Here is a 110383-nt window from a genome sequence, read left to right on the forward strand (position 1 = left end):
AAATGACAATCCGGGTGTTGGCGACCCCCGCTCGGGCTACGCCCTCACGGCGCTCGCCAACACCCGGATCAAGTGGCCTGGTTTTACTCCGCCTAATGGACGACTTTTACTCCGCCGTTGACATCCTGGACCCGATCGAAATCGTCGACCTGCGGATCGCGGTCCTCACCGGCGAAGACGCCAACCCGCCGGCGATCGCGGTCGCGTGTGACAGCCTCGGACAGCTGGATCTCGGCTGGATCGAAACCGGCGAGGCGCCCACCCCCTGGCGTGCCGCGGCCTATGCGGCGCTCGGCGAAACCCTCGGCACCGCGCTCCCGATCTTCGGCTACCAGGACCTCTTCGACGAAATCTCCATGTATTACTGGGACGGGGAGATCGACGACGAGGGCGCGCGCCAGAGCCTGATCGCCTATCACGGCCTCAGCGCCGAGGAACTCGAAGAGCAGACCATGCCTTCGGAGATGAACGCGCGCCGGCCTGACTGGATGATCGGCGCGAACGCGGCGAAACCGGCCGCCCTTCCGAAGGGCCTGCGCGAGGCGCTCTGCCAGCTTCGCGACGCGCACAAGGCGCTCAAGCGGCTGCCATCGGACCGCAACGCCTGGCACTTCGATACCGACATTCTCTACGAATATGTGCCGGGGATCGAGGAATGCTCGTCCCTGCCGCCGTTGACGCTCGTGCCTTTCGATGAGTTCGCGCGCGAGCTCGACGATGTCGCCCGCCACGGCATGGAAATGGGCTTCATGGACGTCTGCGGCATCTGCCCGCTGCCCGATGTCAGCCGGATCGACGACTGGTTCGCAAGCCTGCGCCTCGGCGTCCAGTTCCTGCTCGCCGCCCAGGACCTCGTCCGCTTCGACCCACCCAATCCGTGAGGCCGTCATGTCCGATCACAGCAGCCACTTCGAAACCACTGGCGGCGGTCTCGTCCTGACCAACGCCGTTCTGCTCTATCAGGCGGGAACGCCCCGCACGCCCAGCCCTTATGGCGCTCCAAGGCCGGATGCGGCGGCCTTCGCCAGCATGCATGCCGTCGAGCACGATGCGGACGGGCGTCCGACGATCGCCGCCGGCGTGCCCCTGTCGCGGGCACAGCTGCGCCAATGGACAGAGGCGCTGGGCCGGACCGCGGTTCCAGAGATCCTGCCGGCCAATGTGCTTGTCTCCCACCCGGACGTCCTCGCCTGGTGGGTGCCGGAGCAGGTGCGCCAAGCCTATTTTGCGCTGTCGTCGCCCCCCGATGGCCTTCGGGCGCTCGCACGGCGCACTACCGTCGCGGTGCCATACCCGGCCCATCTGTTCGTCGCCACGCGCTCCGGCCTCGGCGTTTACGCGCTTGCCGCAAGCGAGCGCCCTGCCGCCGACACGCCGGTGCTCCATTCGCCGATCCTCAACGTCTTCATCCAAGGCCGGCTGTGCTGGGGCAACATCCCGAGGCCGAAAACACTGGGCGTTGCCGCCATCTCGGAATTCGAGCGCGCGGTGTTCGACAGCTGGTCAACTCACCCCAACCCCGGCCAGGAGCGGACGGTCACGGGGAAGGGCGGCCTGGTCAGGCTCTGGGACGATCTTGCCGCGCGCGGCGCGCGTCGTTTTCCGGTGAAGCGGCTCCGATCCTTCCATCCTGCCGCCGGCCAGCGGCAAGTCCGTCCCGCCGCTGATGCGGTCACGGTCGGTATGCTCGTTGCCGCAGCGGCAGGGAGATGATCATGATCGCCGAAGATCCGACCGCGGCGGCACTGCTCGCTGTCGTGCCCTGCTATCCGGTGCCATCGAGCGGTGGCTCGCCGGCACTCGACGCGCTTCGCGGCAGCCGTGCCGGCCACGGCCTTGCGGTGGGCAAGGATGGCGTAATGCTCATCCTGCGCCGGCCATGGCTTGCTCTCGATGCGCCGGTGACGCCGCCGATCGCCGCCTATCTTCCTTATGGCAGCATCGGGTCACCCAAGGCCGACCTGCGCTGCGGACTGATCCCTGGCGAGCATCTGGCTGCGATCCTCGATCACTTCCGGGCGGCTCTGCCCAACGAGGCTGCGGCCTTCATCCTCTGGAACGAGACGACCAACACGTTCGCGGTCGATTTTCCGGCAATCGACGACGCCACGCCGACACGCCTCGTCTATCGCCCCCCGGTCTGCGAGCCGGGCTGGCACATGGTCTGCGACATCCACAGCCACGGGCGGGGGCCCGCCTATTTCAGCGCGACCGACGATGCGGACGACGCCCACGCTACGAAAATTTCGCTCGTCATCGGCCGGCTCCACGATCCCGCTGGCCCGGTCATGGCAGCGCGGCTCTGCGCGGGCGGCATGTTCCTGGCCGTACCGCGCAGTCCATTTTCCGGAGACAATCCATGCAGCCTGAGAGCCCCAAGCGCCACTATCTTCCCGCCGCCTTCGACAACAGCGCTGTCCGAATCCTGCTCGTGGGATGCGGTGGAAACGGAGCGCAAATGCTGATGGGGCTCGCCTCGCTCGATACCGCATTGCGCGCAATTTCCTCACGCTCGCTCGAGGTCACCGTGGTCGACGAAGACATCGTCACCGAGGCGAATCTCGGCCGCCAGCCCTTCTACCGCTGCGATCTCGGCAATTCGAAGGCGAGGACGCTGACCGAACGGATCAACCTTGCCCATGGTCTGGCCTGGAAGGCGGTCCACGGCCGCGCACCCGGAGCGATCGGCGTCGACAACAGCCATGTGCTCATCAGCTGCGTCGACACGGCCTCGGCCCGCCGCGCGCTGGGCGCGGCGCTGCAGGATGCGCGGAACCCGCCCATCTATTGGTTGGACCTCGGCAACCGCGCCAGCGACGGCCAATATCTGATCGGATGCCCGGGCCGTGGAACCGGCCGCGACGATAATCGCCTTCCAACGGTGCTCGAGGCTTTTCCCGAACTCGCCGACGAGGGCCTGGCCGAAGACGATGCGCCCTCCTGTTCGGTCGCCGAGGCGCTCGAGCGCCAGTCGCTCTTCGTCAACCGGGTGCTTGCGAGCCACGCGCTGGCGCTCCTGTTCGATCTGCTCGGACGCGGGTCGATTGGCCACGCCGGCGCCTTCGTGAATCTTGCCACCGGGTACAGCGTTCCGATCCCGCTACCTATGAAGGTCGTTTCCCTGTGCTAAAGCAGGTGGCTCGCCACCCCTGTGAACGGTGATGGTCCGGTTGCGTCACCGCGCTCGGACCATAGCATTATTCTGCCGAGGCCGTTTCAGCAGGAGCGATTTCGACCGGTGCTGTCGGCGGGGTGTCAGCTTTCGTCGCACGGCTGCGCTTTGGCTTTGCAGGCTCGACAGCCGCTGCCGGTTTCCCTTTGCCGATGGCGGCCTTGGCGTTCGACGTTTTTGGCGAGGCCTTTGCAGGGGCTGCCTTCGCGCGCGGCCCGCGAGCGGGCGTCGCCTTCACTTGCGCAGCTTCGCTGGCAGTCGCTTCGGGCGTTGGGGCCGGCTCGCCTGCCGGCGCCGCAACGGTCTCGGCGACAGCGCTGGGCTTGCCCTTCCCGGCTACGGCATTGGGCTTCGCCTTAGTTGCCGGGGCAGAGGCATTCACTCGAGCCTTGCGCACCGGCGCGGGCACTTCCGCGACCACTTCCGCAGGCGCCACTTCGGCTGCCGGGGCTTCGCTGCCCGCCTCGGCTAGCGCCGGATTAGCGGCGACGTCCTTCCGCTTGCCGCCAAGACCAAGTTTCAGGGCGGCCTCCCGGCGCGCGGCGGAATAACCGGGTGCGACCATGGGATAGTCCGCGGGCAGATCATAGCGCGCGCGATATTCTGCGGGCGTCAGGCCGTGAGTCGAGAGATGGCGTTTCAGGGACTTATAAGGCTTGCCGTCGATCAGGCTCAGTATCTGATCGGGCGACGCAAGGCTTGCATCTACCGTCACCGCTGGCTTGAACTCGGGGGCTGGTGTCGGCGGCACAGCCGCTGGTTCAACTGACACCGGCGCGGACACTGTCTCTTCAGGGGCTGGCGACACCACTGGTGCATCGCCCAACAAGGCTTTTCGAGTTCCCTCGACCAGCGCGGGCAGTTCGCTGCTCGGCACGGTGTTGTTCGCAAAATAGGCGCTGAGCAGCGCCACGGTCAGAGACATCACGTCCGACTGTTCGGCCTCGGCCATGCAGGTTCCTTCTTTTGTTTGGATAGACTGGTCTTGACCCATGCGTGATTGCGCAAGCGTAAACAGATACGTGCCGTCATTCGGCGTGCAAGTCAAAGGGAGGGAGAAAGAAACTCATGGATGGCGTGGCGATTGGGCCGCGCAACTGTCTCATCGAGAAAATTTATGGCGGACAGCTTCGTTGAGGGGCTCTTTCTCCTTCACCTGCTCAAGCAAATGAAGCTGCATTGAGTGAAGAGCCTCTCACCAACGAAATCGAGGCGTCTCTTCCGGGCGCCTGACATTCTCCGCCCGCGAACGGCGGAAAACCAATCATCCGAGGAAATATGTAATGACCGACACCACTTCGTCGGGCGCGCCCGCGCGCCTCTATAGCCAGACCCCATATGACGATCGAGGCAACTTCCATTATCAGGGCGATCTCTATCGTCCCAGTGATAATCTTGCGACCCTCGCTGGCCGCATCGAACCGCATCTGGCGCGGTGCTTTCCGAACGCGTCCTTTGCGATCCAGACCCAGAAATTCGCGGGAGGACGCAAGATCACCGCTGAGATCCTCGACTGGCCCGAGGATCTGACCGGGCGTGACGCTCAGGAGGCCGCGCAGGTCGCGATCCGCGACCAGATGGAGCGGTTCGGAACTACCCGCACCAACCCTCTACAGGACTTCTGGTCCTGCTCCTTCTACTGCGAAGCGCGCATTGGACAGGTTTATTGGTCGGCGCTCGCGAAACGCAACGGACTGAAGAATCCGGTCGACGCGATCGTATCGCTGGCCGCCTTCAAGAAGCGCGTAAAAGCGGGCGACGCCCTCAAACTGGTCGATGCGCCGGCAGGGCATCGCGCAATTGGGACCACGCGGACGATCACCAAGGTGCGCTCGGGCGATCTGATCCTCGAAGGCAAATCCTATCTCGGTTTCCCGCGGGCGTCGGCTTTCGCGTGCGATGGCAAGTTCGTTCGCATCTCGATCGGATCGGAATATGAGCCGGACGCCCATCTGCTGTACGAGTGGATAGTGCAAAAGGCCGCGTGAGACATGGCCCTCATCGTCAAGGGCGGCGCCGTCTGCCAGAGCCCTCCGCGTCGGCGCCGACCATTCCGTATCGTGCAGAAGGGCTATCCCGACATCTGGGCGGCTGACTGGGCTGACGCCTCGCGCCTTTACTGCGATCGGCGGGACATGAACGGCCTGGGCGCAAGTATGTTCCCTGAAGCCACCCTGCTCCTCGAACACATGCCTGTCGGCCGCATCAGCTACAACGGCCGTATCTGGCTTCCAGGCGAGTGGCGTCCGGACGACCGGCCACTGTACGATAACCAGATCGCGTCCGGCACCTGACCGCGCGCTCTGGTCCTCCCATCCGAAATCGCCGTCCCGAGGAAACTCCATATCCGCAAGCGGCGTCCGAACGGCGAGCGCTACGTCCACATCGAGACCGAGGCCGAGACCAGCGCCGCTGTGCCTGATCGGTTGCGAAAGGGGAGAAGGGGAGGGCCGGGGGAGCAGGTCCGCTCTTGTCCAGGAGACCCCGATGCCCCTTCCCACCGTCATCCACAGCCAGGTCGATCCCGCCGCGATCACCAAGGTGACGCGCCTCTTCAACAACACGCTGGTCGACACCCTGGCTGAGCTCATCCAGAATTCGCGCAGAGCCGGCGCGACGGTCATCGATCTCGATGTTGCCGAGGCCGACGGGCAGAGCTGGCTTGTCATCGCGGATGACGGCGCGGGTATCGCCGATCCCGCCGTGATCCTGGCGCTCGGGCGCTCGGGCTGGGACGACAACATCGCGCGGCGCGAAGACCCTGCCGGCATGGGCGTCTTCAGCCTTGCCGGTCGCCATGTCGAAATCCGCTCCTGCCCGCGCGGTCCGGGCGAGGGCTGGGCTATCACCATCGGACCAGACCATTGGGAATCGGGCGCACCGATAGCTGTCGCCCCCTGCGATCATGGCTTCGGAACTGCAATCCGTCTTCTGCTCGACGACGATTGCACTAGGAATCTCGAAGCAGTGGCCAGCGGCGCGGCGCGCTATTGTCCCACACCGATCCGTTTCAACGGCGTACCCCTTACGCAAGCCGACTGGCTCGCCGGGGCCGATGTGGTCGAGGAGGTCGATGGCGTGCGGATCGGCCTGTTCACCGACGGGCGCACGACGCCCCATCAACCGCGCATCAATTTTCACGGCCTCACGGTTCCTTGCGTCCTGCCGTCAGTCGACGAGAAGGATCGCCATTGGTGGGCCCGGGTCGATATCGTCGATGCGCCGGCCCTGCAGCTCGTCCTGCCGGCCCGCAAGGAGATGGTCGAAAACGCCGCCCTCGAAGCGCTTCGCAATAGGGTGCTCAAGACGATCTACCGGCACATCGCCTCGCTCGGCAGCCATCGACTGTCTCATGCGCAGTGGACCGAGGCCGCCCAGCTTGGCGTCGATCTGCCCGAGGCGACGCCGCTCTTGCGGGCATGGATCCCGGCGACTGCCGACCAGAACAGCGGGCGCGAGAGTCAGGGGCTCATCCCCGCCGATAACCTGATGCTCGTCGATGACTTCGGTCCGCCACTCGAACAATGCGCGGCGTTCGCGCTTGCCCGCGATGGCCGTCTGAGAGGACGCTTGGCTGACCCCGACACTGCCATGGCCGGATATAGCTGGTACGACGCACTGCAGCGCATCGCCGCGCTCCGCTTCGAGATCGAGCGCGATGGCCGCGCCCATGTCTTCGACTGCACCGAGCTACCCGGTCTCGAAAGCGGCCCGGTCGAACGGCTCGACCTCGTGCTTGAAATCACAGGTCCGCAGCCCGAAACGATTACCGTCCCGGCACCTGTCGTCATCGAATATGACGATGGCCTGTTCTGGACCTTCGAAGATGCGAATATCCTGCTGGGCTCTCGCGACGCCGTCTCGCCCGAGGAGCTGGTTGATCTGCTGGAAGCCGCTTGCTTCTGCGCGAGCGACGATCGCGACGCTGATAGCTGGGAGACCCAAAACGACCGCTTCCTTCTCGACGCCAGGGAAATGGCTACCCGCCTTCTGCTCGGCGACGATGCCGCGCTCGTCGAGCGCCTGCGGGCGATCATCGCTTATCGCGCCCAATGGTTCGTGCCCGAAGGCCGGCAGTTCTCGGCGGTGATCGGCCGCGACGCGATCGCCATCGAGCTCCAGCCCACCAACCAGGTGGCGGCATCCTGACGGCATAATTGGAGGACCAAGCCATGCGATCCATCAAACGAGCGGCGCCGGCCGATCGCGCCGCCGTGGCGGAGGCGATTGACCATCTGCGCGCCGCGCGTAACCTTCTCGCCAGGAGCGGCGCCCCGCGTGCCGCCAGGGCCGTTCGCAAGGCACTGCGCAGCGCCGAAGGCGCGGCCCGGCACGTCAACCATCGTATCCGCAGGAGCCAGACATGAGCCGCTACGAACTGAAGCCGAGGCCCGGAAACGGTGTCATCAAGGCGGTGATCGGATGGGATCGCCCGCTGCAGAGCTTCTTCGCGCAAGTCTTCACGCCCACCGAAGACGAGCCCGACGAGGGCGAAGCAACGATCTGGCTCGGCACGGAGCCGGGGGAACTGCCGACCCCCGAGGCCGCGATCCGCGTCGTCGAAGCCTATGCGGACATTCCCGAAACGCTGGCGGCGTCCCTCGCCGCCGACCGGCACGCGACCATCGGGATGGTGGACGGCGTCCACCAGACGCGAGCCAAATTGAGTCTCTTCGGCACTCGCTCCTAAACCCCCCGAGGCCGCTGAAGCGGGCCTCGGAAATGGCGCTTGCGCGCCTGCTCGGCCGAACGGCCGAGGAGGGGAGTGGGGAAGGAGGAAGTTGGCTCGGACACAGTGTTCGAGACCGGCTTTCAGGAGACTTTCCCATGAATATCGGTTCGATCAAGCAGAATGACGCCGGCATTTTCGTCGGCAAGATCGCGACGCTGGCGATCGCGATGACGATTGCGCTGCGCGAGGTGCACTCGGCCAATCCGAAGGCGCCGAAGTACGAGGTGCTGGCGCTGTCGGCATCGCGGGCGTGGGTGCAGGTGGGTGCTCTGTTCGAGCTTGCCTCCAACAGCACCGGCGAGGCGTTCCTCAACGGCAAGATCGAGGATCCGAGCCTGGCCGCGCCGCTCTACGTGTCGGCGTTCCGTCAGGAGGACGGCAGCTACAACGTCGTGTGGTCGCGCCCGACGCGCCGCCGCGACCTCGCCTCGGAGATGGCGCCCAAGGCCGACGAGGGCCTGCCGCCGCTGCCCGGTGCCGACGAGACCGCCGGCCCCGCCACACAGGGCACCGAAGCCGGCCTCGGACAGTCCTCCGCAAGCCATGCCTTCGCTGGCTGATCGCACACGCCAAGTCACGAAAGGCCCTCGCTCTTCGCGGAGCGGGGGCTTTTCGCAATTTCCCCGGCCGTGCGGCCGCAGAGGAGAGGGGGCTTGGGCTGGTTGCTCACCGAATTGGAGAAGGCCATGTCCGACATCATCGATCTGGGCGGCGCGCCAGCGAACGAGGATTGCGCCCAGCTCGGGCACACATCCGACTTCGAGCGATTGAACCGCCTTGAGGTCGCCACCTACCGCGCGGCAATCATCGCCCGTTTCGGTCCGCCGCCTGACGGCTGCGCGCTGCTCACATTGACCAACCGGCACGATTTCGGCGTCTATTACACGCTCGGTCTCAAGGTCGATGCAAGCGCCACGCGGCGCGATTCCACCGTCGCCACCTATGCGGAGACCGTCGAGAACGGCCTTGGCAGCTGGATCGAGGCCGGCTTCGCCGCGCCGGTCTGCTATGAGGACGGGGAGGCCCCCAAGGTCGAGCGAAGCTCGATCGACGACATCGTCATGGGGGCGCTCCTCGCCACGCGGCCCGGCCCCGACGGACACTTCCCGGTCGCCGACTTCGCGATACTCCACCGCAATCTGGCTGCAGGCTATCCCCGCAGCGCCGAGGCCGCACAGCGCCTCCCCGAGGAGATTTGACCATGACCGCGACAGATCAATCTGCCGATGCCGCCATCACCGATCCGATCGAGGCCGAGTTGCAGGCGGCCCTGTCCGCCGTGCGGACAGTCGAGGCGCGCTGCAAGGATGCCTTCCTCCCGCATCTGCTCGATCATGGCATTGTCCGTGTCGAAATCCACTACGATGGCGGCGGCGACCAAGGCAGCGTCGGTGATGTCAATGCCTACACGCTGGAAGGCGAGATCGCGCTGCCGCGCATCCTCTGCGATCACCATAGCCTCGCCTATAGCGGCGAAGTGTCGACCCGCACGATCGACCTCGAGGATGCTCTGAGCGCCTTCGTCGACAACGCCATCTGCGCGCGGCACGCCGGCTGGGAGGACGGGGAGGGCGCTTATGGCACCATCGCCATAGACGTCGCCAGCGGCGCGGTGACCCTCACGCACAACAGCCGGTTCATCGACTATGACACGACCGAGGCGGAGCTATAGGCGATGTCGCACTGCTATTATCACGCGCTCAGCTCCGTGAAGCGCTGGGGCGGCGAGGCCGAGGACTATCTGCCCCTCCACCAATGGTTCGACGAGTCGAAGAAGATCGTCGCGGACCCCCGCCACCGTTCCTTGCGCCACCATGCAGAGGGCATATTCATGCTCGAGACGGTCTTCGGCGTGACGATCCGAAACGCTGATGGACGGGATATCCCGGTGCGGTTGATCGGGGAACAGCACGTCCAAGAGGATCTTGGCCGTATTCCCTCCTTCGCTGACTGGGCGCGGCTCATCCAGCCGATGCCGTGGATTCTTCGGGGCAACCCGGCCGGGTCACCGGGATTGGATCCAGATGTTGAAAACATGTGCCGGGTTGCTCCAGCGACGCAATTGTAGTAACATGGCTACATGCCCAAGTGCGAGGCTCTTATGAACATGACAACCATTTCAAGTCGTGACTTCAACCAAGGTGCGAGCCGGGCAAAGAAAGCTGCCCGCAAGGGCCCTGTCTATATCACCGAACGGGGCAGGCCCACCCATGTGCTCATGACGATCGAGGATTATCATCGACGGCAGGGCAAGAAGCCCCGCAGCTTGCTCGCGACCTTGGCGCAAGCCGGCGACGATGCTGACTTTGACTTCGAACCCAGCAAGCTGGATCATATCGTCCGACCGGCGGATCTGGATTGATGTTTCTCCTAGATACGAACGTCATCTCCGCGCTTCGCAGACCTGAACGGCTGCCTCCCGAGGTGACATCCTGGGCGGACGAAGCCGATGTCGACCAGTGCTACATTTCGGTCATATCGGTCCTCGAAATTGAACTAGGCATTTTAGCCAAGGAGCGCGTCGATGCTTCTACCGGCCGCATTTTGCGGACATGGTTTCAAACCGACGTGCTGGCGGCGTTCGATGATCGCATCATCCCGATCGACACCGAAGTCGCGATGCGGTGCGCCGCATTGCATGTGCCGGATCCCCAACCGGAGCGGGATGGTCTGATCGCCGCGACGGCGGTTGTGCATTCGATGACGCTTGTTACCCGCAACGTTGCGGATTTCGAGCGCACGCCGGCCAACCTCCTAAATCCCTGGCATTGAACTGGCGCTGAGCCGAAGTTGATTTGAGGTGACAGACCATGAAGTCTCGGCACAAAGATCCGAAAGCAGGCGACACATCCAGGCGGGAAGTGCTGCGCCTCCCCGACTTCAATGCAGATGATCGCAAAAATGTTGCAGCTGCTCGTCCTCCGGTAGCAGCGGACGCTTTCAATGAAGAAACGCGGCCGGCGTGACCGCGGCACCCTTCGGCAAGGCCGCTGCGGGAAAAGCTCTCGATCGCCTGATCGATCTTGCCCGGTCCGACACGGGCCAGGCGCGCCGCGCCGCCAACTTCCTGCTCGCCTGGTGGAATGGCGAGGATTGCGGTCATTTTCCCATCGCCGATCTCTTCGGTGTCGATGCGACGATCGCGACCCATATCACGACCATCATTGGATTTCTTGGCCAGCATGAAGGTGCGATCTACCCCGATGCCTTCGGTCGCAAGGCCGAGATGATCGAACTGGTCGGGCGCTGGCGCGACTTCGCCGACGAGGATGGCTGAGCGCTCGCATCGGGACGCTATCGGCGCTATTGTCGAGTCCCATGGCCGAGCTTGATCCCCACACGCTGCGCGTCGCCGCTTCGCTCGTTCGCTCGCGGATCGAGACCATAAAGCTCGACGGGCGCATGGACGGGCTCCAGCGGTTGGGTGCGCACCGTACGCTCACCCAGCTCGCGGTGGATCTCGAAGTGTCGGCCGACCATGTCGGGCCTCCCCGCCGGCGCAAGCGTACGAGCTGAACGCGCCAACCCGGCGGTGACGCCGGCCGGGCCTTCCGACCATCGCTGACCGAGGCCGAGAAGCTTCTCCGCACGTCTTCTGCCGTCCGCGCTCCGCGCACGGGGAGGGAAGGGGGGAAGAGGATGGCGGCCGGGCCTGTCTCCGAGGCCGGGGACCGGCCTTGCGCCGCACGCCCTTCCTGAGGAGCCATTATGGCCAACCATTTTACCAAGGCGAGCTTCACCTTCGCTGTCACCGATGCCGAGGCCGAAATCTTCCGGCATGTCGGCGAGGCTGCCGAGATCGTTGGCGATTCCCGCCTCGCACCCGATCAGCGCGCTGCAGCCTATGCCGACCTTGGCGCGGGCTTCGCCGCCTGTTTTCCCCCGATCGACTCCGATCCCTTCGGCGGCTTCCTCGCGATCTTGAGCGATCCCGATTATCCACGGCTCGGCTTCTCCGTCCAGGTCGATCCGTCGGATGGGACAGGGCGGTGCAAGGTCTGGCTCCATGGCGATCAGTTCGACGTAGAAACCGCCGCGCAACTGATCCAGAAGGTCGCGAAATCCGCGCTGCCGGCCGGCTTCGAATATTGCCTCGATTGCGACCGCCTGCGCCCTGGCGAATTCGGCGGCGGCTATGTCGTGATCCGCGAGGATCGCTTCGAATTCGCCTCATCGGCCCAGCTCCTCGAGCGGGCGCTTTCGCGCGAGCACCGTGAAGGCGCCGACGGCTACGTCCTCACCACGCGAGATGCTGAAGAGGGTCTGCTGTTCTGGAACAATGACACGGGCTTTGGCGAGCTAAGCACCGCAACCGTGTTCTCCGAAGCCGAGGCCGGCCGTTTCGACGTTCCCATCGCCCATGATCAGCCGGAATGGCTGGCCATGCCGGCGCCGATCTCCTGAAGGAGCCCGCCCATGCGCTTCATCATCGCTCTCTACGAGATCGACCGCGCCTATGGTGGGCCTGAAGAAGGTGCCTGGTGGTACGATACCGGCGAACTGGCTCGATTGCTGGCGCTCGCGCCCACCGAGACCCGCGCCGTCCAGCTTGCCGATCGCGCCAATCGCCTGCTCGAGCGGTTACAGCGCCACCGCCGCCGCGTCGATTCCGTCCTCTACGACGGTGGGCGCTATGCCGCCATCGTCTTCGAATGGACGGCGCCGCCGGCATTTCCCGAAGTCCGGCCGCAATACGCCTGACCACGCACGCGCAGGCAACCGGTCCGCGCCTGCTCCCTCCTGACCCCCCAGACCGACCATCCCAAGGAGGATTCTCCATGTCGACCTATCATGTCGCCTTCACGGCGCGTGTCCCTCACTGGATTCTCGAGCACGCCGAGGCCGGGAACACGGACCGTGCGCGCAGCTGGATCCTCTTGCAAGGCTGGTATGAGCGCCGCAGGCTCGAATGGAACGCCACGCTTACGGTGGAACCGGACAAGGCCCACTCCCCGATACGCCATGAGGTCATTCTCGATCTCGATTGTCCCGAAACCGACAGGCCCAGCGCCGCCTCGTTCGCGTTCACCGTCAAGGTAGGCGTTCGCCATGGCGAGGATCCGATCCACAAAGCGCGCCGCGTGCTCGATCTGTCCCGCCGCCGTGACTCGCTGTGCCGCAAGGCCGACCGCTGGGACGTTCTGGACCGCGGCTCGTTTCGCGCCGTGCGCGGCAGTTCGCTGATTGGACCGATGCCGCCGCAGTGGCCCATCGACCGGACGCTGACCGCCTTTTCGAGCCATCTGGGGAGCTATGGACAAGGCGGGGTCGGCCTCGCGGGCTGGCAATGCAACGGGGGATCATGGATGGTGCTGCCGCTGACCTACTCCGACGGATGGATCTGGCTCACGCGCGAGGAGATACGGCCAGCGCCGGACCATCGGTCACTTGCGATCGCTGTCGATCAGCGAATCCTCGGTGTGCATCCCGATCAGCTCGCGGACTTCCCGCCCTGGGAGCATCGCTATGCCGGTCAACATCAGATCCTCGACATGCCTGACTTCGGAGCCGAAAGGCCCACAATCCTGCGGTTCGACGCGAGCGAGACCGGCTTCATCCTCGAGGCCGCCAACGGTCCGACCCGCTGGCGCTTCGCCATGGGCGACGACCTACCGCGCCCTGTCTGGGGCGGTTCGCGGAAACCGCGGCTGCTGTGCGAGGGCGAATCCGTCGCCGAGGCCTTCTGCCTCGCCCATGATTGCTATCTTGAAGTCTGACCGGGGTCACGCACGTAGCACTCGCCCACGCGCTACCGCGATCGTTGCTGTGACCGCATGCCATCGGTCGCGGCCCGCTGACCTACCGCTTCCGACATGGAGGATCACATGATCGTAATTTCAGGCCTGCGATGGAAGGTCCTGGCAGCCAGCGCCCCAGCCTGCTGCGACCCGGCAGATGTATGCCGCGAGGCCGTCGAACACTGCAACGCCTTGAGGGTCGGCATCGACGTCAGCTTCCGCGACAACATCATCGAAGCCCGGCCCGGCAGCGATCCCGCGCAGCTCGCCGACATCTTCGAGCGCCGCGCGGCCGAGCTGGCCAAGCCGGTCGGCTCTCCCTCGTCCGACCACGTTCAGTCCCAAGGGGAACGACCATGACCACCATCGTCCTGAGCAACGGCCATTTGCGCACAGAGACCGCCGACGCGGCGATCGACGCGCTGATCGAGATCCTGCGCGATCATCCGCTCAACCGTCTGTTCGAAAAATATGGCGACTTTGTCGAACGCGACGCCCGCAATCTGCGCGGCGAATGGCTGGAAGGCGTCGAGAATGCCGTCAGCTTCTTCGGCAACTTCTTCGATCGCTCTCATATCTTCAGCATCGTCTCGAACGATCCGGATCATGTCGACCGGCTCTGCACGGCGATCGCGGCCAACAGGCAGCGCGCCGACTATCTGCGTCAGCCGCCGCCTTATGATTCCGACAAGCTGGTCATCGAGCGCAAGCGTTTCAGCGTCACCCAAGGCGAAGTGCTGCTGACCTATAACGGCCAGCGGATCGAGCAATATGGCGACACGATCCGGCTCAATGGTCGCGGCGACTATGACGGCCATGACGACCATTACTGGCACGGCATCGCAAAGCGCGACCTCGCCCGTCGCCATGTCGAGGCCTTCGACCGCAGCAGGACCGCGAGCGAGCGGCCTGCTTCCTTGTAGCTGTCATCGCCCAGCCAGTACCGGCGGCCCGGGGCGGCCTGACCGCTTTAAGGCGATCAGCGGCATCCCCTCACAGATCCATTTTCGCCCCGAGGCCGCGGAAGCGGGCCTCGGATGTGGCGCTTGCGCGCCTGCTCGGCCGAACGGCCGAGGAGGGGAGTGGGGAAGGAGGAAGTTGGCTCGGACACAGTGTTCGAGACCGGCTTTCAGGAGACTTTCCCATGAATATCGGTTCGATCAAGCAGAATGACGCCGGCATTTTCGTCGGCAAGATCGCGACGCTGACGATTGCCATGACGATCGCGCTGCGCGAGGTGCACTCGGCCAATCCGAAGGCGCCGAAGTACGAGGTGCTGGCGCTGTCGGCATCGCGGGCGTGGGTGCAGGTGGGTGCGCTGTTCGAGCTTTTCTCTAACGGCACGGGCGAGGCGTTCCTCAACGGCAAGATCGAGGATCCGAGCCTGGCCGCGCCGCTCTACGTGTCGGCGTTCCGTCAGGAGGACGGCAGCTACAACGTCGTGTGGTCGCGCCCGACGCGCCGCCGCGACCTCGCCTCGGAGATGGCGCCCAAGGCCGACGAGGGCCTGCCGCCGCTGCCCGGCGCCGACGAGACCGCCGGCCCCGCCACACAGGGCACCGAAGCCGGCCTCGGACAGTCCTCCGCAAGCCATGCCTTCGGCTGCGAGCCGCAGCAGGAACAGCAGCAGGAAGGCGGACGCCGGCAGCGTCGTCAGCGCGCGCCGGAGCAGGCGGAGGAGCCCGAAACCGTCTGAACCTCCCCGTGCCCGGTCCCACACCTCCAGGCCGGGCACACCCTCCCGCTGGGCTCGCTTCGCTTCTCGCGAAGCGGGCCCTGTTTTCATTTACCCGGCAGCCCGCACGTCTGCATTCCGGCTTCAGTCTCCCTCTTGCGGAACCCGTCGTCGTGCCATGGCCAGCAGCGCAGCGACGACGCATCCCGCGACGATCCCGAAGGTCAGGTCCTTGACCAGGGTCAGCCCAAAGGTCGCCAGGAGCACCAAGGCCGTGGGCCAGCTGCGGATCAGGCGCAGAAACTCCGCCTTCTCGGCCATGTTCCAGCACACCACCAGAAGGACGCCGGCGAGCGCGGAGAGCGGAACGTACCGTGCGAGCGGTGCCGCGACGAGCATGAAGAGCAGGACGAACAGCGCGTGCATCATGCCCGACAGCGGACTGATCGCGCCGGCCCGAATGTTGGTTGCTGTGCGTGCGATCGTGCCGGTGACGCTGATCCCTCCGAACAAGGCGGACACGATATTGGCAAGCCCCTGCGCAACAAGCTCCATGTTGGAGCGATGCTTGCGCCCGGACATGCTGTCGGCGACCTTCGCTGACAGCAGACTTTCGACGCCGCCGAGCAGCGTAAACGACAGGGCCGACGGCAGCAGCTGGAGAACCAGCGCCCACGACAGCTGCGGCGCCTGCGGCGTCGGAAGCCCACGCGGGATCTCTCCGAAACGGCTGCCGATCGTCTCTGCCGGAAGCTGCAGCCAGGCGGCAGCTATCGAAGCCAGGACGACCGCGATCAGCATACCGGGCCAGTTCGGCCGGAACCGGCGCACCACGAAAATCAGCGCGGCGCATCCCAGGCCGAGCACCGCGGCCGCGGGCGTCACCGTCGAAGCCGCGTTGCCCAGCCCCACCAGCTTGGGGATGAGGGGGCCAGGTTCCGCTCCGTCGAGATGAAGACCGAAGAGGTCCCGGATTTCTCCGGAGAAGATCGTCACCGCAATGCCGCAGGTGAAGCCCACCGTCACCGGATGGGGAATATGGCGGATCAATGAGCCCAGCCGCGAAAGTCCAATCAGCGTCAGCAGGGCCCCGGACAGCATCACGGTGACGAGGAGGCCGTTCAGACCGAATTTCGTCGTGGTCGCCGCGACCAGAACAATGAAAGCCCCGGCGGGACCCCCAATCTGATAGCGGCTACCGCCCAAGGCCGAAACGAGGAATCCGCCGATGATCGCGGTATAGAGCCCTCGCTCGGGCGACACCCCCGAAGCCACGGCGATCGCCATCGACAGCGGCAGAGCGACGATCGCGACCGTCACGGCGGCCAGCACGTCCTTGCGAAACGACGAGAAGGAGTAGCCCTCGCTCAGGACCGTGAGCAGCTTCGGCCGGAAGAGATGCGATGTCGCCGTTCCGTCAGGCATCGCTATGACGCCGACGCATTGTCCGGCGTGCGCCGCACGGGCTCGCGCAGGGTCGGGCTGGTGGGATCGCGCAGCCGGACGCCACGCCCGCCACTCGTGCTAACGCTGTTTTCCCGGATGAGTTCGATGCCCTCGCGTTCGAGCGCGTCGACCACCTTGGTCAAGGTGTCGACGACGCCCCGGACATAGCCATCGCTCGCCGCTTCCATCCGCTGGATCGTGGGAAGCGATACGCCGGCGCGCTCGGCGAGCGTGCGCTGGTCGATTCCGAGAAGCGCGCGCGCCGCGCGAAGCTGGGCCGGAGTGAGCATCGGCATGATGTAAAATACATCAGAAATGACGTCAAGGATCGCTTAAAAGCGTTGTAGAGTATCTATCATGCTATCCTAAACTTGCTTTCAGCGCCATCAAACTGCTAACGCTCAGGCACCCAAACCACCTTTTTAACCGCGCGCGCTCGACGCGACGCCCAGGTATTCGGAGAGTTTCGATGTCGGACGCCCTTATCGCTGAAACGCTGGCCGCCCCGACTCGCCATCGTCGCCTCGCCGCCTGGGTGGACGAGATCGCCGCCCTTACCAAACCGGACCGGGTCCACTGGTGCGATGGCTCCGAGGCCGAGTGGGACGCGCTTACCGCGCAGCTCGTCGCCGCCGGAACCCTGCGCCGCCTCGATCCCGCGAAGCGTCCCAACTCCTTCTGGGCCGCATCCGATCCACGCGACGTCGCGCGCGTCGAAAGCCGCACCTTCATCTGCGCCGAGGACGAGGCCGACGCCGGCCCTACCAACAATTGGCGCGCACCGCATGAGATGCGCGATACGCTCCACGGCCTATTCGACGGCTGCATGCGCGGACGCACCATGTATGTCGTGCCCTTCTCCATGGGGCCGATCGGCTCGCCCATCAGCGCGCTCGGCGTGGAGATCACCGACAGTACCTATGTGGTGCTCTCGATGCGCGTGATGACGAGGATGGGCGCACCGGCGCTGGCAGCCCTGGGCGATGACGGCGAATTCGTTCCCGCGGTCCACTCGGTCGGCGCTCCGCTGGCGCCCGGCCAGGCCGACGTCGCCTGGCCCTGCAACGAGACCAAATATATCGTCCATTTCCCTGAAACGCGCGAGATCTGGTCCTATGGATCGGGCTATGGCGGCAACGCCCTGCTAGGCAAGAAATGCTATGCGCTGCGCATCGCCTCGGTCATGGCCCGCGACGACGGCTGGCTTGCTGAGCATATGCTGATCCTCAAGCTGACCTCGCCCGAAGGCGGCGTGCATTATGTCGCCGCCGCTTTTCCCTCGGCCTGCGGCAAGACCAACCTCGCCATGCTGCAGCCAACCATTCCAGGCTGGAAGGCCGAAACGATCGGCGACGACATCGCCTGGATGCGCTTTGGCGACGATGGCCGGCTCTATGCCATCAATCCCGAGGCCGGATTCTTCGGCGTCGCACCCGGGACGAGCGCAACGACCAACGCCAATGCCCTGGCCAGCCTCAACGCCAACACGATCTTCACCAACACCGCGCTCACCGCCGACGGTGATGTCTGGTGGGAGGGCCTGACGAAGGAGCCGCCCGACGGGCTTACGGACTGGCGCGGCCAGGCCTGGTCTCCCGATCTCGGGACGCCGGCCGCCCATCCCAACGCGCGCTTCGCCTGTCCCGCCGGCCAGTGCCCGGCCATCGCACCCGAATGGGAGCATCCCAAGGGCGTCCCGATCTCGGCGATCCTGTTCGGCGGCCGGCGCGCGACGACCGCTCCGCTCGTCACCGAGGCCTTCGACTGGCAGCACGGTGTGTTCCTGGCCTCGAATGTCGCCTCCGAAGGTACGGCTGCGGCCGAGACCAAGATCGGGGATGTCCGCCGCGACCCCTTCGCGATGCTGCCCTTCTGCGGCTACAATATGGGCGACTACTTCGCGCATTGGCTCAAGCTGGGAGCAGAAGCAGCGGATCCAGCCAAGCTGCCACGCATCTTCTACGTCAACTGGTTCCGCAAGGATGCCCATGGCCGCTTTCTCTGGCCCGGCTTCGGCGACAACGCCCGCGTCCTCAAATGGATCGCGGACCGGCTCGACGGGTGCGTCGAGGCGGAAGACAAGGCCATCGGCCGCCTTCCCAATAGGCACGACCTCGATCTGCAGGGGCTCGATCTGTCGGATGACGCGGTCACCGCCTTGCTCGCCGTCGATGACGATGAATGGCGCGCCGAGGCCGAGCGCATCCGCCGTGACTATGCGCGCTTCGGCGACCGCCTGCCCGCCGCCTTGACCGCCGAACTCGGCGCGCTCGAAGCCCGTCTGGCGTGAAGGGCGCCATCGATCGTGACCGACGCAAACGACGACTATGTCTATGACGAAGCCTCTGGCGACTGGATCACCGCTGCCGAAGCAGCCGTGAATGCCCGGACCGCCGAGACGATCGAGGTCCGCGATGCCGTTGGCAACGTCCTCGCCGATGGCGACAGCATCATCACGATCAAGGACCTCAAAGTGAAGGGGGCGGGGCAGACCCTGCGCAAGGGTACCGTGATCAAGGCGATAAGGCTGACCGGCGACGCTCAGGAAATCGACTGCCGCTACGAAGGCATCAAGGGCTTGGTCCTGCGCGCGGAATTCGTCCGCAAGCACTGACATGGCTGGCGAGGCTTCGCCGACCGCTCCAAGGACGAAGCAGGCCGGTGCCCCGCGGCCCGATGGTCATGGAGCCTGACCGAGTTGCGTGGACGGCGTCAGAACCTGCGCCCATCGCCGTCCACGCGGCCGGTGATCATGCCCGACCACTTGGCGCCGCGCCCTTCTCGTGTCTGGCGCTAGCCGAGCGCCGCCCGGCATGACCTGACGGCGTAACGCCGCCGTGGAAGGCGCGCCGATGTCAAGCTGCGACGCAGGCCGTCCCCGACCATTTGGGCACCGATGAATGTCTGACGCGCGCTGCAGTCGTGCTGCCGGCGTGTCTCGCCGTGGCGGGTCCGTGTGAAGACCGTCCATGCCGCGCGCCTTGCCGATATCACCGCGGGGCCATCCGCTTGTCTGGATGAACGCTACGCCCGTGCGGGATCCCCGCAACCCGCCATTTTCCGACCGTGTTGAGGCCTGACGGCCTCTGCCCGCACCACTCGAAAAATGGGGGTTTCCCCGCGCTGAAGCGCAGGTGCGGTGCCCCCTCGATCACGGGCCTTCGCGATTGTTCATCCCAGCGGGATCGGCCCGCTGGCGTGAAACGCGAAAGGCATCAGGCCATGAACAAGGTTTTTCTCTCGGGCCGCATCACCTCGGACATCACCCGCTTCGGCACGGACAGCAAGGGCGGCGTCAGCTTCAGCCTCGTCACCTCGAAGCCGGTGATCAAGGACGGCCAGGTCCAGAAGGACGACAACGGCTACACCGAAACCTACGACGAGTTCCATCAGGTCAAGGCCTTCAACGGCCTCGGCAAGTCGGTCGCCAACAACAAGAAGAAGGGCGACAAGCTCCTGGTGGTCGGCGAGATCCGCTACAGCCGCAACGAGCGCGACGGGCGCACCTACTACAACACCGACATCGTCGCCGAGGAAATCGAGTTCCTCTGACCGTCTCCCGGGCGGTCGCTCGCGGCCGCCCTCCACCTTCCTTCAGATGGAGAGCAAGATGTTCACTCTCACCAGCTTCGACGACATCGCCGGAATCGCCCAGGGCGTCGAGATCACCAACCCCAACATGGTCGAGCGCATCCGCCGCGCGGCAGACAGCCTTAACCGCCACGAGATCGCCGCGCACCTCGGCCAGGCGATCACCGAGGCGACCGACGCCGCGCATGTCCGCGACTTCGAGGAAGTGCAGTTCGGCGAGGCGAGCGCCGATGCGATCGTCGATTGCGAATATTACGAAGATCTCGCCGCAGCCTGGTCGCTGATCGCCAGCGAGCATCAGCTGACCATTCCCCATTCCATCTTCGCGCACGACGGGTCGGTCCACTGACCCGTCACACGCCTTTCGAACGGAGTACCGTCATGATCAAACCTGCCCCTTCGAACACCGCCGCCGCCCATTGCTACGGCATCGTCCTTCACCATCGGCTCGCCTGGTGGCTGGTCGAATTTCCCGAACTCGACGCGGCGCCGACCGCCGCGCGCAAGCTTTCGGGCAAGCTCACGCCGGGCATGGCCGACTGGCTCCGCTCCGAGACCGGCGATGCCGGTCTCGCGGCCGACGTCGCTGCGCTCCATCCCCAGAGCCGGTGCTGGTCCGGCGAATTCTCCTACCTCCCCGCGGCCGGCGCCGCCGACCAGATCGACATCGATGCCCATCCCTGGGGCAGCGAAGCCGGTGAACTCGAGACCCGGCTCGCGCGCACGATGATCGATGCGACACTGCATCCGGTTCCCGCGGGCTTCATCTCAGTCTTCACGGGCCTACCGCCGGAGAACCAGCCCGTGCTCGCGATCAGGTTGAGCGGCTACACCTGTTCGACCTTCGAACTGCTCACCGCCCGGCATATGCCGACCTATCGGCCGCGGTCGCCCTGGCGCGACATCTCGGCCGATGCGGTCAGCGATAGCGGCAGCGACATCATCGGCTGGCAGCCGGCGGCCGACTGGATCAGGCCTATCTGATCCGTGCGGCGAAGCCGGCGAGTGTCGTTGGCTTCGCCCTGCCTTTCGCTCGAGCCTGACTATCATCTGCCCGCGCGAGCGCACAGCCGGGCGCCACCACCGCTGGTGGCGTTTTCCACTTGCCGTGCCCACCTCCCGGTGAAATCCGGACGCCGGCGGCTCCTGTCGTGACCCGGCTCTCATGCGTGCCGCAGGTTGTGCCGCGCCTTGTGCCGCGTGAGGTTCATCGCCCTGCCGCGAGCCGCGTTCACTGCGCCCGGGCCCTATCGCTCAGCCCCGTTCGGACATGCGGGCGCGAGCGTGTCAGCCGGCGATCGAACTGCCTCGCAGCCAGCTCCTCAATCCAGGTGATCGATACCGTGACGCCCCAGGACGTCAGGCACCGGGGAGGTTTGCGGTGACCATCCAGTGCCGGGCGGGCCGGCGAGGTTTTGCCCGGACAAGAAGAAGAGAAGAGGGTTTCGGCGCATCCCGCCCAACGCTTCGCGCCGGGCGGGACCGGGGCTCTATTCGCTAAGCCGCCGCCCGCGCGTACCGCACGTGCCCCGGCCAAGCTCACGGAGCCAGGCCTTCGGCCCGTCTCCGCCCATTCGGGTGACGAACCCGCTTGCGGGATTCCCCCGGTGAGGTTTGAAATCCCTATTCCTCTCTTGTGTCTGCCTAGTTTGGCATGCGGGGTTGGCAGTCCGTCGAGGATGAGCGGTCCCCCCAATTTTTTCGTGCGGCCGCTGCCGCGCCCACCCGAAAAAAATCGGTTCCCCCGCTCCCCGCTGGTGCGGCGTCAACCGGGGTCCGGCCGCGGCCGGCTTCCCGGTTAACGTCCCCGACCTCCCTGACCGCCGCATGTCCTGAACAAGGCCTCATCGCGTGGATGAGACATCCAAAAGCCACGGAGGCCAACATGTCCAAGTCCTTCTCGAACTTCGCCGATTTCGCCAGCTTCATCGCCAGCGAGACGGGAACCGACCAGCGTAGCCCGCTCTACGAAGCCGCCTTCATCGAGCATGACGAGCGCGCCAAGCTTTCGCCTGTCGACGAGAGCGAGCAACTGGAAATGCCCGATCCGGAACAGAGCCGAGCCGCCGTCGAAATGGTGATGGCGACGCTCTTCGATGTGTTCCGCGACACCCGCCTCGAACCCTTCGCGAGCGATCTCGCCTGGGGCTTCGTCAACAGCTTCCATGTGGTGGCGAAGCGCATCAGCGACCGCGAGGACGATGCGGCCAAGGAGCTTGGCGAACTCGCGCGCAGCTTCGATCCCAGCGAAATCTACGCATCGCAGATCGAGGAGGCGCAGCTGCTCTGCCAGACGCTGCAGGGGTGCCGGGATGCCATGGAATGCATGCGCGACCACGCCGCCGACGTCTACCGGGTCGAGACCGGACGGCCCTATTCGCCGACGCGCGGCAGCCGGGTCTCGAAGGGCGTCACCGCCTCGATGATCGACGCCCGAGACTATCTCGCCGCCCGGATGCGGGAACGCCGTGAGCAGTTCGCTCCGGAAGGTCCGGTCGTTGCCTTCTCGGGCGGTCAGGTCTGGGAGGATCATGACATGCTCTGGAAGGGTCTGGACTCGATCCTGGCCCGCATCCCGGAGATGATCCTCGCCACGACAGCACAGACCAAGGGCTGCGATGCCATCGCGCAGGCATGGGCAGCAGCACGCGGCGTGAAGGTCATCATGTTCCGCCTCGACCGCCGGCTGGGGGCCAAGGCCGCCTTCGTCCGCAACGATCGGCTGCTCGCCCTCAAGCCGGTCGAAGCTGTCGTCTGCGAAGGCTCCGGCATCCAGATGAACCTCGCCCAGAAGCTGCGGCAGGCAGGCGTTCCCCTCCACATCGTGAAGCTCGAACCGTCAGCCAAGCCGCAGCCCGCCCAGCCCACCGGCAGAACCGCAAAGTCGCGGGACGAATTCGATCCCTGGACCCAGGACGACTATTACGCCGCCATGGTGAACGGCGGTGGTCGCCGTCGTCGGTGACGCGTCCGGGAGAGGCTCCGGCAATCGCCGGGGCCTCTCCTGCTTTTTCGCTGCGAGGATGCGGTGCGCGGGGGCATCGAACCCCCGCGCACCGCCGGGCGCTGGCGCGCGCCGCACGGACAATACCCGAAAGGGCCAAGGAAAGAGGGGAGAGGCGAGGCGCTTTCAGCCGAGGAGACCAAGCCCGTGTCCATCCTGTTCCGCATCACCGAGCCGGCCGACGATACAGCCTCGCCCAGCGCCATCATCACAGCCCGCAAGCTTGCGGCTTTCCGCCGGTTCCTCCGTTCCGAAGGAGATCGTATCGGCATCGCGCTGCTCGAACCCGACGAATATCTTGGCGACAGCTTCGAGGCGCGCGTCTGTCCACTCGCGCTCGCCGCGATCACGGGCATTTTCGACCACGAGGCCACTGTCATCGCAGTCGTCGAGGAGGCCCAGTTCAGAGGCAAGCGCATCGCGATCCATCACTGCCCGAGCAGCGCCGAGATCATCCTGCGCGTCGCCCTCACGTCCGATCAGGGCGTCGAACTCGATCTCGCCTACGGCAATGCCTACGCGCTGCTCGAAGCGCTCGCGATCGAGCCTGACAGCGTCGGTGACATCCCCATCGATCTCCTACGCGCCCGGCTGTCCGATCCGGCCACGCCGAGCCGCGCGGCGCTGCGCGGTGTCGGTCATTACCTGCCCCGACTAGAGCGTCTCGTCGCGAGCGCGCAGGAGCGCGAGGCTGCCCGCTTCGCATGGGCCTGACATGCGTTAGTCCCGGCAATTCTTCTCCGGCGGGATCCTGTCGGTCCTTCGACGCATGAGGCTGTCGATCGCCGCCTGTAAATGACAGGTCGCCATCTGCTCGCCAGCTTGCTCGAGCGCCGCCATCGCCTCACGCATCAGCACGACTGCGAGGGCCCGGCGGACGTTTGAATCGATTCCCTGCGGATCATATATGTCGATTGATTCCGGCGTGCGCGGTGCGGCTTTCGCGCGGCGGGGAACAATCTCTCGTCCCGAATTGGTCATCCCCAGGCTCCCCGCAATGCGCAAAGGTCGAACCCTTGCTCAAAACTCCCGCGCACGAGGCGCGGGAGCCGGGGCTGGTAACACGTCGAGACATGCGCCTACGCTTTTAGCACCAAGGCACCTGGACATATGCGCAGGCACCCCGGCGTGAGATCACACCGAGCTGCCTTTCTCGACGGGATTACCAGTCCCGGCGCCACGGCCTTCGCGGCGCAAACAGCCACCTATCACAGACATGGGAAGACACCAAGGTGGGTCGTCTGAACAGCGAGCCACAGTGCCTTGCCGGCAGGCACGGACACGTGCCTAAGATGGGAGACGGGACCCAAGCTCTCTCACATCTCGGCATCAGACGAGGCTTCATCGCCAAAGCATGACGCTGGGTGTCGATCGGCCGTCAAGGATCAGCGGTCCCCCCAATTTTGCCGGCCGGCGCGCTGCGCTTCCCGGCGACAAAATCGGCTCCCCCCGCTGCCCGCTCACGCGGCGGCCATGCCGTCCCTGACCGCCTCAACACCGCGTCCAGATGAGCCCATCCTCATCGATGCGAGATGGGGAGCGCACCATCATCAACGGAGGCTTCGATGGACAATCTTCACCACTCCCTGCGCACGCTGTTCAGCACCCCATTCTGTCCAAACTGCACGACCCTCTTCGACGCCGAGCAATATGATCATGTCGACGAACGCGCGCGCTGCTCGCACTGCGGAACCGTCTATCGGATCCCCGACGACCATGTGCCGGACAATCCGGATGACGACATCGACGACGTCCGGCCGGATACCGCCCATATTGTCCAACCGCACGAGCCGGGCTACTGGCCAGCGCAAGCGACTGGCTTCCGGCTCATTCGCCTGCTCGAAAGATATCTCGCACTTACCCAGACCTGCGGGCGCTTAGTCAGCGTTGCCCAAACCTCCACCGAACGGGATTTCTTCAGGGCCGAGCATGACCGGCTCTACCGCCTAACTTGCCGCATCGCACGCCAGGTCGCCCGATCGAACGGCTACGCGATCCTTCGAGCACTCTCGGACGATAGCCCGGCCTATCGCGTGGTGATCCAGAACCAGCCTATCGCTCTATCCGGGGGTTCGTGCATCAAGGAGACGCCGCAGTTTCTGACCCTCGAACAGTTGCGTGCCGACGCGGAACGGCTCGCCGAAGCGGAGATGCGGGCCACCGCCGGCGCGACGTACGAACTCTACGCCCGCCAGTTCTCCACGGCCTGTGCACGCGCCATCAACAAGCTTGATCCGGACCTGCGCCGCTACGCCGTCAAGATCGCCAATGACCACGGCTACATCGCGGGCGAGGACGAGCGATATGCCGACTTCGGACCCGGCCTATGCTCCCTGACCGGCATCGACGAACACTATTGCCATTGCGGCCGTCACCCCTGACGGCAGCCGGGACCGGGCCACGCGCTCGGTCCCGTTCTTTCGACGAGATGGCTCGATGCCCCGGCTCGCTCGCGTGCCATGCGGACCCTTCGGTCCGCACGTCGCTACGCCTCGGCCGAGGTCTCCCGACGAGAGGGAACATCTCTCACAGTCTTCCCATTCTGTCAGACGTCCGAGGCCGCCTCAAGGACGGCGGGGCCCCACGATTTTCTTCGGCGGATCGAGGGGAGGCGCTCGTCCTTCGGCGTGGTGGCCGCCGAAGAAAATCGTGACCCCCACCGCCGCTTCGCGGCCCGCTTCGCGGGTCCTTGACCCGGCCTCGGCCGCCTGACGCGCCGCTCCTGTCATTCAAGACAGACAGGAGCGAATCCATGCAGATGATCTCGACCAGCGCCGCCGCCGACAACGCCGCCTTCTTCGCAGCCATCGCGAACGCCGAACGCCGCGCGCTTCACAGCTACTTCGACCAGCACGTCGTGGCGGACGACGAGGCGGGCTACATCACCATCGACGAGGGCGATTACGGCGCGCTGCCGATGACGATCATCGACCGGATCGTCCACAGCGTGCCGGGCGGACTGCTCGACGAATATTGAGGCAAGACGGGGAGGGGCGCGCACGCGCCTCTCCCTTTTTTTGTGTGGCGATGTTACGGGCATGGGGGGCATCGAACCCCCCATGCCCGTGCCGCGACAAGGGTCGCGGCGGGGGCTGTTCAGGCCGTGAGGCGCTTTTCCACTTCGTCGATGCCGAGCGACCGGATACGGGCAACGAGCCCACCCAATCGCTTGCCGTCGAGCTTCAGCAGGCCGGTCTTCTCAAGAGCCTGGATCGCGGCCTCGCGTTCCTTCTCTTCCAGCCGTTGCCGTCGCTCCTCGAGCTTGCGGCCTTCCTCTTCTATCGCTGCTCTTTCCTGTTCCAATGTGCGTGCCATGAAGGGCCTCTCGGTTCACGCTGATCGGGCTATGAACAGGCCCACTATAAGCGCTCACCGGCCATGCCGGAAGCACGGAATGCGCGCCCGCCAAGCGGTTGGTCAACTGCCGCAACCATGGCTTTCCTTCCGTCCACCGGACGGCCTGGCGTCCCGCCGGAGGCGCTTCCCCATGCCATTTGATCGCGTCACAAGACGCCCCGGGGAGTGGATCAGCCCTGGTGCAGAGAAGCACACCGAACGCACCTCGGTGCATTGGGTTCTGGAACAATTCCAGCGACTTATGGCGGTCTTGGTGCGTGTGCGGCTGTGGGACAGGATTTCGCTGCCCACAAAACACACGAAAATCGGCCATTTCAGCGTGTTACACGAGAACACGCTCCGCGCCGCGCATGCGATTTTCTTGCTCCACCGACACGATTGCGCTATAAGTCGGATCGGTTTCTGAGACCCCACCAGCCTCCCTGCTAGGAGGCTCGGTTTGACCATTCCCTACAAGCATTGCTCGGTCCGGCTCGACCGGAGCAAATATGATCGCCTCGTAGCGCTCGCCGCGGAGCGCGGATGCACGCCGTCCGACCTGCTGCGCGCGGCCGTCGATGCCTTCCTGGGATCCGGCCAGCTCTTGACCTCAAGCCACCGTCGGATCGCCCGCATCAGCGAGTTCCAGCATCTCGCGCTCGACATCATCATCCGCGAACAATTCCCCGAATATCGCGACCGCATCATCGCGGAAACCGACAAACGTCTGGAGCAATATCATGGCGCGTGAGGACATCCGCACGGACGGGCGTCCCGTCCCGCTCACCCATCATTCGGCGCGCGGCCGCGTGCAGCGCAATGCCGGCAATTTCACCCGCGGCAGCCAGCTACTCACCCATGAGATGCTGATGTGGTTCTCGGGCGCCAAGCTGCCCTTCATCCTCTGGTTCTTCGCCTTTCTCGCCGCCTGGTTCATCATCATGTCGCTCAAGCTCGACGAGCATGGTTTCCAGCTCGTCTGCATGAAGGTCTATGCGACCCTCTGGAACTGGATCGACCTCAATCCGAACAAGCGCGTCAACGTCACGCTGCCGAACGGCGACCTCATGCGCACCGTGATGAAAGCGGTGCCCTATATTCCCGAGGTCATCACAGCCTGGGCCGTCGCGATGCGGGGCCTCATCGGCGCTTTCCTGATCTCGGTCTTCATCACCATTCCGGCCGCCATCTGGTTCGTCGACATCTCGCATCGGCGCGGCCGTTCGATCCTTCAGGAACGGCATGAACGCGGCGCCATGCTGGTTGATCGCAGCGTGCTTCTGGTGGAGATCAACGAGCATAACCGGGTGAAGTTCGAAGAGGAGGCGGCCGACCTCTTCCCCGGCCTGTCCTCGCGGCAGGTTCTCGCGCTCCCGTTCCGAGCGCGCAAGGAAGCCGGCATCCATCATCCCTACACGCTCGCGGGCATCCCCTTTCCGCACCGCACCGAACAATCCCATGCGATGCTCATCGGCACCACCGGATCAGGCAAGACGACCGAGCTCAGAAGCCTCGTCACCCAGATGCGCGAGCGCCAGGACACGGCCGTCATCTTCGATCTCACCGGCGCCTATGTCGAAGCCTTCTACGATCCCACACGCGACACGATCCTCAATCCCATGGACGCGCGCTGCCCGGCCTGGTCGATCTTCAACGATTGCCGCACCCACAGCGAATTCACGGCCGCCGCGGCGGCGCTAATCCCTTCGGATGGCGGTTCGTCCGAACCCTTCTGGGCGCTCGCAGCGCGCACCCTCTTCATCGAGATGTGCATTCGCCTGATGGAGCGGGGGCAGACCAGCAATCTGGCGCTGTCCGAGAACCTGATGACGGCCGACCTGAAGCGCGTCCACCGCTTCCTCGCCAACACCATCGCCGACCCGCTCACTGCCCCCGAAGCGGCCCGCATGGCGGAATCGATCCGCGCCGTCTTCAACACCAATGCGCAGGTCCTTCGCTTCCTTCCCGACGAGGGCGAATCCTTCTCGATCCGCGACTGGATCACGCGGGACAAGAAGCCCGGATCGATCCTGTTCGTGACGTCGAACTATGTCGATCTGCCGATGAACCGGGCGCTGCTCACGCTGTGGATGGATCTCGCGATCAACCGGCTGATGACGCTGCCGCGCACCCGCAGCTTGCGCACCTGGTTCATGTTCGACGAGCTTGGCGCACTGCATCGCCTTCCGGCGATCGAGAATGGTCTCCAGACGGCGCGCGCGTTTGGCGGCGCGATGATCCTGGGCATCCACAGCTTCGAGAAGCTGGTCGAAGTCTATGGCGAGCAAGGGGCACGCAATCTCGCCTCGCTCGCCCGCTCCAAGCTCATCCTCGCGACGGCCGATCTCGACACGGCCGAGCAGTGCGCGCGCTACATCGGCAACCGCGAGGTTCGCCAGATGGATGAGGCCTATAGCTACGGCTACAATAACACCCGCGACGCTTCGACCCTGACCCCGCGCAAGCAGGTCGAACCACTCGTCATCGCCGATGACATCACCAACCTGCCCTCGATGCACGGCTTCGTGAAATTCCCCGACGGCTTCCCCGCCGCGCGCATCCTGCTCGAGTGGAAGGACTATCCCCAGGTCGCCCAGGGCTTCGTCCAACGGCCCGATGTCGGGCCGGTACGCTCAAGGCGCGGAGAGGAGGTGTTCGAGGAAGACGGGGCAGGGGAGGCGGGCGGGCGCGACGGCTCGTTGCAGGTCGTGGAGGAAGTGGCCGAGATCACCAATCTCGCCCGCGATCTCGCCGCACGGATCCTGTCGGCCGAGGTCGAGGAGGAGGACGATGCCGCCCGCCGCGCGGCGCAGCGGGCGGACGACCGGGACGAACAGGCGACGCCTGGCACGCATAGCGCGGACAGGGCGCAGGCGGCGCGCGCCAGCGGCGAGGAACAGCCGGTTTCCGCGCGCGACCGGGACGATCGTCGTGATGGCCACCGGCACGGGGAGACGAGCCCACAGGTCGAGGACCAGACCCTGATCGAGCTGCGCCACGACTTCTCCACCGGCCGCGAGGATGACGGCATGGACATGGGCATCTGATGCTCTCGGTCGCCGGCGTCCGCTCCGCTTCCGGTGCCGCGAACTATTTCGCGAAGGACGACTATTACACGGTCGAGGGCTCGTCCGAGATCAGCGCCTGGGGAGGGGAGGGCGCCGAGGCGATCGGCCTGTCCGGAGAAGTCTCGAAGGACGCCTTCGAGGGCGTGCTGAACGGTATCCTCCCAAGCGGCGAAGCGGTCGCCCAGGTCGAGAACCGGCGCGCCGGCTACGACCTCACCTTCTCCATGCCGAAGTCGGCTTCGGTCATGGCCTATGTCGCCGGCGACAAGCGCGTGCTTGACGCCAATATGGCCGCGGTCAAGGCGACCATGGCCTGGGTCGAGAAGAACCTCGCGGAAGGGCGTCGCGACATCGAGGGGCGCAAGGTCCCGGTCCAGACGGGCAATCTCGTCTACGCGCTCTTCCAGCACGACACGAGCCGGGCGCTCGATCCGCAGGCCCACATCCACGCCGTCATCGCCAACCTCACCCGCATGCCCGATGGCAAATGGCAGGCACTCCACGCCGACAAACTCTGGAGCCACAACAGCATCATCGGCTCGATCTACCATGCTTTCCTGCGCGCCGGGCTCGAGCGGATCGGCTATCAGGTGGACCTCAAGGGCAAGCATGGCACCTTTGAGATTGCCGGCGTTCCCAAGGCGGTCATCGGCGAATTCAGCCAGCGCCGCGAGGAGATCCTCGATCACGCAACGCGGCTCGGCATCAAGTCGCCGGAGGGCCTGCGCGAAATCACCAAACGCTCGCGCGATCCCAAGCTCGACGTCGAGGACCGCGCCGCGCTGAAGCAGGGCTGGATCGACCAGGCCGCTGCCCACGGCTTCGACGGCAAGGACCTGCGGGCAGCAGCCGAGGCGCGCGCCGGGATGGCGTCTTCGGAAAATGCTCTCGAGCGCGGCTACCGCGCCATTGTCGATGCCGTAACTGGTGCCCGCCAGACGCTGGGTGCGCTGCTCCGCCCCCAGGACCCTTTAGTGGACAATGCGCTCGCCCGCGCGGTCAAGTCGCCAGCGGAAGCGCGCGCGCAGCTCGCGGTCGCGTCCGCCGTCCGGATCCTCTCCGAACGTGAGGCCGCATGGCCCGTCAATCTGCTCGGCAAGACCGCGCTCGATCTCGGTCTCAAGGGCGTCACCGTCGACCTGATCGAGAGGCGGATCGACCGGCTCGTGCAGAACCGTCAGCTCATCCCGGGCGTCGCGACAGCCGCGGACCGGACTGGCCGCATGGTGACCACGCAGGAGGCGCTGCGGACCGAAGAGAAGATTCTTGCCGCCGTCGAGGAGGGGAAAGGGAAGTCCGAGCCAATTGTGGCGGCCGCCGATGCGCCGCAGCGATTGCAGGATGCCGCCGAACGGCCGCTCAATCCTGGGCAGCTCGCCGCCGCGACGATGATCCTGTCATCCGCCGATCGTACCGTCTCGGTGCAGGGCGCCGCCGGCACGGGCAAGTCCACCATGCTCCAGGCGGTCGCGCGGGTCGCCGAGGAGGAGGGCGCCCGGATCACCGGACTTGCCTTCCAGAACAAGATGGTCGCGGACCTCGCCGAAGGGGCGGGCATCAAGGCCCAGACGATCGCTTCCTTCGTGCTCGCCAACGAGCGGTTCGTGACCGAGCGTGACACGCTGGGATATGAGGCTGCGCGCGAGAAGCTCGCCGGTACCATGCTTCTCGTCGACGAAACCTCGATGGTGTCGTCGAACGAAATGCTCAAGCTCCACCAGATCACAGCAGCCTTGGGCGTCGACAAGCTCGTTCTGGTCGGTGACCGGCAGCAGCTCTCTTCGATCGACGCGGGCAAGGCCTTCGCCATGATCCAGGCGGGCGGCGGCACGATGGCGCGGATGGATCAGAATATCCGCCAACGCACCGACCAACTGCGCACCGTCGCGGCGCTCGCCAATATCGGCAAGGCCGGCGCGGCGCTGAAAGTGCTGGGGGACCGTGTCGTCGAGGCGGGGGAGCCGGCCGCCGCTGCGGCCGACATGTGGCTCGAGCTCTCCCCTGGCGAACGGGAGGCGACCGCTGTCTTCGCTTCGGGCCGCGACGCGCGCGCCGTCATCAACCAGCGCATCCAAGATGGCCTGATCGCGGAAGGGAGCGTCAAGGGCCAGGCGATCCATCTCACTGTCTTTGAGCGGGTCAACACCACGCGCGAGGAGCTGCGCTATGCCTCGACCTACCGTCAGGGCCAGACGCTCGAGGTCGGCCGCGGCGGCGCGCAGGACGTCGGGATCAAGGCGGGACGCTACGACGTCCTCAAGGTCCACGCCAACGGGAAGGTCGAACTGTCGGACGGTCGGCGCAGGATACGCTTCGATCCCCAGAAGCTGTCGCCGACCGAGCAGCGCGATCGCCTGCAGCTTTCTGAAAAGAAGGACCTTCAGCTGCGCGAAGGGGACCGCATCCGCTGGACGGCCAACGACAAGCAGCGCGGCCTGCACAATGCCGCGCTTGCGCGCGTTGTGGGCGTCGATGCCGATGGCGTGAAGGTTGAGACTGCGGACAAGGTGCTCCTCACGCTCAGCCTCGGTGACCCGATGCTATCTCGGCTCGACCTTGCTTATAGCCTTAATATGCACATGGCCCAGGGGATCACCACCGACAAGGCGATCACCGTCATGTCGTCGCATGAGCGCAACCTCTCGAACCAGCGCCTCTTCAACGTCGGGGTCACGCGCGTGCGCGACGAGCTGACAATGGTCGTGGACGACAAGGAGAAGCTCGCGCGGCAGCTCGACATGAATCCCGGCAACAAGACCTCCTCGCTCGAGACGCTCGGCCGCCTCGATATCGACGGCAGGAAGGGGCCGGGCGCGCAACCCCGCGAGAAGTTCGATCCCGGTCCGATCGACGGCGTCAACCTGTCCGATCTTGCTCCCGTTCCAAGCGATCTGCCGCCTCTGCCCGATGGCGCGGCATCTGCGCCGGCCGCGAAGGCCCCACAAGCGCCGCCCGATCTGAAACCCGATCGCGGCGATCCGCTGCCACCGCTGCCCGAGCGCAGCCTCGGGCTCGACTTGTGAATGGAGAAGTCGCCGGCGTGGTGCCTGCGGCGAAGAGAAGGAGACGAACGATGGGTTGGGAATTCGATGAGGCTGGCAAGTTCGGGAGCGAACGGGCAGCCGAAGACTATGCGAAGCGCAACAACATCGATCCGCGTGATGTCCAGCTGACCCGCAAGGGTGAGGAGGTCGAACTCAACATCCGCCGGTCGGCCCTCGATGGCCGTAAGCTGCGCGACAATGGCGAAGGTCGCCGGGACGGCTGGGGCTGAACGGAGGGCTACAATGAGCACATTTGAATTTCTCGCCTCGCTTCTGCTGGTGGGCGTCATCGTCGCGCTTGGCTGGTCGAAAATGTCCCGAGGCTTCACTCCACAGAAACCGCTCGACCCAGTGGCGCGGCCATTCATGACGCAGCGCGAGCAAGCCATGCTGGCCGCGCTCGAGCACATCCTGCCCATGTACCGCCTCCATGCCCAGGTCTCGATGGGAGCCCTCCTCAAGGTTCCATCGGTGCCGGGCCGGCGGCCGACCCCAGCGGACTGGAATCGCTTCCAGCGAAAGATCATCGACTTTGTGGTCGAGGATCCCACGACGGGAAGGGTGGTCGCCTTGATCGAGATCGACGATCGTTCGCACGATCCCGGCAAGGATCGGGAGCGTGACGCGATGACCGCCCGGGCCGGCTATCACACATTGCGGATCCCCGCTGGTGCAAGCCCCACGGTACAGACGGTGCTCGGTTTCGTGGGTGACCTTCGCGACGGTGCGGCGAGCGCCGCATATCAGGGATAACCGGCATGGGGCTCAAAGATCGCGACTATATGCGCGAGCGCTATCGCGCGCGCGCGAAGGGAACCCGATGGAACGATCGGGCCGGGCGCGTCGAGGGCGCCTGGTTCGATCCCGTCAACCGCGGTTTCGATTATCAGCGCGGCCGGTTGAGGGGATCGCGCGGTAATGCCGGCGGGATGCTGCGCTGGATGTCGCTCGCGTTGAGCCTGTTTCTCATCGCTATCCCGGTGTGGCATTCGCTGAAGCGGGAAGGCTGGCTGGCGGATAGTGAACCCGGATTACCCTTCCCCGAAACGGGCAGCGTGACGGTCAACCCCGCATTGGATCCGGCCGGGGCGACATCGCGGATGGCAGTCACGACCTCCGATGCGAACGCCGTCGTTCAGCTCTTCGACCCTCAAAGCGGGCGGCATGTGATCTCGGTCTATGTCCGCAAGAACGATCGGGCGATAATCGCGGTTCCACCTGGAACCTATCGGATGAAAGTGGCGGAAGGGCAGCGTTGGCACGGCCCGGTGGACTTTTTCGGTTCGTCAACGACCTATGACGCCGTCGTGCCGCTGATGGTGTTCACCAGACAACGGGGCAATGGCATCGACCTGCACAGGCGTCCGAACGGCACATTGCCGACACGGCCCAACTGGCGCGGTCCAGCGCCCCTGTAACGAACGATCATGCGGAAGCGCGGCCGAAGACCCGGTCCTATCGAGCGGCGGGCGCCGATACCTCTTCGGTTTTCAGCGCATGGGCAATTTCGAAGATATGAAGAATGATCGGGTCCTTCTCAGCAGATCGGATCGCTGCCTGCAACAGAATAGGAGGCGGTGACTGATCGAAAACGCGAACGATCTCGCCACTAGATATCTTCTCTCCCACCATGTTGAGAGGAAACAAGCTTACGCCGCCGCTGGACACGATGATATCGATCAGAGAATGCAGGTCGTTGCAGGTGTTTATCTTCCCGTCATGATATCCCAGTCCACCCAAGGCATCATGCATGATCGCATGCATGGGGGAGCTTCGTGCCAATGACCAGAACAGCAGGTCTTTTGGGGGCACGAGTCGCTGCTCCAGCATGTTCGCGAGGCTGGGAGACGCGAGCCATATCAACTCGACCTCGCCGATCCGCCGCGTCTTGATGCCGGGCATTTCAACGGGACCGATCGCGAAAACCAGATCGGCCGCGCCACTTAGAAGTCCATCGATCAGTTTCGATGTCAGGTCGATTTCGATCTCCAGTGAAAGCCCTGGCATCTCCTGACGGATCGCATTCACGAAAGCGGACAGGCAACTGGCGGCCGCAATTTCACCCGATCCGATACGGACGATGCCGGCCACGCTGCTGAGGTCCACCGGATTGAGCAGGGCCTGTTGAAGCGACGGCCACACCTGCTCGCATCGGCGCACCAGTTCACGGCCCTGGACAGACAGGATCATGTTACGCCCTTGTCGCGCGAACAACGGAATTCCCAGGTGATTCTCAAGTTCGCGTATTCGCGCGGAAATGCCCGGTTGCGTGGTGTTGAGGCGATTCGCTGCCGCGCTGAACGAGCCAAGGCGGTTGATCCAAAGCAGGGTTTCCAGATGGTAGAGCGCGATCCGATTCATCACCATTGGTTATACATACATCGAATGAACTATGATTTGAACTGATGTGACATTTATCTCATGGCCAGACCCCGAAAGCGCAGCAGGCAGGGGAAGGGAAGGGTTCGTGGCCAAAGAGCAGCATGTGAAGGCAGAGAGCCGAGCCGGGCCGGCAAGGCGGGCTTCGGTTTCATCTGGATCCGCCTCCAATCGCGAACGTCCGGCCGAGCCCGTCCGCTATCAGGCGACCAATGCGGAGATGCTGGAACTCTACCGCCAGATGCTGCTGATCCGCCGTTTCGAGGAAAAGGCCGGCCAGCTTTACGGCTTCGGCATGATCGGCGGCTTCTGCCATCTTTATATCGGGCAGGAGGCCGTCGCCGTCGGCCTGCAATCGGCTATGAGGGTGGGCAAGGACAGCGTCATCACCGGCTATCGCGACCACGGCCACATGCTGGCCTACGGGATCGATCCCAAGGTCATCATGGCAGAGCTGACCGGCCGCGCTGCGGGCATTTCACGCGGCAAGGGCGGGTCGATGCACATGTTCTCGGTCGATCATGGCTTCTATGGCGGCCACGGCATCGTCGGCGCGCAGGTGGGGCTGGGCACGGGCCTAGCCTTCAAGCATAAATATGCGGATGATGGCGGCGTCTGCCTCACCTATTTCGGCGACGGCGCGGCCAATCAGGGACAGGTCTACGAAAGCTTCAACATGGCGGAGCTGTGGAAGCTGCCGGTGATTTTCGTGATCGAGAACAACCAGTACGCCATGGGAACCAGCGTCAACCGCGCGTCGGCCGAGGACCAACTCTATCGGCGCGGCGAGAGCTTCCGCATCCCCGGCATCCAGGTGGACGGCATGGACGTGCTCGCTGTCCGTGGCGCTGCTGAGGAAGCCCGGCAGTGGGTGCTGTCCGGCAAGGGGCCGATCCTCCTGGAATTGAAGACCTACCGCTATCGGGGCCATTCCATGTCCGATCCGGCCAAGTACCGCTCGCGCGAGGAAGTGCAGGCGGTCCGCGACAAGTCCGATGCCATCGAGCATCTCAAGCAGGAGTTGGAGGCGGCCGGCGTCACCGAGGATGAGTTGAAGGCGCTGGAGAAGGAGATCCGCCAGATCGTTCAGGAAGCCGCCGACTTCGCCGAGCAGGCCCCGGAGCCCGAGCTTGCCGAACTCTATACCGATGTGCTGGTGGGGCAATATTGATGGCGATTGAACTGAAGATGCCGGCGCTTTCTCCCACCATGGAGGAGGGTACGCTCGCAAAGTGGCTCGTCAAGGAAGGCGATGCGGTGAAATCCGGCGACATCCTCGCGGAGATCGAGACCGACAAGGCGACGATGGAATTCGAGGCAGTGGACGAGGGCATCATCGCCAAGATCGTCATTCCTGAAGGCACCGACGGCGTGAAAGTGGGCGCGGTGATCGCGCTGATCGCTGGCGAGGGTGAAAGCGCCGTGACGGTCCAAGCCGCCGCCCCCGCTCCCAAGGTCGAGGCACCCGCGCCCAAGGCGGCGGAGCCGGCCCCGCAGCCGGTTGCGGCGCCTGCGCCCCGCGCGGCGGTTGCCGATCCCGATATTCCCGCCGGCACCGAGATCGTGAAGACCACGGTGCGCGAGGCGTTGCGCGACGCCATGGCCGAGGAGATGCGCGCCGACGACCGCGTCTTCGTGATGGGCGAGGAAGTGGCGCAATATCAGGGCGCCTACAAGGTGACGCAGGGCCTGCTGGAAGAGTTCGGCGATCGCCGCGTCATCGACACCCCGATCACCGAGTATGGTTTTGCCGGCATAGGCACAGGCGCGGCGATGGGCGGCTTGAAGCCGATCGTCGAGTTTATGACCTTCAACTTCGCCATGCAGGCGATCGACCACATCATCAACTCGGCGGCCAAGACCAACTATATGTCCGGCGGCCAGATGCGCTGCCCGGTGGTGTTCCGCGGCCCCAACGGCGCCGCCAGCCGCGTCGGCGCCCAGCACAGCCAGAATTACGGGCCCTGGTATGCTGCCGTTCCTGGCCTGATCGTGATCGCGCCTTACTCGGCCGCCGACGCCAAGGGGCTGCTGAAGGCCGCGATCCGCTCGCCCGATCCGGTCGTGTTCCTGGAAAACGAGTTGCTCTACGGCCAGAGCTTCGACGTGCCGAAGCTGGACGATCATGTCCTGCCGATTGGCAAGGCCCGCATCGCCCGCGCGGGGCGTGACGTGACCCTGGTGAGCTACTCCATTGGTGTCGGTGTCGCGCTGGAAGCCGCCGACAAGCTGGCAGATGAAGGTGTTGACGCGGAGGTGATCGACCTGCGCACGCTCCGCCCGCTCGATAAGGAAACCGTGCTGAAGTCGCTCGCCAAGACCAACAGGATGGTGGTGGTGGAGGAAGGCTGGCCGGTCTGCTCCATCTCCTCGGAGATCATCGCCATCGCCATGCAGGAAGGCTTCGACGACCTCGACGCCCCGGTGCTCCGCGTCACCAACAAGGACGTGCCGCTGCCGTATGCCGCGAATCTGGAAAAGGCCGCGCTCATCAAGGCGGATGACGTGGTCGCGGCGGTCAAGCGCGTCCGTTATCGCTGACGCCTGCGGAGTTTCGAAAATGCCGATTGAACTCAAGATGCCCGCGTTGTCTCCCACGATGGAGGAGGGTTCGCTCGCCAAATGGCTGGTGAAGGAGGGCGATGTGGTGAAGTCTGGCGACCTGCTGGCCGAAATCGAAACCGACAAGGCGACGATGGAATTCGAGGCGGTGGACGAAGGCATTATCGCGAAAATCCTCATCCCCGAAGGTACAGAAGGCGTGAAGGTCGGGACCGTCGTCGCCATGCTTGCCGCCGAAGGCGAGGATATCACCGCTATCGGGGAAGGGGCTGTTCCCGCGCTTCTGCCGGCCCCCGAGATTGCCGACAAGGTCGCTACATCCATTCCCGCCGCTGTTCCTGTCGCGTCGTCAGCCGCACCCGCAATTGGTGCCAGCCGTATCAAGGCCAGCCCGCTTGCCCGTCGTCTGGCGGAGGCAAGCGCCATCGATCTTTCTACGATAAGAGGCTCCGGGCCTAATGGCCGCATCGTCAAGGTTGACATTGATGGCGCGACGCCTGCCTCGATGCCGGCCGTCGCTCCGGGGGTCCCCGCGGCGTTTGCCGCCGCAGTACCGTCGATCGAACCCGACATTCCACACGAAGTCGTCAAGCTGTCAAACATGCGGAAAGTCATTGCCCGACGGCTCACCGAATCGAAGCAGCAGGTTCCGCACATCTACCTCACGGCCGATATCCACCTCGATCCATTGCTGAAGCTTCGGGCCGATCTCAACGACGGGCTTGCCGAACGCGGTGTCAAGCTCTCGGTCAACGATCTGCTGGTCAAGGCCTTGGCGGCCGCCCTTATCGAAGTGCCCAGCTGCAATGTGCAGTTTGCCGGCGACAATCTGCTGCGGTTCAGCCGCGTCGATATTTCGGTGGCGGTATCGATCCCCGGCGGCCTGATCACGCCGATCATCGCGGGCGCGAACGCCAAGGGCGTTGCCGCAATCTCCAGCGAGATGAAGGATAGGGCGGAGCGCGCGCGCAACGGTAAATTGCAGCCGCATGAATATCAGGGCGGCACCGCCAGCCTGTCGAACATGGGCATGTTCGGCATCAAGCAGTTCGAGGCTGTCATTAACCCGCCCCAGGCCATGATCATGGCGATCGGCGCGGGCGAAAAGCGGCCTTATGTAGTGAACAATGCGCTGACCGTTGCCACGGTGATGTCGGTAACCGGCAGCTTCGATCACCGCGCGATCGATGGGGCGGACGGTGCGCAACTGATGGCCGCTTTCAAGCGCATCGTTGAGAAGCCGCTGACACTGTTGGCCTGAATCTCAAGGAATTTCCGAACATGGCTGATAGTTACGACGTGATTGTCCTTGGCTCAGGCCCCGGCGGCTATGTCGCCGCGATCCGCGCCGCTCAGCTCAAGTTGAACACGGCGATTGTCGAGCGCGAGAATCTAGGCGGTGTCTGCCTCAACTGGGGTTGCATACCCACCAAGGCGTTGCTGCGCTCGGCGGAGGTTTTTCGCTACATGCGGCATGCCAAGGATTATGGCCTGGTCGCGGAGAAGATAACCGCCGATCTGGATGCAGTGGTGAAGCGCTCACGCGGCGTTGCCAGGCAGCTTAATCAGGGTGTCTCGCACCTGATGAAGAAGAACGGGATCGCCGTTTATATGGGTGAGGGGAAGCTCACCGGCAAAGGGAGGCTTTCTGTCACAGCGCCGGATGGTAAGACCAGTGAGTTGACCGCGAAGAATATTATCATCGCCACGGGCGCGCGTGCTCGCGATCTGCCGTTCCCGAAAGCCGATGGAAAGCGCGTCTGGACCTATCGCCACGCGATGAACCCGCCGGAAATGCCGAACAAGCTGCTTGTTATCGGCTCGGGCGCGATCGGCATCGAGTTCGCCAGCTTTTACAACGACATGGGCGCGGAAGTGACAGTCGTCGAGATGCTGGACAGGATCGTTCCGGTCGAGGATGCAGATGTCTCGACCTTCCTGGAAAAAGCGTTGGTGAAGCAGGGCATGAAGATCTTGACGGGTGCAGGTGTCCAAAAGCTCGATATCGGTGCCACCGGCGTAACAGTCGCGATCAAAGCCCGGGATGGCAAACTTGTTTCGGACGAATACAGCCATGTCATCGTGGCAATCGGGATCGTCCCAAACACCGAAACCGTTGGGCTTGAGGCACTGGGTGTGAAAACGGAGCGTGGCCACATTGTTACCGATGGCGCATGCCGCACCAATGTCGAGGGAATCTGGGCGATCGGAGACGCCACGGCGCCGCCTTGGCTAGCGCACAAGGCCAGCCATGAAGGTGTTATCGCGGCAGAAACCATAGCGGGTCAGCATCCGCACGCAATGGACCCCAGGAACATTCCCGGCTGCACCTATTGCCACCCGCAGATCGCTAGTGTCGGCCTCACCGAAACAAATGCGAGGGAAGCAGGTCACGAAGTGAGGATTGGCACCTTTCCCTTCATCGGCAATGGCAAGGCTATCGCGCTCGGCGAGCCAGAAGGCTTCGTCAAGACGGTATTTGATGCCCAAACTGGCGAGCTGCTGGGCGCACACATGGTCGGCCCGGAGGTGACCGAAATGATCCACGGCTTCACCATCGGTCGTACACTGGAAACAACCGAGGCGGAGCTGATGGAAACGGTTTTTCCGCATCCGACCATTTCCGAAACGATGCATGAAAGCGTGCTTGCTGCCTTCGGGCGCGCAGTCCATATTTAGGCTATCTTCCATATTTGGGAGAGATCATGCCTCCTTCTGCTGCCGAACCACGAGCGGCGAGGCGTCAAGGTCAGCTACGTACTCTTGAAAGAACCCGTGCGGCGACATTGCTTCGCACCGCGAGCTTTCTACCGTAACGTAGCGCGGTTGTCGGTGAACTCCATCGCAGCGCCTGCGCAATGCCGGCTCCGTCCTCTCCGGCGGCGAAGAGGTCCTGGGTCAGGCCAACGCGCAGCGAATGTGTGGACAGCGCCTGAACCGCATCGGCCAGCTTGCTGGCGCTCAGGTTGACCAGCCCCATTTCGTAGGCGGCACTCGCCACGCGCCTGTAGATCCCATTGACCCCCTGCCGACTGAGGGCCTCCTTGCCGATGGTGTAGGTCGTTCGGGCCAGTGCCGTTTCCGGATCGGAGCCGCGCGCGCGCCGGCGATAGACACCAACCCTGCGAAACAGCAGCCCGTCCTCGATCGCGCTTTCGGCCTGCCACAAGGCGACCCTGCGCATCGTCTCGGCCGACAGCCACGCCCACGCGCCTTCCTGCTCCTGGTCGGTTTTGGAGAAGGGGATGAACAAGGTCGCCGAGCCGTCGTCCTGCGCATCGATATGCGTGGCTTCAACCCTAGTGAGCTCGCTGACCCGGAGCCCTGCGTCATAGCCGAGCGAAAGCAACGCCGCGTCCCGTAACCCCTGAAGATCGCCGCCACACGCTTCGAGTAGCGCAGCCAGGGTGAAGCCTTTGGCGGCGTGGTGATCCAGCGCCTTGCCTAACCGCAGAGGCGCAGCCTGACGCTGAAGTGCGCCTCTCTGCCGGCGGATGGCCTTCAGCGCGGCGCGAACCATCGGGGCGTCGGTCGGCGCGGCGGGCGAGGCCAAGCCCAGCATGCGGTGGACCGAGGCGATGCTGGCGATGCGCCGCGCCAGCGTCGCGGGCTTCCTGCCTTTGGCGTCCAGCGCGTTTACATAGCGCACCATATCTTCGGGATCGGCTGGCAATGGCCTGCGGCCTTCTTCACCGCACCAGTCGCGCCAGCAGTCGAGATCGGCGGCTATCGCCGCCTTCGTCGCGTCGGCCATCGCCGCCAGGGTCGTCTCGAGACCGAGCTGACTGATCGGCGGTAGATCGGTCGGAATGATTTCCCCGATCGTGCGCAGCAGCCGCACATCGACGGATTCGGCGTCTGTCTTGCGCGATCGTGTCGGCAGAGCAGTGTCGTTCGTCCTGACGACGATGATTTCCATGGGGGAGGATTTGGTGGAACTCTCGGTCATCGTTCGCTATATGTCTTCCCGGAGGATATGATGCAGCTCAACTCGGCAAAAGCTCTGGCCCTTGGCCGGGAGGTCCGCGAAACCTTCGGCAGCTGGAAGAAGGCACGCGAGGCGGCCGTCCAGCGCGATGGCGTCTATGTCATCGATCGGGCGAAGATTCGTGCTGAAAAGGCCAAGAAGCTCGCCAAGACGGCCTGATCTCGAATGACATTCGGCTACGCGCTGCTTGGCGCTCTGGTTCTTCTGCTTCCCGGGTTTGCGGGTTATTTCGGTCTTCGTATTGGCGAGGCGAGTGATTTTGTGTCGCCGCGGCCCGACCGGCCCAATTCCAATCTCACCATTTTCCTGATTGTGCTGCTGGCGCTCGCTGCGCACACCGCCGGGGCGGGAATTTTTGCCTTCAACGAAGCGATAGCGGCGTGGAAGCCGCTGATCTCGCTTCCCTATGATCCCAATCCCTACAAGGCACTTCTGTCCGGCCAGGTCCCATCGGGGCTTTCCGCGCTCGCAATCGAACTGGAACTGCTGTTCTGCCTGGCGCTTTCCTTTGGGACCGGCTGGGTCTGCGAGAGAATGGCGCGCGCCAAGCCGATTACGACCCGAACCGCGCCCTTGCGCTTCGGATGGCTCCTGCCGATCGTCGAGAAGGTCGAGGCCGGTGGCCATGTCGCGGTCGGTTATGTGCGCACGACGAGCGGCCACAACGGTGCCTGGGTCGCCTATGAAGGCAGCATCCGGCGCCTGACGCTCGACGATGACGACGGAATCCGCATGGTGGTGCTCGAGCAGTGCGATCGCTTCATTGTCCGGATGACGGACGACAAGATCGAGCGGGTCGACATGGACAGCGCGCCGATCGCCATGATGCATCTTGCCGCCGACCAGATCGCCGATTTCGCAATCGAACTGTTCGAGGTTCCCGAGATCGGCGCTGACTGAGGCGAGCGGCGGCGTTCTGCTCAAAACATGCGGCACAAGGCGCGACACATCTGTGCCGCATGGTTTTTCCCCGTTCGTCATCATCCGCAAAATTTGCCCTTCCCTGCCGTTCCAGCAGCCCTGTACTTACCATAATCTCCCATTATGGTAAGTGAGAAAATCACGCGGGGAGGGCGGTTTACGCGGAGAATCGGCCTTGCACATCCCGCCTGGCCGGATAGCGGATTGGCGCCGTTCTTGTTTTGATAACGCCGAAGCGCTATATGCGCTGAACGATCCACGAGATCATGGTACAGGTTAGAAATGGCAAAGGCGGTAAGCTTGGTGTTGGCGACGGTGAACGCTCCTTATGGGGCGAACCTTTCCGCGCATCAACTCGCTGCGCTGATCGCCGACCCAAAGAGCGCGAGCGATTTCAACGCGCCCGTGTTTTCCTTCTTCTCGGAAGTAAGCCCGGCTCTGCAGCTGCAGTTCGTCGAGGAAATGGGTGTCGACGCCGACAAGGTCTGCGCGGTCGCCGACCAGTTCTCCCACCTCTCGGGCTACGCGCTCCCGCTGGCGGCGTAACGCATGGTCGAGCGCGGCCCAAGCCAGTGGCCGGTCCTGTTCGATCTTGCGATGGAAATCTTCGCCCAATTCGAGGAGAACGTCGGCTTCGTGCCCTCGTGGAGCTTCGGCGGCGGGACGGCGCTCATGCTCCAGATCGATCATCGTGAAAGCCACGACATCGATATCTTCCTTGATGATCCGCAAATCCTGCCTTTTCTCAATCCAGAGATCCAGGATTTCGCAATGACCCGTCGGCCGGACGAATATAAGAGCGACGGGACGCAGGCGCTCAAACTCGCCTTTGACGAACTGGGTGAGATCGACTTCATTTGTTCGTCCGCCATCCTCGATGTTTCCAGTGAGCGCCACGATGTGAGGGGGCGGACGGTCGACCTTGAAACTCCGGCCGAGATTGCAGCGAAGAAAGTTTACTTCCGGGGCTGGAACTTGCAGCCACGCGACATGTTCGATCTTGCTGCCATCGCCGAGCACCATGGTGACGACTATGTCGTGTCAGCATTGCGTGAATGCGGCCATGAGCGATGCCGCAAGGCGCTGGAAGTCGTCGAGAAGGTCAACCCGAAGGCTGTCGAGACGGTGATTGGCCAGCTGCTGTACAGGGAAAAGAACAGCCATCTGGTCGCAGAGGCGCAGGCGATTACGCACCGAATTTTAGGGGCTTCACTTTCCGATTAAGACGGTCGCAGCACGGGCGCGAGGAGCCGTTCGGCACGAGCCGAACCGTATTCCTTCACCGCACGCGCGAGCTGCGCGCTATTCATCTCCCCTGCCTTGGCAAGCGCACGCGGCAGGATGGCCACCTTGTCCTCGGGCAGCCTGTCGATGTTATGGAGGAGGTCGACAAGCAGGACTTCCTTGGACAGCCGCCTGGGCACCGACGGCCGCATCCGGAAATCGTACATCCGGCCATCCAGTTTGAACCGGCCATGGCGTTTGCGATTATAGACCACGGGCTCGTTGTGGAGCTGGGTCGTGCACACGCCAAGCCCATTGAATGCGCTTGGAGAGACCAGCAGGAACCGATCGTCGCCGAGAAATGTGAAGCTGCGATCCTACCGCGCCGCAGCCGCTCGAGGCTGAGCGTGTGCGCCTCGTACATAAGGCTGCCGCCGGTTTTCGCTGGTCACGATGCTCGGCTGAAGCGCGGCGCGGACCGCATCCGTGACCGTATAGACCGCATGACGCTGCGCACCGCGGTTCTCATGGTCCACGAAAAAGCCCTGGTAATGCCGTCTGATCAGTCCTGCCTTCACCAACTCCGACACCGCCCGGCTGATCGCCGTCATGCCGGTTTCGCGGATGCGCTCGCTGAGTTCCGCGTCGACGCGGCGCGCGGCCTCCACCGGATCGCCCGGCAATTCTCCTTTGGCTGCGAGCGCAGCCCGGACCTTATCGGCGGTGGCCCGGCGCTGGTGGTGACGCGCGCCGCTCGGCGCAATCGCCGCGGCCAGCCATTCGCGGATGGGCACCAGAACCTCGCCTTCTCGAACCAGAGGCCCCGCCTCCCCGTTCGTCCGGGCGGCCCTGGCGATGAGATCGAGCACCATGAAGGTGTAGCGCGGCCGACCCGAGTGCTCCGCGATGATGCGCACGATATCCGGCAGGCCAACTACTGGTGCTGGCGCCGGGGTTGGGATCGATGGCGCGAAGAGATCGAACTGAAGCATGGAACGAATCAAGCACAAAGCACGACTCTTGTGAATCCCCCAATCGCTCACAGAAACGACCGAAAGACGTTTTGCCATCCGTGTCACTTTACCCGACCGGTACCTGAAGGGTAAAGTGACGCAGCCGTCATTGATCGATGCATCTGCCCCGTGGCCACAATCATTGACATTTTGTGGCCACGCCCTATAACCATCGTCATTGGCAGCGAAGGTTGGTTGGTATGGACGTGCAGCTTCTAGCCGGAATCGAGAGGATCTGCTCCCTTCCAGAGCATCAGCTAGAGGTTGAACTCGGCAAACTGCTCGAAGGTCGGGCTCCGATGGCCACTATCACCATTCGCGCCGCGCGTGACAGCTTCACCAAGCTGCTTGCGCGTGCGCGTGACGGATCGGTTCAGCTTGTCGGCAAAGACAAGGGAGAGCAGACCGTGATCCTCTCGGTTGCGGCTTTGGCGAATGTCATTAAGGCAGCCGCTGGCGGTATTTCCGCCGGAGAATTTCTTGCCGCCACGCAGTTCCAGCCGTCACGCGGAAAGCTCGTCCATGTCGAGAGCGACGACGACAGCAGCCAGGAATTCACTGTCCGATCCGGAGAAGCTTCCTGGCAGCAGGCCAGCGCCTAAGCGGCCATGTATCTTCTTTCGACCCAATGCCTGCTTGACCGGATCACGGGTCAGGCGCCGGCCTCGATCGATGCGCTGCCTGCCCGAGAGATCCACCTGAGCGCGGTTTCCCTCGGGCAGGCGCTGCTGGCCATCGAGCAAAGCCCGGCGGGTGAACGCCAAGGCCACCGCGATGCGCTGCGCGGCTATGTCGGCATGGTGCGCAGCTTCGATAATATCGTGCCGTTCGACGAAAAGGCCGCCATGCTGTGGCCTGGTCTGCGGGCTCAGAAGCTGATCGCCACCAACCCGGCCGGTGCCGTGATCCCGGTCAGCGAGGCGACGACGATGGTCGTTGCCTCGGCTCTCGCTACCAATCTTGTCTTCGTCGACTATCCGCAGCCCTACCATAGCGGCGTCAGCGGGCTGACGGTGGTGAACCCTTGATATGACCGAGAGCGACGTCGGGATCAGGGAAGGTGCGCGCGCGCAGCCGGCCAAACGGTTCCGCATTCTGGCGCTGACCGGAGGTGGGTATCGTGGCCTCTTTACCGTTCGGATCCTCGAACAGATCGAGCGGACGATCGGAAAGCCGATCAAAGACCATTTCGATATCATCGCCGGCACTTCGATCGGCGGCATCGTGGCCATCGGCCTGGCCCAAGGCATTCGCCCAGCCGTGATCGGCGCCGCGTTTGAGAAGCACGGCCAGGCGATCTTCCCGAAGCGGGGTTTACTCGGTCGCTGGGGGCTGGCGCGCTCGCGCTATGACGCGGCTGGCCTCGCGCAGACGATCGACGCCGTTCTTGGCGAAGCGGGAAAGACGCCCCTGTCCGGCCTGAAGACACCCCTGATCGTGACCGCGGTCGATTTCGGCGCCTGGGCGCCGGCAATATACGAAACCACTGGCATGTCACCGAAGCTCGAAGGAACCTCGCTACGGGACATTGCCCTCGCCACCTCCGCGGCGCCAACCTATTTCCCCGACCATGTGATCGACGGGCATTCCTATGTCGACGGCGGACTGATCGCGAACGCTCCGGATAGTATCGCCCTGATGCGGGCGCTTGGGCGCTATGGGCGCACGCCCCAGGAAATCGACCTCATCAGCGTCGGGACCGCAGGAGAGCTGCGATGGGATGTGCCGCGTGCGCCCAGGCGCCGCGGCGGTGTGATGCTGATCGCAAAAGACGAGCTCGTGTCGAGGACGATGAAGGCGCAGGAGAGCCTGTCGCTCGACCTCGTGCAGTCCGTCCTGGGCTCGAGCTACGTCCGCATCGATAGGGTGCCTTCGCTCCAGCAGCAGAAGGAACTTGCGCTCGATCGGGCAACCGACAAAGCGGCCGAGATCCTGGGACAGCTCGCGCGCGACGCCTATGCGGGAGCCTCGGCGAGCAGCACGTTCAAAGCGATGCTTCGATAGGGGACGGGTGGCGGACTGACCAAGCCTTACGTTCCAGAAAATGCTGCCTGTCCGTCAAGCATCTGCCCAACATGACCTCAACACGGATCTACTCTGACGATGGCGAAGAAAACGACCAAAAGAACGCCGAAGGTCTTCCTGGATGCGAACATCGTCATCAGTGCCGGCAAACCACCAGGCGGGCCTGAAATCGCCCGTGTCGTCGATCTTGTCGATGCCGGTCTGATAACGGTGTTGACCACCGATCTCACCATCACCGAGGTTGCCAAAAAGTACATCCAGAGTGATTTCGACGCGATCAAGGAGATCAGCCAGCCGCATTTCCGGAAGATTGTCGAGGGAGCGACCGGCGTTGCGCTTCCCGCGCTCAAGCGGCCGGAGCTTCGCGCAAAGCTGAAATCGATCTACGATGAGTCGACTACGCAGATGTTCGATGCGCTGGAGGCCAAGACGCTCCAGATCGACGAGGTGAAGCCGTCGGCAGTGTTCAGCGCCTATGCGGCAGGGGAAGGTTTCTTCTCAGGCGACGGCAAGAAGGACCAGTTCCCCGACGCCTTTGCCTTCGAGTGCCTCAAGAAGGAGGCGTCGAGAAATAGCCCGGTGATCATCGTTTCGAACGATGGCGACTTTGATGGCCCGGTCGGGTCTGCGAAGCATATTTCGCTGGTGAAGTCGTTGCCCGAACTGTTCGCGGCGCTTGGCCTCGAGATGGCCGCGCCGCAACTCGATCCCTTCCTGGAGACGCAGGAGGAACAGATCGTCGACCTCGTCAGTCAGGAACTTACGAATTGGGGACTGCACAGTAGCGACGTCATGGATGCGGAGATCGACGAGATCACCGTCAATTCGGTCGAAGTGAAAAAACTCACCGCCTTCAAACCAAGTGAGGCAGGTAAATCAATCCTTGTGGTCGGCACGATCGAGGTCGCAGCATTGGTGTCTTTCACTCATCCCAACTGGGATGAAGCGATGTATGATTCCGAGGACAAGGTGCTTATCCCGTTCGAGGATGAGAGCGGGGAGACCGAGATCGAGCTTACCATCGACGTCGCCATGTCGATCGCGGTCGACGAGGCAGGCAATCCCGAGGAGATTGAAGCCTTGCGGTTTCGCAACAGCGATTTTCAGTATGTGACGCTCTATCCACCCGACATGTACAAATAGGGTCCGTGGATGAGACGATTCGAGGTCGAGAAGCAGTTCTGCGACATGGTCAGCCGGATCACATCGTTCAGGTCGAGTCGGCGACTCTGTTTCGGGTAGAAAAAAGCCGCCCACAAGGAGGCGGCTTGATAGTTGGGAGAGGATGCCTGAAAGGCCCGTCTCTTGTGCATTGCATCATAGAATATTGCAACTGCGAAATTCGCAACTATGGACACGCCTGATACCGGCGTTTGCCACTAGGTGCCGGCAAAAACTATCGCTCATGGCCTGTCCGGCCAATAAGCCGGAATCCTTCAATAAGGTCGAGCATTGAGATAGCGCCGCACGCTCCTCGCCACTATTAGAGGAATCCCGAAAAATTGCAGAAGGAACAGCATGATGAACAATAGCGACCTTGCCGATCATCTCGCCGGTGCGACCGGGGCCACCAAGGCTGATGCCCGCAAGGCGGTCGATCTCGTCTTCGCCGCAATAGCTGACGCCGCCGCCAAAGGCGAAGAGGTGAGCCTCAACGGCTTCGGCAAGTTCAAGGTCAAGGACGTTCTCGCCCGCGAAGGCCGGAACCCGGCCACCGGCGAAACCATCAAGATCGCAGCGTCGAAAAAACTCTCCTTCAGCGTGGCGAAGGCCGTCAAGGACCGGCTCAACAGCTAAAGCGGGCTTGACGCCTCGATACCAAGAGATCGAGGCGTCCCCCTTCCCCGCAAGAGGCTTCCCGCAAGACCGCCACTCGCGGCTTTAATGATCGAACGACGCGATAATCTCCGGGAAGAACATTGCAACGGCCTGTATCGGCGAACGGCGTGACCTGCCTGGACCTGCTGACACGACAGATCGCCATCCATGTTCCAGCATTGCAGGATTGGTCGTTCGTAGCGGTCGATGTCGAGCTGGCGGTACATGACATTGCCCCTCGCGAGCAAGGTACGCAAATTCTCGCGGCTATCGTAGGGATTGTCCCGCACGCAGAGCAAGTGCTGAATTCGGGCACGTCGATACCGTAAAGCCGGGAGTGACCAAACGCCTCGCACCGGATTATAGTCGCCGTCGTAGATGTAGGGGCGGATGCACGGCACGGGCTTGGTCTGCGCGGTCGAGAAATGACCACATCCTGAGTCCTGAAGTAGTTTGCCGGTGCTCTAGCACCGACATTTGGTAACGAGTCTTTGCAATGACTGTTGACAAAACACGTCCTCTATCTGTTGGCGCCATCGCGCAACGTAGCGGAGTCGCGGTTTCGACGATCCATTTCTACGAGGCGAAAGGCCTCATCAAGGGCGAGCGCACAGCCGGCAATCAAAGGCGGTATCCTCGATCCGTATTGAGACGGATCGCCATTATCAGAACCGCCCAATATGTCGGGCTTTCGCTCTCCGAACTAAAGGATTTTCTTGACCGGATTCCAGAGGGGCCGGTTACGTCAACGGATTGGCGTCGGCTCAGTGCCGAGTGGAGTACGCTATTGAACGAGCGGATAGCTAGTCTCATGAGGCTGCGTGACCGCCTCGAAACCTGCATTGGATGCGGCTGTATGTCCCTCACCGACTGCCCCTTGCGAAACCCCGAAGACAGGTTGGGCGCAGTTGGGTCAGGCCCTCAGCTCCTCTTGGTGAATTTCGCTCGTGAACCTCGTGATGATGAAGATAGCCCCGTTCATTTTCGCACCAAACGTCGCTCCTTGGCGGCGGTCAAATCCACTCTTGACGTTAACCAAGACACAAAAGGGAACGATGACTCATAGCTTGGTGCCCTTCCCCGGTCGTTCGGGGCGGTGCTTCAAAAATCATCCTTCCGGCATCACTCTTCGCATGAATGCATCGAACAGGGGCACGGTGAACGCTGTATCTCCATGCGCGGGACTATAGAGCATTCCTTTCGCGATCAGGCTGTTTCGCGTCGGCGCCACGCTTGAAACCTTCACGTGCAAGGCATCGGCAACATCTCCCGACCTGTGCGGTCCAGTGCCCAAAGTGGCCATGGCGCGCAGATAGCGCTTCTCGGCAGGGGTCAGACGATCGAACCGAACGCGGAAAAAGCTGGCGTCAAGTTCCGCGAGCGCGCTACGCGTTGCCGCCGCAACATCGTCTTGGGTGATCGGCGACGCCTCAGCTGCATCCCAGCTATGCTTTCCCCACTCCTGGAGGAAATAAGGGTAACCTTGGGTCTGCTCGCAGATCGCGTCCAACGCCGCATCATCGACAGCTTCGCCTTCCCGCTCGATTGGAAGCCGAATGGCATCGCGCGCGGCGTGATCATCGAGCGGTCCGACGGAGACGAACTCGAAAAGTCGCTCCGCATAGGACTTGGCCCGGCCCATCTGCCCAACGAGTTGCGGCAAGCCAGCGGCGATCATTGTAATGGGAAGCTGCTTCTGGCTGGCCCGGTGGAGCGCACTGATCAATGCGGCCAATTGCTCTTCAGGCACATATTGGAGCTCGTCGATGACGAGTACCACAGCTGACCCCTTCTCTCGCGCCGCCTCGCCGATTGCAACCAACAGATCGGCGAGATCAGCTTCAAGGTCGCCGCTGTCGGCCAGGCCCGGCTCGACGTCGAAATCGAGTCCCACTTCGAGATCGTCATATTTGACCTTGAGCTTTGCGAACCCGGCCAGCGCGCGAAGCGCGCGCTTAACGCCGTCCGAAGCTTGCTTCATGCGATCGAGCCTCAGCAGCGTCGCCCGAAGGGCAGGCACGAGGATGCCGGGGAGCGAACGGTTCTCGGGAGCCTCGATGGCGACGATAGCCATGCCCTCCCCCTCGGCTGCGTCACGCATCGTCGTGAGCAGAACGGTCTTGCCTACACCGCGCAGTCCATAGAGGACGCTCGGGCGTGCCGCGCGCCCCGCGCGGATTCGGTCGAGCGCGACCGCGTTGCGTTCAAGCAACGCATCTCGCCCCGCCAACTCTGGAGGGCGAGTGCCGGCGCCAGGCGCGAAGGGGTTACGACGAGCATCCATAGCGAGGTTATGGTGGTTTATCGTTTTTTTGTAAACTTGATAATCTCGCTATAAGTCGCGTCTCAAGGGTTGCGGAAAAGCGCCCCAACCGCTATTCTCCGTCACAGGAGAAAGCATGCGCTTCCCAAAATTCGACCTCGACACATATAATCGAACGAAGGATTTGTCCGGCGGTCCCATCTACGCGATTGTCGAGGAAGAGATTCCTGAGATCGAAATGATCACCGACGAAAACGGGAACCCCACTCGTGGCGGTCTAATAGGCTACGCCCTCGCCTACGTTTGCATGGCCGGCCTCGTGGGAGCGATGTTCTACATCCTCTAAGCTCTATTCGCGAAGCTTGGGGTCTTGGAAGAATCCGCGATCGTGGTCGCGGTTCACCTCCTGCTCAAGATCAGCGGCCCCTTGAACCCGCTGCCCTCGCATCGTCTGCGCCGCAGCGCGGTCGCCCCCCAGCTCTGCCTTGCCGGCCTCGATGATCGCAGCGGCGCCGACATCCCCGCCGCCGCCAGGACCGGCGGGCAGCCGCCCAGGACCATGCGGCCGGTAGGAGGCCCTGACATCCGCCTCGTTCCCCACGCTCGGCCGATTGACATCGACCAGGTCCGGATCGTGGAGGCGCCCCGCAATCTCCGCCCGGATGCCATCCTGCTTGTCATGCATCCAGCGCGTGATCATCTCCTGGCGCACAAGCCGCTGCTGGTCTGTGAGATCGGTTGCCCAAAGCTCGGGCGCGTCAAGCCCCGGATTTTCGACCTGTTGGCGGCGATACCATTGCGCAAGATCCTGGCTCAGATTCTCGCTGAGCTGCATGCCATGCGTCTCGGCATAGCTGGCGTCGCGTGACAGCTGCTGGGAAAGCTCCTCAAGGCGCCGGGCCGTCTCAGAGTACGACTTTGCCAGCGCCAGAGAATCCTCCGTACTCGCCGACGCCGATGATGTGGCGGATGCCCGGCTGAAGCTACCGCTGCGCGAATAGGTCCCATCGGACATCGAGGCGCCGCTTCCGCTCGAATGTTCGTCACGCACGCCACTCGAGGATGTGTTGGCGCTGTCGCTGCCGCGGGTTTCGTCAGTCGCATGCCTTAGCGCATCTGTCTGAGACCCTGATTTCGATACGCTGCCGCCAATGCCGGGAAGGCGGCCCAAAATTCCTCCGCGACCGCCCGACCCTCCAGCCGTCTGCCGTCCCGTTCCTGCGGACACCACCCCGGAGATCTGGTCGCTCGTCTGCGCCTGACGATCATGGCCCTGAGATATTCGCTGACCTTGAGAGATCGTATCCCGTTCCTCCAGACCCTGCGTGCTGCTCCCGGTCCGCCGGTCGAATTGATCGACGGACGTGTTCGCCTGCCGGCCGCTGCTCGAATCCCAGCCGGACGACCGCTCGGTCGAGGTGCCGAATGCACTGCGGTTGGCATGCGTAGCGGTCAGGACCTCGGCCGCGGCATTCTCATAAGCCTGCGACTGTCGGTGCGCCTCGCTCGCCATCTCCCGCCATTCCGCGACCGACCCGGTCGTCATGGTAGGGGTGAAGCCGAGGCGCGAAATGGCCCCCGACGTGTCGAAGACGTCCTGACCATTGCCAAAGCCGTTGATCATCGCGCCATTATCCTGGCGCCAGCCCATGCTCGGGGCGCCGCTCATATAGCTCGGCGCCGTGGTCCACTGATCGGCCTGCCGCATATTCGAAGTCGAGTTCGCCCAGCTCACATTGCCATAGGAGTAGTTTCCGGTGGTCTGCTCGAGCGCGGCGGCCTCCGCCGCGTTCTGCGCCGGCGCCAGCATCGACATGGACTGGCCAGCAATCGACATCGCGCCGCGAGCAAGACCGGCCGCGAGGAAAGGCACGCTCATCAGCATGAAGCCGGCGATCGTCGCCGTCTCGCCGTTGACCGCGCCGATGCCGGCATAACTTCCAAGCGTCACGCCTCCCCCGGCCACGCCGTTCGCCGCGGATTCCGCCCTTGTCATGCAGATCATGTGGAGGATGACATAGAGCGGGCCCCAGGCAGCCAGGTAGAAGAAGCCCATGGCATAGCCCTTGAGCGTGCCAACCCCCGTCTGGGGCATGAGGAACAGCGGGAAGATGACTGGGAACATCGCGAAGAAGACGACGGTCAGGACGATGTTGAGGATCGGCACCCAGGCCATCGCCTGCTGGGCAATCGAATTATAGGTGTTGCGCGCCTGGATGTCGGCGCGCGTCTGGGCGAAGGTGTCTATCGCGGCCGCGCCTGCCCCACCAGCCATGCTGTTGCGTGCTTGCATGAAGGCGTTGATCGCTGTGTTCTGCCGCATCGTTTCGGTGAAATTGCTCCCCGATCCGGTGAACGCCGTGTTCGCGATCGGCACGTCATGCTTGAGCTTGTCGGCGGCCAGGGCGTTGCTGAGCCTGGGATAGACCTCCTTACCCCAGATCGGAGCATTGGCCTCGATCATCGGCGCCCATTGCGCGTCGAGCGCCTGGTAGGCCTGGCGGCAGGTGATGATGAAGTTCTGAACGGTGCCGTCGCCCTGGCGCTCCAGCCATTCCTGCGAGCGCGCTTCCGAGCCCGGCCCGATCGCGGCCCACAGGTCGGGCGCCTTGGCGAGGTTCGTGAGCGACTTCTGATAGAGCATCACGTCGCCGAACACGCAGTTCTTGAAATGGTTTTCGAGGTTGGTCGAGAACTCCGCGTCGCGAACAACGAAATTGCGGGTCGCGTCGAACAGGCGCGCGCCATAGACCATGCCATTGCTCGAATAATTGAGCTCGCTGGGCATGACGAACACCGTCTCGGCCGTCCGCGTCAGCCAATCCCCGACCTGCGTCGTAAAGCTCGCCAGCACACCCAGGCCCATCGGCACATTGTCGATAGTCGATGGCGCGAGGCTCGGGTTGATCCGGTCGGTCACCTTGATGCTCACCGTGGGCACCATCAGGCAAAGATAGATCGCCGTCGCCTGGAGGAACCAGTTCATCCACGCCTTGTAGTTAAGCGTGAAGGCGACAACGAGCAGCGAGTAGATGAGGCCCATCACCATCACGACCCGCAGGAGCGAGCGGTAGCCCCCTCCCCCTGACCAGGCAGCGACGGCGTTGAACACGTTTACGAGATACTCGCCGCCCCCGACCGTGAAGACCTCCAGCATCGACGCGCTCCCGCTTCAGTTCAGCCGCACTAATTCAGACCTTGGGCGTTCAGCCCGCGCGAGAAGTTGAGCGCGGACGCCATCCCCGGCGTCATCGAGTTCTGCAGGGTAGACTCCAGCATGATGCTGCGGTTGATGATCTGCATCGTCACCTGCAGTTTGTTGTTGAGACGGACATCCCGCTGGCTGAACTTGGCGCGCGTGGCCGCGATCTGTTGCTTCCACTGCGTCGCGGTCTCCTGGTCGAAGGTCTGGTAGTGAACCTTCGCCTGCTCGACCCGGTCCAGCATATTGTCGAGCATGGCAGAGAGCAGGTCGACGGCCACAATCTCGGACAGCGTCTGGATCTCGCCGTCGGTCAGCGCATAGTGGGCATAGGCCTGCACGGCGAGGATCTTGTAGATCGGCACGGTCGCGAGGTTGAGGAGCTGCTTTTCGGCGGCGTTGAGCGGCGTGTCCGACCGGATCTTGTCGCTCATCGACTTGATCATCGTGGCGATCCGCGGGCGCAGCGCCGACGATGCCGGGACCGACAGGGTCTGTTCGCCGACATCGTAGCAATTCTCGTCGTTGCACTTCAGCATCTTGACCGGCGGCGCGTCCGCCGTGCCGTCGAGCAGCGCAGTGACGACGGCGTCTTCCGCCGGACCGAACATCACCACCTTGCCGCCAACGCTCGGGTCCGTCGACGGCGTCGTCACGACCGTACCAACGAGCGTCATGATATATTCGGAGAAGGACTGGTCGAACGCCCCGAACTTGGCGGACTTCTTCAGCGCCTCCCAGGTATAGTTGTGCGGTTCGCCGACCAGCTGGTCCTTCATCGACGCATCGGTGTTCCCGGCGATTGTCGAATCCCGCCGATTGCCGTTGTTGCAGCCCTGACGCGAGGCGGCCCAGTCGGAAAAGACGCCCTGGCTGTTGCCGACCGCCTCGCAAATGGTCGCCCGGGTCGAATCCATCTGGGGCCAGATTCCGCCGACCAGCGCCTGAGCGGTCTCGCAGCTGGAGATGTTCATCTGGTTGAGGAGCTGCGCCTTCTGGCTGAACTCGTCCATGACCTTACCGATCTCGGGCGAGACGGAATCGATGGCCAGCTTGAAGGCGAACCCAAGCGCGTTGTTGGCCGTCGCCTTCAGCATCGCCACGATCTCGGACGCATTGATGAAGGAGAAGCTTCCAGAAAACAGGTCGATGCCGCCGCAGCCCGCACGGGCGCTCGGAAGCTGAAGATTGAACGGCTGCACGCTCTTCTGCGGGAAACGCGTCCAGACATTGCCGAGAGAGTAATAGCCGGCCGACTGACCCTGATAGGCCGAGGGGCCGGTCACGTTGGCAGCGCCGCCCGCGTCGGAGAAGAAGTTGTTCATCTCGGACGCGACGTCGGCGCGCGCGACCCCGACGATGGAAAAATTGAGCGCGGCCATCATGGCCATCGAGCCGGCGGCCGAGCGGAAGAAGCGGCGGGCGCGCCCTTTGCGATGATCCTGTCCCATCAGTAATCGCTCCCCACTTTCGTGTTCGTGAGCGTGAAGATGCGATCCATGATCTCATCGGCGCTCAGGATGCCGTATCCAACCGGAATGGTCCGTTTGGTCACCGTGTCGAAGAGGACCAGCGCCGGTGTCTCATTGCCCGGCACGCCCATGCGCGCCCGCTGCCCGGAATCGACGACATGTTCCGGAAAATCGCGGCTCGGCCCCCCGTCCATCGATACGGCCATGACCGCCATCCGGTGGCTGTCGGTCACCGAGCGAAGGATCGGGGCGAACAGCTCACAGGCGCCGCAGCTCTGCGCGAAGAAGTAGAACAGCCCGTAGCGCTGCCCCAGGTTGGTCAGGACCGCGTCGCGATCGGCCTTTCGATTGTCGAGCCAGGCACGCTTGCCGACCGTCGAGACGGGCCTTTGCAACGTGTAGTCGATGTCGGGGTTCTGCCAGAGCGCGCGCTGCCACACGTCGGAGAAAGTCGAGGCGCGGTCGAGCTGCTCGCGCTGGAAGCGGACGTAGGCGATGACGTTCTCTTCGGTCGGCTCCAGGATCGCCTTGGCCTTCAATTCGTCGAGCTGCTTCGTGATCGCCGCCATCCGGTCGACCGCGCTCGGCGGCGGCGACGGTTGCGCCTCGCGCGGCAAGGGTCTGGGCTTGTCGCAATAGAACCATTGTCCGAGCTTCCGCTCGCCGCAGTAGAAAGCATCCGGCCGGTTCTGCTCGATCGTGTCGCGTGACGGCGGCGCATCCTGCGCCAACAGGGGAGCAGCAGTCCCAATCGACAGGGCGAGCAGCATCGAGAGTTTAGCGACGGGGGACATCACGCTTCGTCCTTTCATCGGCTGAGGCGGTTTGCGCGGAAGGGAGTGCGAGCGGTGGGTTGGGTGTCAGACTGTCCCAGGCTGCGGGGTGGACGCAGCAATCGGCCACGGTCGCGGGAGAGCCACCGCAACGATGGTGGGGCGTTGGGGCCGACGGTTGCAGCGCCAGGGATGCCAGGACGAGGGGCAGCTCGAGAACAGGGATAGGCATGGTCACTTTCCTTGGGTTTGCGCTGCGGCCCCTGCGGCAAGGAGATCGGATCGGCCCATCTCACTTGCCGTGGAGGTCGTAGTAGTTCTGAATTTTCTGCTGGATTTCGGTCATGGTCTGGACTTCGTCCGGCAGCTTGGCCGCATCCATGAAGTCCGCATAAACCTCGGTGAAATCCATTACCGACAGGTCGAGCCGCGAGAACTCGTCGATCGTGAAGCCAATGCACTGTTCCTTTTTCGGCGCCCCCCACGGCTTGCCGAGCTGCACACGGCCCTGCTCCTGGAGGATGCGGGAGAGCTTGCTCTCGAAGCAGCAATAAGCGGTGCGCCGCGTGCTGCAGATGCCGAGGAAACTCGACGAGCAATAGGTGCCGAGATTATGGCACAGGCCCATCCGGTCCTTGATGTCGAGCCTCATCTCGTCCTGTGAACATGCGAAAAGGACCAGGAAGGGGGTCGCGAGCGCGGCGATCGCCGCGGGACCGCCCGCCAGCGCAGCCGCGCCAGCGCCGACCGTCAACAAACCCGACGTCTTGCCCGCACAGCAGTTGATAAGGCCGAACACCGGCTTGTGGCAGGTCTCGCGCGTGCCGCTGAAGACCCGGAGATCGGCTTCGTTGAACTCCTTGCCCGCCTGGTCGATCGCATGCAGCGCAACGAGCGCGTCCTTGAACTCGGTCGACGCTTCGCGAACGATCGGCTCGCAGTCGCCGTTGATGCAATAGACGTCGTCGCCGCAGATATATTGCGGCGCATCGCTCGTGCCTCCGGAAGGCGTCGGGCACCTGTAGACGCGGTTCTCGACTTTGCAGGGCCCGCCATCAGGCTCCTCGTCAAGGCATTCTGTGCGCAGATAGGTGCAGCTCCCGTTCGCCTCGAGATCACCGCAGTCATTGGCTGTTGAGATCCGGTGGCATTGATAGGTCCGCTGCCAGGCCCAGCAGGGCTGGGTGACAGGAACGCCGTCGACGATCCGGGTGACCGGGTCGCTCGACGTGCACACTTCGGTCTCGAGCGTGCAGTTCGGGTCGCCGGCATTGGCGGCGCATAGCCCCTCGTTGCGCGTGATGACCGGCACGGCCGGTTCTTCCTGCTTCGTGAGCCAGTAATTGCCGGTCGAGAGCACATAGCCCGGATGATACTCGCCCGGCGTGATCCCCTGGGCCTCGGCGGTGCATTTGACCTCGACGGCGGTGTGGCCAAGGCTTTTGCAGGTCGGCGCCGCAGTATATCCATAGGCGCTCATATTGTCGCAATAGTCGATCGGGCGGCTTTCCCAGCAGATGCCGGTGGCGATCTCGTCGTCAAAAGCCGCGCGGGCGGGATAGGGCCCGCCATCTGTCGGCAGGAAGCTCAACCGACCCGTGTAATAGGTGTAGATCGTCCGCTTCTCGGTGTGAACGTCAAGGCTGACGTTGCAGGTCCGGGCTTCCGTGGTGACCTTGCTGCCGGCGTTGCAACTCGCCTCATAATAGCCCGCGCTCCCCGGCGCGGCGGGCAGCGGCACGCATGTGCCCTTGGTGCCGCCCATTTCCTCGCCAGCGAGATAGGTCGAGGGATCGTTTTCGACCGATGTCGCGCGCGCCGTGGTCGCGAGGATCTCGGAATTGCTGAACGTGGCCCGGCTGTGATCGGCATCGGTGGTGATGCGATATTGCTCGTTGGACGACTTGGCCGCCTGGGCGTCGGACTCAAGCTTACCGGGATCGTCGAAATAGGATCCTTCGGGCAAGCTCGTGCCGGAATAGCCGGGGACCGCGGCGGCTTGCGCATCGCTGGACGGCACCAGCGTGGAATCGTTGCGCTTCTCCGTACCCAGCGCCTTCCCCTCCTGGCGCGCCTCGTCGAGCGTCATCTGGGCAAGCGCGGGCGAACTCGCCATAACGACGCCGAAGAGCGCAGCCAGGACGAGATACGCCCTCATGGATGGGCCTTGCGCATGTTGGCGAGGCCAACCGCTGCGACCCGTGCGCCCGGGCCATTACCGTCCGCGAACTGCTCGAGCGCATATTCGACCGAGACGTTGCCGACGAGCCGATCATAGGGCGGCAGCTTGGTCTGGCAGGAGAAGCCGGCGCAAAGATCGAAGTCCGACGAGACACTGACGTATGTCGGCACTGCCTGGACATCGAAAGCGCGGAACAGCCGCGGATCGATGCCGACATTGGCGAAATCGTCCTGCCGGTCGATGATCTTGCCAAGGCTCGTGGCGAACTCCTTCATCGAATTGTTGGGGAAGCCGCGGAACACGACCACCCCGCCGGCCCTGGCCGTGTCGCCGATCAGCTTCTGCAGCGACTGCGGTGGCATCGACAGGCTCGCGAAGACGATGAACTGGGGCGCCTCGCCCTTCCCTGCCGTCGCGTTCGACGCGGCACCGGCCACGATCTCGTCGAAATCGACGGGGCCTGCCGGTCCCTTGGGCAGATCGCTCTTGGCGACCCGCTGCATGTTCTCCATGCCAGCGTCGCGAACGGTCTGCGCGTCCTCGCGGAAGGCGTCGCCCCTATCCTTCACATGGTTGACGAAAGCCTCGGCATCCGCCTGTAGGTCCGCCGAACGCTGCTTGATCGCCTGGACGTCGATCCCGTCGACGGTCTGCGCGAGCAAGGCCGTCACGCTCGCCAAGCCAAGGATCGCTGCGAAGCCCCAGAGGTATTTGCGCATTGGACGGCCCCCTACAGCACGCAGCAATTGCGTTTGCGCCAGACGAGGTAGCCCATGTCCTCGCCGGCGGCGGGATAGGCGCGACCTGCGTCAGGCGGCATGGTGGATGCCCCGATCGTGGAGCAGGCGAAGCGGCCGCTCACGGTGGGGATCGGATTGACCATCTGGAAGCGGTATTGCTGCTTGCGCATGATCGGCATGAGGTACTTCTTGCAGAGCCCGGCCGAGCCCATCGTCCCCCAGGCAAGAGCTTCGCGGTGCATCTTGTAGGCGAAGCGCGACAGTGCGAGCCGCGAGGACTGAACATGGCCGATCGAGGACGGCACGTTGCCGTTGAGCGGATACATGCTGCCCTGGCACCCCGCACACCAGAACAGCGGATCGAGCGGCAGGTGGACGGTCCCGGCGATGCAGTCGCCGGCGCAGGCGACCTGGGCGATCGGGTTAGCGAAGACGACGGCTTCCGGATTGATCAGCGCCGTCAGACTATCGTCCTGCCAGAGCGGATCGACCTCGGTCATATAGGCGATGTCGAAGCTCGCCTGCTCGAAGCAGACGAAGTCGGTCAGGATCTCCATCCAGTAGAGCAGCGGATAGACGTACCAGTGCACGTGCCATTTGGCCGTGCTCTGCGAGCGGCCGCCCACCATCGAGGGGCCGGCCAGATAGCCCTGGCCGATGTCGAACCCCGGCGCGATGCGCACACCCCCGAGATTAGGAAAGCACCAGGGCTTCATTGTGACGTCCGCGAGCCGCACCGGCTCCCAGAAGCCGACCGAGATGCCGATCCTGGGAAGCGGGCTGCCACAAAAGCAGATCGGGGAAGCGGGATTGCTCGTATCCGGCCGGCCGCTCGGCCAGATCTTGAGGCCGCCGACCGAGAGTGGGAACAGGCAAGACCAACACACGTCGGTGATCGGATTGACGAACTTCCCGTGACAGGTCGGCCCTGCCGCCTGTGCGCTCGGCGCCAGAAAGAAGGCTGCCAGCGCCATGACGAGAAGCCGCAGAGCTGATCGAAAGCCGCGCATCACTGATCCTCCCCGGCAGGTTCGAGAAAGGCGGTGTCCGCGCGATGCTTGCGCGCGAGGTAAAGCGCCGTGGTCAACAGCGTGGCCGCCAGCAGCGACGCGATCGCACAGGGCGCCGCCTGACCGCTGATCCGCATCAACGGCTGCAAGCCCGCGACACTGGCGGCCAGTAGCAGGCAAAGAACCTGCCAGATCCGGCGCAGCCGCCGAAGATCGCGAGTCTCGGGTGCCGCCATCGGCGTTCGGAGCATGTCGAGCCACAGCGGCATCAGCCCGGGCTCCCGGACTTCAACACCACCTCGGAGACGCGCATCACCTTGCCAGCCTGGGTGACCACGGCTGGCGTATGCTCGATGCCGAAGCGGGAAGTGAGCTTGCCTTGCTGATCGAAGTAGAAACGCCGCTTCTTCGCGGTCATCTGCTCGACCGGCGATCCACGCACGAAGATTATCTTCGCCTTGAGGTCCGTGTAGCGCGTCGTGGCCCAAGCGAGCTGCTCGCTATCGTCACCGTCGATGAAGACAAGGTCCTGACGGATCGAGACGAAGTCGAGCGGGTTGATCCGCTGTCCCGCTGGGGCGATCAGGTTGCCCTTCTGGTCGCGGATGTCGCGTTCCATCGTGACCGACGGATCGAAGTCCCAGCTCCGGGCGGTCCGGGCCGGGGTGACCCCCGTGACGGGATCGGGTCGACGAACTTTCGCCTCGACGCGCTTGGCGAACATCTCGTTGGTCCGGGCGAGCTCGCCGCTTGCCTCTGCGCGGCGCAGGCGGTTTTCAATGGTGGAGAGCAGATCGGGCTCGATGACCGGGAACGCCTGCGCGGCCTGGCCATAGTCCTTGGCCTCCGACCGCATCGGCCCAACGACGATCAACCCGCCGACCGTTGCGGCGATGGCCAGCCCGCCTGAGATGAGCACCCTCATAGGATCGGCTCCCCGGTTCCTATGACCTGGCGCGCGCATACGAAGCCGATTTCGGCATAGCGGCTGTCGAAGCCATCCTTGTGCGGCGTAGCCGCGAAATAGCATCCCTGCGGCACCGGGCCGGTTGCGCCCGGCGTCAGGCGTTCACCAAAGCGTGTGAGCGGTTTCATCTGCGCGACGAGGTGGCCGTTCACCGCAACCTGGCGGCCAACGTGGCTGATCGTGTCGCCCGGCATGCCGTAGACGATCTTGCCGAACATCCGCGGCTTCGCGCCGAAGTGGCGACGCAGGAGCGTGCTTGGCGGCGGGTCGAAGAAAACATAGTCTCCGCGCGCCGGCAGCTTGTGGCGCTGGATGAGGAAGGCCCAGTTCGGAAGCGAACCCGTCGTGTTGATCAGCAGCAGATGATCGTCGCGCCATGCGCTGATCGCGCTGAGCAGAACGCTGCCCGCGATGAACAGGCCGAACAACAGCCATAGCCGCGTGCGTGGCCGCCAGCTTGGGCGCGCCTCACTGGCCGCCGATGCCATCGGAGCCTCCGAAGGTCGAAACTTGCGCAGCTGGCGGAGCATATTGCGGAACCGGCTGCTGCTGCCCTGAAGACACCATTCCTGGCGCCGCCATGCCCTGTGCGGCCATCATGGGATCGATCGGAGGAGCAGCCCCGGGCATCTGGCCCGGCATCTGAGCCGGGGCTGCAAGTTGGGGTCTCGCGGCCGCCATCGCCTGGGCATTCATCTGCTGCAGCTCCTCGGCCGAAGCTTGGCGCGGCCGCGGGACGCCCGAGGCGTAGACCGATTGTCTGAGGCTGTCGGTTATATCGGGCACGTTCTTCGTGAGCACGGCTTCGCCGACGAGCACGATCTGGCCGCCAGCACTGCGCCGCTGCAGTTCCTTGTCGAGCGACGCCATGAAGCCCCGCATCTCGGCCTCGACCTGCGCCGGAGGCGATGTCGAGCGCGCCTGCGCCTGCACATATTCCCCGACGATCGAGGAGAGCCGCGCCGAGACGATATGATCCTGCTTGGGCGTCACCAGTGTCTTGGTGACCCACATGCCCCAGACCACAGTGGCCAGAAGGATCAGCCCGGCGAGGATCTGCATACGGCTGAAGCCAGCGAAGAATGTTCGTCTGGGCTTCGCTGGCGCTGCTGGCGATACCGGTGGCGCGGGAAGGTCGAGTTCGGGTTGCTCAGCCATGGCGGGGGTCTCCCTGCGATCGGGCCGAAGGCAGGATCCTGCCTCTCCGCAGGACCATGAGCCCCACGGAAAGGATGAGATGTGCGACGGCGAAGATGGTCTTGAACGATGCGACCCGATCCGGGGTCGCGATGACGTAGCGGGTGCTGAGGTTGTTGAGCTGGTTCATCAGGCCATCGAGCGAGAAGCCGCCAAGGGCGAGAAAAAACAGCGCGAACAGGCCCCAGGTCATGAGCAGCGTTGATGCGAGGAAGCCGCCGAAATACAGGGTGAAATGAAGCATCGCGCGCGCGTCGATCGACGGCGGCGCCGATGGCTGTACCCTCGGCTCTGTGCTGCTGGCCATGGCTCACTCCGCCGCTTGCGCGAGCTCGGGATCCTCGTGAGAGGCCCATTTTTCCGGGTTGTCCGGGAAGGCGATCCGCTCGATCGCCTCATCCATGGTGAGGCCCTGCGTGACGAGATCCTCAATGGCGGCGTAGACGGCCGGACTGGAGGAATAGACCGTGGACGAGAAGGGATCGAGCACCAGGCGGCCGACCGCCAACGTCTCTGGCCCCTTGATCAGAATGTCGGAATATTCGCGGCCGTTGATCTTCAGCGAGCGCAGCAGCGCGTCGGTATAGTCGTCCATCTCGAAACGATCATGCTTCTTGAAGTCGGCGATGGTCTCCGGCTTCTGCTGGAGAATGACGAACCAGTCGCTGTTCTCAAGGGCGGCGATCGAACCCGCAGACTTGTAATAGTCGTTGAGCGACTGGGTCGCGGTGATGAGCGACGCATAATATTTACGGCAGGTACGCGCAAAGGCCTCGATGAACTCGGCCATCGCCCCGCCGCGCATCATCTGCCACGCTTCATCCAGGAATAGCGCCTTGGGGATCGAACGGTCGACCTTACGCATCATTTGCTGTGACATGAACATGATCGCGGCCAGCACTACGCTGCGCAGTTCCTCACGTGACGAAAGATCGGAGAGTTCGAAAACGGTGAGCTGGGCCGACAACTCGAAGGACACTTCGCCCTGGAAGAAGCGGCCATAAGTGCCGGCGGAGGAGAATGGCCGCATAGCTATGCCAAGATCGGTGGCCTGCTGGTTGCCGGTCGCATCCAGGGCGGTGATGATATCATCGATCGAACCAGCCCGCCCCTTCTCCGCCCAGACCGTGTTGACTGCGCCGTCGATCAGGCCGCGCTCGGTATCGTTGAGCCGATCCATGTGGCGCGACATCTGGTTCACGATGGCCTTGAGCATTGCCATGCAGTCGAGGAGATAGTCCTCATCGGTCGCCGCGAGTTCCTCGTCGATCATGCTGAACGGGTTGAGACAAAAGCCCGAAGCCATCGTGAACTCGACGAAAGCGCCGCCCTGGAGCTTGGCGGAATGCTCGAACGAGCGTCCGTCGTCGATGACGACAACGCGGGCGCCGGCGCCACAGAATGACGCGCACAGCTCCTGCAGCGTCACCGATTTGCCGGAGCCCGACTTGCCGAAGACAGCGACATTGTGGTTGCCGGCCGCATTCTCGAACGGGCTCCAGAAGAAGGGCTGACCACGTCTGCCGATCAGCATCAGATGGGGCACCTGGCTCCCGAGGAACTCGCCCTGAATGGGGGCGAGATTAGCGGCGGTCGTGGTCAGCAATGTGCGCATCCGCTTCATGCGCTCGAGATCGCGCGCGAGACCGTTGGCCATCGTCATCGGCATCGCGCAGAGCAGACCCATGATCTGCAGGTAGCGATCGTCGAGAAGATCCCAGCCCGCTGCCCGGTACACGGATTTGAGTACCCGTTCGTTCGCGTCCCCCCGGCCCTTCGGGGAGAAGGCGGTGACACTGAAGAAGACGCGCACGAGCTTGCGGCCCTGGCGCAGCTCGTCGTTCACATAGCGCCATTCCTGGCTCTGATCGCGCAGCTGCGGCAGGAAGCGCGACGATTTTGAATCGGCCAGGCTCGTTGTGCGCATGAACTTGAAGCTGGCCTTGTTGCTCGCGGCCATCGGATCGGGGAATTCGACACAGAGATTGGTCGCGACCGGGCACGGCATGCGCAGCTTGTCGGTAAACATGTCGCCGATCAGCCGGGCGACGTCCCATGGCGCCCAGCGTGCCGGCAGGTTGCGCACCGAGAACGAGCGGACGTCGAAGACGTCCGGCAGAATTTCACCGATCTCCGGCGCTTCGTCGATGGTCTTGCCGGTGGGCCGGAATCGCTCGGTGCGAAGCAGCATCCGGTCAGACTCGATATGCAATTCGACGTCCCGGCGGATTGCCTGGTCCGCGATCGGATCGAGCGGATTATAGCTGACCACGTCCTCGCCGGCAGCAGTAGTCGGCGAGGTAATGTCGTCGATCCAGGCAATGAGTGCCTGCGGATCCATCGTCCTGGCCGACACATTGATCGAGGCAAGCGCCGAGATGATGCCGTCCATGACGGCGACGATCTCCTCTGCCGTCACGCTCGAGCTCTCGGGCGTCGAATAGGAGATCGCCACGCGGTGATTGCGAAGCGAAAAGGGCGCGTCGGCCGAAAGCGACTTCCAGACCCCGTCGGTCAGGAAGTCGACCCGGTGCTTGGCCATGCGCTCATAGACGCCGCGCGCGGAATAGCGCGGGAGATACCATTTGGAGAGGCGCTCGCCGATCCGCGGACTCATCCATTGGTGGAACTGCAGACAGCCGGGGGCAGGAATCGCCTCCGAGAGAAACTGGGTCAGGATCTCGCCCGTGCGTTCGTCCGCGCCGACGAGCGGCGCTGCTTCGATCACGAAGCCGCGCGATGCGCTGTTGTAGAATATCCCGGTCTTGGGATCATAGCTGCGATAGGGCAGCCAATGCGCCAGCATCGGCACGCCAAACTCCGGCCGCTCGGCGTCGGGCCGCTTGGCGTCGCCCAGGATCCCGGACAGCAGGCTCTCGAAGAAGCTCCCCGCCATCTCACTTGTCCTCCGGCACGGCAGCAGGGAAGTTCGCGGCCTTCACCGTCGCGCCGATCGCCGCCGGCGCGGCTGCCGCTCCGGTCTGCGCAACGCCGGCATCCCGGGCATCCTTAGCCGCGCCATTGGCGACCTCCTGATAGTGGGGATCGGCCTTCACGCGCGCGACCGCCGCCGCGCCGGTCGCGCTCATAGGCTGCGGAGCGGGTGCCGAGGCCGCCTTGGCTTCGGGACTGCCGCTCGCCGGTGCATCAGAGGGGGGATGAGGCACCGTCGAAGCGGCAGCCGGCGGAGTATGGCTCAAAGCCGCCGCCGTTCCCGAACCGGATGTCGCTGGCGCCCTGGGAGCGAGACGCGCCCTGACATCCGCTTTGATCGCACTGACCGGATCGGGGGCCGGATCAGGCTTGCGCGCCCGGGCAGCCGCAACGGCCGCCGGGTCCGGTCCGTTCGGATCGCTGTCGGCGAAGCCTGTCAGCGGCGGATCGATGCGGTCGACCGCATCACCAAGCGATTCCTGGATGTCTGGTGCCACCGCCGACGCCCGCGCCGGCATGGACGCCTGCATCAGAGCCTGCTGCCGCCATTCCCCGCTCGCGACGACCGCATGGACCGCACTGGCCTCGTGGAGCCGGCCACGCTCGTCGATATAGGGCTGAAAGACGATCCGCAGCACCTTCTCTTGGCTGCGTCCGGCATCGGTCGAGGCAAGGCGCGCGGATTGGCCCATCGCCACGCGATTGGTTTTCCCGCGCATCGGCTGCCGCATATTGCCGGTGGGCAGAGCATCGCCGTCCGAAGGGTCCGCCGAGATGAGCGCAAGCGCCCTGTCGTCGATCGTCGAACTCGGCGCGCAGATGCCGTCGGGCGCCGCGCAGGAAAAGCTGCCGCGCACATTGCCGCCGAAACTGGCGCAGCCATTGAGCGCCAGGAGACTGGTCAACCCGAGCACACCCGGCAGCCACAGACGACGGCGGCCGCCGCCATGCCCAACCAAGGACCGCCGGATCACGACTGGCCTCCCTTGAGCCAATTCTCGAGGAAGGCGCGCGGCCGGTAGCCCTCGATCACCGCACCGTCGCCGCGCACGATGACCGGCGTGCCGCTGAGACCATGGCGGTGGGCGAAGGCCTCGTTCGCATCGAGCCCCGAGGTGTTGCAGGAAGGTCCTGCCTTGATTTCCTCTCCGGCATAGGCTGCATGCAGCGCGGCCTCCCGGTTCCTGGCGCAGTAGACGCGGTCGGCGACATCGCGGCTTCCGAGCACCGAGATCGGCCGTTCGACGACCCGCACGTTCATGTCCTTCAGGACACTGGTGAGCGCCCGGCAATAGCCACAGCGGAAATCGGTGAAGACCGTGATCGTCTGGCCCGAAGGATTGCCCCAGACGATCGCACCGTCTCGGGGCAGCTCGGCGAGCGAGAGCTTCTGCGGCGTCGCAGGGCGGACTGGCTTCTCCACCCGGCCCGGCGTTGCCGCAGCGAGCTGTGAAGTATCGTCTTCGCCGCCCGCATTTGCCGCCGCATTGGCCTTCGCGGCTGCGCCGACGAGCATGTCGGGGTTCATCTCGAGCAGACGGGCGGCCGTGATGTCCTGCCGGGTCTGCATGTCATAGACGCGGCCGATGACGAGGAAACGCGCGCCCGTATCGACGTAGAACAGGTTGGCGCCCGCGGTAATCTCGCAAAGGCCGCTGATCTTGCCGCAATCGATAGCGGTGACCGGTGTCTTGGGCAGCCGCGTCTTTAGGAGCAACCGGACCCGGTCTTCCGGGCTGTTCGTGTCGGCCGCGAGCGCGATGCCGGCGACGCTCAGCCCGAGGAGCGTGGTGAGGACGAGGCGCGACGGGCGGCCCAGCGCGCGCAGACGATCAATTGCGAACATAGACACCCTCCAGGAAGACAATCTCAACATCGATGCCGGTCGGCATCTCAATCACGGGCTGGTATTGCTCGGCGCGTTCGATCAGATATTTGGAGACCATGTCGCCAGTCTGGGCGACGCCCTCGCCGAAACCGCCCTCGAGGATGTCGCCCGTCGAGAGCTTCTGGCGCTGGCCGTTGGTCGTGATGTTGGTGCCCTGGAAGACCGAGTTGGCATTCGCCGAGAAGCCACGGCCGAAGCCGCCAGCAAGGCCCGCCAGGAAGGCCTGGGTCACGAGCGAGCCTTCGCGGGACACCACCCGGCCACGCACGCCCGTCTTACCCCCGAAGGCGATGAAGCCCTTGACCTCGGAGACCGCGTAGCGGCCGCCGGGCTGCGGGCAGGTCATCTTCTGAAGCTTGACGTAGACCTTCTCGCTCGAGAGGTCGCCGCGCGCCGCGCCGTTGATGAGGCAGCCCTCTATCTTGGTCGTGAGCAGGCGGCCGTTCTGGTAGACCGAGCGCGCCGGACCCGTCACACGCAGCACGACGGGCAAGGGATCGCTCTGGCTGTTGACCCCCGCGCTCGCATCCACGCCCACGATCACCTTCGCACGCGCGAAGCTGTTGGGCGGCAGATAGTTGACGCTGTCGGTATAGACCGTGTTGCCCTTGGCAATGCGGGAGGCGTTGCCGCTATCCGTCGTCGTGAAGTTGACGAGCTTCACTTCCGCGGCCGAAGCGATCGGAGCCGCCGCTTGCGTTCCGCCCTGCGCGCCCGGTCGCTGATAGGCCTGCGGACCATAGGGCCCGTACATTGCGGCCGGGCCGGGCGCCGGTGCTGCGGCAGTCCGGCGATCAGCGACCTGCCGGCGAAGTTGCTCGTTTTCGGCCTGGTAGGCGGACAGGACCCGCTGGCCATCGGCCTGCATCGCCTGATTCTGGCCCTTCAGCGCCTCGACCTGCGCGGTCAGCGCCTCGAGCCGGCTATTCTGCCCGTCGATCGACTTGAGTTGGTTTTCTGTCGACTGAAAGCGGTTCTCCGAAAGCGCCATCCATTCCTGCTGGGAGAGGTTGCGGTTGACGAGATCCTTGGTGGAGACGTCGACCTCGCTGACGCCGTCGTCGGTCTCCTTCGATTTGTCGCCGTCGCCGCCGAAGATCCAGAAGGACGAAAGGACCAGGCCCACGCCCGCGACGCCGGCGAGGAGCAGACGCTGGCGGCGGCGGACTGCGTCATTGGCACCGAGATCGCCCGACAGCGGGGAAACTCCCTCTTCGGTGCCGCCCTCGCTGCCGCCGTCGAGAGGACGGCGACTGCGCTTCAGGAAATCGGAAAGAGCCATATCCTCACCTTCCCGTAGGAGTATTTTGGCCAGCCAAGGGGCTCGGACCATTTTGCGAGACGAGGTAGGCCGTGGTGACCTTGCCCGGTGCGAGCTTGGTGTCGGCGATCGAGACGGCGAGCGCGCTCGAAGGAGCGACCATGCTTGTGGTAAGCTCGACGCTCTGGTCACCCTTGTTCTCGATCCGAAGCACCCGGCCGGTCAGCTCGGAACCCCGATATTCGGCGATCATCTGGACCTTGAGAGTGCCAACATAGACGGGGCGCAGGGTGCGCTGGCGCATCTCGTAGCCATCGGCGACGGCATTCGAATACATGGCCTGGACAAGCTCGACGGCGGCATCCTGGGGTCCCAGCTGATTGGCGGGACCATTCTCGGCCGCCTTTTCGTTGGCGATCGCAGGGTTCGAAACAAAGACCTGGGCGGCCTGGTCCCCGCTGATCCGGCACACGAACTTGTAGACGTAGCCGCGCTTGCTGGTCGCGAAGAAGGAAAGCGCGGGTCGGCCAAACCCGTCTGGCACAGACAGGTAGATGTCACCGCGGACCGGCTCGTTGACGACCGAGAAGTCGTCCTGCGGATTGCCGGTCGAGATCTTCGACACGCTCGCGAACTCGTCCTCGACGAGGCTGATGCGGGTCAGATCCTTGGCCGACGCGGTGCAATCAACCTGCGCGCTGTCGCTCGCCATGATCGTCTGATCGGCGAAGGCCGGCTCGGCGATGAGGAAGACCGCCAGGGCGACGAGGCTTGCGCCGATGAAGCGGCTCGCGTGGCAAGTCACGCGCGAGAGGAAGGCAGTGCCGAGCGCGGCACTCCCGATAGCATAGACCGGCATCATGATGAGCTCCCCTGTTGGTCTTTCGCGGAGCCGGTCTTCACCATCCCGAAGCCCACCAGCTTCAGCGACAGGCCGGAATATTCCCAGTCGTAGCGGAAGGTGCGGTTCTCGCTGGAGATGACCTTGTTGCCGACGATCGTGTGCAGTTCGCCGGTCACCTCCGAGCGGAGGTTCCTGGTGTCGATCTCCATCTTCTGGATGGTGAAGAACTGCGAGATCGAGGAGCCGCGCTGCTCGCTGACGATCTTGAGCAGGTCGGCCTTGATCTTGCCCTGCGTGCGCGGGCTCGCAATGTCGAGCACCGCATTCATCCAGTATTCGAGGTTCTGCGGGCTGCGATCGAGCGTCAGCACGACCGTGTCGCGCGTGATCATCTCCAGATATTCGCGGCTGACGCCGGCAGAGCTGACCGTCAGCGGAGAACGCAGCACTGGTTGCAGCACCACCTCGCGGTCGCGCGACAGGCTGACCGTGCAGAGCAGCAGGGTGATCACGGCGAGCGCCACCGCGGCGACGGCCAGAATGTTGCGCTGGCGCAGGATCCGCTGGCTGTTCGTATGGCTGTAGGAAAGTTCCATATCACCCCGCCATCAGTCGAAGATATGAGGGTGGCGTGGCTCTCAGGCCGGTGAAGCCGGCCGGAAGATGCCAATAGGCCAGGTGAAGCAGCCAGGACGTCGCCCGGCCTGCCTTAGCTTTTCTGAGACCCCACCAGCCCGCCCCCGAAAGAAGCATGCCGATAAGGATGTGCTGAGACAGGATCCCCCAGACGAATGGGATAACCATCGCCAGGAACTCATCCAGCGTCCACAGCCCGATCAGCTCGGGATCGTCGAGATGAGTTGGAATGACGTACTTGTCTGCGGCCATTGCACCACCCCCTCCTGGACCTGGGCGGAGCTGCTACTCCGCACAGGCCTGGGATCGGTTCAGATCGTCGCGGTCACGGTGGACGTGACGATCGGCACGCCGGTTCCGGCACCGACGCCGACGCCGACCGGGATCGCGATCTGCCCCATCGAGAAGCGACCCGAAGCGAGGGCGACCACGCCGCCGGCGAGGCTGAGCACCGTGATGATCTTGCCGCCGGATCCCTCGAGGAAGTCGGTGAACTTAGTGAGCGCGGTGTTGAACGTCGTGTCGGCGCCGGCGAAGGCGGGACCGGCGAAGAAGAGAAAAGCGAACAGGAGTACGGCGAGGGCGAGGATCGCCAGCTCCGCGTGTCCGCTCTTTTGGAGGACAGACTGCATGTGGATTTCCTTCGATTGGAGACGCGACGGAACCGCGCCCAAACAAAGCTGGCCAATCACATCGCCGCACCGCAACGACGTATGGGATCAGCCCCCTCCCGAATCGGGAAAATTTTCGATCATGTTCGATGTCGGTGATGAAAATGGGGCACCGTGTCCCGGTGATCAGGGCATCCTGCCCCGTCATATGGGGCAAATTGGCCGGGTTGACGGGGCGTTATGCCCTGCAATTGCGGACAGGCTTCATTCGCGGTAGATTCGCGGCGCAAGACTCGTCAGATATTAACCATTGCCTGTTCATAATCCCGGCAAGGCAACCGACCATCGATCGGGCTCTAATGGATGAGGGCAGTTCAGGACGTGGGCACTATGGGCGCTGACTCACGAGACTTTACACTGGATATCTCCGAACGCTTCTTTCATCTCACGACTGAGAGCCTTCGCCTTCATTCTAATAGTACTAAGTGCTATCAGACGCTCGAAAATCTCGTGAACAGCCGCGTTCCAGGAATAGAAAAGATAGATGATGAGGATGCGGAGAACCTAAAGCGCCATCTGGTGGCTGTCCCTACAGGCGGAAGCATTCAGATCCATTTAGAGATTACGGAGACGAGTGCCAAAAATCTTGAGAGAATAAAAGAATTGCTCGAAACAAGACTCGAAACCAACATTTCTGTTGGGGACGCTCTTTCTGCCCTTTTATTCAACTATATAGTCGAGCAGCGGGCAGCTCGCGTGATTTCCAAGCTCCAGTTGGACGAGTTCGATCAACCTCGCGAGACCGGCCCATTCAAGGGGTCCCGGCACTAACAAGCGCGGTCACCAATGCGTTAGCCTTTCGGTTCGGACAAATCTGGTCGAAACCACGCTTGCATTGGCTTTTCTGCTATGATTGTCTTCCCCATCCGAACGGCATTGGGGGATCGATATGACATCTCTTGCCAAGTTAGGGGCGTAAGTTGTGGAGCTCGCCCAAGGCGACGAGCTGCAGAGGGACTATGTGCCTCTGATCCTGCGGGCGATGGCTTGCAAGAAAGCAACTCAACGCAAACTCGCCCACCTGACCGGTATCAGCAAATCGAGGCTGGGCGTTTTGCTGCACAGCAAGCCCGAAAAACGCGTCACCATGACGCTTCCTGAATTTGAAACAATATTGCACGCGCTCGGCATGAATCTAGTGCACGCATATGTGTGCCTGAAAACCTTCAAAGGTCTCGATGAATATTATCAGAAATGTTATTCGACGGCTGTCTTCATGCTCTGCGACATATGCGTGCGCGCGCCTGAGCGAATGATTGATGTGCTCGAGGAATTGGGTGGCTTCGATGGAACCGAGATCAGGCTGGCCTGGAGCCCGTCGCTCCAAAACGCATTGATCAAGAAGGTGACCGAGGAGGTCCAAGCTATTCATGAGCGCAGAAATCGCCTCACCCATGGCGACGATTTCGACCTCTAGCCGAACTGTTCGTGGACATGGATCAGCAAACCATGCGGCTAGAATGTCGAGACGGACGCCTTCCTTCCGATTGTTGGGCGCAGCTGCGTGTTAGGGCCGGCTGTCGTCGAAATGATTGTCGCCTGGCGCCCGATCCCGCTCAATCGCGACCAGTTGAGCAGAACATTGTCCACATAGGCTTGCGTTTCAGGGATCTGCGGGACCAGGCCATTCCGAATCCGCCCCGGTCCTGCATTGTAGGCGGCGAGCGCGAGATGATAGTGGCCGAAACGGTCGAGCTGCTGGCGCAGATATTTCGCGCCCCCGCGCAGGTTCTCATTGATGCTGTAACGGTTGACGCCCAGTGCAACTGCCGTGTCGGGCATCAACTGTGTGAGCCCGAATGCGTTCTTGCGCGAGAAAGCGTCGGGCCGATACCGGCTTTCCCGGATGATCATGGCATCGAACAGGCCAACCGGAATGCCATATTGGCATGCGATGTTGCTCATCATGTCGTAGTAACTAGCCCGGCGCATCTCGGCATCGGACGTCAGAAATCCGGTCGGCCGGTAACCCGGCGAAGAGCAGCCAGGCACATAATGATAAGCCGCCGACGCGAACATGGCGCCGCCTCGCATCCAGAGCGGGACAGGCACGCTGGATGCAGGCGGGAGCTGTGCTTCGACCGCCATCGCGCCCAACTGCGCGACGCCCACATGGGCGAACGGATCTTCGGCATCGGCAGGCGCCGACCGGGGATTTGTGTCCATGAAATTGTTCGCCATCTGGAATTCCACCCATTGCCGACTGAGGTCATGCACCCGAAAGTCCCCAACCGGCGGCAACAGTGTCGCATCTGGCAGATCCCGAACTGGCGCAGCCGGCGCCGCGACGTCTTGCTTCACCGGGGCGCCCATCGCGATGAGCTGGACGCTTCGGACCGCGTGTTCAGGCCTCGAGACGGCGGGCGCTTCGACGGAACAGATCAGGCCGACGGTGGCGACACCCAAGAAAAAAGCACGCATGACGACCTCCCCATTCTTGAACCGAGGAAAATGGACGCCAGCCGAGTCCATCTTGTCAATCCGCCCCGAGACACTCTGACGGCCGGCCGCACAGCTCTTGCGAGAGCGAAATGTGGCTGATCGCGCGATACAGCAATGGCTGCGGAAAGGGCCGAATTCCTCTTCCAGAGGCCGTTCGGAATGCCCTGGTTCGCTGGTACATCGGCCAAGGTGCCCGGGCCGATGAAGAAGCGGGGATCATGCTCGTCCAGCAAGCGCGCATCGGCGAAAAGTGGATCGCCTGTGACTGCTTGCCGCCAGGTGAACCGCCGCCCATCCTGACTCCCGCCTTCCTCTCGGAAGCTGAAACCTACTACCTGCGGCGTCTTACGAGCACTGATCGGCCCGAGCATCAACCCGATTGCCCGTTTTTCCGCGAACAGGCAACAAACCGCATCACCGAAGTGTGGACACAGGAAAGCCCTGCGGAACCGCCCGCCGGCTATTTCGAGGTTCTGCGCCCCGCGCCCGAGAAGCTTGCCCAACGTCCCGAGGAGGACAGCACCGATGATCGTACCCGTCAGGCATCGATCCCGCGCCTGGCGCGGTTGCTTTGGCGGCTTCTTGCTCTTTCCGGCTTGAATCGTTGCCTGCCTCCATCGTTCGATACGGCCGAGCGTTCCATCAAAACCGAATTCCGCGTGCTCTCCGTTGCGGCCGGAAAAGTCGAAATCGCGCCAGGCATTGAACTGGGTCGCGCGTTCTGGACGCATGCTCAGGCGCTACACAGCCGACGCATGTACGCGCGTCTGCGTGAACTTGCCCGAGGCTGGCCCCGCGGCCATGCTCCGCAGGCGTTCCTGGCCCTATTTGCTCAGGATGTCCGCGGCTCCACCATATATGTGCCGGGAAGCGATCCGGTTGTCCTCGCCAATCGCGTCCAATCGCCGTCGATCCGTGGAAACCAGATCAAGGGGCCTTACCTGACGATCGTCGTTGCTGGGGAATATCCTGAAGCCCATGGGTATGCGCCGCTCCGTGCCTACGCCCAGCCTATTTTCTCAGGGAAACGCTTCGTTCCGGTAGATTCCGAATTTGAACGCGCAGTGCTCCGCGAATTGATCAAACTCCAATGGACGTTCGATCGCATCGGAATCGACCTCACCATTGAGAAACCGGTTTTCGACACACTTACGCCGATCGGCGCCTGCCGGCCTGACTTCATCCTGGAACTGCGCTCTCGCGAAACCGGCGAGATCAGGTCGATCATCGTGGAAGCCATGGGATCAACTGATGAGACGTATCTAGCCGCAAAAGCTGTCACTCATCCGCGCATGGCGCAAATTGGTCCACTCGTGTGTGTATCACCGGCGGATGTGGAAACGGGCCGCATCGGCGCTATCGTCCGTCGCGCGGCGGGCGCCTAGCTCCAGCGCATCGATGTGGCGAAGAGAATGACGATGCCGAGCGTCACAGGCATGGAAGTCAGGTACAGCTTTTGCCAGCGCCACCATATTTTCGGGACAAACAGGATGGCGGACCGAAGGGAATTGACGCTGGACCAGCCGCGCTCGCGAACCACTTCCACCATTGTCGTCGCGCAGGAGAGCGCCATGGCGATCACGCAGCACGAACCGGCAGCGACATAAAGCGCCATCCAGTTCGCCAGTTCGATCGCCGTCAGATATCGCATCTCAGCAACCTGTATAGCCGATAATCGTGCACAAAGGCTAATCGGAGTATCAGGTACCGCAAAATTGGAACTTGCCTCATCTGAGATGCACAGATGCCAAAGGTCGGCGTTGCAACGCGATGCAGAAGATGCGTGCGCGTCAGTCCGGGTCCGACCGCAGTAGTACCCGCGCTACGAGGTCGTAGCGCGTCGGGTGTATCCGATCCCGCGTCGGAAAGCGCAGCAGATCGATCGTCTCATCAGCATAGGTCGCAGCGACCGAGTTCACAATGTAGGCATGTTGACGACTGTAAGGAAGAAGCCAAATGACCCGATGGCAGATGGTCCGGATACGGATACTCGTCAGCCTGGCGGCGAGATCAGACCTTGCATCGTCGTTGGATCCGACCGAAAAGACGCATGCGCCGTACTTCTTCGTTGGGAAACGCCATCCAAGTATCTGATGTGCATGCACACGCTCGGCCGCTAGCACATCGCACTGGGGGGCATATTTCGCGTTGATGGCGCGTGCGGTCCCCAGCCCGATGCTGTCGCCCAATATGAGGCACTCAAATACGGACCTGCTCCCCGGCATCGGGAACGTTGCTGTCTTGGTCTTCGATTTGTTGCCGGATTTCCGATACGTCCACCTTGCCGATCAGGTAATCCCCCTCATCCTTGAAAAACGCCTCAATCCGCTTCGTTTCGTCCAGAGGTGGCAAAAGCGAACCGAAGCGGGCCTGCCATTGCTGCTCTACAAAACCCAGGAGTGCCTTCCAGGAAGCCGCCTCGCTTGCGTGGACCTGGAGCATCTTATGACCCTCATGCAGGATGATAAGGACGGAGGCGTGCATGATGCTATCCATCGTAAGCGGCAAATCAGTACGGGCAGGCACGACCTGCCTTTTCGTCGCAAAACATGCAATTCCGGCCACCCGAAATCAAAAATACATATCAACTATGTCTATGTACTGCCAAACTGATTCTAGAAAATACAAGAAAAACCTTCACATGTGTAAAGAGAAAGTTTCAGTTAATTTTGTATATACTCAGAAATTTATCAGAATTGTTATTATAACAACAGTTCTATCAACTCACCAAAAGTGACTTGATAGGAATCTCAGGGTTTGCAAGTACAGATTTATCAGGAGTGGCCTGCGTGATAACGAGTGCCTTACCCTGAACATAGTCCTTCACAGAGTTGACGCAGTCAAGGGCCAGCACCTTACCCTTGCTAAGATATACGAGCGTGAAGCTGCGCGCTGCGCTCTGGCCCCGCACGACGACTTCATCGTATCCCAAGCTAAGCCCGATAGTCTGGAGCTTGAGATCATATTGGTTCGACCAGAACCAGGGAACGGCGTGGTACGGCGCGGCGTCACCAGCAATATGCCTGGCGGCCGTTATGGCCTGGTCATTGGCGTTCTGAACTGACTCCAACCGGATCCGCTGACCGCCAGCAAAGGGGTTGGCATGGATCGCGCAATCGCCGATCGCGTAAATGTTCGGCAACGAAGTCTGACAGAATTCATCGACTTCTACCCCGTTCCCGCTTGCCGCACCCGCCGCGATCAATGGCTCTACGGCCGGAACGATCCCGATGCCGACGACAACCATGTCTGCGGGTAAGACCGAGCCGTCAGACATCCGGACACCCGTTACCCATCCATCATGTCCAATCAGGCAATCCATTTTGGCGTTCAAATGGATCTCAACGCCATGCGCCCGATGTTCAGCCTCATAAAAACGAGAAAGCGGTTCACCAGCGACCCTTGCCAGCACACGATCCATCGCTTCCAGCACCGTCACTTGCTTGCCGAGCTTGGCGAGTACCGCAGCCGCCTCGAGGCCGATATACCCGCCACCGATCACCACGACATTCTGCACTTTCGGCGTCTCGGCCAGCATGCGGTCAGCGTCAGCACGAGTGCGGACGTTGTGGACACCCATGAGATCGCTTCCCGAACAGCTCAAGCGACGAGGCGCACCGCCAGTTGCCCAGATCAGCTTGCCATAGCCAATGCGGCTTCCGTCGGAGAGCACAACATTTTGCTCCGCCGGATCGACGGCCACAACCCGTCGCAGGAGCTGCAACTCGATATCGCGCTCGGCCCAGATTGCCTGAGGTCGAATGAGAATTCTTTCGAAGCTCTTTTCGCCTGAGAAATATTCCTTGGAGAGCGGCGGGCGTTCATATGGCGGATCTGGCTCATCTCCCAGCAGTGCCACACTTCCCGCATATTTATGCTGGCGCAGCGCGAGCGCGGCTTGAGCTCCCCCATGCCCGGCCCCAACAATAAGAACATCGTACCGCTCGCTCATGGGATAGATAGCTTCCTTACAGGATTACATAAGCCGTGCTTTGCTTGTCACGCCGTCGGTTAACGGCAAGAGCCTGATTGAGCTCTCTTTGCGAACTCAAGTGCCCTCAATCTTCCGGCGCAATCGTGATGCAAAGTCCGTCCAGAGCATCAGAGATAGTCAACTGACAGGATAACCGAGATCTTGAGCAACGGTGCTCGGACGAGTCCAGAAGATCGTCCTCATCCGTACTCATGGGTGGCAAGCGATCGAGAAACGCTTCATCGACCTGGATATGGCAGGTTGCGCAGGAGCAACACCCTCCGCACAATGCAAGCAACTCGTCGATGCCTGCGTCGCGGATCGCTTCCAGTAACGTGGTTGCGCCATTCGGTGTGACGGTCACGCGCTCGCCAGTGCGCGTTGTAACGGTAATCTCCATTAGTCCTCTAATTTCCAAATATGCTTTTTGGCAGTCTGCTATCGACTGAAAAACCTCCACGCCGCCTTGGCGCGCAAGGCTCATGGGGAAAGCGCGTAGTCCAATCCGATATCGGCCGCGGGAGCACTTTGGGTGATGCGCCCGACTGATACAAAATCGACGCCAGTCGACGCGATTTCCCTAATCGTATCGAGCCGCACGCCGCCTGACGCTTCGATGGGGACGCGGCCGCCGACAAGGGCGACGGCCTCTTTGAGCTTGGCAGGAGACATGTTGTCGCAAAGCAGACGATCCGCCCCCGCCATCAGCGCAGGCTCGATTTGTTCGATCCCGTCAACCTCGACCTGGACTTCCAGCCCGGTATTGGCGGCTTTCGCAGCCTTGACCGCTTCGACAATGCTGCCAGCGGCGGCGATGTGGTTGTCCTTGATCAGGATACCGTCATCCAGACGCATGCGATGATTCCGCGCCCCGCCCACCTTGGCGGCATATTTCTCGATCGCCCGAAGACCGGGAATTGTCTTGCGCGTATCGAGAAGGACGCAATCCGTACCGGCGATCGCTTCGGCATAAGATCGCGTCACCGTCGCGATGCCGGTCAGGTGCTGGAGCGTATTGAGAGCGGACCTCTCGGCCGCGAGCATGAGCTGCGCGCTTCCCGCAATTCGCATGAGGGGCTGCCCAGCGGCAACATTGTCCCCATCCTGCACCAGGAATTCGATAGCGACCTCGGGGTCGAGCTTACCGAAAAACGCGGCTGCCAGCTGGAGCCCGGCAACCACTATCGGTTGCCGGGCAGCCAGAACGGCGGAAAAGCGCGCGCTGGCGGGGACTGACACACGGCTCGTGACGTCTCCGCTCCCCAGATCCTCACTCAGAACATAATCGACGAAGTTGTCGAGTTGTTGCTGATCCAGGCCCGCGATCAAATCCGACTCACGCATCAGGAAACCGCGTCCGCCAGATCTTCAACTTCTTCCTTGTCGGCGAAGACGCCGGTCAAGCGCCTCTCCTCCTCGGAGACGTTGATCAGCCGCCAGTCATCGCCCTTGGGGACCATGCCCTCGAACGACATGAGCTTCGCCAGTGGCACGCGCGGTTCTACAGCACCCAGTGCCGGCTCGCCTTTCTGAACAGCCTGGGCGGCGCGATACATCTGGGTGCGGAAGGTGAAGATCGCCTTGTCGCTCGAGCCGAGCAGATCCTCGCTGCGGTCGGCGATCGGCCCCATCGATTCCCACATCGCCATGTCCTGACAGGGAATGCCGTAGATGCCGGTAAAGTCGCCGGCTTTCATCAGGGCCCGGTCCTGCAGATAGTTGTTTTCGGCGTTGCGCCGCTTTTTGAAGGTAACGGGCTCGACGTCCTTGCCAATCTCCGCCCCGCAGAACTTGCGCCAGGCATCCTGACTGATGCCCTTCGTCGGATGCCAGGCGATCCAATAGAACATGGTGTTCACATCGTCGATCGGAACCAGCATCTGTGACAGATGATATTGGTCGTTGGACGGGATGTGCACCGTGAACGGAGCCTGGAACAGAGTCATGCGTACATAGTCCTGCTTGTCCGCATCGATGATCGGCTTGCGGATAGCAGCATAACGAAAGCCGAACGGCGTTTTCTGCACTTCAATCTTGGGCGCCTTGTCGGCCGACGGGCGAAGCCACGCGGTGTCCGTAGCCGTCGAGCCGCTTACTTCGGTGGCCGTCGGCATGTTCGATGAATGCAGGCTCGAACTGTGCGCCGAATCGATCGACCCTTCGAGAACCTGCGCCCAGTTGCAGCCGCCATGCATTTTCACGATGCTGATCTTCTCAGCCGGCGCGGCCGACCAGTTCGGCGGGCTGAAAGGGATGACATTTTCCGGGTCACCCATCCACACCCAGACGAAACCAGCAGATTCTACCACCGGATATGCCTTGGTCTTCATCGTGCCGCGTAGCTTTGCATCGACCGGCTCGGAAGACATGTCGACGGCATTGCCGTCCACATCGAATTTCCAGCCATGATAAAGGCAACGCAGGCCGCATTCCTCGTTGCGACCGAAGGCAAGGGAAGCGCGCCGGTGCGGGCACAGCTCGTCGAGCGCACCGATGCGCCCCTCCGTATTGCGGAACACGACCATGTTCTCACCCAGCAAGCGAACACGCAACGGCGTGCCGTCTGGCTCGGCGACGTCCTCGATCATGCAGGCGGGCAACCAGTGCTGCCGCATCAGCTTCCCCATTGGGGCCTCGCCCTCCACACGGCAAAGCAGATCATTTTGTTCCGGAGTCATTAGCTACCCTCCTCATTTTGGCTTGGCACGAAGACGAATCACCCTCAGGATGCGCCCTTGAAATTACTTCTATATCGTAGTAATGGCTTTTTCAAGCCTGATTTTCGGGTTGAAGGGAGCGGCAGGCAAAGAATGGCAAATGCGTTGCGACTAGGAATCATTGGGCTCGGCCGGGGTTTCATGCTCACTCTGCCCGCGCTGAAGGCCGATTCTCGCGTAGCGCTTGCCGGGGCTTTCGACCTGCGCCGCGAAGCTCGGGAACGCTTCGCGGACGAATTCGGCGCGCCGGCGTTCGATACGCTCGACGCGCTCTTGTATTCGCCGGTTATCGATGCGGTTTATATAGCCACCCCGCATGAGTTGCATGCCGAGCAGGCCATCGCCGCTCTGCGGGCTGGAAAGCATGTGCTGGTCGAAAAGCCGATGGCGACAACGCTTGCAGATTGCGCGCGTATAGAGCGCGCCGCCGCCGATGCCGGCAAGGTGCTCGTGGTCGGACCCAGCCACGGCTTCGATGCACCCGTACAGGCTGCCGCGCAATTGGTTGCCTCAGGCAGGTTCGGTGCCGTGCGGATGGTCACGGCGCTCAACTTCACCGATTTCATGTTCCGGCCCAGGCGTCCGGAAGAACTGGATAGCGCCCGTGGCGGCGGCGTCGTCTACAGCCAAGCGGCGCACCAGATCGATGTCGTGCGCCGCCTTGTCGGGCAGCCCGTTTCATCTGTTCGCGCCGTCGCCGCCAACTGGGATAGCAGCCGCCCGAGCGAAGGCGCCTATACGGCGCTGGTGACATTTGAAGCCGGTGCTGCAGCGTCGCTGACCTATAGCGGATATGCGCATTATGACAGCGACGAACTGGTGGGGTGGATAGCGGAGCTTGGCTATGACAAGGACCCGGATCGCTACGGCGAGGCGCGTAAGAGGCTTGCGACGCTATCATCGCAGGATGAAATCGAAGCCAAACTGAAGCGCACATACGGCGTCCCGGCTGTCGCTGCCGACACGCCAGCGCCGCATCATGAGCATTTCGGTTTCATCATCGTCAGCTGCGACCGCGCGGACCTGAAACTGTCGCCCAAGGGGCTCTCAATTTATGGGGACACCGAACGCGATTTCCAGCCGATCGAGCCCCCTGCCCTGCCGCGCAAGGAAGTCATCGACGAGTTTGTCGGCGGTTGCCTAGGCATTCGCCGCCCGATCCATGACGGGCGCTGGGGACTTGATACCATGGCCTGTTGCGTCGCGCTCCTCGAATCGAGCCGACGCAATACGGACGTAGCGCCCAACCAACTTCTCGACACTCTATCGGAGAAACCGTGACAATGACCAGACTGAGCCTTTCCCTCGCCTGTTGGGGCTATGACCGCACCGAAGCCCTCCAGACGGGCGCGGTCCGGCCCGACGGCATCGACCTCAACTTTCAGGTTCTGGATGTCGAGGAAACCTTCTTCCGCATGCTGCGCAATCGAGAATTCGATGTCGCTGAACTGTCGATGTCGTCCTATTGCGTGACCCTGGGCCGCGAGAATCCTGGCTTCATCGCCATTCCCGTCTTTCCTTCGCGCTTCTTCCGCCACTCCTGCATTTTCGTCTCCGCCAAAAGCGGCATCGAAAAGCCCGAGGATCTCGTCGGCAAGCGGATCGGCGTGCCTGAATATCAGATGACGGCTCCGGTCTGGATCCGCGGCATCCTGCAGGACGAGTATGGCATTGATCCTGCGTCGGTCACCTACGTCACGGGTGGTGAAGAGGAGCCGGGGCGCGAGGAGAAGCTGAAGCTCAATCTACCCGACAAGTTCAAGGTCGAGCCGATCGGACCCACCCAGACCTTGAAGCGCATGCTGGCGGATGGAGAGATCGATGCGCTGCATACTGCGCGGGCGCCGTCGACCTTCTATTCGGAGCCGGGCAAGGTTCGGCGCCTCTTCCCCAATTTTGTGGACGTTGAAAAAGCCTATTTCGCGAAGACAGGAATCTTCCCGATCATGCATGTCGTGGCCATCCGGCGAGACGTGTATGAGAAGAATCGATGGATTGCTCAGGCGCTTTACAAGGCATTCGTAGAAGCCCAGCGGTTGAGCTATGAACAATTGTTGGTGTCGGCATCGCTGAAAACGATGTTGCCATGGCAGATCGCCGCAGTGGAGGACACTATTGCTACGATGGGCAGGGAATGGTGGCCCTATGGCATCGAAAAGAACCGCCACGTCATCGAGACATTCACGCGTTACCATCACGAGCAGGGCCTGTCGCCCCGCCAGCTCACCATAGAAGAGATGTTCGCGCCCGAGACTTTCGCCGAGTTCCGCATCTAAGAAACCATCCTGCACGAGGCCAGTCTACTGCTCACATGATGGTCCTCGGGACACGTTTAATATCCCGAGGACCATCATAGGAATATGGGTTTCGGGTGCCGGGTACGGTTTTGCGATGCGTTCGTGCGGCGTCTGTGCGAGTGGAGGATCGGTTGAACCCGTCAGGAGTGAACAGATGTCGAAGCACGCCCCCAAACTCGATCCGGAACTGAGTTTGGGCTATCAGGTTCGGCGCTGCCACCGACGGTTCGATCGGCTCTTGAGTGCCTATTTGGCCAAGCACGAACTCAAAACCGGTTTCTGGTACTATCTTCGTGTCCTATGGCTCAGGGACGGGGTGACCCAAAAATATCTGAGCGACATGACTAACGTCACCGAAAATACGACGGTCGCCATGATAAACGCCATGCTTCGGCAAGGGCTGGTGCAACGCGCCAAGGACAAGGATGATCGTCGAAAATTGCGGATTACTCTTACAGATCATGGCCGTGCGCTCGAAAAGGAGCTGATGCAATACGCGATCGACATCAACAAGGTCGCTGTTGCTGGCATCGAGCCGCGCGAAGTTGAAATCTGTCGATCGGTCCTCGAGCGCATATCAGCCAATCTCGCTGCCGAATTTGATAGGCTGCCTGCGAAGCCTGCTGACGAAGGATGACTCCTCCACATCATCCCTGGATCAGGGGCAACAGGCCATGAACAGGGAGGGACGTGTGCGCCATGGCTGAACGGGAAGGCCTCACGGCCACTCCAACTCCCGATAGAGGGAAGCCTTGGCGCAGCCTGACCGACCGTTTCGGCCGAACGATCACTTATGTCCGCCTGTCCGTCACCGATCGGTGCGACCTGCGCTGCCGTTATTGCATGGCCGAGCGCATGGAGTTCCTGCCGCGCCAGGACCTCCTCACCCTGGAGGAACTGGCGGAACTGGCCGATGCCCTGATCGCGCGAGGTGTGCGACGCATCCGCCTGACCGGTGGCGAGCCTCTGGTCCGTCGCGGCATCGTCGGGTTGGTGGAGGCGATCGGCCAACACATCGGCAACGGCCTTGATGAGCTGACGATGACAACCAACGCTACCCAGCTCGCCACAGTCGCGCGCGACCTCCATCGATATGGCATTCGCAGACTCAACATCAGCCTCGACAGCCTCGACCACGAGCGCTTCCGGGCGATCACCCGGCGCGGCGACCTGGACCAGGTGTTGGCCGGGATCGCCGCCGCGCAAGACGCGGGCCTCGCCGTGAAGATCAACATGGTTGCGCTCAAGGCGCTCAACGAAGATGAAATCGGAACAATGGTTGGCTGGTGCGGCGAACGGGGATTCGATCTCTCGCTGATCGAGACGATGCCGTTGGGTGCGGTGGAAGAAGACCGGACCAATCATTATCTGCCCCTCGACCTCGTGAAACGTCGGCTGGCGCGCGAATATGTCCTGATTCCGTCGCTCCACCGAACCGGCGGACCGGCGCGCTATTATGACGTTGCCGAAACCAGTCGGCGGATAGGCTTCATTACGCCCCTCACCGACAATTTCTGCGCCGGCTGCAACCGCATCCGCATATCGGCTACTGGCACCATTTTTGGTTGTCTCGGCCGCGACCAGCGCATCGAACTGCGCGATGCGATGCGTGTTGGTGGCCGGGATGCGATCGACGCGGCGCTGGATGCCGTAATGACCGCCAAGCCACTCCGCCACGAGTTCGACATTGCGCGATCACAGCCGGCTGTCGAACGCCATATGAACGTCACTGGCGGTTGAGCGCCTCCATGATCTTTTGTTCGCCGACGCAGTATGGCCGTTACTTTTTGCGCGGCTGGTCGATTGATTTTCATAAAATTGGTCTGCCTTGAGAAAATTGGTCCATTTCTGAAGAGAGCCCGAGCGGGCGAAAGGAATGGAGAAATATATGGGACGTCAGCGATTTACGCCGGAACAGATCATCGCGAAGCTGCGTGAGGTTGATGTGATTGTCGGGCGAGGCGGGACCACCGACGAGGCCTGTCGTCAGATCGGGATTGCCGAACAGACGCTATATAGGTGGCGTAAGGCGACAGCCGCTGCTTCATATTCGTTGATAATGTCGGTCTTCTTCGCCATGATAAGCTCGTACGCACTACGTTGTTCGACTGTCGCACGAGCTTAATCGCGCGGTCGATTCAGCTACCGTAGTAACGGCCTGTCATCAACAGCCAGCGCGTTCGTTTTTTGCCGTTTCTCTTTGACAATCCAGTTCTAAAGAAACGCTTGGAATCGGATGCGTCCTAACCGATCTGATGACAGACGAATTTCAAATTGAGATACTCATCGATCCCATATCGTGATCCTTCCCGCCCGAGACCGGATTCCTTCACCCCACCGAAAGGCGCGACCTCCGTCGAAATCAGGCCGGTGTTGAGCCCAACCATCCCATATTCAAGAGCCTCACTCACCTTCCAACTGCGCTCAAGGGATTGCGTGTATACATAAGCCGCCAAGCCGCTGTCCGTGGCATTCGCCAAATTGATCGCCTCATCCTCTGTCTGGAAACGGACGAGGCCGGCAAGGGGGCCAAAGGTTTCCTCCCGACATAGGAGAGCATCCGGCGAAACATCTACGAGAACGGTCGGCTCGAAGAAATGGCCTGCCCCGGGCACTCGTCGCCCTCCGGTCAATATCCTGGCACCATGTTTGACGCCGTCTTCGATATGGCTTTCGACCTTTGCAACGGCACGTTCATCGATCAATGGCCCCTGATCCGCGCCGGTCGAAAGACCCGGCCCGACGGCAAGCGCGCGAACACGTGCCGCCAGCTGCCGGGAAAAGGCTTCATAAACGCCGGATTGGACCAGAATGCGATTTGTGCAGACGCAGGTCTGACCTGAATTCCGGAACTTTGATGCTATTGCGCCTTCAACCGCATCGTCGAGTTTCGCATCATCAAAGACAATGAACGGCGCGTTTCCACCCAATTCGAGGGAAACCTTCTTCACGGTGCTCATACAACGGGCGGCGAGCATCTTGCCAACGCCTGTCGAACCAGTGAAGGTGAACTTGCGAACGCGCTTGTCAGCCGTCAGCACATCGCCGATCGGCGCGGGCTGACCGGTCACGATATTGAAAACTCCCGCCGGCACTCCGGCCTGGTCGGCCAGCCACGCCAAAGCGAGCGCTGAAAGCGGCGTCAATTCCGACGGCTTCAGCACCATGGTACAGCCGGCAGCCAGAGCTGGCGCTGCCTTTCGGGTGATCATGGCGAGCGGAAAATTCCAGGGTGTTACAGCGCCTACCACACCCACGGGTTCGCGTCGCACCAGGAGACGGTGGTCGGCCGCATGAGGTGCTAAGACATCTCCGTTCACACGCTTCGCCTCCTCCGCGAACCATTCGATGAACGATGCCGCATACACCACCTCGGCCTTGGCCTCGTGCAACGGTTTGCCTTGCTCGGCCGTCAGAAGGCGCGCCAGATCATCCGTATGGACGAGCACCAGATCATACCAGCGCCGCAAAATCGCGGCCCGCTGCTTGCCTGTAGCTTTTCGCCAATCGGTCAAGGCACGATAGGCCGCGTCGACGGCACCTTCGGCCTCGCGATACCCGAGATCCGGGACCGAGCCGACCAAGGAGCTGTCTGCCGGATTCAAGACGTCGATTCGCGCTTCGCCGTCGATCCATGCGCCATCGACAAAAGCTTGCGCCCGGAGCAGTTTTGGCTCCGCAAGGCTAAGATTCACGTTTGCTATTTCCCTGAAATCCAGTTTGGCATTCCCTAACAAATCCGGCCGATGGATGCCTTCGCGGTATGGACACTCTCATTTGATGAGAAGCCATCCATTCTGATAGCTGATGCATGTAAACGCCCGACGATACTCGCGGAATCTTGATTGCGCGAAACCAGATGAGAAGCGTTAGTCCGGCGTGATAGCGACCAGTTTCGAGACACGCACCGCGCTTCGAGGGCGTCGCGCACCGCTCATCAAGGCATCGTCTGCGATCGCATGGATGCTATAATAGATCAGCGTTGATAGCGCGTGGGGATCATCCACACACCATGCGCCCTCCAGCGTTCCTTGTGAAAGCAGATCGCTGATATAGCCCACAAGCCCGTCGTTCACGGCCACGGATCTGAGCGGCGTATCCCCACTGAAGAAGATCACATCCCGCAACTCGGGCGTGTCCAGATAACTTTCCACCGCCGTCTCGACCAGAAGATCGATCCGCGTGAAAAAATCGTCGGATTCGCAAAGACTGATCCTGCTTTTGACACGGTTCAATATCATGTTGCAGAAGTTGTCCCGAAGTGCCGCACGCAATTCGGTCTTACTTGAAAAATAATGGTAAAGTGTGCCCTTAGCGAGGCCAGTTTCAACGCAAACGTCATCCATCGTCGTCGCGTCATAGCCTCGCTCAACAAACAATCGCCTCGCCGCTTCCAGAATTTCGACGCGCCGAAGCTGAGCCTTCCTCGGACCGGGCGGGGCACCGGCCGGCCGGCGAACTGCGGCCGCGACCCTGCGTCGCCGGTCCCGAACGACCCGTTTCACCTGAACAGTCTAGCTGGCAAGCGGCTCACCCTCCCAAATCTCGGTACCAATTTGCGATTGGGCTTCCTTTGAATAACGAGGTCCCGAAACGGCGCCAAAAGCGAAAAGGGCGTCCACTTGGTCAAACACGACCTCGGAGATGGTCAACGACAGGGTATCCAGAATTTCATCGAGATGATCAATGTTCGTGGTCCCGGGGATCGGAACGACGAAGTCGCGCTTTGAAAGCAGCCAGGCGAGGCAGAGCTGCGCCGGAGTGCAATCTGCAGCCCGGGCCAACCCAGCCATCTGATCATAAAGCCCGAGGTTCCGCGTCAAATGAGGTTCCTGGAACCGCGGCATCGCGGCTCTCAGGTCGCCTTGCTGGAAACCTGCCGTACCCACACTTCCCGCCAACAAGCCGCGAGCCAGAGGCGAGAAGGCGATAAAGCCAATCCCGAGCTCCTCGCAGCAATCGAGTACGGCAAGTTCCACATTGCGCGTCCAGGGCGAATATTCGGTCTGGACAGCTGTCACCGGATGGATCGCATGTACCGCGCGGATCGTTTCTGCCGATACTTCCGACAAACCGATCGTGCGAATTTTTCCTGCCTCCACTGCCCGCGACAGGGCGCCGACCGACTCTTCCATCGGTACCTTCGGATCGAGGCGGTGAAGATAGTAGAGGTCGATGACATCGGTCCTCAATCGTATCAATGCTTCATCCAATGTCTGCGTGATCGCCGCCGCCGAACCGTCGAGACCGCGTTTTCCATTGATCTCGCCAAGCGCGCATTTGCTGGCAAGGACGAAATCCTTGCGGCGATGTCCCAAGGCACGCCCGATCAGCGTCTCATTTGCTCCGAACCCGTAGAGAGCAGCCGTATCGAAGAACGTGACGCCTCTATCCAACGCATGTAACAGTAGCCGTTCAGCTGCTTCAGCCTCGGGACGCGGCTGATACCCATGCGAAAGGTTCATGCAGCCAAGACCAATTGCTGACACGGAAAACGGGCCTAAAGCGCGCTTTGGAAGGGTCGCGGTCATACTATGCTCTTCCTGCCTGTGGTAGCGCGAAGGGATCAGCGGACAAGCTGCGCTTCCAGTTCGCCAAGCACGCGATAGCAATCGAATACGCCGGCGACTGAGGAATTGGGCTCGCGACCCTCGCGGATGGCCGCGACGAACTCACGATCCTGTAACTCGATGCCGTTCATCGACACATCCACCTGGGAAACGTCGATCGGCTCCTCCTTGCCGTTCACCAGGTCGTCGTAGCGCGCGATGTAGGTGCCGTTATCGCAGATATACCGGAAATAAGTGCCGAGCGGTCCGTCATTATTGAACGACAGCGAAAGGGTGCAGATAGCGCCGGTTTCGCTCTTCAATTGGATCGACATATCCATCGCGATCCCAAGTTCCGCATGGATTGGCCCCTGCAGCGCATGTGCCTCGACGATCTTTCCGGCCTGATAGGCGAAAAGGTCCACCGTATGCGCGGCATGATGCCACAGCAGATGGTCCGTCCAGCTACGCGGCTCACCCTTCGCGTTGATGTTCTTGCGGCGAAAAAAATAGGTCTGGACGTCCATCTGCTGGACGTTCAGTTCTCCGGCCCGGATCTTGTTGTGCACATATTGGTGCGACGGATTGAACCGACGGGTGTGGCCCACCATGCAGACCAGACCCGTTTCCTTCTGCTTGGCCAGGACCGCTTGCGCGTCTGCCCAGCTGTCCGCCAGCGGAATCTCTACCTCGACATGCTTGCCTGCCTCCATGCAGGCAATAGCTTGCTTAGCGTGCATCTGCGTAGGCGTGCATAGAATGACCGCATCGACGTCGTCGCGGGCAAGCGTTTCATCGAGTTCTGTAGTGACGTGGCCGACACCGTATTTCTCGGCTATCGCCCGGGTCGGCTCCAGCTCGCGGCCGACCAGCGAAGTGACGGTCACGCCATCGATGTTCTTGAGGCCATCCAGGTGCTTCTCGCCAAAGGCGCCCGCACCAGCCAGTGCAATCCGCATATGTGACATTTCCTTATGTTGGGTTGCTTCGCGAAGCAGCCAGTTGCAGTTCAGCGAGCCCCTGCTCGAGGTCATCAAAGGCCTTGCGTATGCGTCGAGTAGACGCCTGAAAATCAGTCGCTCTCTCGTCTAGCGCCACCGCCGGCCAGCGAGCTTGATGCTCAGCCAGCGCGGCGCGCAAGACCGACAGGTTTTTGCGAAACCGCGACCAGGCAGCCGAAGCACTCGCGTGCGCTTGCCAGTCATTCGTAGAATTGCTGACAAAGCCCAGCTTGCGCGACAATTCGAGCCTCAAACGAACCACTTCCTTCCGCCAGTCAGGCGGTTGGTCCTGGACAACCGAGGCGATCGATTGTTGCGTCTCACGCAGTTCGATCACTCTGGCCTTGAGGTCTTCGAAGTCCACTAGACCTCCGATGACGAACTCTCAGCCGGCCTCAATATGAGATGTCCGACCGCGGTATTGGACGCCGGGACGTGATAGTGCCGATGCAATGGCTTGACCATGCGGCCCAGCGCCCCGCGCATGATGAGCCACATCACCATTTCGATGCCTTCGGAGCCCGTCTCGCGCAGATATTCGATATGGGGAATGGTACGAAGCGTCTCCCCGTCATTTGTGCTCATCAAATCGAGGAAGCGGTTGTCCCATTCCGCATTGATCAGGCCCGCTCGAGGCCCCTGCAACTGGTGGCTCATACCACCCGTACCCCAGACCTGCACGTTGAGATCTTCGGGGAAGCTCGCCACTGCCCGCGCGATCGCCTCGCCCAATTGCCAGCACCGGTTGCCCGATGGCGGCGGATATGTGACCACATTCACGGCAATCGGAATGACCTTTACCGGCCAGGCCTCGGGCTGACCGAACATGAGACTGAGCGGAACGGTCAAGCCGTGGTCGACGTCCATCTCGTTGATGATGGTCATGTCGAACTCGTCCAGGATCAGGCTTTGCGCAATGTGCCAAGCAAGGTCTGCATGCCCGATCACCTCCGGCACCGGCCGCGGTCCCCAGCCTTCATCACAAATACCGTAGCGATCGGCGCAGCCGATCGCGAAAGTGGGGATTATCCGCATGTCGAAAGCCGACGCATGGTCATTGTAGACAATGATGACTACGTCGGGCTTTTCTTCGGCGATCCATTGCTTCGACCAGTCATAGCCGGCAAATACCGGCGCCCAATAAGGCTCGCCCGTCTTGCCGTTGTCGATCGTGGCGCCGATCGCGGGAATATGGCTTGTCGCGACGCCGGCGGAAATGCGGGCCATCACCTTTTCTCCCGAATCGAGCGGACGCCTTCAGGCGAGCGGCCGCCGGCAATCATCATCGCCTGATAGTCCTGGGGGCTCATGCCGGTCATCGTGCCGACGGCCTGTAGGAAGCTGAGCCCATCCGTCGAGAAGACCTTGGCCAGAAAATAGATATTGCCGCCGAGATCGAGGCAGCGATTATAGTCCCGATCCAGAACGGCCTGCTTCTGATCCTCGGTCATCGGCCATTCATCGATATAGGCACGCTCATCGGCTTTCCAGCGCTCACGGTTTTCGGCTTTCATCAGGCTCATCGCGAACTGGTTCATCCAATAGCCCTGCCGGGCACGTTTTGCCGTATAGACCCGCGTGCCGGGGATATCGTCGAACTCGGCCAAATAGGCGTGAATATCCCTTGTTCGACCAGTCACCGCCCATCCTCCCAGGTATAAGACAAAGGGGCTTCCCGAAAGGCGAACCTGTCGAGATGGCTCTCGATTACCCCCCGCAGGGTTTCAGCCTCTTCCGCGCCTGATGTGCGCAGGACGATACGGATACCCTCCGGATCGCTGGTAAAGCTCGCTGAAGCCACGTCAGAAAAGGGGACTAGGCCTTCTCCATCGGCATAGGACGTCTCGAACCGGTGGCTCCAATGCTTGATGAGCTGCTGGACATATTTGTCACCGGAAGCAGTCGAAACGAAGGCTTTCGAAACGAAGCTCACAGCCCTCTCTCCTTCAATCGGGAATCGAGCCGCGGAAAAACCCGGCGGGCGTTCCCTTCGAAGATCGCATGACGCTCCGCGTCGCTGATCACGAGCGCGTCCACATAACGCTTGGTATCGTCGAAATAATGGCCGGTGGTAGGATCGATGCCGCGCACCGCACCGACCATTTCCGAACCGAACAGGATATTCTTGTTGTCGATCACATCGGCCAACAGGTCGACGCCTGGCTGGTGATAGACGCAGGTGTCGAAGAAGATGTTGTTCATCAGATGCGCATCGAGGGCCGGCTTCTTCAGCATGTCGGCCAGGCCCCGGTAACGCCCCCAATGATAGGGGACGGCACCGCCGCCATGCGGGATGATGAAGCGCAAGGTGGGGAAATCCTTGAACAGATCTCCCTCGAGCAACTGCATGAAGGCGATCGTGTCGGCCGCGATGTAGTATCCGCCCGTGGCATGCATCGCGGGATTGCAGCTGCCCGACACGTGGATCATCGCCGGAACGTCCAGCTCCACCATCTTCTCGTAAAAGGGATACCAGTAACGGTCTGTCAGCGGCGGATGCTGGAAATGGCCGCCGCCCGGGTCGGGGTTCAGATTGCACCCGATAAATCCCATATCGACGCAGCGTTCCAGTTCCGCGATGCTGTTCACCATGTCGGCTGCGGGCGATTGCGGCAGCATGCACACGCCAACGAAAGTTTCCGGATAAAGGCCGACCACGCGCGAGATCAGGTCGTTGCAGCGGATCGCCCATTCCTTCGCGACACCGGCATCACCGACATGCGGGGCCATCGCAGACGCCCGGGGAGAGAAGATCGTGAGGTCGGCGCCACGCTCTTTGATCAGGCGAAGCTGGTTGGATTCGATGGTGTCACGGATTTCATCGTCGGAAATCTCCGGATAGGCCGGCGCAGGCACGCCCGCTTTGAAAGCCGCCTTCTGCTCCTCTCGCCAGGCATCGTGCCCCTTGGGCAGCACGGTATAATGACCATGGCAGTCGATAATCAGACTCATGCGGCGTCAACCCTCCCCACTAGTTTGGATTCCAGATCGGTGATTTTCTCGATTTTCGCGGAAAGCCCTTCCGGCGGAGGTGTGACCCCCAATCGACCCAGACGGCGATGCAGCGCGACAGCCTCGCGAGTCATCCCGCTTGCTGCCCCCAACCCTTCGAGCGTGAGCGCAACTTCTTCCATCTCGGCGGCGCGGCGCAGGCCATGAACCATCATCCGGTCGAGATTATAGTCCGCCTTGGCATCCCATTCGGGGCCGAGCGAGCCGAGCACTTCAGCCGTGACCCCTGCCCTTTCCGCCGCGAGCACGCATTCTGCGGTGAGGGCTTCGATACCTTTCACCATCACCGAACGGATCATCTTGATCGCCGAGGCCTGACCGACCTTGTCGCCCACTACCCGGATATTCGTGAAACCCAACCGCTCCAGTGCCGCCGCCGCGTCGCTCCCTCTGACGCCGCTCAGCAACAGCGGTACGGAGAGCTTGGCGGGATTGACCGGCGCCATGACCGCCACGTCCACATACCACCCGCCGGCAGCTTCAATCGTTTGTGCGGCGATGCGCTTGGTTTCAGGCGCCACGCTGTTCATGTCACAGAACATCGCAGCAGGAGCGACCAGCGAGGCGGCGGCGCGCGCGGCCACGACGGCTTGATCTGCCGTCACCAGCGAAAGCACCAGCGGCGAGCGGCTCACCGCATCGGCAAGCGTGTCGCTTCCCGCAACGCCAGCTGCCAGATACTCACGACGCTTGCGGTCGGCGCTGGCCGGATCATCGGTCAAAACGTCGAAGACACGCGCCGAAGTCGACCAGGACCCTGCTTCCGCAAAGCTGCGGCCCGCTTCTCCGAAACCAATCAAAGCGACAGCAATCTGATCCATTTGCCGAGATTAGCGGCAACCGTCCACGCACCGCCAATCGGATTGGCACCTAATGCATTAGAAATTACGAAGTGTGTTCGTCGCGCAGCACTGCGGCCTGTTCCTCGATAACCTCGATCAGAGCAGCCTGTGCCGGCGTAGGCCGCCAATCCGATCGGACGGTCAAACCGATGGTGCGCGACATCGGACGCACCGGGCCTGCAATTCTCACGAGCCACCCCGCCTCCAGTTCCACACTGACCTGATCGGGCGACAGCAGAGTGAGGAAATCGCTTTCGACAAGAATTTGCCGGACGATCATGACTGAGCCGCATTCCATCGGCACGCGTGGTGGCGTAACGCCGACCTCCTCGAACATCGACTGCCAATGCGCCCTTAACGGCGTACCAGCCGCGGCCACGATCCATGGATACCGCGCGAGCGCCGCAATCGTCGGGGGCCGGCGGGCCTGCGCCAGCGGGTGGTGCGCGCCGGCAAGAATGATGAGCGGATCGTCGAAAAGTTCTCTCTGTGCCATATCTGCCGATATATTTGTCCTCGCCGCACCGACCATCATATCGATATCGCCGTCACGCAGCGGCCCCGTCAGCTCGGCATAGGAGCCCTCCATGATGACGATATCGATATCCGGCTTCGCGCGATGAAACGCTGCGACGGCGCTCGGTAACAGGCGCGCACGCGAAAGCGGCATCGCTCCGATCGTGATGCGCCCTCTTTCGTGGCCTCGCAATGCGGCCAGCTCAATATCCGCCGATCGAAGCTCGGCAAGCGCGAGCCGGAAATTGCGCGCCATCGCCAAGCCGCGCGCCGTCAGGACAACACCCTTGCCGCGCCGCCTCACAAGATCCTGTCCCAAAGCGAGCGAAAGGTCGCTCACCGCCCGATGCAGCGATGCTTCGCTCAGACCCATGGCCGTCGCAGCATTTGCATAACTTCCCGCTCGCGATAAGCCGAGAAAAGCGGAAACCTGCGCCGCCGTCGCGCGCGTTTGCCCCAGAAGCCGAATGATCGCGGTAGCGCGCGGCGCCAGGATTCGTGCCTCATCCGTGGGGATCATGCGGCGCGGCTGCCGTTCGAAAAGCGGCACCCCGAACCGCAACTCCAGCTTGGCGATTCCCTGCGTCACTGCAGGCTGGGTAAGGTGAACCTCACGCGCGGCTGCCGTCACGCTTCCACTTTCCATGATCGCCAGAAAGGCGCGCAGATGCCGCAGATTCACGTCCAGCCGTTCCATGCTGCACGATTAGCAAATTCTTATTCATCGGGCAAAGAACGGATTTGCTGCAAGGACGGAACGGCGCGCATTCTCCCAGTTATCGTTGCCAAGGAGAGCGTTGTGTCGGGTTTAGTCGTCCAATCTATCGAGCGAGCGGAAGCGCCGGTAATCGACGCCCTCGCCTCTTGCGGCGTTGCGACGGTCCATGAAGCGCAAGGCCGCACAGGGCTGCTCGCCTCCCGCATGCGCCCGATCTATGCAGGCGCCCGTATCGCGGGCTCGGCGGTCACCATCTCCGCGCCTCCCGGGGACAACTGGATGGTGCATGTCGCCATCGAGCAGCTGCAGCCCGGCGACATTCTCGTGCTCGCCCCCACCTCGCCTTGCGAAGACGGCTATTTCGGAGACCTTCTCGCCACCTCGGCGATGGCACGGGGTTGCCGGGGGCTGGTAATCGATGCGGGGGTACGTGACGTGCGCGATCTGACGGCCATGGGCTTTCCTGTCTGGTCGAAGGCCATCTTCGCACAGGGTACGGTGAAGGCGACGCTGGGATCGGTCAATGTCCCCGTCGTTTGCGCAGACGCCGTGATCCGTCCCGGTGACGTGATCATTGCAGATGACGATGGGGTCTGTGTGGTCGAGCGCGAACGCGCCGCCGACGTGTTGGCAAAGGCCCAGGCACGCGAAGCCAATGAGGAAACGAAGCGTCAACGGCTCGCTGCCGGGGAACTCGGCCTCGACATTTACGATATGCGTGGCCGCCTCGCCGAAATGGGCCTGAAATATGTCTGACCCCACCCGCGTCATGTGGATGCGTGGCGGCACATCCAAAGGGGGCTATTTCCTCAAAGATGACCTCCCTGCCGATATCGCGGCACGCGACGCCTTCCTGCTCCGCGCGATGGGATCGCCCGATCCCCGCCAGATCGACGGGATGGGCGGGTCGGATCCCTTGACAAGCAAGGTGGCCGTGATCTCGAAATCCGAGCGTCCCGGCATCGATGTCGACTATCTGTTTCTTCAGGTATTCGTCGACAAGCCTATCGTTACCGATGCACAAAATTGCGGCAATATCCTGGCCGGCGTCGGTCCGTTCGCGATCGAACGCGGATTGGTGCCGGCACAGGACAGCGAGACGCGTGTCACCATCTACATGATGAACACCGGCCAGATTGCCGTGGCGACAATCGAAACACCGTCAGGGCGCGTGCGCTATGACGGGGCGGCAAGGATCGACGGCGTACCGGGCACGGCGGCTCCGATCCCGCTAGAGTTCCGCGAAACGGCAGGCTCATCCTGCGGCGCGCTGCTGCCTACCGGAAATGCCTGTGACATCGTGAACGGCGTGCCGGTCACGTTGATCGACAACGGCATGCCCTGCGTCGTGATGAAGGCCGAAGACGTCGGTGCGGCCGGCTACGAGAGTCGTGACGAGCTGGACGGCGCCAGCGATCTCAAGGCACGGATCGAGGCGATCCGCCTTGCCGTCGGCGAACGAATGAACCTCGGCGACGTGCGCGAGAAATCCGTACCCAAGATGATGCTGGTTGCACCACCGCGCGACGGAGGCGCCGTCACGGTACGCAGCTTCATCCCCCACCGCGCACATGCCTCGATCGGTGTTCTCGGCGCGGTCAGCGTCGCCACCGCCTGCTTGATCGAGGGATCGCCCGCCGCGCAGGTCGCGTCAATCCCAGGCGGTGCCCGCAAGACCCTGTCGGTGGAGCATCCTACCGGCGAGATGAGCTGCGTCATGGAGACGGATGCAGACGGCCAGGTCACCAGCGCCGCCATCTTGCGTACCGCGCGCAAGCTTATGGATGGAGAGATTTTCGCATGAGTCGTATCGTAAGCTGGCACGCCGATCCCTCACGCCCGCGGTTTGTACCACCCGCCGGCGCGGTCGATGCGCACTGCCATGTCTTCGGACCGATGGCGCAGTTCCCCTTCAGCGCGAAGGCCAAATATCTTCCCGAAGATGCCGGGCCGGACATGTTGTTCGCGTTGCGCGACAGGCTCGGTTTCTCCCGCAACGTCATCGTGCAGGCCAGTTGCCACGGCACGGACAACAGTGCGACGCTGGATGCAATCGCAAAATCCGATGGACGCGCGCGCGGGGTAGCGGTTGTCGATCCAGCCATCAGCGATGCCGAACTTGAAAACCTGCACCAAGGCGGCATTCGCGGCGTGCGGTTCAACTTCCTGAAACGGTTGGTCGACGATGCGCCCAAGGACAAATTCCTTGAGGTCGCCCGTCGCATCCAGGGCCTCGGCTGGCATGTCGTCGTCTATTTCGAGGCGGATATCCTGGAAGAACTCCGTTCGTTCCTCGACGCCATCCCTACGCTGATCGTCGTCGACCATATGGGGCGGCCCGATGTCACGCAAGGACCGGATGGACCGGATATGCGTGTCTTCCGGGCACTCCTCGACAGCCGCGACGATATCTGGACCAAGGTGACCTGTCCCGACCGCCTCGATGGCAGCGGCCCGCCATGGGATGCTTTCGCACAGGCCGTGCGCCCCCTTGTCGAAGACTATCCGGATCGCGTCCTGTGGGGCACCGACTGGCCGCACCCGAACATGCAAGATGCAATTTCGGACGATGGCGCGCTGGTCGATATGATCCCCCGCATCGCACCGACGCCTGAGTTGCAACATCGCCTGCTCGTGGACAACCCGGCCAGACTCTACTGGCATGATTAAAGCATGGATGCTGTCACCGTCGAAACGGGGGCATGCGCTTCATTGGCATGGAGATCGATAGCCGCCAACCAGTCTGAACCAGGCTGCGGCGGTTCCGCAGTTGAGTTCACGCAGACGGAGGGCGGGCATAGAGGGGGATACCTTATGACCGTCACGACATCGAAAGCCGAAAGCGCAGGCTGGGGCTCAATCTTTCTTGTCTATTGTTACGGTCTGCTTGCCATAGCGTCCGCCGGCAAGATGGCGCCGATCGCAGCGGATATGGGCAAGGCGCTCGGCTCTTCTCCGCAGGAGATCGGCTGGATTATCGGTCTCCTGTTCATTGCTCCCACACTCGGCTCAACCCTGGGCGGGTCAGCAGTCGATAGGTACGGTGCTCGGCCCATGCTCGCTGGCGCATGTGTGCTCATCGTGATCGCAAACGCCATTTGCTACATAAGCGACAGCTTGGGCCTGATCGAAGCGGCACGTCTGATCGAAGGTATCGGCTTTGTAGCGATCACCGCTGCCGCTCCTTCGCTCCTCATCATGACTACATCGGGAAAACGGCAAACCGGGGCCATGGCGCTCTGGTCGACCTATTTCGCCGCAGGCATAAGCGCCGGTCTGCTCCTTGCCGCTCCATTCTCCGCAACCGAACACTGGCGTCTGCCATTCGTCATTCATGGTGCGGCGGCAGCCGGCCTTGCCCTTTCCGTCGGCTTGCTCCCGGTGCCTGGACAGACGTCCCGCGGAACCGCTGGCAACGACGACGCCTTGCGGGCGGTGATCGGAGAATCGGGCGTACTCCGGTTGGCGGCCGCATTCGCGATACTCACCATCGCTGGTTTTGGCGTCAATATCGTCATGCCTCAATACATGGCCAAGACTCTTGGTGTTTCCGTATCCATGGGATCTGCTGCCGTAGCGATCTCGAATATCGCCAGTATCTGCGGAGGGATATTGACCGGCTTTCTTCTCTCCCGCGGTCACTCGTTCAAGCTCGTTGCCGCAACCATATCCGTCTTAGCCTGTATGGCGAGCATCTCTCTTTTCCTGCCTCAATCGAGCGTAACCTTAACGATTGTGAGCTTGATGGTCTGGGGTTTCGCCACGCCTGGTACGATGGTGGCGGTGGTCATGATCATGATTCCACGCGTTCTCAAGAACACCGCTATTGTTGGCCTGGCTAACGGTGTTGTCGTCCAGAGCGGCTCTGCCGCCGCGTTCTTCGTACCCGCAATTTACTTCTCTTTACTGGCCAATGGTATCTGGTGGTACTTTGCCCTTCTCGGCCTGGCCTGCGTCATCTTTGCTTTGATAACACTCCTTACCATCCAGCCGACGGGCGGCATGATCGACGATGGTGCAAATATCCACTAACGCCATCTGAACACATGAACCGCCAGTCGCGGAAATGGTGGGGAGGATTGGAGATGGCTGTGCGGGAATGGGACGGGAGTATGATCGGAAAGGGTAGCGCACCCCTATACGAACCTATCCAACCGCTGGGCGCATGACGTGCTCTCCGGCAATTACTAAAGACGAATGCACATGTGCGTGCGACCGATAGTGCTGGCCGCCGGCCGTTCGAGCCGGATGGGCTTCGACAAGCTCCGGACCAATCTGGGCGGACGGCCAGTGCTGGCGCATATCGTCGATACAATCGAACAGGCGGGTTTACCGCCGCCTCATATCGTAACGGACGCGGATGCCGCTGAACTCAGGGATATCCTTGGGAAGCGCGAACTATGCCAGACCCGAGCTTCCGACGCCCGTCGGGGAATGGCCCATTCATTGATCGCTGGGATCTCCGCGCTGCCGCAAGATACGCGTGCTGCGATCATTTGTCTGGGCGACATGCCATTTGTCCCGGCAAGCCTCTTGCAAAGGATGGCTCAGCAAGCGACCCCATCGACGATTTTGGTTCCTATAAGCGATGGGCGAAGGGGGAATCCGATCACATGGGGTTCTGATTTTTTCCCCGCGCTGCTGAATCTCTCAGGTGATACTGTGGATCGGCGTGCAAAAAGGACCCCGTTAGCGGGGTGATCGGCGTCTAAAAGGGACCCCTCATTTCGATGGTTTAAGCAGCCGGCTGGATTTTCAGGCGGCGAGATCGGGATGTTGATTTTGGAGACAGTGGTTCGGATTCGGCGCGAGTATGCCGGCGGCAAGGCGATCAAGGCGATCGCGCGGGATTTGCATGTGTCGCGGAAGGTGATCCGCAAGGCGATCCGGGCGCCGGAAGGCGCATTCGACTATCAGCGCAAGGTTCAGCCACTGCCTAGGATCGGGCCGTTTCAGGATCGCCTGAACACACTGCTGGAAGAGAACGAGGTGCGCGGCAGGCGCGAGCGACTGCGGATGACGCGGATACATGATCTGCTGGAGCGCGAAGGTTTTGAGGGTTCCTACGATGCCGTTCGGCGCTACGCGGCGCGCTGGAAGGCCGACCGGCGCAAGGATGCCGGCGATGGTGTCACCGCCTTCATCCCGCTGATGTTCAAGCCGGGCGAGGCCTACCAGTTCGACTGGAGCCATGAGGATGTGGAGATCGCCGGCAAGCCGATGCGCGTGAAGGTTGCGCATATGCGGCTGTGTGCATCGCGGGCGGTCTATGTCCGGGCCTATCCGCGCGAGAGTCAGGAGATGCTGTTCGACGCGCATGCGCGCGGCTTTGCTTTCTTCGGCGGCGTGCCGGGCCGCGGCATCTACGATAATATGAAGACGGCGGTGACGAGCGTGTTCACGGGGAAGGAGCGGGTCTTCAACCGGCGGTTCCTGATCATGACCGACCATTATATGGTCGAGCCCACCGCCTGCTCGCCGGCGGCGGGATGGGAGAAGGGCCAGGTCGAGAACCAGGTGCAGACGATCCGGGGCCGCTTCTTCCAACCCCGGTTGCGGTTCGCCAGCCTCGACGAGCTCAATGGCTGGCTGGAGGCCGAGTGCCAGCGCTGGGCGGAACGACAGGCACACCCGGAACAGGGCGAGCTGACCGTGGCGCAGGCGCTGGAGATCGAGCGATCGGCACTGCAGCCGATGCTGGGACCGTTCGACGGCTTTAACGAGAGCGAGCATGCGGTGACGGGCACCTGCCTGATCAGCTTCGATCGCAACCGCTACTCGGTTCTCTCGACGGTGGCGCGGCGGACGGTGCAGGTCCGGGCCTATGCCGACCGCATTGTCGTGCGCTGCGGCGAGGAGGTTGTCGCCGAGCATCCCCGCTACTTCGGGCGCAACCGCACGATCTATGACCCCTGGCATTATCTGCCGGTACTGGCCCGCAAGCCCGGAGCGCTGCGGAACGGCGCGCCCTTCCAGGACTGGGATCTGCCGCCGGCGCTGGCGCGCCTGCGCCGCAAGCTTGGCAATGGCGACGATGCCGACCGCCGGTTCGTCCGTGTGCTGTCGGCCGTGCTGACCGATGGTCTGGAGCCGGTCGAAGCGGCCGTCCGCGAGGCATTGGCGACCGGCACGGCGAGCGACGACCTGATCCTCAACATCCTGGCGCGGCGCCGCGAACCGCCGCGACCGCTCACCATCATCACCTCCGAAGACAGCGCCTTGCGCCATCCGCCGATCGCCGACTGCGCCCGTTACGACCAGCTGAGGACCTTCGATGCAGCGGCATGACATGATCGAGGCGATGCGCGGGCTTGGGCTCAAGGGCATGGCGGGCGCGTTCGACGATGCGGTCACCACCGGCCTTCAGCGCCAGCGCACCACGATGGAGATACTGACCGACCTTCTGCGCGCGGAAGCAACACATCGCCATGCTGCCTCGATCCGATACCGGATGGCGGCCGCCCGGCTGCCGGTCGTGAAGGATATCGATGCGTTCCGGTTCGAGGGCACGCCGATCAACGAGGGGCTGGTGCGTTCGCTGCACAGTGGCGCGTTCCTGCCCGCTCGGCGCAACATCGTCCTGGTCGGCGGCACGGGCACCGGCAAAACCCACCTGGCCATCGCCATCGCCGCCAATGTCGTTCGCTCGGGTGCGCGAGGCCGCTACTTCAACACCGTCGATCTGGTGACCCGCCTCGAAGAGGAGGCCAGGATCGGCAAGAGCGGCGCTCTCGCCGCCCAGCTATCCCGCCTCGACCTGATCGTGCTCGACGAACTGGGATATCTGCCGTTCGCCCGCTCGGGCGGCCAGTTGCTGTTCCACCTGATCAGCAAGCTCTACGAGCAGACCAGCGTCATCATCACCACCAACCTCGCGTTCGGCGAATGGCCCACCGTGTTCGGCGATCCCAAGATGACCACCGCGCTCCTTGATCGCGTCACCCACCATTGCGACATCGTCGAGACCGGCAATGACAGCTGGCGCTTCAAAAACCGCAGCTGATCGCCCCCACCGACCTCCGATTAAAAGATGCTTTGCGCTGCGCGCGCCTCCGGTCGGGCTCCGCCCTCCCTACGCCGCGCGCAGCGCAAAGGCGCGTGTCCGATCAACCTTGCGCCATCGTGAAAGGGGGTCCCTTTTGCGCGCCGATAGGGGGTCCCGTTTGCACGCCGATTGACACGTCACCACCTTCTCGTCGAACAGATTTTCGCCCCGCGCCGTCAGCGCGACGCCATGGCCCAGCGGCAAGCGCGCGAGCGCATCCACGGTCAGCGCCCTGGGCAGTGTGTCGATCTGAAGATCATCCTCATATTGGCTCGACACATAATGGACCGACGCGGAGAGCGTCGGCCCCTGCGCCGGCGTCCAGGCCAGCGTCGCGCTGGCGCTGTTGCGCGGCGTCTGCGCGGGCGCGAAGCCGTCGAACGCCTTGCCTGGCGCATCGACCTCGCTGTGGCTGTAGGCATAGGAGGCCGACAGGCCGAAATCGCCCAGACGCGCGCTGGCCGTAAGTTCGATCCCCTTGGCGACGATGCGGTTAACATTCTGGCGCTGGCGGGTGTTGGTGCCGATGGTGACATTGGCGATCGCATCGTCCAGCCGGTTGTAGAAGGCGGTCGCGCCCAGGGTCACGCCGGGCAGCGGGGTCAGGTCGAAGCCCGCCTCCACGCCCTTCAGGCGCTCGGGCTTCAGCGCCGCGTTCGCCTGCGTCGTGATCGGGAAGACCACGAATGGCCGGTACAGCTCGTTCAGCGTCGGCAGGCGAAAGCCGGTATAGCCCGCCCCGCGCAGCGCGAGCGCGCCGCTCAGGCGCAGGATCGCGCCCGCCCGCCCCGAAAACTGCCAGTCGGACCGGTTGGCGTAATCGGTCGCTGTCACTGCACCGGTGCTGGCGTTGGCCTGATGATAGAAGCCGTCGCTGATCGTCCAGTGATCCGCCCGCACGCCGCCGGTCAACACCAGGCCTTCTAGCGTCCAGTCGTCCTCGGCGAACAGGCCGGTCGTCACCTGCTGCCCACCGGCATGGCGGCGGAAGGTGACGGGATTGCTGGCGATATTGGCGTCATAGGCGTCCTCATACATGTCGCCCAGCGCGAAGCGCGTATCCGCGCCCAGCCGCAGTACATGATCCGACCCGACCGGCGGGCGGATCTCGATCTTGCCGCCAAGCCCCATGGACGGCGTGTTGCGCTGGTCGAGCGACTTGCGGAAGGTGGAGGCGGAGATCACGATATTGGAAAAGTTGCGCGCCTGGATATAGGCGAGCGCATCAACCTGCCAATCGCCGCGCGAGATGAAGCGAACACTGGCGTCCTGCCCTTCGTTCGCGGAGTCCGCGCCCTTGAACCGCAGCGTCCTGTCGTCCTGAAAGATCGTGGCGCGGAACTGCAATTCGGACGTCACGGAGAGCGGCGCGACCGCGCGTAAATTGGTGGACCAGCTATCATAGGCGGCGGGCACGGTCGCCGCGACGCGCTGCGACTTTGGCGTGGTCTGGAAGCCGTTCCCCCGGTCCCAGCGCCCCGACAGCGAAACATAGCCGCCGCCTAGGTCCGGCGTGACGCTGGCCGACATCTCGGCGGCGTCATGGCTGCCATAGAAGGCGCTGGCAGCGAAATCCGGCAACTGGTCGCGCGTGGCGCTGGCCAGCTCGATCGTGCCGGCGACAGCGCCCGCGCCGAACGCACCCGACCCGCCGCCGCGCGTCACCCGCACAACGGACAGACGGTCCGGAACCAGCGCGGAGAAAGGAATATAGCCAAAGAAGGGATCGGCCACGGGCACGCCGTCCAGCAACACCAGCGTCCGGCTGGATGCATTGCCACCCAGCGCCCGCAGGGTCGCGCCCTGGTTGGACGGGTTCGACGCCCGGCTGTCCGACCGACGAAACTGCTGGGAGCCGGCGACGTTGGCCAGCACATTCTCCAGCCGGCCCGACGCATTGTCGAGCAGCCGTTGCCGGTCGATCGCCACCGATCCATAGGCGGGCGTACCGGGTGGCAGGCCCAGCCCCTGTCCCGTTACGATGATCGAAGGTGCATCGGCGCCTGCATCATCGGGGGGCTGCGCCAGCACTCCGGATGGCACCAGCAGAAGTATCAGCAGCAGATAGTCTTTCATGATGCGTCCACGCCCTCTGGAGTTTGGAGCTTTCGTTGATTGGGCCATCGCGCGTCGCACGCATGTGCCGACGCCGCGGAAACCCGGGCTTAACAGAGCTGAGTTAGATCACAGCATGCGCCGGCATGAGATGAGCAGGATATCACTCAACATTGCCCGAGCAAGTCGCAGATGCAGATCAAATCTACGTAATGATTCTCATTTATCTGTTTCGCGCAAATAACCGAAAAACCTTGCGGTAAGGCTAATGCGCAACCAACTAACACGTCATGGAGAGTTAAAATATGGTCTTAACGCCCTGCACTTCGATATTATACTTACGCATCTTACGATAAAGCGTCGGCCGGCCGACCCCCAATTGACGAGCCGTAGCGGCAATATTTCCCGCACATTGATGGAGCGCCATTAATACCGCATCCCGCTCCGTTCGTTCGAGCGAAGCCACCTCGCGCCCCACATTCGAACGAGTTTGCCTCATCTCCTCTGGAAGATGCCTTGGCGCGATCAGCGCGCTCCCGGCAGCGAGCGCGATGGCCCGACGAAGAATGAGGCTCAGTTGGCGGATGTTCCCGGGCCATGCGAAGGACCGCAGACATTCCAGTGCGTCATCCGAGAGGGAAAGTGTCAAACGATCGCCGATTTCGCGATCGACGATTTGTCCTATGAGTTCCGACAAATCCGCTCGCTCGCGTAAGGGGGGCAAGGTGACGCAGAGTCCATCAATGCGGTAGTAAAGGTCTTCCCGAAATTCGCCCGTGGCGACGAGCGCCTTGAGGTCACGATGGGTCGCACAGACCAGAGAGATATCGATCGGCCTGTCCTTCGATCCGCCCACCGGCATGACGGCCCGCTCCTGCAGAACCCGCAGAAGACGAGCCTGTAGCGAGAGCGGCATGTCCCCGATCTCATCCAGGAAGAGTGTTCCACCATGGGCCTGCTCAAATTTACCCGGAGCGCCTCCCCGGCGAGCGCCGGTAAACGCCCCTTCCACATATCCGAACAATTCGGCCTCGATCAGTCCGTCGGGAATGGACGCACAATTTACCGGCACGAACGGCCCGTTTCGCCGCGGCCCTGAGGCGTGCAGCTCCCGCGCAAGAACCTCCTTTCCAGTTCCCGTCTCGCCGGTTAGGAGAACAGGAATATCACGAGCGAACGCCAGCTTCGCGTCGCCAATGGTGTCCAGCAGGGCGGGATCGGAACAGAACATGTCAGAAGAGGCATGAGACGAACGCTTGCCCGAGGGCGGCGGCAAGAGCGCCTTACCAACCCGCATAACGTCATCTGCATGGCGGGCGAGACTGAGGTGGACGCGGATGCCGGCCGGCGTGTCTGTCACGATCGGTTCGGCATTGCGGCCGCTAAGCTCGTCAACCGCACGCGCAAAAGGCAGGTCGAACATGTGATCGAACTCTGTCGCCGAACGCGTATGCCCAAGCAGCTTGCGCGCGATCTGGTTCCCACCGAGCAATTGCCCATGTTCCGAGAAAGCGAGAACGGCAGCCAAGGGCGTGCGAAGCAGGTCAGGGTGATAATGTAACGAGACGTGCAGAGCGCCCGGAAGGTCAAGCAGCATATGATTTTCTATGGCTCGGGCGGCAACCCGCAACGCCTCGCAAACTGATGACAGATCCCTGCCGCTGCGGCAGGTGGCATTCAAGACGCCGATCAGGTCCCCGTTAACGTCGAACAGAGGAACGGCCGCGCAAGAATAGCCATGAATCTCGTCAAGGAAATGCTCGTTGGCGTGGACAATAAAGGGTTTCTGTTCCACGAGCGCGCATCCCGGCGCTCCGGTGCCGATCGCACTTTCGCTGAGGGAAACCCCGTTCCGGAAAAGACTCTCCAGTTCGCGGCACGGCCCTTCGGCGTCGCCGATCGAGCAAATGACAAATCCGCTGACGTCAAGGCAGGCCAGCACCCAATCCTGCGTGTGAAACGCTTTGTAAAGCCGTGTCATCTCCGGCATCGCATAGCGAATGAGCCGTTCACCCCTTTCTGTGGCGATCCGGCGTTCGCCAGGCGCCGCCATGTCGAACAACCTCTTGTCGGACGCGCTCAAACCCAGGCGTCTTGATCGCTCCCAGGAACGCGTGATCGGCTCGGGCACCCACTGCGACACGATACTCTCGCCCGAGAAGAAAAGATCTCGTGCCCTCCTTGTCTGGCGGACCTGTTCCAGATTCATGGATTGCCTCTCGTACCGTTGTCTTTCCGAACGGTGGGGTGCCCGGCGCCTGGACCGGACGGCGCTGATCCCTCTCTCCATTCGAACATCTTTATCGCCCGTCATGCTAGCTTGTTCGACGGACGCGAACAACCATCTCTCCTTCTCTGGAAGATCCGATCGTGCCGAAACAGATCGATGCCTGGCGATCACAAAAATGGTCGGCCAGGCGACACATGCGCCTGGCCGACCATAGTGGCTCAAGGGGAGAGGAATACTCAAGCCACCAAGCCCAGTTCAGCTTCCATCGTCTTGCGCATCTCGAACTTCTGCGCCTTGCCCGTGACCGTCATAGCGAAGCCCTCGACGATGCGGACATAGCGGGGAACCTTGTAGTGGGCGATCTTACCCCGGCAGTGGGCAATCACATCGTCGGCGCTCAGCCGATGGCCGGCTCGCGCTATGACCCATGCGCAGACTTCCTCACCAAATTTAGCGTCGCTGACGCCAAAGACCTGCACATCGACGATCAACGGGTGGCCAAGCAGGAATTCCTCGAGCTCGCGCGGATAGATATTCTCGCCGCCCCGGATGATCATGTCCTTGATGCGGCCGGTAATGCGAACATAGCCCCGCTCATCCATCACCGCGAGATCGCCCGAGTGCATCCATCCTTCCGCGTCGATGGCATCGTCGGTCTTTTCCGGATCGTTCCAATATCCCTGCATCACCGCATATCCGCGCGAGCAATATTCGCCCTGTTGGTTCACCTGCAATGTCTCGCCGTTCAACCCTACGATCTTTGCTTCGGCATGAGGGTGGACGCGGCCCACCGTCGCCACTCGCTCTGCGACGGGATCGTCTATCGACGTCTGCGTCGTCAGGGGACTGGTTTCGGTCATGCCATAGCCGATAGTCACCTCGCGCATGTTCAACCGATCCATGATCTGCTCCATCATGGCCGCCGGGCAAGGGGCGCCCGCCATGATCCCGGTGCGCAAGGACGAGACGTCGAACTGATCGAGGTCCGGATGGTTGAGGATCGTGATCAGCATGGTCGGCACTCCGTAAAGCGCCGTACAACGTTCATCTCGCACCGCCTCAAGTGTCATCCGCGCATCATAAGCCTCTCCGGGGTAGATCATCGCAGCCCCGCTCGTCACGGATGCAAGATTACCCAGGACCATGCCGAAGCAATGATAGAGCGGAACCGGAATGCAGATGCGGTCCTTGACGGTGAGATTGATGGTTTGTCCCGAAAAATAACCATTGTTGAGAATGTTGCGATGCGTAAGCGTTGCCCCCTTTGGAAAACCCGTCGTGCCGCTGGTGAATTGTATGTTGATGGCATCGTCCGGTCGCAGACTTTCCGATGCCGCGCCCAGCAGCAGGGGATCCGCCGACACGCGCAGTTGCTCCCAAGGAATGAAACCGTCATGTGCCTGCTCACCAAGCGAAATCACCAGGCGAAGGTCAGGTAAACTACGCGTCCCGATCTCGCGTAGCATGGCGATGTAGTTACTGCTTTTGAAGGCAGATGCCGTCACCAGCACGCTGCAGCCGACCTTTGCGAGCGCATACTCGATTTCGCTGACACGATAGGCAGGATTGATGTTTACCAGGATCGCGCCGATCTTGGCGGTCGCGAATTGAATCACGGTCCATTCGGCGCAATTGGGCGCCCAGATGCCGACCCGATCGCCGCGACGCACCCCATGATCGAGCAGTCCGCACGCGACCCGTTCCGCTTCGCGGTTCAGTTCCTGCCAGCTCCAGCATATATTCTGATGCCGGGAAACCAATGCCAGTTCACTCCCCCAGCGCCGGGCAGCCACCGATAGGGCTTCTCCCAGCGTCATCTCCAGCAGCGGAACATCAGCCGCGCCTTTCGCAATTGAGAGCACGGTCACCTCTTGATGTTGATCACTTGGAGCTGCGTATATTCGGCGAGGCCCTCGACGGACTGCTCGACACCCAGGCCGGAATTTTTGAAGCCGGCCATGGGGATGTGCGGGCCGATCGCGATATGCTGGTTGACCCACATCTGACCGCTTTCGATACGCTCGGCGATCGCCGCGGCGCGCTCGACATCTTTCGACCAGATGGATCCACCCAGGCCGTATTCGGAGGAATTGACGCAGCGTACCACGTCGTCCACATCCGAGAAGGCGATGACCGGCAATATGGGTCCGAATTGCTCTTCATCCACGATCGTATGGCCGTCGCTGATATCCCGGACGATGGTCGGTTGGATGAAATAGCCGGCTCGCTCCATGGCTTCGCCACCGGCGATGATCTTGCCGTCGCGCCGGGCCGCCTCCAGGAATCCCTTCACCTTTTCAAATTGCGCGCGGTTCTGGATCGGACCGATATTCGTTCCCTGCTTCAGTCCGTCATCGACGACGGCTTCCTGCGCCAGCCTTGCCAATTCGTCGCACATCGCCTCGTAGATCGATTCATGCACATAGGCCCGCTTCACCGCCAGGCAGACCTGTCCGCAGTTGAGGAACGCGCCGTTGAAGATCGCCAGCGCCGTCTCACGCACATCGACATCCTCCAGCACGATGGCCGGATCGTTGCCGCCCAGCTCGAGCGTGACGCGCTTGAGCGTATCAGCGCTGCTCGCCGCGATCCGCTTGCCGGTGGCGGTCGAACCCGTGAAGCCAATTTTGGCGACATCCGGATGGGCGGTGAGATGCGGCCCCAGGTCATTATCGTCGGTGATGATGTTGACCACGCCCGCCGGGAAGATGTCTCGGCACAGCGCGCCTAATGCAAGGGCGGTGACGGGCGTGGTAGGGGCCGGCTTCAAGATGATGCTGTTTCCCGCCAGCACGGCGGGACCGATCTTCCAGCAGGCGACGAGCAGCGGGAAGTTCCATGCGATGATCCCGACGACCACGCCTAGCGGCCGATGCTTGACGACGATATGGGCCTGCTCATCGTCCTGTATGACCCGGTCGGGAAGCTCGAGAGTGGCGTAGTGCCGGAGATATCCTTCCGTCCACGCAACTTCCCCCTGGGCCTCGGCAAAGGGCTTGCCCTGTTCTTGCACCAGCAGGCGCGCGAGATTGTCGCCATCGGCCGCGATGGCATCGGCAAGCTCGATGAGCTTGGCCTGGCGCTGCGCGAAGGGCGTCTCGGCCCAGCCGGGATAGGCTGCCTTGGCGGCTTTGATGGCTTCGTCGGCCTGAGCCGCTGAAGCGCGCGGCACGGTCACGAACGCTTCGCCGAGTGCGGGGTTGATGACCTCGAGCGTGCCATCGCCCTCCACGAGTTGGCCCCCAATCAGCAACTTATAATCAGACATGCTTGTCTCCAGCCACATACGTGGGAAAATCGAATATGCAGGGCATCCAGAGCGCCCCATGGTCGCCGGTCTTCAGTCCTGACCGGCGCAAGCGTTTGTCGCCGCCTTTTCACAAAGGATCGGATGACCGGCGGCGGGCGCCGAAACCGCCGGTCATCCTCTCTAAGCGAGCCTATTTTTTCGGTTTTGCGCTCGCGGCAGGTTGTCCGCGCACAGAATCTGCAGTGCCTTGAATGAACGCCTTGAGCTTCTTGACGTCCTCTGCGGTAAGCTTGCCCTTGAAATCGGGCATACCCTGCTCGGCCATCGCACCTTCGAAAACGAACGCTTCAAGATTGGCGATCGCCTCGCGGGGCGCATAACCCAGGTTGGGCAAATTGCCTCCCTTGTCGACGCCAGGAACGCCATGGCAGAACAGACAGTTGCTGACGTAGAGTGCGCCTCCAGGAGCGACGTCCTTCTTGTCATAGGGCACGCCCGAGAGCAGTTCCCCCTGCTCATATTTTCCGAACTGCGGCAACGGCGCCTTGCCGCCGATGACGAAGGTGTAGACCGTACCAGGCGAACTGCGGTCGGTAGCGCGCTGGGACTCACCGAAAACACCGCCCCAACCCACCGCAATCGAGACATACTGCTTGCCATCGATCTGGTAGGTGATCGGAGCCGCGATGACGCCACTGCCTACCGGCGACTCCCACATTTTATGGCCGTTGCGCGCATCATAGGCTACGAAATGCCCATCTGCGGTTCCTTGGAACACCAGATTCCCCGCTGTGGTCAGCGTGCCACCATTCCACGGCGAAACTTGTTCCTGACTCCAGACTTGCTTCTGGCGCACCGGGTCCCATGCGATCAGGCGACCGAAGGGTTTGGCCTTCGTCGCCGCGCCTCCCAGCAAACTGCCTGTGTTCCAACCGATGCCGCTCATGGGCTGGCCTGGAATGTTGGAGCGATATTTCCATTTCGGATCGTCCGCCAGCGAAAGCGGCACATGCTGCGCGGGAATGAACGCCAGCCCCAAAGCCGGATTGAACGACATGGAATGCCAGTTGTGCCCGCCAAAAGGACCGGGAATGATCTCATAGGGCGTGGCCGAGCGGACGCCGGGCAATTCGATAGGCCTGCCCGCCTTGTCATAGCCCGAGGCCCAGTTCACCGGCACGAAATTCTTCGCGGAGATGAATTTGCCGTTTGTCCGATCGATGACGAAGAAGAAGCCGTTCTTGGGCGCATGCAGGATCACTTTGCGCGGCGCGCCGTCGACCGTCATGTCGGCCAGGATCATATCCTGCGTCGACGTGTAATCCCAGTTGTCCCCCGGCGTCTCCTGATAGTGCCAGACATATTCGCCGGTATCAGGATTGAGCGCGACGATCGATCCGAGATAGAGATTGTCGCCGCCCTTGGGACTGCGGCGATTGCGCGACCAAGGCGCCCCGTTTCCGACGCCGATATACATGAGATTGAGCTGCGGATCGAACGCCATGCTGTTCCAGACGGTGCCGCCACCGCCCGCCTCCCAATAGCGTCCGCTGGGGTCCCAGGTCTTGGCGGCGGCTTCCATCGCCTTGTTCTCAAACGGCTTCGATGGATCTCCCGGGACCGTGAACCAGCGCCAGAGCTTCTTGCCCGACGACGCATCATAGGCGGTGATATAGCCACGCAACCCCAGCTCCGCGCCACCGTTACCAATGATGACCTTGCCCTTGTACACACGCGGCGCGCCGGTGATGGTGGCTGGCGAGTCCGGCGATAGTCTGGTGTCCTCTTCCCACAATTTGGCGCCGGACGCCGCATCAAGCGCGATGAGACGACCATCGAAGGCTCCGACGAAGACTTTTCCCTCATAGACGGCCACGCCCCGGTTCACGACGTCACAGCACCCCTTGCCGCCCGCGCTGCGCGGCACTTGCGGATCGAACGTCCACAACTGCTTCCCCGT

Annotated in this window: 120 protein-coding genes and 1 pseudogene (1 of these 121 cut by a window edge); 68 read left to right on the forward strand and 53 right to left on the reverse strand. The window is 62.5% G+C overall.

Annotated features, from left to right (window positions below):
* Positions 1–95: 95 nt before the first annotated feature.
* From GQO94_RS13190 to GQO94_RS13205, 4 genes are read left to right on the forward strand one after another with little or no spacing between them, the layout of a single operon-like run.
* Positions 96–881, forward strand: a complete 786-nt coding sequence (locus GQO94_RS13190) for a hypothetical protein (protein WP_156842019.1) — start codon at positions 96–98, stop codon at positions 879–881.
* 7 nt (positions 882–888) lie between these two features.
* Positions 889–1713 carry a PRTRC system protein B gene (locus GQO94_RS13195; RefSeq protein WP_011950463.1) on the forward strand — a complete coding sequence of 275 codons (825 nt, stop codon included), beginning with the start codon at positions 889–891 and terminating at the stop codon, positions 1711–1713.
* Positions 1710–2465, forward strand: coding sequence for a PRTRC system protein A (locus GQO94_RS13200; protein WP_017183250.1), 756 nt, complete (start codon positions 1710–1712; stop codon positions 2463–2465). Before GQO94_RS13195 ends, GQO94_RS13200 begins: the two co-directional genes overlap by 4 nt.
* Positions 2360–3130 (forward strand): PRTRC system ThiF family protein, encoded by a 771-nt coding sequence (locus GQO94_RS13205; RefSeq protein WP_011950461.1) that lies wholly within the window; start codon positions 2360–2362, stop codon positions 3128–3130. Before GQO94_RS13200 ends, GQO94_RS13205 begins: the two co-directional genes overlap by 106 nt.
* A gap of 67 nt (positions 3131–3197) precedes the next feature.
* Here GQO94_RS13205 and GQO94_RS13210 read toward each other — a convergent pair whose 3' ends face one another.
* Positions 3198–4166, reverse strand: coding sequence for a MucR family transcriptional regulator (locus GQO94_RS13210; RefSeq protein WP_232332931.1), 969 nt, complete (start codon positions 4164–4166; stop codon positions 3198–3200).
* Positions 4167–4455: 289 nt separating this feature from the next.
* Here GQO94_RS13210 and GQO94_RS13215 point away from each other — a divergent pair, with 289 nt between their 5' ends.
* The 19 genes from GQO94_RS13215 (at position 4456) to GQO94_RS13305 (ending at position 15338) form a co-directional block, all read left to right on the forward strand.
* Complete coding sequence (locus GQO94_RS13215; RefSeq protein WP_011950459.1) at positions 4456–5160, forward strand: hypothetical protein; 705 nt, start codon at positions 4456–4458, stop codon at positions 5158–5160.
* A 3-nt stretch (positions 5161–5163) separates the two neighbouring features.
* A complete protein-coding gene (locus tag GQO94_RS13220) occupies positions 5164–5466 on the forward strand; it encodes a hypothetical protein (RefSeq protein WP_017183247.1) in 303 nt (100 codons plus the stop codon).
* Positions 5467–5659: 193 nt separating this feature from the next.
* On the forward strand, positions 5660–7321 hold the full coding sequence (locus GQO94_RS13225; RefSeq protein WP_011950458.1) for an ATP-binding protein: 1662 nt from the start codon (positions 5660–5662) through the stop codon (positions 7319–7321).
* Positions 7322–7344: 23 nt separating this feature from the next.
* Entirely contained in the window at positions 7345–7539 is a 195-nt protein-coding gene (locus GQO94_RS13230; protein WP_017183246.1) for a hypothetical protein, read from the forward strand.
* Complete coding sequence (locus tag GQO94_RS13235) at positions 7536–7862, forward strand: hypothetical protein (RefSeq protein ID WP_011950457.1); 327 nt, start codon at positions 7536–7538, stop codon at positions 7860–7862. Before GQO94_RS13230 ends, GQO94_RS13235 begins: the two co-directional genes overlap by 4 nt.
* Before the next feature lie 137 nt (positions 7863–7999).
* On the forward strand, positions 8000–8464 hold the full coding sequence (locus GQO94_RS13240) for a DUF736 domain-containing protein (protein WP_011950456.1): 465 nt from the start codon (positions 8000–8002) through the stop codon (positions 8462–8464).
* Positions 8465–8590: 126 nt separating this feature from the next.
* Positions 8591–9103: a hypothetical protein gene (locus GQO94_RS13245; protein WP_026002487.1), complete on the forward strand. Its 513-nt coding sequence runs from the start codon at positions 8591–8593 to the stop codon at positions 9101–9103.
* Between the two features lie 2 nt (positions 9104–9105).
* Positions 9106–9576: a DUF6878 family protein gene (locus GQO94_RS13250; protein WP_011950454.1), complete on the forward strand. Its 471-nt coding sequence runs from the start codon at positions 9106–9108 to the stop codon at positions 9574–9576.
* Between the two features lie 3 nt (positions 9577–9579).
* On the forward strand, positions 9580–9972 hold the full coding sequence (locus GQO94_RS13255; RefSeq protein WP_017183642.1) for a DUF6915 family protein: 393 nt from the start codon (positions 9580–9582) through the stop codon (positions 9970–9972).
* Positions 9973–10005: 33 nt separating this feature from the next.
* On the forward strand, positions 10006–10266 hold the full coding sequence (locus GQO94_RS13260; protein WP_017183643.1) for a type II toxin-antitoxin system Phd/YefM family antitoxin: 261 nt from the start codon (positions 10006–10008) through the stop codon (positions 10264–10266).
* Positions 10266–10676 (forward strand): type II toxin-antitoxin system VapC family toxin, encoded by a 411-nt coding sequence (locus GQO94_RS13265; RefSeq protein WP_011950451.1) that lies wholly within the window; start codon positions 10266–10268, stop codon positions 10674–10676. Before GQO94_RS13260 ends, GQO94_RS13265 begins: the two co-directional genes overlap by 1 nt.
* A gap of 190 nt (positions 10677–10866) precedes the next feature.
* The gene (locus tag GQO94_RS13270) at positions 10867–11181 is read left to right on the forward strand and encodes a DUF7673 family protein (protein ID WP_011950450.1); all 315 of its coding nucleotides are present in this window, start codon (positions 10867–10869) and stop codon (positions 11179–11181) included.
* 41 nt (positions 11182–11222) lie between these two features.
* Positions 11223–11420 (forward strand): hypothetical protein, encoded by a 198-nt coding sequence (locus GQO94_RS13275; RefSeq protein WP_017183644.1) that lies wholly within the window; start codon positions 11223–11225, stop codon positions 11418–11420.
* Between the two features lie 192 nt (positions 11421–11612).
* The gene (locus GQO94_RS13280) at positions 11613–12308 is read left to right on the forward strand and encodes a hypothetical protein (RefSeq protein WP_011950449.1); all 696 of its coding nucleotides are present in this window, start codon (positions 11613–11615) and stop codon (positions 12306–12308) included.
* A 12-nt stretch (positions 12309–12320) separates the two neighbouring features.
* Complete coding sequence (locus GQO94_RS13285) at positions 12321–12605, forward strand: hypothetical protein (protein ID WP_011950448.1); 285 nt, start codon at positions 12321–12323, stop codon at positions 12603–12605.
* Positions 12606–12682: 77 nt separating this feature from the next.
* Positions 12683–13621 (forward strand): hypothetical protein, encoded by a 939-nt coding sequence (locus GQO94_RS13290; protein WP_011950447.1) that lies wholly within the window; start codon positions 12683–12685, stop codon positions 13619–13621.
* Positions 13622–13729: 108 nt separating this feature from the next.
* Positions 13730–14002 carry a hypothetical protein gene (locus GQO94_RS13295; protein ID WP_011950446.1) on the forward strand — a complete coding sequence of 91 codons (273 nt, stop codon included), beginning with the start codon at positions 13730–13732 and terminating at the stop codon, positions 14000–14002.
* Positions 13999–14565, forward strand: a complete 567-nt coding sequence (locus tag GQO94_RS13300) for a hypothetical protein (protein ID WP_011950445.1) — start codon at positions 13999–14001, stop codon at positions 14563–14565. The genes GQO94_RS13295 and GQO94_RS13300 overlap by 4 nt, the downstream gene beginning before the upstream one ends.
* A gap of 221 nt (positions 14566–14786) precedes the next feature.
* On the forward strand, positions 14787–15338 hold the full coding sequence (locus GQO94_RS13305; RefSeq protein WP_011950444.1) for a DUF736 domain-containing protein: 552 nt from the start codon (positions 14787–14789) through the stop codon (positions 15336–15338).
* A 123-nt stretch (positions 15339–15461) separates the two neighbouring features.
* Here GQO94_RS13305 and GQO94_RS13310 read toward each other — a convergent pair whose 3' ends face one another.
* The gene (locus GQO94_RS13310) at positions 15462–16742 is read right to left on the reverse strand and encodes a SulP family inorganic anion transporter (protein ID WP_011950443.1); all 1281 of its coding nucleotides are present in this window, start codon (positions 16740–16742) and stop codon (positions 15462–15464) included.
* A 2-nt stretch (positions 16743–16744) separates the two neighbouring features.
* Positions 16745–17059: a helix-turn-helix domain-containing protein gene (locus GQO94_RS13315; RefSeq protein ID WP_011950442.1), complete on the reverse strand. Its 315-nt coding sequence runs from the start codon at positions 17057–17059 to the stop codon at positions 16745–16747.
* Positions 17060–17232: 173 nt separating this feature from the next.
* Between GQO94_RS13315 and GQO94_RS13320 the strand changes: the two genes are divergently transcribed.
* The 7 genes from GQO94_RS13320 (at position 17233) to GQO94_RS13350 (ending at position 24072) form a co-directional block, all read left to right on the forward strand.
* On the forward strand, positions 17233–19053 hold the full coding sequence (locus GQO94_RS13320; protein WP_156842020.1) for a phosphoenolpyruvate carboxykinase (GTP): 1821 nt from the start codon (positions 17233–17235) through the stop codon (positions 19051–19053).
* Between the two features lie 15 nt (positions 19054–19068).
* Positions 19069–19377 (forward strand): alkylphosphonate utilization protein, encoded by a 309-nt coding sequence (locus GQO94_RS13325; protein ID WP_011950440.1) that lies wholly within the window; start codon positions 19069–19071, stop codon positions 19375–19377.
* A 608-nt stretch (positions 19378–19985) separates the two neighbouring features.
* Positions 19986–20315, forward strand: a complete 330-nt coding sequence (locus GQO94_RS13330) for a single-stranded DNA-binding protein (RefSeq protein ID WP_011950439.1) — start codon at positions 19986–19988, stop codon at positions 20313–20315.
* A 58-nt stretch (positions 20316–20373) separates the two neighbouring features.
* Entirely contained in the window at positions 20374–20703 is a 330-nt protein-coding gene (locus GQO94_RS13335; protein ID WP_011950438.1) for a hypothetical protein, read from the forward strand.
* A 32-nt stretch (positions 20704–20735) separates the two neighbouring features.
* Positions 20736–21338: a hypothetical protein gene (locus GQO94_RS13340; protein ID WP_011950437.1), complete on the forward strand. Its 603-nt coding sequence runs from the start codon at positions 20736–20738 to the stop codon at positions 21336–21338.
* Between the two features lie 901 nt (positions 21339–22239).
* Complete coding sequence (locus GQO94_RS13345; protein WP_011950436.1) at positions 22240–23319, forward strand: DUF2493 domain-containing protein; 1080 nt, start codon at positions 22240–22242, stop codon at positions 23317–23319.
* Positions 23320–23505: 186 nt separating this feature from the next.
* A complete protein-coding gene (locus GQO94_RS13350) occupies positions 23506–24072 on the forward strand; it encodes a hypothetical protein (RefSeq protein WP_017184750.1) in 567 nt (188 codons plus the stop codon).
* Between the two features lie 6 nt (positions 24073–24078).
* Here GQO94_RS13350 and GQO94_RS13355 read toward each other — a convergent pair whose 3' ends face one another.
* Complete coding sequence (locus GQO94_RS13355; protein ID WP_017184751.1) at positions 24079–24339, reverse strand: hypothetical protein; 261 nt, start codon at positions 24337–24339, stop codon at positions 24079–24081.
* A 584-nt stretch (positions 24340–24923) separates the two neighbouring features.
* On the opposite strand from GQO94_RS13355, the gene GQO94_RS13360 reads away from it, so the two are divergent.
* Both GQO94_RS13360 and GQO94_RS13365 read left to right on the forward strand, forming a co-directional pair.
* Positions 24924–25739, forward strand: a complete 816-nt coding sequence (locus GQO94_RS13360) for a hypothetical protein (protein WP_011950433.1) — start codon at positions 24924–24926, stop codon at positions 25737–25739.
* Between the two features lie 371 nt (positions 25740–26110).
* Positions 26111–26335 carry a hypothetical protein gene (locus GQO94_RS13365; protein ID WP_011950432.1) on the forward strand — a complete coding sequence of 75 codons (225 nt, stop codon included), beginning with the start codon at positions 26111–26113 and terminating at the stop codon, positions 26333–26335.
* A gap of 119 nt (positions 26336–26454) precedes the next feature.
* On the opposite strand, the gene GQO94_RS13370 is transcribed toward GQO94_RS13365, so the two are convergent.
* Positions 26455–26673, reverse strand: coding sequence for a hypothetical protein (locus tag GQO94_RS13370; protein WP_026002696.1), 219 nt, complete (start codon positions 26671–26673; stop codon positions 26455–26457).
* A gap of 481 nt (positions 26674–27154) precedes the next feature.
* Here GQO94_RS13370 and GQO94_RS13375 point away from each other — a divergent pair, with 481 nt between their 5' ends.
* Genes GQO94_RS13375 through GQO94_RS13400 form a run of 6 tightly spaced genes read left to right on the forward strand, consistent with a single transcriptional unit; the run spans position 27155 to position 34224 of the window.
* A complete protein-coding gene (locus tag GQO94_RS13375) occupies positions 27155–27445 on the forward strand; it encodes a hypothetical protein (protein WP_011950431.1) in 291 nt (96 codons plus the stop codon).
* Complete coding sequence (locus tag GQO94_RS13380) at positions 27435–29741, forward strand: type IV secretion system DNA-binding domain-containing protein (protein ID WP_011950430.1); 2307 nt, start codon at positions 27435–27437, stop codon at positions 29739–29741. Before GQO94_RS13375 ends, GQO94_RS13380 begins: the two co-directional genes overlap by 11 nt.
* Positions 29741–32785, forward strand: a complete 3045-nt coding sequence (gene mobF / locus GQO94_RS13385) for a MobF family relaxase (protein WP_011950429.1) — start codon at positions 29741–29743, stop codon at positions 32783–32785. The genes GQO94_RS13380 and mobF overlap by 1 nt, the downstream gene beginning before the upstream one ends.
* Before the next feature lie 50 nt (positions 32786–32835).
* Positions 32836–33036 (forward strand): hypothetical protein, encoded by a 201-nt coding sequence (locus GQO94_RS13390; RefSeq protein ID WP_011950428.1) that lies wholly within the window; start codon positions 32836–32838, stop codon positions 33034–33036.
* Between the two features lie 13 nt (positions 33037–33049).
* Positions 33050–33559, forward strand: coding sequence for a DUF2726 domain-containing protein (locus tag GQO94_RS13395; RefSeq protein WP_011950427.1), 510 nt, complete (start codon positions 33050–33052; stop codon positions 33557–33559).
* Positions 33560–33588: 29 nt separating this feature from the next.
* Complete coding sequence (locus GQO94_RS13400) at positions 33589–34224, forward strand: hypothetical protein (RefSeq protein WP_232332932.1); 636 nt, start codon at positions 33589–33591, stop codon at positions 34222–34224.
* 37 nt (positions 34225–34261) lie between these two features.
* Here GQO94_RS13400 and GQO94_RS13405 read toward each other — a convergent pair whose 3' ends face one another.
* On the reverse strand, positions 34262–35167 hold the full coding sequence (locus tag GQO94_RS13405) for a LysR family transcriptional regulator (protein ID WP_226952286.1): 906 nt from the start codon (positions 35165–35167) through the stop codon (positions 34262–34264).
* 106 nt (positions 35168–35273) lie between these two features.
* Here GQO94_RS13405 and pdhA point away from each other — a divergent pair, with 106 nt between their 5' ends.
* Genes pdhA through lpdA form a run of 4 tightly spaced genes read left to right on the forward strand, consistent with a single transcriptional unit; the run spans position 35274 to position 40426 of the window.
* Positions 35274–36356 (forward strand): pyruvate dehydrogenase (acetyl-transferring) E1 component subunit alpha, encoded by a 1083-nt coding sequence (pdhA, locus tag GQO94_RS13410; protein WP_011950424.1) that lies wholly within the window; start codon positions 35274–35276, stop codon positions 36354–36356.
* The gene (locus GQO94_RS13415; protein ID WP_011950423.1) at positions 36356–37726 is read left to right on the forward strand and encodes a pyruvate dehydrogenase complex E1 component subunit beta; all 1371 of its coding nucleotides are present in this window, start codon (positions 36356–36358) and stop codon (positions 37724–37726) included. The genes pdhA and GQO94_RS13415 overlap by 1 nt, the downstream gene beginning before the upstream one ends.
* Before the next feature lie 19 nt (positions 37727–37745).
* Positions 37746–39008, forward strand: coding sequence for a pyruvate dehydrogenase complex dihydrolipoamide acetyltransferase (locus GQO94_RS13420; RefSeq protein ID WP_011950422.1), 1263 nt, complete (start codon positions 37746–37748; stop codon positions 39006–39008).
* A 20-nt stretch (positions 39009–39028) separates the two neighbouring features.
* Positions 39029–40426 (forward strand): dihydrolipoyl dehydrogenase, encoded by a 1398-nt coding sequence (lpdA, locus tag GQO94_RS13425; RefSeq protein ID WP_011950421.1) that lies wholly within the window; start codon positions 39029–39031, stop codon positions 40424–40426.
* A gap of 70 nt (positions 40427–40496) precedes the next feature.
* Here lpdA and GQO94_RS13430 read toward each other — a convergent pair whose 3' ends face one another.
* Positions 40497–41666 (reverse strand): tyrosine-type recombinase/integrase, encoded by a 1170-nt coding sequence (locus tag GQO94_RS13430; protein WP_017184754.1) that lies wholly within the window; start codon positions 41664–41666, stop codon positions 40497–40499.
* A gap of 60 nt (positions 41667–41726) precedes the next feature.
* Here GQO94_RS13430 and GQO94_RS20820 point away from each other — a divergent pair, with 60 nt between their 5' ends.
* The 4 genes from GQO94_RS20820 to GQO94_RS13445 all read left to right on the forward strand — a co-directional run bounded on the left by GQO94_RS20820 (position 41727) and on the right by GQO94_RS13445 (position 43880).
* Positions 41727–41894 carry a hypothetical protein gene (locus GQO94_RS20820; protein ID WP_198045966.1) on the forward strand — a complete coding sequence of 56 codons (168 nt, stop codon included), beginning with the start codon at positions 41727–41729 and terminating at the stop codon, positions 41892–41894.
* Positions 41895–41900: 6 nt separating this feature from the next.
* Positions 41901–42635: a hypothetical protein gene (locus GQO94_RS13435; RefSeq protein WP_011950419.1), complete on the forward strand. Its 735-nt coding sequence runs from the start codon at positions 41901–41903 to the stop codon at positions 42633–42635.
* Between the two features lie 303 nt (positions 42636–42938).
* Positions 42939–43202, forward strand: coding sequence for a hypothetical protein (locus tag GQO94_RS13440; protein WP_011950418.1), 264 nt, complete (start codon positions 42939–42941; stop codon positions 43200–43202).
* 3 nt (positions 43203–43205) lie between these two features.
* Positions 43206–43880 carry a nucleotidyl transferase AbiEii/AbiGii toxin family protein gene (locus GQO94_RS13445; RefSeq protein ID WP_011950417.1) on the forward strand — a complete coding sequence of 225 codons (675 nt, stop codon included), beginning with the start codon at positions 43206–43208 and terminating at the stop codon, positions 43878–43880.
* Here the strand turns inward: GQO94_RS13445 and GQO94_RS13450 are convergent.
* Entirely contained in the window at positions 43877–44185 is a 309-nt protein-coding gene (locus GQO94_RS13450) for a hypothetical protein (RefSeq protein WP_011950416.1), read from the reverse strand. The genes GQO94_RS13445 and GQO94_RS13450 overlap by 4 nt on opposite strands.
* Before the next feature lie 72 nt (positions 44186–44257).
* A complete protein-coding gene (locus GQO94_RS13455; protein ID WP_017184756.1) occupies positions 44258–44872 on the reverse strand; it encodes a hypothetical protein in 615 nt (204 codons plus the stop codon).
* A gap of 320 nt (positions 44873–45192) precedes the next feature.
* On the opposite strand from GQO94_RS13455, the gene GQO94_RS13460 reads away from it, so the two are divergent.
* From GQO94_RS13460 to soxR, 6 genes are all read left to right on the forward strand, one after another.
* The gene (locus tag GQO94_RS13460; protein ID WP_156842021.1) at positions 45193–45495 is read left to right on the forward strand and encodes a hypothetical protein; all 303 of its coding nucleotides are present in this window, start codon (positions 45193–45195) and stop codon (positions 45493–45495) included.
* Between the two features lie 6 nt (positions 45496–45501).
* Positions 45502–45921: a PIN domain-containing protein gene (locus GQO94_RS13465; RefSeq protein WP_011950414.1), complete on the forward strand. Its 420-nt coding sequence runs from the start codon at positions 45502–45504 to the stop codon at positions 45919–45921.
* Between the two features lies 1 nt (position 45922).
* Positions 45923–46897 (forward strand): CBASS cGAMP-activated phospholipase, encoded by a 975-nt coding sequence (locus tag GQO94_RS13470; RefSeq protein ID WP_011950413.1) that lies wholly within the window; start codon positions 45923–45925, stop codon positions 46895–46897.
* Positions 46898–46996: 99 nt separating this feature from the next.
* Positions 46997–48061, forward strand: a complete 1065-nt coding sequence (locus GQO94_RS13475) for a PIN domain-containing protein (protein ID WP_011950412.1) — start codon at positions 46997–46999, stop codon at positions 48059–48061.
* Between the two features lie 378 nt (positions 48062–48439).
* The gene (locus GQO94_RS13480; RefSeq protein WP_017184758.1) at positions 48440–48715 is read left to right on the forward strand and encodes an HU family DNA-binding protein; all 276 of its coding nucleotides are present in this window, start codon (positions 48440–48442) and stop codon (positions 48713–48715) included.
* A gap of 517 nt (positions 48716–49232) precedes the next feature.
* Positions 49233–49802 carry a redox-sensitive transcriptional activator SoxR gene (gene soxR, locus GQO94_RS13485; protein WP_081095122.1) on the forward strand — a complete coding sequence of 190 codons (570 nt, stop codon included), beginning with the start codon at positions 49233–49235 and terminating at the stop codon, positions 49800–49802.
* 42 nt (positions 49803–49844) lie between these two features.
* On the opposite strand, the gene GQO94_RS13490 is transcribed toward soxR, so the two are convergent.
* On the reverse strand, positions 49845–51020 hold the full coding sequence (locus GQO94_RS13490; RefSeq protein WP_026002697.1) for an AAA family ATPase: 1176 nt from the start codon (positions 51018–51020) through the stop codon (positions 49845–49847).
* Positions 51021–51135: 115 nt separating this feature from the next.
* Here GQO94_RS13490 and GQO94_RS13495 point away from each other — a divergent pair, with 115 nt between their 5' ends.
* Positions 51136–51345 (forward strand): hypothetical protein, encoded by a 210-nt coding sequence (locus GQO94_RS13495; protein WP_017184762.1) that lies wholly within the window; start codon positions 51136–51138, stop codon positions 51343–51345.
* Between the two features lie 3 nt (positions 51346–51348).
* On the opposite strand, the gene GQO94_RS13500 is transcribed toward GQO94_RS13495, so the two are convergent.
* The 19 genes from GQO94_RS13500 to GQO94_RS13590 form a co-directional block, all read right to left on the reverse strand.
* Positions 51349–54156 carry a conjugal transfer protein TraG N-terminal domain-containing protein gene (locus GQO94_RS13500; RefSeq protein WP_017184763.1) on the reverse strand — a complete coding sequence of 936 codons (2808 nt, stop codon included), beginning with the start codon at positions 54154–54156 and terminating at the stop codon, positions 51349–51351.
* 29 nt (positions 54157–54185) lie between these two features.
* Positions 54186–55586 carry a conjugal transfer protein TraH gene (locus GQO94_RS13505; RefSeq protein WP_037515325.1) on the reverse strand — a complete coding sequence of 467 codons (1401 nt, stop codon included), beginning with the start codon at positions 55584–55586 and terminating at the stop codon, positions 54186–54188.
* A 65-nt stretch (positions 55587–55651) separates the two neighbouring features.
* Positions 55652–56467 (reverse strand): conjugal transfer protein TraF, encoded by an 816-nt coding sequence (locus GQO94_RS13510; RefSeq protein ID WP_026002698.1) that lies wholly within the window; start codon positions 56465–56467, stop codon positions 55652–55654.
* 271 nt (positions 56468–56738) lie between these two features.
* Positions 56739–58604 carry a conjugal transfer protein TraN gene (locus tag GQO94_RS13515; RefSeq protein WP_017184766.1) on the reverse strand — a complete coding sequence of 622 codons (1866 nt, stop codon included), beginning with the start codon at positions 58602–58604 and terminating at the stop codon, positions 56739–56741.
* On the reverse strand, positions 58601–59347 hold the full coding sequence (gene trbC, locus GQO94_RS13520) for a type-F conjugative transfer system pilin assembly protein TrbC (protein ID WP_017184767.1): 747 nt from the start codon (positions 59345–59347) through the stop codon (positions 58601–58603). Before trbC ends, GQO94_RS13515 begins: the two co-directional genes overlap by 4 nt.
* Positions 59348–59358: 11 nt before the next feature.
* Complete coding sequence (traU, locus tag GQO94_RS13525) at positions 59359–60378, reverse strand: conjugal transfer pilus assembly protein TraU (RefSeq protein WP_026002699.1); 1020 nt, start codon at positions 60376–60378, stop codon at positions 59359–59361.
* Positions 60378–60647, reverse strand: coding sequence for a hypothetical protein (locus tag GQO94_RS13530; protein ID WP_017184770.1), 270 nt, complete (start codon positions 60645–60647; stop codon positions 60378–60380). The genes traU and GQO94_RS13530 overlap by 1 nt, the downstream gene beginning before the upstream one ends.
* On the reverse strand, positions 60647–61303 hold the full coding sequence (gene traW, locus GQO94_RS13535) for a type-F conjugative transfer system protein TraW (RefSeq protein ID WP_017184771.1): 657 nt from the start codon (positions 61301–61303) through the stop codon (positions 60647–60649). The genes GQO94_RS13530 and traW overlap by 1 nt, the downstream gene beginning before the upstream one ends.
* Positions 61300–61833, reverse strand: a complete 534-nt coding sequence (locus tag GQO94_RS13540; RefSeq protein ID WP_017184772.1) for a S26 family signal peptidase — start codon at positions 61831–61833, stop codon at positions 61300–61302. The genes traW and GQO94_RS13540 overlap by 4 nt, the downstream gene beginning before the upstream one ends.
* Positions 61814–62503 carry a type-F conjugative transfer system protein TrbI gene (locus GQO94_RS13545; RefSeq protein WP_026002700.1) on the reverse strand — a complete coding sequence of 230 codons (690 nt, stop codon included), beginning with the start codon at positions 62501–62503 and terminating at the stop codon, positions 61814–61816. The genes GQO94_RS13540 and GQO94_RS13545 overlap by 20 nt, the downstream gene beginning before the upstream one ends.
* Positions 62496–62849, reverse strand: coding sequence for a hypothetical protein (locus tag GQO94_RS13550; protein ID WP_017184774.1), 354 nt, complete (start codon positions 62847–62849; stop codon positions 62496–62498). The genes GQO94_RS13545 and GQO94_RS13550 overlap by 8 nt, the downstream gene beginning before the upstream one ends.
* Before the next feature lie 3 nt (positions 62850–62852).
* Positions 62853–65438 carry a type IV secretion system protein TraC gene (gene traC / locus GQO94_RS13555; protein WP_017184775.1) on the reverse strand — a complete coding sequence of 862 codons (2586 nt, stop codon included), beginning with the start codon at positions 65436–65438 and terminating at the stop codon, positions 62853–62855.
* Between the two features lies 1 nt (position 65439).
* Positions 65440–66450, reverse strand: a complete 1011-nt coding sequence (locus GQO94_RS13560; protein WP_017184776.1) for a TraV family lipoprotein — start codon at positions 66448–66450, stop codon at positions 65440–65442.
* Entirely contained in the window at positions 66447–67322 is an 876-nt protein-coding gene (locus GQO94_RS13565) for a DsbC family protein (RefSeq protein WP_017184777.1), read from the reverse strand. The genes GQO94_RS13560 and GQO94_RS13565 overlap by 4 nt, the downstream gene beginning before the upstream one ends.
* Positions 67309–68646 (reverse strand): TraB/VirB10 family protein, encoded by a 1338-nt coding sequence (locus tag GQO94_RS13570; protein ID WP_017184778.1) that lies wholly within the window; start codon positions 68644–68646, stop codon positions 67309–67311. Before GQO94_RS13570 ends, GQO94_RS13565 begins: the two co-directional genes overlap by 14 nt.
* A gap of 4 nt (positions 68647–68650) precedes the next feature.
* Positions 68651–69487: a type-F conjugative transfer system secretin TraK gene (locus tag GQO94_RS13575; RefSeq protein WP_017184779.1), complete on the reverse strand. Its 837-nt coding sequence runs from the start codon at positions 69485–69487 to the stop codon at positions 68651–68653.
* Positions 69484–70065 (reverse strand): type IV conjugative transfer system protein TraE, encoded by a 582-nt coding sequence (locus GQO94_RS13580; RefSeq protein ID WP_017184780.1) that lies wholly within the window; start codon positions 70063–70065, stop codon positions 69484–69486. The genes GQO94_RS13575 and GQO94_RS13580 overlap by 4 nt, the downstream gene beginning before the upstream one ends.
* 1 nt (position 70066) lies before the next feature.
* Positions 70067–70357, reverse strand: coding sequence for a type IV conjugative transfer system protein TraL (gene traL, locus GQO94_RS13585; protein WP_017184781.1), 291 nt, complete (start codon positions 70355–70357; stop codon positions 70067–70069).
* A gap of 59 nt (positions 70358–70416) precedes the next feature.
* Positions 70417–70737, reverse strand: coding sequence for a TrbC/VirB2 family protein (locus GQO94_RS13590; RefSeq protein ID WP_017184782.1), 321 nt, complete (start codon positions 70735–70737; stop codon positions 70417–70419).
* A 489-nt stretch (positions 70738–71226) separates the two neighbouring features.
* Here GQO94_RS13590 and GQO94_RS13595 point away from each other — a divergent pair, with 489 nt between their 5' ends.
* Together GQO94_RS13595 and GQO94_RS13600 are read left to right on the forward strand one after the other, a co-directional pair.
* Positions 71227–71547 (forward strand): hypothetical protein, encoded by a 321-nt coding sequence (locus GQO94_RS13595; RefSeq protein WP_230461512.1) that lies wholly within the window; start codon positions 71227–71229, stop codon positions 71545–71547.
* Between the two features lie 151 nt (positions 71548–71698).
* Positions 71699–72193, forward strand: coding sequence for a hypothetical protein (locus tag GQO94_RS13600; protein WP_017184784.1), 495 nt, complete (start codon positions 71699–71701; stop codon positions 72191–72193).
* 38 nt (positions 72194–72231) lie between these two features.
* On the opposite strand, the gene GQO94_RS13605 is transcribed toward GQO94_RS13600, so the two are convergent.
* Positions 72232–73197, reverse strand: a complete 966-nt coding sequence (locus GQO94_RS13605) for a lytic transglycosylase domain-containing protein (RefSeq protein ID WP_037515329.1) — start codon at positions 73195–73197, stop codon at positions 72232–72234.
* 110 nt (positions 73198–73307) lie between these two features.
* Between GQO94_RS13605 and GQO94_RS13610 the strand changes: the two genes are divergently transcribed.
* A complete protein-coding gene (locus tag GQO94_RS13610; protein WP_017184786.1) occupies positions 73308–74603 on the forward strand; it encodes a hypothetical protein in 1296 nt (431 codons plus the stop codon).
* On the opposite strand, the gene GQO94_RS13615 is transcribed toward GQO94_RS13610, so the two are convergent.
* The 7 genes from GQO94_RS13615 to GQO94_RS13645 all read right to left on the reverse strand — a co-directional run bounded on the left by GQO94_RS13615 (position 74600) and on the right by GQO94_RS13645 (position 79869).
* On the reverse strand, positions 74600–74869 hold the full coding sequence (locus GQO94_RS13615; protein ID WP_017184787.1) for a hypothetical protein: 270 nt from the start codon (positions 74867–74869) through the stop codon (positions 74600–74602). The two genes, GQO94_RS13610 and GQO94_RS13615, sit on opposite strands and share 4 nt — an antisense overlap.
* A gap of 139 nt (positions 74870–75008) precedes the next feature.
* Positions 75009–75407 carry an SGNH/GDSL hydrolase family protein gene (locus tag GQO94_RS13620; protein WP_225900034.1) on the reverse strand — a complete coding sequence of 133 codons (399 nt, stop codon included), beginning with the start codon at positions 75405–75407 and terminating at the stop codon, positions 75009–75011.
* Between the two features lie 10 nt (positions 75408–75417).
* Positions 75418–75702: a hypothetical protein gene (locus GQO94_RS13625; protein ID WP_230461513.1), complete on the reverse strand. Its 285-nt coding sequence runs from the start codon at positions 75700–75702 to the stop codon at positions 75418–75420.
* A gap of 235 nt (positions 75703–75937) precedes the next feature.
* Complete coding sequence (locus tag GQO94_RS13630; protein ID WP_017184790.1) at positions 75938–77170, reverse strand: NAD(P)/FAD-dependent oxidoreductase; 1233 nt, start codon at positions 77168–77170, stop codon at positions 75938–75940.
* 106 nt (positions 77171–77276) lie between these two features.
* Entirely contained in the window at positions 77277–77591 is a 315-nt protein-coding gene (locus tag GQO94_RS13635; RefSeq protein WP_037478039.1) for a 2Fe-2S iron-sulfur cluster-binding protein, read from the reverse strand.
* Between the two features lie 80 nt (positions 77592–77671).
* Positions 77672–78535, reverse strand: coding sequence for a carboxylating nicotinate-nucleotide diphosphorylase (gene nadC / locus GQO94_RS13640; protein ID WP_017184792.1), 864 nt, complete (start codon positions 78533–78535; stop codon positions 77672–77674).
* Positions 78535–79869, reverse strand: a complete 1335-nt coding sequence (locus GQO94_RS13645; protein WP_017184793.1) for a Rieske 2Fe-2S domain-containing protein — start codon at positions 79867–79869, stop codon at positions 78535–78537. The genes nadC and GQO94_RS13645 overlap by 1 nt, the downstream gene beginning before the upstream one ends.
* Before the next feature lie 57 nt (positions 79870–79926).
* Here GQO94_RS13645 and GQO94_RS13650 point away from each other — a divergent pair, with 57 nt between their 5' ends.
* From GQO94_RS13650 to GQO94_RS21405, 5 genes and pseudogenes are all read left to right on the forward strand, one after another.
* On the forward strand, positions 79927–81189 hold the full coding sequence (locus tag GQO94_RS13650; RefSeq protein WP_230461514.1) for a Gfo/Idh/MocA family protein: 1263 nt from the start codon (positions 79927–79929) through the stop codon (positions 81187–81189).
* A 2-nt stretch (positions 81190–81191) separates the two neighbouring features.
* Positions 81192–82184: a PhnD/SsuA/transferrin family substrate-binding protein gene (locus tag GQO94_RS13655; protein WP_017184795.1), complete on the forward strand. Its 993-nt coding sequence runs from the start codon at positions 81192–81194 to the stop codon at positions 82182–82184.
* A 175-nt stretch (positions 82185–82359) separates the two neighbouring features.
* Positions 82360–82842 carry a MarR family winged helix-turn-helix transcriptional regulator gene (locus GQO94_RS13660; RefSeq protein ID WP_017184796.1) on the forward strand — a complete coding sequence of 161 codons (483 nt, stop codon included), beginning with the start codon at positions 82360–82362 and terminating at the stop codon, positions 82840–82842.
* A gap of 62 nt (positions 82843–82904) precedes the next feature.
* Positions 82905–83945: a GTP 3',8-cyclase MoaA gene (gene moaA, locus GQO94_RS13665; protein ID WP_051034329.1), complete on the forward strand. Its 1041-nt coding sequence runs from the start codon at positions 82905–82907 to the stop codon at positions 83943–83945.
* Positions 83946–84093: 148 nt separating this feature from the next.
* Positions 84094–84234, forward strand: a pseudogene (locus GQO94_RS21405) (transposase); the annotation flags it as partial.
* A 214-nt stretch (positions 84235–84448) separates the two neighbouring features.
* Here the strand turns inward: GQO94_RS21405 and GQO94_RS13675 are convergent.
* The 11 genes from GQO94_RS13675 to GQO94_RS13725 form a co-directional block, all read right to left on the reverse strand.
* The gene (locus GQO94_RS13675; RefSeq protein ID WP_017184799.1) at positions 84449–85900 is read right to left on the reverse strand and encodes an NAD-dependent succinate-semialdehyde dehydrogenase; all 1452 of its coding nucleotides are present in this window, start codon (positions 85898–85900) and stop codon (positions 84449–84451) included.
* Positions 85901–86074: 174 nt separating this feature from the next.
* A complete protein-coding gene (locus GQO94_RS13680; RefSeq protein ID WP_081095131.1) occupies positions 86075–86710 on the reverse strand; it encodes a TetR/AcrR family transcriptional regulator in 636 nt (211 codons plus the stop codon).
* Between the two features lie 9 nt (positions 86711–86719).
* On the reverse strand, positions 86720–87736 hold the full coding sequence (locus GQO94_RS13685; protein ID WP_026002705.1) for an aldo/keto reductase: 1017 nt from the start codon (positions 87734–87736) through the stop codon (positions 86720–86722).
* Between the two features lie 35 nt (positions 87737–87771).
* Complete coding sequence (locus GQO94_RS13690; RefSeq protein ID WP_017184802.1) at positions 87772–88713, reverse strand: Gfo/Idh/MocA family oxidoreductase; 942 nt, start codon at positions 88711–88713, stop codon at positions 87772–87774.
* A 13-nt stretch (positions 88714–88726) separates the two neighbouring features.
* Positions 88727–89119: a hypothetical protein gene (locus GQO94_RS13695; RefSeq protein WP_017184803.1), complete on the reverse strand. Its 393-nt coding sequence runs from the start codon at positions 89117–89119 to the stop codon at positions 88727–88729.
* On the reverse strand, positions 89119–89982 hold the full coding sequence (locus GQO94_RS13700; RefSeq protein ID WP_017184804.1) for a class III extradiol dioxygenase subunit beta: 864 nt from the start codon (positions 89980–89982) through the stop codon (positions 89119–89121). Before GQO94_RS13700 ends, GQO94_RS13695 begins: the two co-directional genes overlap by 1 nt.
* Complete coding sequence (gene ligA, locus GQO94_RS13705) at positions 89982–90395, reverse strand: protocatechuate 4,5-dioxygenase subunit alpha (RefSeq protein WP_026002706.1); 414 nt, start codon at positions 90393–90395, stop codon at positions 89982–89984. The genes GQO94_RS13700 and ligA overlap by 1 nt, the downstream gene beginning before the upstream one ends.
* A complete protein-coding gene (locus GQO94_RS13710; RefSeq protein ID WP_017184806.1) occupies positions 90392–90688 on the reverse strand; it encodes a DUF2218 domain-containing protein in 297 nt (98 codons plus the stop codon). Before GQO94_RS13710 ends, ligA begins: the two co-directional genes overlap by 4 nt.
* Complete coding sequence (locus GQO94_RS13715) at positions 90685–91707, reverse strand: amidohydrolase family protein (protein ID WP_017184807.1); 1023 nt, start codon at positions 91705–91707, stop codon at positions 90685–90687. The genes GQO94_RS13710 and GQO94_RS13715 overlap by 4 nt, the downstream gene beginning before the upstream one ends.
* Positions 91704–92588, reverse strand: a complete 885-nt coding sequence (locus GQO94_RS13720; protein ID WP_017184808.1) for an NAD(P)-dependent oxidoreductase — start codon at positions 92586–92588, stop codon at positions 91704–91706. The genes GQO94_RS13715 and GQO94_RS13720 overlap by 4 nt, the downstream gene beginning before the upstream one ends.
* 64 nt (positions 92589–92652) lie before the next feature.
* Positions 92653–93822, reverse strand: a complete 1170-nt coding sequence (locus GQO94_RS13725) for a LysR substrate-binding domain-containing protein (RefSeq protein WP_017184809.1) — start codon at positions 93820–93822, stop codon at positions 92653–92655.
* A gap of 102 nt (positions 93823–93924) precedes the next feature.
* On the opposite strand from GQO94_RS13725, the gene ligK reads away from it, so the two are divergent.
* From ligK to istB, 7 genes are all read left to right on the forward strand, one after another.
* On the forward strand, positions 93925–94599 hold the full coding sequence (gene ligK, locus GQO94_RS13730; RefSeq protein ID WP_026002707.1) for a 4-carboxy-4-hydroxy-2-oxoadipate aldolase/oxaloacetate decarboxylase: 675 nt from the start codon (positions 93925–93927) through the stop codon (positions 94597–94599).
* Positions 94592–95647: a 4-oxalomesaconate tautomerase gene (locus GQO94_RS13735; RefSeq protein WP_026002708.1), complete on the forward strand. Its 1056-nt coding sequence runs from the start codon at positions 94592–94594 to the stop codon at positions 95645–95647. The genes ligK and GQO94_RS13735 overlap by 8 nt, the downstream gene beginning before the upstream one ends.
* A complete protein-coding gene (locus tag GQO94_RS13740) occupies positions 95644–96513 on the forward strand; it encodes an amidohydrolase family protein (RefSeq protein ID WP_026002709.1) in 870 nt (289 codons plus the stop codon). Before GQO94_RS13735 ends, GQO94_RS13740 begins: the two co-directional genes overlap by 4 nt.
* A gap of 144 nt (positions 96514–96657) precedes the next feature.
* Positions 96658–97875: an MFS transporter gene (locus tag GQO94_RS13745; protein ID WP_017184813.1), complete on the forward strand. Its 1218-nt coding sequence runs from the start codon at positions 96658–96660 to the stop codon at positions 97873–97875.
* A 171-nt stretch (positions 97876–98046) separates the two neighbouring features.
* On the forward strand, positions 98047–98544 hold the full coding sequence (locus tag GQO94_RS21410; RefSeq protein ID WP_408636633.1) for a nucleotidyltransferase family protein: 498 nt from the start codon (positions 98047–98049) through the stop codon (positions 98542–98544).
* 72 nt (positions 98545–98616) lie between these two features.
* Positions 98617–100131: an IS21 family transposase gene (gene istA / locus GQO94_RS13755; RefSeq protein WP_041378971.1), complete on the forward strand. Its 1515-nt coding sequence runs from the start codon at positions 98617–98619 to the stop codon at positions 100129–100131.
* Entirely contained in the window at positions 100118–100846 is a 729-nt protein-coding gene (gene istB / locus GQO94_RS13760) for an IS21-like element helper ATPase IstB (protein WP_011950403.1), read from the forward strand. The genes istA and istB overlap by 14 nt, the downstream gene beginning before the upstream one ends.
* A 69-nt stretch (positions 100847–100915) precedes the next feature.
* Here istB and GQO94_RS13765 read toward each other — a convergent pair whose 3' ends face one another.
* The 5 genes from GQO94_RS13765 to GQO94_RS13785 form a co-directional block, all read right to left on the reverse strand.
* The gene (locus GQO94_RS13765; RefSeq protein WP_011950404.1) at positions 100916–102964 is read right to left on the reverse strand and encodes a TonB-dependent receptor; all 2049 of its coding nucleotides are present in this window, start codon (positions 102962–102964) and stop codon (positions 100916–100918) included.
* 277 nt (positions 102965–103241) lie between these two features.
* A complete protein-coding gene (locus GQO94_RS13770; RefSeq protein WP_030540404.1) occupies positions 103242–105152 on the reverse strand; it encodes a sigma-54-dependent Fis family transcriptional regulator in 1911 nt (636 codons plus the stop codon).
* A gap of 257 nt (positions 105153–105409) precedes the next feature.
* A complete protein-coding gene (locus tag GQO94_RS13775) occupies positions 105410–106990 on the reverse strand; it encodes an AMP-binding protein (protein WP_049771327.1) in 1581 nt (526 codons plus the stop codon).
* A 47-nt stretch (positions 106991–107037) separates the two neighbouring features.
* Positions 107038–108441: an aldehyde dehydrogenase family protein gene (locus GQO94_RS13780; RefSeq protein WP_011950407.1), complete on the reverse strand. Its 1404-nt coding sequence runs from the start codon at positions 108439–108441 to the stop codon at positions 107038–107040.
* Positions 108442–108613: 172 nt separating this feature from the next.
* Positions 108614–110383, reverse strand: partial view of a PQQ-dependent dehydrogenase, methanol/ethanol family gene (locus tag GQO94_RS13785; RefSeq protein WP_107917704.1) — the 3' portion only. Its footprint extends 399 nt past the window's final position; only the last 1770 of its 2169 coding nucleotides appear in the window; its start codon lies off the right edge, out of view; the stop codon is at positions 108614–108616.

This window comes from Novosphingobium aquimarinum (genome assembly GCF_009746585.1).
GTDB lineage: Bacteria > Pseudomonadota > Alphaproteobacteria > Sphingomonadales > Sphingomonadaceae > Novosphingobium > Novosphingobium aquimarinum.

What these genes read in the sequence shown, in the direction of transcription:
- GQO94_RS20820 (WP_198045966.1), top strand. Translation starts at nt 41,727, where the DNA reads ATGCAGCTCAACTCGGCAAAAGCTCTGGCCCTTGGCCGGGAGGTCCGC.
- GQO94_RS13440 (WP_011950418.1), top strand. Translation starts at nt 42,939, where the DNA reads ATGGCAAAGGCGGTAAGCTTGGTGTTGGCGACGGTGAACGCTCCTTAT.
- GQO94_RS13335 (WP_011950438.1), top strand. Translation starts at nt 20,374, where the DNA reads ATGTTCACTCTCACCAGCTTCGACGACATCGCCGGAATCGCCCAGGGC.
- GQO94_RS13260 (WP_017183643.1), top strand. Translation starts at nt 10,006, where the DNA reads ATGAACATGACAACCATTTCAAGTCGTGACTTCAACCAAGGTGCGAGC.
- GQO94_RS13290 (WP_011950447.1), top strand. Translation starts at nt 12,683, where the DNA reads ATGTCGACCTATCATGTCGCCTTCACGGCGCGTGTCCCTCACTGGATT.
- GQO94_RS13500 (WP_017184763.1), bottom strand. Translation starts at nt 54,156, where the DNA reads ATGCTGGAGGTCTTCACGGTCGGGGGCGGCGAGTATCTCGTAAACGTG.
- GQO94_RS13280 (WP_011950449.1), top strand. Translation starts at nt 11,613, where the DNA reads ATGGCCAACCATTTTACCAAGGCGAGCTTCACCTTCGCTGTCACCGAT.
- GQO94_RS13475 (WP_011950412.1), top strand. Translation starts at nt 46,997, where the DNA reads ATGGCGAAGAAAACGACCAAAAGAACGCCGAAGGTCTTCCTGGATGCG.
- GQO94_RS13190 (WP_156842019.1), top strand. Translation starts at nt 96, where the DNA reads ATGGACGACTTTTACTCCGCCGTTGACATCCTGGACCCGATCGAAATC.
- traC (WP_017184775.1), bottom strand. Translation starts at nt 65,438, where the DNA reads ATGGCGGGGAGCTTCTTCGAGAGCCTGCTGTCCGGGATCCTGGGCGAC.
- GQO94_RS13250 (WP_011950454.1), top strand. Translation starts at nt 9,106, where the DNA reads ATGACCGCGACAGATCAATCTGCCGATGCCGCCATCACCGATCCGATC.
- GQO94_RS13240 (WP_011950456.1), top strand. Translation starts at nt 8,000, where the DNA reads ATGAATATCGGTTCGATCAAGCAGAATGACGCCGGCATTTTCGTCGGC.
- GQO94_RS13610 (WP_017184786.1), top strand. Translation starts at nt 73,308, where the DNA reads ATGTGGCTGATCGCGCGATACAGCAATGGCTGCGGAAAGGGCCGAATT.
- GQO94_RS13235 (WP_011950457.1), top strand. Translation starts at nt 7,536, where the DNA reads ATGAGCCGCTACGAACTGAAGCCGAGGCCCGGAAACGGTGTCATCAAG.
- GQO94_RS13245 (WP_026002487.1), top strand. Translation starts at nt 8,591, where the DNA reads ATGTCCGACATCATCGATCTGGGCGGCGCGCCAGCGAACGAGGATTGC.
- traL (WP_017184781.1), bottom strand. Translation starts at nt 70,357, where the DNA reads ATGGCCGCAGACAAGTACGTCATTCCAACTCATCTCGACGATCCCGAG.
- GQO94_RS13645 (WP_017184793.1), bottom strand. Translation starts at nt 79,869, where the DNA reads ATGACTCCGGAACAAAATGATCTGCTTTGCCGTGTGGAGGGCGAGGCC.
- GQO94_RS13305 (WP_011950444.1), top strand. Translation starts at nt 14,787, where the DNA reads ATGAATATCGGTTCGATCAAGCAGAATGACGCCGGCATTTTCGTCGGC.
- GQO94_RS13765 (WP_011950404.1), bottom strand. Translation starts at nt 102,964, where the DNA reads ATGAAAGACTATCTGCTGCTGATACTTCTGCTGGTGCCATCCGGAGTG.
- GQO94_RS13590 (WP_017184782.1), bottom strand. Translation starts at nt 70,737, where the DNA reads ATGCAGTCTGTCCTCCAAAAGAGCGGACACGCGGAGCTGGCGATCCTC.
- GQO94_RS13550 (WP_017184774.1), bottom strand. Translation starts at nt 62,849, where the DNA reads ATGGCCAGCAGCACAGAGCCGAGGGTACAGCCATCGGCGCCGCCGTCG.
- GQO94_RS13400 (WP_232332932.1), top strand. Translation starts at nt 33,589, where the DNA reads ATGCGCGAGCGCTATCGCGCGCGCGCGAAGGGAACCCGATGGAACGAT.
- GQO94_RS13540 (WP_017184772.1), bottom strand. Translation starts at nt 61,833, where the DNA reads ATGGCATCGGCGGCCAGTGAGGCGCGCCCAAGCTGGCGGCCACGCACG.
- GQO94_RS13300 (WP_011950445.1), top strand. Translation starts at nt 13,999, where the DNA reads ATGACCACCATCGTCCTGAGCAACGGCCATTTGCGCACAGAGACCGCC.
- GQO94_RS13220 (WP_017183247.1), top strand. Translation starts at nt 5,164, where the DNA reads ATGGCCCTCATCGTCAAGGGCGGCGCCGTCTGCCAGAGCCCTCCGCGT.
- GQO94_RS13740 (WP_026002709.1), top strand. Translation starts at nt 95,644, where the DNA reads ATGAGTCGTATCGTAAGCTGGCACGCCGATCCCTCACGCCCGCGGTTT.
- trbC (WP_017184767.1), bottom strand. Translation starts at nt 59,347, where the DNA reads ATGCGCAAATACCTCTGGGGCTTCGCAGCGATCCTTGGCTTGGCGAGC.
- GQO94_RS13345 (WP_011950436.1), top strand. Translation starts at nt 22,240, where the DNA reads ATGTCCAAGTCCTTCTCGAACTTCGCCGATTTCGCCAGCTTCATCGCC.
- GQO94_RS13775 (WP_049771327.1), bottom strand. Translation starts at nt 106,990, where the DNA reads ATGACGCTGGGAGAAGCCCTATCGGTGGCTGCCCGGCGCTGGGGGAGT.
- GQO94_RS13545 (WP_026002700.1), bottom strand. Translation starts at nt 62,503, where the DNA reads ATGGCTGAGCAACCCGAACTCGACCTTCCCGCGCCACCGGTATCGCCA.
- GQO94_RS13490 (WP_026002697.1), bottom strand. Translation starts at nt 51,020, where the DNA reads ATGGATGCTCGTCGTAACCCCTTCGCGCCTGGCGCCGGCACTCGCCCT.
- GQO94_RS13735 (WP_026002708.1), top strand. Translation starts at nt 94,592, where the DNA reads ATGTCTGACCCCACCCGCGTCATGTGGATGCGTGGCGGCACATCCAAA.
- GQO94_RS13580 (WP_017184780.1), bottom strand. Translation starts at nt 70,065, where the DNA reads ATGGAACTTTCCTACAGCCATACGAACAGCCAGCGGATCCTGCGCCAG.
- GQO94_RS13420 (WP_011950422.1), top strand. Translation starts at nt 37,746, where the DNA reads ATGCCGATTGAACTCAAGATGCCCGCGTTGTCTCCCACGATGGAGGAG.
- GQO94_RS13205 (WP_011950461.1), top strand. Translation starts at nt 2,360, where the DNA reads ATGCAGCCTGAGAGCCCCAAGCGCCACTATCTTCCCGCCGCCTTCGAC.
- GQO94_RS13770 (WP_030540404.1), bottom strand. Translation starts at nt 105,152, where the DNA reads ATGAATCTGGAACAGGTCCGCCAGACAAGGAGGGCACGAGATCTTTTC.
- GQO94_RS13495 (WP_017184762.1), top strand. Translation starts at nt 51,136, where the DNA reads ATGCGCTTCCCAAAATTCGACCTCGACACATATAATCGAACGAAGGAT.
- GQO94_RS13455 (WP_017184756.1), bottom strand. Translation starts at nt 44,872, where the DNA reads ATGCTTCAGTTCGATCTCTTCGCGCCATCGATCCCAACCCCGGCGCCA.
- GQO94_RS13655 (WP_017184795.1), top strand. Translation starts at nt 81,192, where the DNA reads ATGACCAGACTGAGCCTTTCCCTCGCCTGTTGGGGCTATGACCGCACC.
- GQO94_RS13460 (WP_156842021.1), top strand. Translation starts at nt 45,193, where the DNA reads ATGGCCACTATCACCATTCGCGCCGCGCGTGACAGCTTCACCAAGCTG.
- GQO94_RS13715 (WP_017184807.1), bottom strand. Translation starts at nt 91,707, where the DNA reads ATGAGTCTGATTATCGACTGCCATGGTCATTATACCGTGCTGCCCAAG.
- GQO94_RS13605 (WP_037515329.1), bottom strand. Translation starts at nt 73,197, where the DNA reads ATGCGTGCTTTTTTCTTGGGTGTCGCCACCGTCGGCCTGATCTGTTCC.
- GQO94_RS21410 (WP_408636633.1), top strand. Translation starts at nt 98,047, where the DNA reads ATGTGCGTGCGACCGATAGTGCTGGCCGCCGGCCGTTCGAGCCGGATG.
- GQO94_RS13255 (WP_017183642.1), top strand. Translation starts at nt 9,580, where the DNA reads ATGTCGCACTGCTATTATCACGCGCTCAGCTCCGTGAAGCGCTGGGGC.
- GQO94_RS13660 (WP_017184796.1), top strand. Translation starts at nt 82,360, where the DNA reads ATGTCGAAGCACGCCCCCAAACTCGATCCGGAACTGAGTTTGGGCTAT.
- GQO94_RS13720 (WP_017184808.1), bottom strand. Translation starts at nt 92,588, where the DNA reads ATGGATCAGATTGCTGTCGCTTTGATTGGTTTCGGAGAAGCGGGCCGC.
- GQO94_RS13615 (WP_017184787.1), bottom strand. Translation starts at nt 74,869, where the DNA reads ATGCGATATCTGACGGCGATCGAACTGGCGAACTGGATGGCGCTTTAT.
- lpdA (WP_011950421.1), top strand. Translation starts at nt 39,029, where the DNA reads ATGGCTGATAGTTACGACGTGATTGTCCTTGGCTCAGGCCCCGGCGGC.
- GQO94_RS13745 (WP_017184813.1), top strand. Translation starts at nt 96,658, where the DNA reads ATGACCGTCACGACATCGAAAGCCGAAAGCGCAGGCTGGGGCTCAATC.
- traW (WP_017184771.1), bottom strand. Translation starts at nt 61,303, where the DNA reads ATGAGGGTGCTCATCTCAGGCGGGCTGGCCATCGCCGCAACGGTCGGC.
- GQO94_RS13465 (WP_011950414.1), top strand. Translation starts at nt 45,502, where the DNA reads ATGTATCTTCTTTCGACCCAATGCCTGCTTGACCGGATCACGGGTCAG.
- GQO94_RS13360 (WP_011950433.1), top strand. Translation starts at nt 24,924, where the DNA reads ATGGACAATCTTCACCACTCCCTGCGCACGCTGTTCAGCACCCCATTC.
- GQO94_RS13470 (WP_011950413.1), top strand. Translation starts at nt 45,923, where the DNA reads ATGACCGAGAGCGACGTCGGGATCAGGGAAGGTGCGCGCGCGCAGCCG.
- GQO94_RS13630 (WP_017184790.1), bottom strand. Translation starts at nt 77,170, where the DNA reads ATGAGCGAGCGGTACGATGTTCTTATTGTTGGGGCCGGGCATGGGGGA.
- GQO94_RS13310 (WP_011950443.1), bottom strand. Translation starts at nt 16,742, where the DNA reads ATGCCTGACGGAACGGCGACATCGCATCTCTTCCGGCCGAAGCTGCTC.
- GQO94_RS13275 (WP_017183644.1), top strand. Translation starts at nt 11,223, where the DNA reads ATGGCCGAGCTTGATCCCCACACGCTGCGCGTCGCCGCTTCGCTCGTT.
- GQO94_RS13200 (WP_017183250.1), top strand. Translation starts at nt 1,710, where the DNA reads ATGATCATGATCGCCGAAGATCCGACCGCGGCGGCACTGCTCGCTGTC.
- GQO94_RS13395 (WP_011950427.1), top strand. Translation starts at nt 33,050, where the DNA reads ATGAGCACATTTGAATTTCTCGCCTCGCTTCTGCTGGTGGGCGTCATC.
- GQO94_RS13230 (WP_017183246.1), top strand. Translation starts at nt 7,345, where the DNA reads ATGCGATCCATCAAACGAGCGGCGCCGGCCGATCGCGCCGCCGTGGCG.
- GQO94_RS13435 (WP_011950419.1), top strand. Translation starts at nt 41,901, where the DNA reads ATGACATTCGGCTACGCGCTGCTTGGCGCTCTGGTTCTTCTGCTTCCC.
- GQO94_RS13340 (WP_011950437.1), top strand. Translation starts at nt 20,736, where the DNA reads ATGATCAAACCTGCCCCTTCGAACACCGCCGCCGCCCATTGCTACGGC.
- GQO94_RS13430 (WP_017184754.1), bottom strand. Translation starts at nt 41,666, where the DNA reads ATGGAAATCATCGTCGTCAGGACGAACGACACTGCTCTGCCGACACGA.
- istB (WP_011950403.1), top strand. Translation starts at nt 100,118, where the DNA reads ATGCAGCGGCATGACATGATCGAGGCGATGCGCGGGCTTGGGCTCAAG.
- GQO94_RS13510 (WP_026002698.1), bottom strand. Translation starts at nt 56,467, where the DNA reads ATGTCCCCCGTCGCTAAACTCTCGATGCTGCTCGCCCTGTCGATTGGG.
- GQO94_RS13355 (WP_017184751.1), bottom strand. Translation starts at nt 24,339, where the DNA reads ATGACCAATTCGGGACGAGAGATTGTTCCCCGCCGCGCGAAAGCCGCA.
- GQO94_RS13505 (WP_037515325.1), bottom strand. Translation starts at nt 55,586, where the DNA reads ATGATGGCCGCGCTCAATTTTTCCATCGTCGGGGTCGCGCGCGCCGAC.
- GQO94_RS13265 (WP_011950451.1), top strand. Translation starts at nt 10,266, where the DNA reads ATGTTTCTCCTAGATACGAACGTCATCTCCGCGCTTCGCAGACCTGAA.
- istA (WP_041378971.1), top strand. Translation starts at nt 98,617, where the DNA reads ATGTTGATTTTGGAGACAGTGGTTCGGATTCGGCGCGAGTATGCCGGC.
- GQO94_RS13225 (WP_011950458.1), top strand. Translation starts at nt 5,660, where the DNA reads ATGCCCCTTCCCACCGTCATCCACAGCCAGGTCGATCCCGCCGCGATC.
- GQO94_RS13445 (WP_011950417.1), top strand. Translation starts at nt 43,206, where the DNA reads ATGGTCGAGCGCGGCCCAAGCCAGTGGCCGGTCCTGTTCGATCTTGCG.
- GQO94_RS13480 (WP_017184758.1), top strand. Translation starts at nt 48,440, where the DNA reads ATGAACAATAGCGACCTTGCCGATCATCTCGCCGGTGCGACCGGGGCC.
- GQO94_RS13315 (WP_011950442.1), bottom strand. Translation starts at nt 17,059, where the DNA reads ATGCCGATGCTCACTCCGGCCCAGCTTCGCGCGGCGCGCGCGCTTCTC.
- GQO94_RS13285 (WP_011950448.1), top strand. Translation starts at nt 12,321, where the DNA reads ATGCGCTTCATCATCGCTCTCTACGAGATCGACCGCGCCTATGGTGGG.
- GQO94_RS13685 (WP_026002705.1), bottom strand. Translation starts at nt 87,736, where the DNA reads ATGACCGCGACCCTTCCAAAGCGCGCTTTAGGCCCGTTTTCCGTGTCA.
- GQO94_RS13690 (WP_017184802.1), bottom strand. Translation starts at nt 88,713, where the DNA reads ATGCGGATTGCACTGGCTGGTGCGGGCGCCTTTGGCGAGAAGCACCTG.
- GQO94_RS13625 (WP_230461513.1), bottom strand. Translation starts at nt 75,702, where the DNA reads ATGCACGCCTCCGTCCTTATCATCCTGCATGAGGGTCATAAGATGCTC.
- GQO94_RS13780 (WP_011950407.1), bottom strand. Translation starts at nt 108,441, where the DNA reads ATGTCTGATTATAAGTTGCTGATTGGGGGCCAACTCGTGGAGGGCGAT.
- GQO94_RS13405 (WP_226952286.1), bottom strand. Translation starts at nt 35,167, where the DNA reads ATGAATCGGATCGCGCTCTACCATCTGGAAACCCTGCTTTGGATCAAC.
- mobF (WP_011950429.1), top strand. Translation starts at nt 29,741, where the DNA reads ATGCTCTCGGTCGCCGGCGTCCGCTCCGCTTCCGGTGCCGCGAACTAT.
- GQO94_RS13515 (WP_017184766.1), bottom strand. Translation starts at nt 58,604, where the DNA reads ATGAGGGCGTATCTCGTCCTGGCTGCGCTCTTCGGCGTCGTTATGGCG.
- GQO94_RS13330 (WP_011950439.1), top strand. Translation starts at nt 19,986, where the DNA reads ATGAACAAGGTTTTTCTCTCGGGCCGCATCACCTCGGACATCACCCGC.
- GQO94_RS13570 (WP_017184778.1), bottom strand. Translation starts at nt 68,646, where the DNA reads ATGGCTCTTTCCGATTTCCTGAAGCGCAGTCGCCGTCCTCTCGACGGC.
- GQO94_RS13635 (WP_037478039.1), bottom strand. Translation starts at nt 77,591, where the DNA reads ATGGAGATTACCGTTACAACGCGCACTGGCGAGCGCGTGACCGTCACA.
- GQO94_RS13215 (WP_011950459.1), top strand. Translation starts at nt 4,456, where the DNA reads ATGACCGACACCACTTCGTCGGGCGCGCCCGCGCGCCTCTATAGCCAG.
- GQO94_RS13195 (WP_011950463.1), top strand. Translation starts at nt 889, where the DNA reads ATGTCCGATCACAGCAGCCACTTCGAAACCACTGGCGGCGGTCTCGTC.
- GQO94_RS13530 (WP_017184770.1), bottom strand. Translation starts at nt 60,647, where the DNA reads ATGCCGCTGTGGCTCGACATGCTCCGAACGCCGATGGCGGCACCCGAG.
- moaA (WP_051034329.1), top strand. Translation starts at nt 82,905, where the DNA reads ATGGCTGAACGGGAAGGCCTCACGGCCACTCCAACTCCCGATAGAGGG.
- GQO94_RS13725 (WP_017184809.1), bottom strand. Translation starts at nt 93,822, where the DNA reads ATGGAACGGCTGGACGTGAATCTGCGGCATCTGCGCGCCTTTCTGGCG.
- GQO94_RS13365 (WP_011950432.1), top strand. Translation starts at nt 26,111, where the DNA reads ATGCAGATGATCTCGACCAGCGCCGCCGCCGACAACGCCGCCTTCTTC.
- GQO94_RS13370 (WP_026002696.1), bottom strand. Translation starts at nt 26,673, where the DNA reads ATGGCACGCACATTGGAACAGGAAAGAGCAGCGATAGAAGAGGAAGGC.
- GQO94_RS13415 (WP_011950423.1), top strand. Translation starts at nt 36,356, where the DNA reads ATGGCGATTGAACTGAAGATGCCGGCGCTTTCTCCCACCATGGAGGAG.
- GQO94_RS13210 (WP_232332931.1), bottom strand. Translation starts at nt 4,166, where the DNA reads ATGGGTCAAGACCAGTCTATCCAAACAAAAGAAGGAACCTGCATGGCC.
- GQO94_RS13575 (WP_017184779.1), bottom strand. Translation starts at nt 69,487, where the DNA reads ATGATGCCGGTCTATGCTATCGGGAGTGCCGCGCTCGGCACTGCCTTC.
- GQO94_RS13390 (WP_011950428.1), top strand. Translation starts at nt 32,836, where the DNA reads ATGGGTTGGGAATTCGATGAGGCTGGCAAGTTCGGGAGCGAACGGGCA.
- GQO94_RS13295 (WP_011950446.1), top strand. Translation starts at nt 13,730, where the DNA reads ATGATCGTAATTTCAGGCCTGCGATGGAAGGTCCTGGCAGCCAGCGCC.
- nadC (WP_017184792.1), bottom strand. Translation starts at nt 78,535, where the DNA reads ATGCGTGAGTCGGATTTGATCGCGGGCCTGGATCAGCAACAACTCGAC.
- GQO94_RS13700 (WP_017184804.1), bottom strand. Translation starts at nt 89,982, where the DNA reads ATGGCCCGCATTTCCGCCGGCGTCGCGACAAGCCATATTCCCGCGATC.
- GQO94_RS13380 (WP_011950430.1), top strand. Translation starts at nt 27,435, where the DNA reads ATGGCGCGTGAGGACATCCGCACGGACGGGCGTCCCGTCCCGCTCACC.
- soxR (WP_081095122.1), top strand. Translation starts at nt 49,233, where the DNA reads ATGACTGTTGACAAAACACGTCCTCTATCTGTTGGCGCCATCGCGCAA.
- GQO94_RS13565 (WP_017184777.1), bottom strand. Translation starts at nt 67,322, where the DNA reads ATGTTCGCAATTGATCGTCTGCGCGCGCTGGGCCGCCCGTCGCGCCTC.
- GQO94_RS13320 (WP_156842020.1), top strand. Translation starts at nt 17,233, where the DNA reads ATGTCGGACGCCCTTATCGCTGAAACGCTGGCCGCCCCGACTCGCCAT.
- traU (WP_026002699.1), bottom strand. Translation starts at nt 60,378, where the DNA reads ATGCGCGGCTTTCGATCAGCTCTGCGGCTTCTCGTCATGGCGCTGGCA.